104 protein-coding genes and 1 riboswitch (1 of these 105 only partly in view) are annotated in these 113460 nt (G+C 71.1%); of the genes, 51 read left to right on the top strand and 53 right to left on the bottom strand.

The features are described from left to right. Positions 1 to 311 carry the 5' portion of a rhomboid-like protein gene (locus tag AB0D18_RS24545; RefSeq protein ID WP_362422325.1) on the bottom strand. Its footprint begins 280 nt before the window's first position, so 311 of the gene's 591 nt are visible here — the first part of the coding sequence; its start codon is at positions 309 to 311; the stop codon falls past the left edge of the window. A gap of 88 nt (positions 312 to 399) precedes the next feature. On the opposite strand from AB0D18_RS24545, the gene AB0D18_RS24540 reads away from it, so the two are divergent. Continuing rightward, entirely contained in the window at positions 400 to 807 is a 408-nt protein-coding gene (locus AB0D18_RS24540; protein ID WP_362422322.1) for a hypothetical protein, read from the top strand. Between the two features lie 35 nt (positions 808 to 842). Here AB0D18_RS24540 and AB0D18_RS24535 read toward each other — a convergent pair whose 3' ends face one another. The 7 genes from AB0D18_RS24535 to glnII all read right to left on the bottom strand — a co-directional run bounded on the left by AB0D18_RS24535 (position 843) and on the right by glnII (position 7746). Then, a complete protein-coding gene (locus AB0D18_RS24535; RefSeq protein ID WP_362422319.1) occupies positions 843 to 2345 on the bottom strand; it encodes a DUF1996 domain-containing protein in 1503 nt (500 codons plus the stop codon). Positions 2346 to 2427: 82 nt separating this feature from the next. Further along, a complete protein-coding gene (locus tag AB0D18_RS24530) occupies positions 2428 to 3192 on the bottom strand; it encodes a trypsin-like serine protease (RefSeq protein ID WP_362422316.1) in 765 nt (254 codons plus the stop codon). 261 nt (positions 3193 to 3453) lie between these two features. Continuing rightward, a complete protein-coding gene (locus tag AB0D18_RS24525; protein WP_362422313.1) occupies positions 3454 to 4098 on the bottom strand; it encodes a response regulator transcription factor in 645 nt (214 codons plus the stop codon). Next, entirely contained in the window at positions 4083 to 5357 is a 1275-nt protein-coding gene (locus AB0D18_RS24520) for a sensor domain-containing protein (protein ID WP_362422310.1), read from the bottom strand. Before AB0D18_RS24520 ends, AB0D18_RS24525 begins: the two co-directional genes overlap by 16 nt. A gap of 173 nt (positions 5358 to 5530) precedes the next feature. Next, on the bottom strand, positions 5531 to 6169 hold the full coding sequence (locus AB0D18_RS24515) for a winged helix-turn-helix domain-containing protein (RefSeq protein ID WP_362422307.1): 639 nt from the start codon (positions 6167 to 6169) through the stop codon (positions 5531 to 5533). Between the two features lie 140 nt (positions 6170 to 6309). Beyond that, a complete protein-coding gene (locus tag AB0D18_RS24510) occupies positions 6310 to 6432 on the bottom strand; it encodes a hypothetical protein (RefSeq protein WP_362422304.1) in 123 nt (40 codons plus the stop codon). Positions 6433 to 6726: 294 nt separating this feature from the next. After that, positions 6727 to 7746: a glutamine synthetase gene (glnII, locus tag AB0D18_RS24505; RefSeq protein WP_362422301.1), complete on the bottom strand. Its 1020-nt coding sequence runs from the start codon at positions 7744 to 7746 to the stop codon at positions 6727 to 6729. Between the two features lie 457 nt (positions 7747 to 8203). Between glnII and AB0D18_RS24500 the strand changes: the two genes are divergently transcribed. Further along, on the top strand, positions 8204 to 9151 hold the full coding sequence (locus tag AB0D18_RS24500; RefSeq protein WP_362422299.1) for a Gfo/Idh/MocA family oxidoreductase: 948 nt from the start codon (positions 8204 to 8206) through the stop codon (positions 9149 to 9151). A 525-nt stretch (positions 9152 to 9676) separates the two neighbouring features. Here the strand turns inward: AB0D18_RS24500 and AB0D18_RS24495 are convergent. Then, positions 9677 to 10045 (bottom strand): arsenate reductase family protein, encoded by a 369-nt coding sequence (locus AB0D18_RS24495; protein ID WP_362422296.1) that lies wholly within the window; start codon positions 10043 to 10045, stop codon positions 9677 to 9679. A gap of 148 nt (positions 10046 to 10193) precedes the next feature. Between AB0D18_RS24495 and AB0D18_RS24490 the strand changes: the two genes are divergently transcribed. Continuing rightward, positions 10194 to 10481, top strand: a complete 288-nt coding sequence (locus AB0D18_RS24490) for a hypothetical protein (RefSeq protein ID WP_362422519.1) — start codon at positions 10194 to 10196, stop codon at positions 10479 to 10481. Positions 10482 to 10547: 66 nt separating this feature from the next. On the opposite strand, the gene AB0D18_RS24485 is transcribed toward AB0D18_RS24490, so the two are convergent. From AB0D18_RS24485 to AB0D18_RS24460, 6 genes are read right to left on the bottom strand one after another with little or no spacing between them, the layout of a single operon-like run. Then, positions 10548 to 11582, bottom strand: a complete 1035-nt coding sequence (locus AB0D18_RS24485; RefSeq protein WP_362422516.1) for a pyridoxal-phosphate dependent enzyme — start codon at positions 11580 to 11582, stop codon at positions 10548 to 10550. Beyond that, a complete protein-coding gene (locus AB0D18_RS24480) occupies positions 11503 to 12660 on the bottom strand; it encodes a GHMP kinase (protein WP_362422293.1) in 1158 nt (385 codons plus the stop codon). The genes AB0D18_RS24485 and AB0D18_RS24480 overlap by 80 nt, the downstream gene beginning before the upstream one ends. Next, a complete protein-coding gene (locus tag AB0D18_RS24475; protein ID WP_362422290.1) occupies positions 12657 to 13478 on the bottom strand; it encodes a DUF364 domain-containing protein in 822 nt (273 codons plus the stop codon). Before AB0D18_RS24475 ends, AB0D18_RS24480 begins: the two co-directional genes overlap by 4 nt. Beyond that, entirely contained in the window at positions 13469 to 14302 is an 834-nt protein-coding gene (locus tag AB0D18_RS24470) for an ABC transporter ATP-binding protein (RefSeq protein WP_362422287.1), read from the bottom strand. The genes AB0D18_RS24475 and AB0D18_RS24470 overlap by 10 nt, the downstream gene beginning before the upstream one ends. Next, positions 14299 to 15525 (bottom strand): iron ABC transporter permease, encoded by a 1227-nt coding sequence (locus AB0D18_RS24465; protein ID WP_362422284.1) that lies wholly within the window; start codon positions 15523 to 15525, stop codon positions 14299 to 14301. Before AB0D18_RS24465 ends, AB0D18_RS24470 begins: the two co-directional genes overlap by 4 nt. After that, positions 15512 to 16540 carry an ABC transporter substrate-binding protein gene (locus AB0D18_RS24460; RefSeq protein ID WP_362422281.1) on the bottom strand — a complete coding sequence of 343 codons (1029 nt, stop codon included), beginning with the start codon at positions 16538 to 16540 and terminating at the stop codon, positions 15512 to 15514. Before AB0D18_RS24460 ends, AB0D18_RS24465 begins: the two co-directional genes overlap by 14 nt. A 334-nt stretch (positions 16541 to 16874) precedes the next feature. Between AB0D18_RS24460 and AB0D18_RS24455 the strand changes: the two genes are divergently transcribed. After that, on the top strand, positions 16875 to 18086 hold the full coding sequence (locus AB0D18_RS24455; RefSeq protein WP_362422514.1) for an MFS transporter: 1212 nt from the start codon (positions 16875 to 16877) through the stop codon (positions 18084 to 18086). Between the two features lie 61 nt (positions 18087 to 18147). Here AB0D18_RS24455 and glnA read toward each other — a convergent pair whose 3' ends face one another. Then, entirely contained in the window at positions 18148 to 19557 is a 1410-nt protein-coding gene (gene glnA, locus AB0D18_RS24450; protein WP_362422278.1) for a type I glutamate--ammonia ligase, read from the bottom strand. Positions 19558 to 19835: 278 nt separating this feature from the next. On the opposite strand from glnA, the gene AB0D18_RS24445 reads away from it, so the two are divergent. Next, a complete protein-coding gene (locus AB0D18_RS24445) occupies positions 19836 to 20303 on the top strand; it encodes an RDD family protein (RefSeq protein WP_362422275.1) in 468 nt (155 codons plus the stop codon). Between the two features lie 137 nt (positions 20304 to 20440). On the opposite strand, the gene AB0D18_RS24440 is transcribed toward AB0D18_RS24445, so the two are convergent. The 4 genes from AB0D18_RS24440 to lipB all read right to left on the bottom strand — a co-directional run bounded on the left by AB0D18_RS24440 (position 20441) and on the right by lipB (position 23465). After that, positions 20441 to 21145 (bottom strand): DUF4191 domain-containing protein, encoded by a 705-nt coding sequence (locus AB0D18_RS24440; protein ID WP_362422272.1) that lies wholly within the window; start codon positions 21143 to 21145, stop codon positions 20441 to 20443. Positions 21146 to 21164: 19 nt separating this feature from the next. Beyond that, positions 21165 to 21359 carry a hypothetical protein gene (locus AB0D18_RS24435; protein ID WP_362422269.1) on the bottom strand — a complete coding sequence of 65 codons (195 nt, stop codon included), beginning with the start codon at positions 21357 to 21359 and terminating at the stop codon, positions 21165 to 21167. Between the two features lie 237 nt (positions 21360 to 21596). Then, the gene (gene lipA / locus AB0D18_RS24430) at positions 21597 to 22565 is read right to left on the bottom strand and encodes a lipoyl synthase (protein WP_362422266.1); all 969 of its coding nucleotides are present in this window, start codon (positions 22563 to 22565) and stop codon (positions 21597 to 21599) included. A gap of 102 nt (positions 22566 to 22667) precedes the next feature. Then, positions 22668 to 23465 carry a lipoyl(octanoyl) transferase LipB gene (lipB, locus tag AB0D18_RS24425; RefSeq protein WP_362422263.1) on the bottom strand — a complete coding sequence of 266 codons (798 nt, stop codon included), beginning with the start codon at positions 23463 to 23465 and terminating at the stop codon, positions 22668 to 22670. A 230-nt stretch (positions 23466 to 23695) separates the two neighbouring features. On the opposite strand from lipB, the gene AB0D18_RS24420 reads away from it, so the two are divergent. Beyond that, on the top strand, positions 23696 to 25162 hold the full coding sequence (locus tag AB0D18_RS24420) for a regulator (protein WP_362422260.1): 1467 nt from the start codon (positions 23696 to 23698) through the stop codon (positions 25160 to 25162). A gap of 159 nt (positions 25163 to 25321) precedes the next feature. Here AB0D18_RS24420 and AB0D18_RS24415 read toward each other — a convergent pair whose 3' ends face one another. Both AB0D18_RS24415 and AB0D18_RS24410 read right to left on the bottom strand, forming a co-directional pair. Further along, complete coding sequence (locus tag AB0D18_RS24415) at positions 25322 to 26656, bottom strand: NAD(P)/FAD-dependent oxidoreductase (RefSeq protein ID WP_362422257.1); 1335 nt, start codon at positions 26654 to 26656, stop codon at positions 25322 to 25324. Positions 26657 to 26868: 212 nt separating this feature from the next. Then, positions 26869 to 27765, bottom strand: a complete 897-nt coding sequence (locus AB0D18_RS24410) for a TIGR01777 family oxidoreductase (protein WP_362422254.1) — start codon at positions 27763 to 27765, stop codon at positions 26869 to 26871. Positions 27766 to 27820: 55 nt separating this feature from the next. Between AB0D18_RS24410 and AB0D18_RS24405 the strand changes: the two genes are divergently transcribed. After that, positions 27821 to 28351 carry a GNAT family N-acetyltransferase gene (locus AB0D18_RS24405; RefSeq protein ID WP_362422251.1) on the top strand — a complete coding sequence of 177 codons (531 nt, stop codon included), beginning with the start codon at positions 27821 to 27823 and terminating at the stop codon, positions 28349 to 28351. 149 nt (positions 28352 to 28500) lie between these two features. After that, on the top strand, positions 28501 to 29631 hold the full coding sequence (locus AB0D18_RS24400; protein WP_362422248.1) for a PP2C family protein-serine/threonine phosphatase: 1131 nt from the start codon (positions 28501 to 28503) through the stop codon (positions 29629 to 29631). 107 nt (positions 29632 to 29738) lie between these two features. On the opposite strand, the gene AB0D18_RS24395 is transcribed toward AB0D18_RS24400, so the two are convergent. Next, on the bottom strand, positions 29739 to 30407 hold the full coding sequence (locus AB0D18_RS24395) for a TetR family transcriptional regulator (RefSeq protein ID WP_362422245.1): 669 nt from the start codon (positions 30405 to 30407) through the stop codon (positions 29739 to 29741). A gap of 113 nt (positions 30408 to 30520) precedes the next feature. Here AB0D18_RS24395 and AB0D18_RS24390 point away from each other — a divergent pair, with 113 nt between their 5' ends. Then, on the top strand, positions 30521 to 31291 hold the full coding sequence (locus AB0D18_RS24390; protein ID WP_362422243.1) for an SDR family oxidoreductase: 771 nt from the start codon (positions 30521 to 30523) through the stop codon (positions 31289 to 31291). A 186-nt stretch (positions 31292 to 31477) separates the two neighbouring features. Here the strand turns inward: AB0D18_RS24390 and AB0D18_RS24385 are convergent, their stop codons facing one another. Continuing rightward, on the bottom strand, positions 31478 to 31996 hold the full coding sequence (locus AB0D18_RS24385; protein WP_362422511.1) for a DUF4240 domain-containing protein: 519 nt from the start codon (positions 31994 to 31996) through the stop codon (positions 31478 to 31480). 181 nt (positions 31997 to 32177) lie between these two features. Here AB0D18_RS24385 and AB0D18_RS24380 point away from each other — a divergent pair, with 181 nt between their 5' ends. Continuing rightward, a complete protein-coding gene (locus AB0D18_RS24380) occupies positions 32178 to 33131 on the top strand; it encodes an SDR family oxidoreductase (RefSeq protein WP_362422240.1) in 954 nt (317 codons plus the stop codon). Positions 33132 to 33341: 210 nt separating this feature from the next. On the opposite strand, the gene AB0D18_RS24375 is transcribed toward AB0D18_RS24380, so the two are convergent. The 8 genes from AB0D18_RS24375 to AB0D18_RS24340 all read right to left on the bottom strand — a co-directional run bounded on the left by AB0D18_RS24375 (position 33342) and on the right by AB0D18_RS24340 (position 44539). Next, on the bottom strand, positions 33342 to 34310 hold the full coding sequence (locus AB0D18_RS24375; RefSeq protein WP_362422237.1) for a WYL domain-containing protein: 969 nt from the start codon (positions 34308 to 34310) through the stop codon (positions 33342 to 33344). A gap of 45 nt (positions 34311 to 34355) precedes the next feature. Beyond that, the gene (gene aceE, locus AB0D18_RS24370; RefSeq protein ID WP_362422234.1) at positions 34356 to 37028 is read right to left on the bottom strand and encodes a pyruvate dehydrogenase (acetyl-transferring), homodimeric type; all 2673 of its coding nucleotides are present in this window, start codon (positions 37026 to 37028) and stop codon (positions 34356 to 34358) included. Positions 37029 to 37284: 256 nt separating this feature from the next. Then, positions 37285 to 37908, bottom strand: coding sequence for a GntR family transcriptional regulator (locus AB0D18_RS24365; protein WP_362422231.1), 624 nt, complete (start codon positions 37906 to 37908; stop codon positions 37285 to 37287). A gap of 88 nt (positions 37909 to 37996) precedes the next feature. Continuing rightward, on the bottom strand, positions 37997 to 38941 hold the full coding sequence (locus AB0D18_RS24360; RefSeq protein ID WP_362422228.1) for a hypothetical protein: 945 nt from the start codon (positions 38939 to 38941) through the stop codon (positions 37997 to 37999). Between the two features lie 4 nt (positions 38942 to 38945). Continuing rightward, a complete protein-coding gene (locus tag AB0D18_RS24355) occupies positions 38946 to 39338 on the bottom strand; it encodes a hypothetical protein (RefSeq protein ID WP_362422226.1) in 393 nt (130 codons plus the stop codon). 96 nt (positions 39339 to 39434) lie between these two features. Then, positions 39435 to 41267 (bottom strand): 2-oxoglutarate dehydrogenase, E2 component, dihydrolipoamide succinyltransferase, encoded by a 1833-nt coding sequence (gene sucB / locus AB0D18_RS24350; RefSeq protein ID WP_362422223.1) that lies wholly within the window; start codon positions 41265 to 41267, stop codon positions 39435 to 39437. 65 nt (positions 41268 to 41332) lie between these two features. After that, positions 41333 to 42721, bottom strand: a complete 1389-nt coding sequence (gene lpdA, locus AB0D18_RS24345) for a dihydrolipoyl dehydrogenase (RefSeq protein ID WP_362422220.1) — start codon at positions 42719 to 42721, stop codon at positions 41333 to 41335. A gap of 291 nt (positions 42722 to 43012) precedes the next feature. Next, positions 43013 to 44539 carry a leucyl aminopeptidase gene (locus AB0D18_RS24340; RefSeq protein WP_362422217.1) on the bottom strand — a complete coding sequence of 509 codons (1527 nt, stop codon included), beginning with the start codon at positions 44537 to 44539 and terminating at the stop codon, positions 43013 to 43015. A gap of 312 nt (positions 44540 to 44851) precedes the next feature. Between AB0D18_RS24340 and AB0D18_RS24335 the strand changes: the two genes are divergently transcribed. The 6 genes from AB0D18_RS24335 to AB0D18_RS24310 all read left to right on the top strand — a co-directional run bounded on the left by AB0D18_RS24335 (position 44852) and on the right by AB0D18_RS24310 (position 51773). After that, a complete protein-coding gene (locus AB0D18_RS24335) occupies positions 44852 to 46885 on the top strand; it encodes a hypothetical protein (protein ID WP_362422214.1) in 2034 nt (677 codons plus the stop codon). Between the two features lie 133 nt (positions 46886 to 47018). Then, entirely contained in the window at positions 47019 to 48557 is a 1539-nt protein-coding gene (pelF, locus tag AB0D18_RS24330; protein WP_362422211.1) for a GT4 family glycosyltransferase PelF, read from the top strand. Then, positions 48554 to 48694 carry a hypothetical protein gene (locus AB0D18_RS24325; protein ID WP_362422209.1) on the top strand — a complete coding sequence of 47 codons (141 nt, stop codon included), beginning with the start codon at positions 48554 to 48556 and terminating at the stop codon, positions 48692 to 48694. The genes pelF and AB0D18_RS24325 overlap by 4 nt, the downstream gene beginning before the upstream one ends. Next, positions 48691 to 50133 (top strand): hypothetical protein, encoded by a 1443-nt coding sequence (locus tag AB0D18_RS24320; RefSeq protein ID WP_362422206.1) that lies wholly within the window; start codon positions 48691 to 48693, stop codon positions 50131 to 50133. The genes AB0D18_RS24325 and AB0D18_RS24320 overlap by 4 nt, the downstream gene beginning before the upstream one ends. An 81-nt stretch (positions 50134 to 50214) precedes the next feature. Beyond that, the gene (locus AB0D18_RS24315; RefSeq protein ID WP_362422203.1) at positions 50215 to 50877 is read left to right on the top strand and encodes a spherulation-specific family 4 protein; all 663 of its coding nucleotides are present in this window, start codon (positions 50215 to 50217) and stop codon (positions 50875 to 50877) included. Positions 50878 to 50918: 41 nt separating this feature from the next. Further along, complete coding sequence (locus tag AB0D18_RS24310; RefSeq protein ID WP_362422200.1) at positions 50919 to 51773, top strand: endo alpha-1,4 polygalactosaminidase; 855 nt, start codon at positions 50919 to 50921, stop codon at positions 51771 to 51773. Between the two features lie 19 nt (positions 51774 to 51792). Here the strand turns inward: AB0D18_RS24310 and AB0D18_RS24305 are convergent, their stop codons facing one another. After that, the gene (locus tag AB0D18_RS24305; protein WP_362422197.1) at positions 51793 to 52614 is read right to left on the bottom strand and encodes an adenosylcobinamide-GDP ribazoletransferase; all 822 of its coding nucleotides are present in this window, start codon (positions 52612 to 52614) and stop codon (positions 51793 to 51795) included. 76 nt (positions 52615 to 52690) lie between these two features. Here AB0D18_RS24305 and AB0D18_RS24300 point away from each other — a divergent pair, with 76 nt between their 5' ends. Continuing rightward, positions 52691 to 53434: a hypothetical protein gene (locus tag AB0D18_RS24300; protein ID WP_362422195.1), complete on the top strand. Its 744-nt coding sequence runs from the start codon at positions 52691 to 52693 to the stop codon at positions 53432 to 53434. On the opposite strand, the gene AB0D18_RS24295 is transcribed toward AB0D18_RS24300, so the two are convergent. The 4 genes from AB0D18_RS24295 to AB0D18_RS24280 form a co-directional block, all read right to left on the bottom strand. Further along, a complete protein-coding gene (locus AB0D18_RS24295) occupies positions 53395 to 54087 on the bottom strand; it encodes a hypothetical protein (RefSeq protein WP_362422508.1) in 693 nt (230 codons plus the stop codon). The two genes, AB0D18_RS24300 and AB0D18_RS24295, sit on opposite strands and share 40 nt — an antisense overlap. 26 nt (positions 54088 to 54113) lie before the next feature. After that, on the bottom strand, positions 54114 to 55907 hold the full coding sequence (locus AB0D18_RS24290; protein ID WP_362422192.1) for a phosphatidylglycerol lysyltransferase domain-containing protein: 1794 nt from the start codon (positions 55905 to 55907) through the stop codon (positions 54114 to 54116). Positions 55908 to 55995: 88 nt separating this feature from the next. Beyond that, the gene (locus AB0D18_RS24285; protein ID WP_362422190.1) at positions 55996 to 57129 is read right to left on the bottom strand and encodes a nicotinate-nucleotide--dimethylbenzimidazole phosphoribosyltransferase; all 1134 of its coding nucleotides are present in this window, start codon (positions 57127 to 57129) and stop codon (positions 55996 to 55998) included. A gap of 100 nt (positions 57130 to 57229) precedes the next feature. Next, a complete protein-coding gene (locus AB0D18_RS24280; protein WP_362422187.1) occupies positions 57230 to 58423 on the bottom strand; it encodes a bifunctional adenosylcobinamide kinase/adenosylcobinamide-phosphate guanylyltransferase in 1194 nt (397 codons plus the stop codon). 81 nt (positions 58424 to 58504) lie between these two features. Between AB0D18_RS24280 and AB0D18_RS24275 the strand changes: the two genes are divergently transcribed. Further along, complete coding sequence (locus tag AB0D18_RS24275) at positions 58505 to 58711, top strand: hypothetical protein (protein ID WP_362422184.1); 207 nt, start codon at positions 58505 to 58507, stop codon at positions 58709 to 58711. 245 nt (positions 58712 to 58956) lie between these two features. Here the strand turns inward: AB0D18_RS24275 and AB0D18_RS24270 are convergent, their stop codons facing one another. The 4 genes from AB0D18_RS24270 to AB0D18_RS24255 form a co-directional block, all read right to left on the bottom strand. Then, a complete protein-coding gene (locus tag AB0D18_RS24270; protein ID WP_362422181.1) occupies positions 58957 to 60072 on the bottom strand; it encodes a trypsin-like peptidase domain-containing protein in 1116 nt (371 codons plus the stop codon). Positions 60073 to 60123: 51 nt separating this feature from the next. Then, complete coding sequence (locus AB0D18_RS24265) at positions 60124 to 61950, bottom strand: ABC transporter ATP-binding protein (RefSeq protein WP_362422178.1); 1827 nt, start codon at positions 61948 to 61950, stop codon at positions 60124 to 60126. 131 nt (positions 61951 to 62081) lie between these two features. Next, positions 62082 to 62816, bottom strand: coding sequence for a methyltransferase domain-containing protein (locus tag AB0D18_RS24260; protein ID WP_362422505.1), 735 nt, complete (start codon positions 62814 to 62816; stop codon positions 62082 to 62084). 95 nt (positions 62817 to 62911) lie between these two features. Next, a complete protein-coding gene (locus AB0D18_RS24255) occupies positions 62912 to 63517 on the bottom strand; it encodes a DUF3043 domain-containing protein (protein WP_362422175.1) in 606 nt (201 codons plus the stop codon). Positions 63518 to 63778: 261 nt separating this feature from the next. Between AB0D18_RS24255 and AB0D18_RS24250 the strand changes: the two genes are divergently transcribed. The 5 genes from AB0D18_RS24250 (at position 63779) to AB0D18_RS24230 (ending at position 70537) form a co-directional block, all read left to right on the top strand. Then, positions 63779 to 64582: a PspA/IM30 family protein gene (locus AB0D18_RS24250; RefSeq protein WP_362422172.1), complete on the top strand. Its 804-nt coding sequence runs from the start codon at positions 63779 to 63781 to the stop codon at positions 64580 to 64582. 24 nt (positions 64583 to 64606) lie between these two features. Continuing rightward, positions 64607 to 64885 (top strand): hypothetical protein, encoded by a 279-nt coding sequence (locus tag AB0D18_RS24245; protein ID WP_362422168.1) that lies wholly within the window; start codon positions 64607 to 64609, stop codon positions 64883 to 64885. Between the two features lie 189 nt (positions 64886 to 65074). Further along, a complete protein-coding gene (locus AB0D18_RS24240; RefSeq protein WP_362422165.1) occupies positions 65075 to 66457 on the top strand; it encodes a sensor histidine kinase in 1383 nt (460 codons plus the stop codon). After that, complete coding sequence (locus AB0D18_RS24235) at positions 66454 to 67185, top strand: response regulator transcription factor (RefSeq protein WP_362422162.1); 732 nt, start codon at positions 66454 to 66456, stop codon at positions 67183 to 67185. The genes AB0D18_RS24240 and AB0D18_RS24235 overlap by 4 nt, the downstream gene beginning before the upstream one ends. A gap of 187 nt (positions 67186 to 67372) precedes the next feature. Next, positions 67373 to 70537 (top strand): efflux RND transporter permease subunit, encoded by a 3165-nt coding sequence (locus AB0D18_RS24230; RefSeq protein WP_362422160.1) that lies wholly within the window; start codon positions 67373 to 67375, stop codon positions 70535 to 70537. Between the two features lie 130 nt (positions 70538 to 70667). Here the strand turns inward: AB0D18_RS24230 and AB0D18_RS24225 are convergent, their stop codons facing one another. Together AB0D18_RS24225 and nadA are read right to left on the bottom strand one after the other, a co-directional pair. After that, positions 70668 to 71057 carry a YciI family protein gene (locus AB0D18_RS24225; protein WP_362422157.1) on the bottom strand — a complete coding sequence of 130 codons (390 nt, stop codon included), beginning with the start codon at positions 71055 to 71057 and terminating at the stop codon, positions 70668 to 70670. 88 nt (positions 71058 to 71145) lie between these two features. Then, positions 71146 to 72339 carry a quinolinate synthase NadA gene (gene nadA, locus AB0D18_RS24220; RefSeq protein ID WP_362422154.1) on the bottom strand — a complete coding sequence of 398 codons (1194 nt, stop codon included), beginning with the start codon at positions 72337 to 72339 and terminating at the stop codon, positions 71146 to 71148. A 344-nt stretch (positions 72340 to 72683) separates the two neighbouring features. Here nadA and AB0D18_RS24215 point away from each other — a divergent pair, with 344 nt between their 5' ends. Further along, the gene (locus AB0D18_RS24215; RefSeq protein WP_362422151.1) at positions 72684 to 73040 is read left to right on the top strand and encodes an iron-sulfur cluster assembly accessory protein; all 357 of its coding nucleotides are present in this window, start codon (positions 72684 to 72686) and stop codon (positions 73038 to 73040) included. A 96-nt stretch (positions 73041 to 73136) separates the two neighbouring features. Here the strand turns inward: AB0D18_RS24215 and AB0D18_RS24210 are convergent, their stop codons facing one another. Together AB0D18_RS24210 and AB0D18_RS24205 are read right to left on the bottom strand one after the other, a co-directional pair. Continuing rightward, entirely contained in the window at positions 73137 to 74654 is a 1518-nt protein-coding gene (locus tag AB0D18_RS24210) for a hypothetical protein (protein WP_362422148.1), read from the bottom strand. A 138-nt stretch (positions 74655 to 74792) separates the two neighbouring features. Next, the gene (locus AB0D18_RS24205; protein WP_362422145.1) at positions 74793 to 75023 is read right to left on the bottom strand and encodes a hypothetical protein; all 231 of its coding nucleotides are present in this window, start codon (positions 75021 to 75023) and stop codon (positions 74793 to 74795) included. Between the two features lie 196 nt (positions 75024 to 75219). Here AB0D18_RS24205 and AB0D18_RS24200 point away from each other — a divergent pair, with 196 nt between their 5' ends. After that, positions 75220 to 76194 carry a carbohydrate kinase family protein gene (locus AB0D18_RS24200; protein ID WP_362422142.1) on the top strand — a complete coding sequence of 325 codons (975 nt, stop codon included), beginning with the start codon at positions 75220 to 75222 and terminating at the stop codon, positions 76192 to 76194. Positions 76195 to 76449: 255 nt separating this feature from the next. Here AB0D18_RS24200 and AB0D18_RS24195 read toward each other — a convergent pair whose 3' ends face one another. After that, a complete protein-coding gene (locus tag AB0D18_RS24195) occupies positions 76450 to 77835 on the bottom strand; it encodes an aminotransferase class V-fold PLP-dependent enzyme (RefSeq protein ID WP_362422139.1) in 1386 nt (461 codons plus the stop codon). Positions 77836 to 78135: 300 nt separating this feature from the next. Here AB0D18_RS24195 and coxB point away from each other — a divergent pair, with 300 nt between their 5' ends. The 4 genes from coxB to AB0D18_RS24175 all read left to right on the top strand — a co-directional run bounded on the left by coxB (position 78136) and on the right by AB0D18_RS24175 (position 82669). Then, the gene (gene coxB / locus AB0D18_RS24190; protein ID WP_362422136.1) at positions 78136 to 79134 is read left to right on the top strand and encodes a cytochrome c oxidase subunit II; all 999 of its coding nucleotides are present in this window, start codon (positions 78136 to 78138) and stop codon (positions 79132 to 79134) included. Further along, positions 79131 to 80873, top strand: a complete 1743-nt coding sequence (ctaD, locus tag AB0D18_RS24185; RefSeq protein WP_362422133.1) for a cytochrome c oxidase subunit I — start codon at positions 79131 to 79133, stop codon at positions 80871 to 80873. The genes coxB and ctaD overlap by 4 nt, the downstream gene beginning before the upstream one ends. Continuing rightward, positions 80870 to 81268 (top strand): cytochrome c oxidase subunit 4, encoded by a 399-nt coding sequence (locus tag AB0D18_RS24180; RefSeq protein WP_362422130.1) that lies wholly within the window; start codon positions 80870 to 80872, stop codon positions 81266 to 81268. Before ctaD ends, AB0D18_RS24180 begins: the two co-directional genes overlap by 4 nt. Positions 81269 to 81415: 147 nt before the next feature. Beyond that, positions 81416 to 82669, top strand: coding sequence for an Ig-like domain-containing protein (locus AB0D18_RS24175; protein WP_362422127.1), 1254 nt, complete (start codon positions 81416 to 81418; stop codon positions 82667 to 82669). Between the two features lie 100 nt (positions 82670 to 82769). Here AB0D18_RS24175 and AB0D18_RS24170 read toward each other — a convergent pair whose 3' ends face one another. After that, complete coding sequence (locus AB0D18_RS24170) at positions 82770 to 83189, bottom strand: hypothetical protein (protein ID WP_362422124.1); 420 nt, start codon at positions 83187 to 83189, stop codon at positions 82770 to 82772. Positions 83190 to 83418: 229 nt separating this feature from the next. Between AB0D18_RS24170 and AB0D18_RS24165 the strand changes: the two genes are divergently transcribed. From AB0D18_RS24165 to AB0D18_RS24140, 6 genes are all read left to right on the top strand, one after another. After that, positions 83419 to 84039 carry a heme-copper oxidase subunit III gene (locus tag AB0D18_RS24165; protein ID WP_362422121.1) on the top strand — a complete coding sequence of 207 codons (621 nt, stop codon included), beginning with the start codon at positions 83419 to 83421 and terminating at the stop codon, positions 84037 to 84039. 78 nt (positions 84040 to 84117) lie between these two features. Next, the gene (locus tag AB0D18_RS24160; RefSeq protein ID WP_362422118.1) at positions 84118 to 84927 is read left to right on the top strand and encodes a c-type cytochrome; all 810 of its coding nucleotides are present in this window, start codon (positions 84118 to 84120) and stop codon (positions 84925 to 84927) included. Then, complete coding sequence (locus tag AB0D18_RS24155; RefSeq protein ID WP_362422115.1) at positions 84924 to 85976, top strand: Rieske 2Fe-2S domain-containing protein; 1053 nt, start codon at positions 84924 to 84926, stop codon at positions 85974 to 85976. Before AB0D18_RS24160 ends, AB0D18_RS24155 begins: the two co-directional genes overlap by 4 nt. Beyond that, positions 85973 to 87610, top strand: coding sequence for a ubiquinol-cytochrome c reductase cytochrome b subunit (locus tag AB0D18_RS24150; RefSeq protein ID WP_362422112.1), 1638 nt, complete (start codon positions 85973 to 85975; stop codon positions 87608 to 87610). The genes AB0D18_RS24155 and AB0D18_RS24150 overlap by 4 nt, the downstream gene beginning before the upstream one ends. A 155-nt stretch (positions 87611 to 87765) precedes the next feature. Beyond that, positions 87766 to 88830: an anthranilate phosphoribosyltransferase gene (trpD, locus tag AB0D18_RS24145; RefSeq protein WP_362422109.1), complete on the top strand. Its 1065-nt coding sequence runs from the start codon at positions 87766 to 87768 to the stop codon at positions 88828 to 88830. 98 nt (positions 88831 to 88928) lie between these two features. After that, positions 88929 to 89046, top strand: a riboswitch (SAM riboswitch). A gap of 241 nt (positions 89047 to 89287) precedes the next feature. Next, positions 89288 to 90694: an aminotransferase class V-fold PLP-dependent enzyme gene (locus AB0D18_RS24140; RefSeq protein WP_362422106.1), complete on the top strand. Its 1407-nt coding sequence runs from the start codon at positions 89288 to 89290 to the stop codon at positions 90692 to 90694. Between the two features lie 61 nt (positions 90695 to 90755). On the opposite strand, the gene AB0D18_RS24135 is transcribed toward AB0D18_RS24140, so the two are convergent. After that, positions 90756 to 91037: an Lrp/AsnC ligand binding domain-containing protein gene (locus AB0D18_RS24135; protein ID WP_266654824.1), complete on the bottom strand. Its 282-nt coding sequence runs from the start codon at positions 91035 to 91037 to the stop codon at positions 90756 to 90758. Further along, positions 91034 to 91795, bottom strand: coding sequence for a rhomboid family intramembrane serine protease (locus AB0D18_RS24130; protein ID WP_362422103.1), 762 nt, complete (start codon positions 91793 to 91795; stop codon positions 91034 to 91036). The genes AB0D18_RS24135 and AB0D18_RS24130 overlap by 4 nt, the downstream gene beginning before the upstream one ends. 200 nt (positions 91796 to 91995) lie before the next feature. On the opposite strand from AB0D18_RS24130, the gene AB0D18_RS24125 reads away from it, so the two are divergent. The 5 genes from AB0D18_RS24125 to AB0D18_RS24105 all read left to right on the top strand — a co-directional run bounded on the left by AB0D18_RS24125 (position 91996) and on the right by AB0D18_RS24105 (position 97630). After that, complete coding sequence (locus tag AB0D18_RS24125; protein WP_362422100.1) at positions 91996 to 92241, top strand: hypothetical protein; 246 nt, start codon at positions 91996 to 91998, stop codon at positions 92239 to 92241. Between the two features lie 69 nt (positions 92242 to 92310). After that, on the top strand, positions 92311 to 93672 hold the full coding sequence (locus AB0D18_RS24120) for an NYN domain-containing protein (protein WP_362422502.1): 1362 nt from the start codon (positions 92311 to 92313) through the stop codon (positions 93670 to 93672). Positions 93673 to 93950: 278 nt separating this feature from the next. After that, the gene (locus AB0D18_RS24115) at positions 93951 to 94985 is read left to right on the top strand and encodes an NlpC/P60 family protein (protein ID WP_362422098.1); all 1035 of its coding nucleotides are present in this window, start codon (positions 93951 to 93953) and stop codon (positions 94983 to 94985) included. 275 nt (positions 94986 to 95260) lie between these two features. Next, a complete protein-coding gene (locus AB0D18_RS24110; protein WP_362422096.1) occupies positions 95261 to 96295 on the top strand; it encodes an NlpC/P60 family protein in 1035 nt (344 codons plus the stop codon). 96 nt (positions 96296 to 96391) lie between these two features. Further along, a complete protein-coding gene (locus AB0D18_RS24105) occupies positions 96392 to 97630 on the top strand; it encodes a hypothetical protein (protein WP_362422094.1) in 1239 nt (412 codons plus the stop codon). Here AB0D18_RS24105 and AB0D18_RS24100 read toward each other — a convergent pair. Beyond that, positions 97606 to 98931, bottom strand: a complete 1326-nt coding sequence (locus AB0D18_RS24100) for a glycosyltransferase family 87 protein (protein WP_362422091.1) — start codon at positions 98929 to 98931, stop codon at positions 97606 to 97608. The two genes, AB0D18_RS24105 and AB0D18_RS24100, sit on opposite strands and share 25 nt — an antisense overlap. Before the next feature lie 96 nt (positions 98932 to 99027). Between AB0D18_RS24100 and AB0D18_RS24095 the strand changes: the two genes are divergently transcribed. Next, the gene (locus AB0D18_RS24095) at positions 99028 to 100170 is read left to right on the top strand and encodes a glycosyltransferase family 4 protein (protein WP_362422088.1); all 1143 of its coding nucleotides are present in this window, start codon (positions 99028 to 99030) and stop codon (positions 100168 to 100170) included. 120 nt (positions 100171 to 100290) lie between these two features. On the opposite strand, the gene AB0D18_RS24090 is transcribed toward AB0D18_RS24095, so the two are convergent. Beyond that, the gene (locus tag AB0D18_RS24090) at positions 100291 to 102087 is read right to left on the bottom strand and encodes an AMP-dependent synthetase/ligase (protein ID WP_362422085.1); all 1797 of its coding nucleotides are present in this window, start codon (positions 102085 to 102087) and stop codon (positions 100291 to 100293) included. Positions 102088 to 102388: 301 nt separating this feature from the next. Here AB0D18_RS24090 and AB0D18_RS24085 point away from each other — a divergent pair, with 301 nt between their 5' ends. The 6 genes from AB0D18_RS24085 (at position 102389) to AB0D18_RS24060 (ending at position 107605) form a co-directional block, all read left to right on the top strand. Then, positions 102389 to 103165, top strand: a complete 777-nt coding sequence (locus AB0D18_RS24085) for a metallophosphoesterase (protein ID WP_362422082.1) — start codon at positions 102389 to 102391, stop codon at positions 103163 to 103165. A gap of 132 nt (positions 103166 to 103297) precedes the next feature. After that, the gene (locus AB0D18_RS24080) at positions 103298 to 103744 is read left to right on the top strand and encodes an SRPBCC family protein (protein WP_362422079.1); all 447 of its coding nucleotides are present in this window, start codon (positions 103298 to 103300) and stop codon (positions 103742 to 103744) included. A 57-nt stretch (positions 103745 to 103801) separates the two neighbouring features. Further along, positions 103802 to 105103 carry an ArsA-related P-loop ATPase gene (locus AB0D18_RS24075; protein WP_362422500.1) on the top strand — a complete coding sequence of 434 codons (1302 nt, stop codon included), beginning with the start codon at positions 103802 to 103804 and terminating at the stop codon, positions 105101 to 105103. A gap of 139 nt (positions 105104 to 105242) precedes the next feature. Next, positions 105243 to 105767: a DUF5304 domain-containing protein gene (locus tag AB0D18_RS24070; RefSeq protein ID WP_362422077.1), complete on the top strand. Its 525-nt coding sequence runs from the start codon at positions 105243 to 105245 to the stop codon at positions 105765 to 105767. A gap of 77 nt (positions 105768 to 105844) precedes the next feature. Then, complete coding sequence (locus tag AB0D18_RS24065; RefSeq protein WP_362422075.1) at positions 105845 to 106786, top strand: ROK family glucokinase; 942 nt, start codon at positions 105845 to 105847, stop codon at positions 106784 to 106786. 75 nt (positions 106787 to 106861) lie between these two features. Beyond that, entirely contained in the window at positions 106862 to 107605 is a 744-nt protein-coding gene (locus tag AB0D18_RS24060) for an endonuclease/exonuclease/phosphatase family protein (protein ID WP_362422072.1), read from the top strand. Between the two features lie 139 nt (positions 107606 to 107744). On the opposite strand, the gene AB0D18_RS24055 is transcribed toward AB0D18_RS24060, so the two are convergent. Beyond that, positions 107745 to 108371 (bottom strand): hypothetical protein, encoded by a 627-nt coding sequence (locus AB0D18_RS24055; RefSeq protein WP_362422070.1) that lies wholly within the window; start codon positions 108369 to 108371, stop codon positions 107745 to 107747. Next, positions 108364 to 109143, bottom strand: coding sequence for an alpha/beta fold hydrolase (locus AB0D18_RS24050; RefSeq protein WP_362422067.1), 780 nt, complete (start codon positions 109141 to 109143; stop codon positions 108364 to 108366). Before AB0D18_RS24050 ends, AB0D18_RS24055 begins: the two co-directional genes overlap by 8 nt. 262 nt (positions 109144 to 109405) lie before the next feature. On the opposite strand from AB0D18_RS24050, the gene AB0D18_RS24045 reads away from it, so the two are divergent. The 4 genes from AB0D18_RS24045 (at position 109406) to AB0D18_RS24030 (ending at position 113358) form a co-directional block, all read left to right on the top strand. Further along, a complete protein-coding gene (locus AB0D18_RS24045) occupies positions 109406 to 110197 on the top strand; it encodes a lysophospholipid acyltransferase family protein (protein WP_362422065.1) in 792 nt (263 codons plus the stop codon). 83 nt (positions 110198 to 110280) lie between these two features. Further along, positions 110281 to 111513, top strand: a complete 1233-nt coding sequence (locus tag AB0D18_RS24040) for a DUF5931 domain-containing protein (RefSeq protein ID WP_362422062.1) — start codon at positions 110281 to 110283, stop codon at positions 111511 to 111513. 68 nt (positions 111514 to 111581) lie between these two features. Beyond that, positions 111582 to 112226 (top strand): response regulator transcription factor, encoded by a 645-nt coding sequence (locus tag AB0D18_RS24035; protein ID WP_362422497.1) that lies wholly within the window; start codon positions 111582 to 111584, stop codon positions 112224 to 112226. 79 nt (positions 112227 to 112305) lie between these two features. Continuing rightward, positions 112306 to 113358: a 6-phosphofructokinase gene (locus AB0D18_RS24030; protein ID WP_362422060.1), complete on the top strand. Its 1053-nt coding sequence runs from the start codon at positions 112306 to 112308 to the stop codon at positions 113356 to 113358. The last annotated feature ends 102 nt before the right edge of the window (positions 113359 to 113460 follow it).

Below are 113460 nucleotides of genomic sequence, written 5' to 3'. Positions count from 1 at the left end.
AGGAGCGAGGCGGCACTGTGCCCGAGCAGGAAGACCCCGGCCGCCCACCAGGCGCCGTACGCGTACTCCGCGTACCCGAGTACGGCGAGGAGCAGCAGCACGTACGGCAGCGGCATCGGCTCCTCGACGACGACCGCGCTGGTCAGAAGGGTGTCCCAGCGGCCCGCCGCGAGCTGGTCGACATTGGTGGAGCAGCCGCGCAGGAAGTCCTGGCGCTCGGCATCGGGCAGATGGCGGAGGGCGGCCAGGGCGCCGAGCTGCACGCCGCCGACGTAGGCGGGGGCGAGCACGGGAAGGTCCGGGAAGTGCATGGGGGCATGATCGCGCATGGGGCGTAACGGCGGTGTCAGAAACGGCGGTTCCGGCCCAGGGGAAATGGTGTGGCGCCACGATGGGCGGATGCGCAAGCGAGTGGCGGGTGCCCTGGTTGCTCTGGTCCTGATGGCGGGATGCGACGGGCCGCCGCCGGAACCGCAAGAGGCGGCCCAGACCCTGGAGGAACTGGCCGCGAAGGCGGGCTGCGTACCGGACATCGGGACCGAAGCGGCCGAGATCAGGCAGGCCAACTGCCGGACGGAGACGGGGAGTTACGTCCTCGCGACGTTCGCCACCGACCGGGGGCAGCAGGAGTGGCTCGACGCGGCGAACGACTACGGCGGCAACTATCTCCTCGGCCGCAAGTGGGTCGCGGCCGGGGACGAGAAGGTGGTCACGGAGCTGCGCGGCCGGCTCGGGGGGACGGTGACGACCGGCGTGCACCACTCGGGGAGCGGGGAAGGGCACACGGGGGGCCATCACGGGAGCTGACCGCGCAGGTACGGGGGTTCACGCCGGGGCTGCTGCTACTGGCAGCGCCGGCCGTCGTTGATGCAGTCCACCATCCGCCGCATCAGCTTCTCCTCGAAGACGTTGATGAAGTCGCCGTGGTCGGTCTCCGGCTTGTGCAGCTGCTCGGGGAAGGAGTCGACCGCGAATCCGGGCCCCGGCGGCACCGCGTACACGATGCGCTGCACGAGCTGCGGAATCGGCCGGAAGCCGAGCCCGCACGCACCGTTGGACCGGGCGAACGCGACATGGGTGCGGTGATTGGCACTGTCGGCGTTCTTGCCGTCCCAGCAGCTCTGGAACTTGAAGGTGCGCACCACCTGGCTGCCGCGCGGGCAGATCGGGTACTTGTTCTTCAGCTGCCGGTTCTCGAACCCGGTGCAGCTCCACGAAGCGTTGGCGTTCGCATCGCCGTTGGTGAACGCCTTCGCGTCGCCCGTGATGATCCGCAGGAAGCGCGGCATCGCGGTCACCCGGCCGGTCGGATTCCCGACGAAATCGAGGGTCACCCGGGACGGCGTCTGGATCTCGCCGGTGTTCTGGTCCTTTCCGCCGCCGTCCGCTCCGGCGTCGTTTTCGGCCTTTCCGTTCTGCAGACGCAGTACGGGCCAGTAGTACGTGGATTTGTCGCCCTGATTTCGGCAACTTGTCGCACCGGCGGCGAGTGTGTCGTCACTTGCGAAAGCATCGGTGGCCTGATTTCCGACGTAGTCGTGCATATGGTGAGCGCCATTGCTCACGCCGGGCGCGACGATGACATTGTCGGGATTGAATTTGCCGTTTTCGTTACGGCCGCAGGCGGTGGTGAAGGTGCCGCGTGAGGCAGTGCGGCGGTTCTGTGCGCGCGGGACGTTGGGGCGTACGGAGCGGATGTCGACGAAGTCGGAGGCGGAGGGGCCGTTGCCCTGCGGGGTGCCGGTCTGCCGGTCGTCGCCCTGCGGGGTGCCGCTCTGCGGGCCGCCGCTCTGCCGGTCGTCGCCCTGCTGACCGCCGGTCTGCTTGCCGTCGGGGTCCTGACCCTGCCGGCTGCCGTCGGGGGCGGTGTCCTGCTGCTCACCGGCCCGCAGCGTGCACGGTGCCAGTGCGTCGAGCCCCTGCGGGCGGTCGGCCTCCGGCTGCCGTTCCACGGCGTCGGCGATCCGGCCGAGGGAAGCGGTCCGCTCGTCCTTCAGCGGCCCGAGCACGGAGCCCTGGTCCTGAGACCCACCCTGAGGCCCACCCTGAGGACCGCCCCGCGCATCCGCGAACTTCCGGTACGCCTCGGTGATCTGGCTGTCCATCGCCGCCAGCTCCCGGTCGACCTCCTGCCGCGCTCCCTCCGGCACCTCGGGGAGTGCGTTGGCGACATCCGGACAGCCGATGGTCGCCATACGAGGTCCGGACGGTAAAGCCGCCTGGGCGGGCGGATCCTCGCTGGCCGAGGCGGCCACATTCAGGGCGACCATGGTGCCCCCGCCGAGAATCAGTGCGGCACTGGCGGCGATCGTCCTGTTCGCCAATTTCGAACGCTTGTGTTGCATGAAAGGCCTTCGCTTTCTTCCGGGCGAAGTCCTATACGTACGCGGGCGACGCCGCGTTCAGCCCGCGTTCAGCTATTTCCGCTCACGATTTCAGCGCCCGCTGATAAAGGGCCCGCGCAGGTGCCCCGAAAAGCGCGGCCGTCGACTCCGCGTCGGTGTCGCCGCCGCTCAGCACCCCGATGAGCTTCCCCGGCTTGTCCGGGCCCCGGTAGTCGGTGAGCCAGGGGCTGCCGCTGGTCCCGTTCCAGAAGCCAGCGCACCGCATCTGCAGCATGCCGGGCAGATCCTTGTCGATCCTGCTGTCGGTGGTGCAGGTGACCGGCCGGTTGTCCGGGTTGTGGTCGGGCTCCGGGTAGCCGATCACCGTCACCTGCCGCTGCGGCTCCGACTCCCAGTCGAGGCCCGCGGCGCCCACGACCTCCTGGACCTCGCGGCCCTGGGAGTCGGGCTCCAGGGTCAGGAAGGCGAAGTCGTACGGGTCGTCCTCCTGCTCCTGCCACCGGTCGTCGACCTGCACGGACCGGACCTTCCACGCCCCGTACGGCTGCTTGCCCTTGCCCTGGCCGGAGAACCCGGGGGCGAACGAGATCTTCCGCGGCTCCGTGCCCTCCTCCTCGTACACACAGTGGGCGGCGGTGACGACGATGTTCCCCTTGGGGCTGTCCACGACGCTCGCCGTGCACCAGTGCTCCTCGCCGTCGACCAGCACCCCGATGAACGGCGGATAGTCGATCACGGCGGCGGACTTCTGCGGCGTGGGAGACACCCCCGGATCCAGCCGGGGCGCGGACGCCACCGGCCCGCCGCACGCAGTGGCCAGCGACAACAGCGTCAGGAGGCCGGTCATGGCCACGGACCTCCGCATCCACCGGTCACGCACGTCGGGCAGCCCCTCTCACGCCGAAATCCGAAATCCCTGCCGAGCAGGTCACGCACAGGTCACGCCGGAGACAGGGTATGCACGAGCTGGCCGATTGTCGCCCATCTCCGCTGCCCGACCGCCCCTACTGCCCGACCGCCCCCACTGCCCGACCGCCCCACTGCCCGGCCGCCCCACTGCCCGACCGCCCCACCGCCCGGCCGCCCCCACTGCCCCTGCCTCTTCCCGCTACCGGTCCAGGTACGCCAGCACGGCGAGGACCCGCCGGTTGTCGTCGTCGGACACCGGCAGGTCCAGCTTCCCGAAGATGTTGGAGGTGTGCTTGGCCACCGCCCGCTCCGTGACGAACAGCTGGCCCGCGATGGCGGCGTTGGAGCGGCCCTGTGCCATCAGCTCCATCACCTCCTTCTCGCGCGGGGTGAGCTGGCCTATCGGCTTGTCCTGCGCCCGCCGTGACAGCAGCTGCTGGATGACCTGCGGGTCCATCGCGGTGCCGCCGCCCGCCACCCGCCGTACCGCGTCGACGAACTGCTCGGCGTCGAACACCCGGTCCTTGAGGAGGTACCCGATGCCCCCGTTGCCGTCGGCGAGCAGCTCGCGCGCGTACAACTGCTCGACGTGCTGCGACAGTACGAGGACGGGCAGTCCGGGTCTCGCCCGGCGGGCGGCCAGCGCGCACTGCAGGCCCTCGTCCGTGTGGGACGGCGGAAGCCGGACGTCGACGACGGCGACGTCCGGCTCCAACTCGGCGAATGCTTTTGTCAGTTCGGGCCCTGTCTCGACGGCGGCCAGGACCTCGAAGTCGAACGCTTCGAGCATCCTGACCAGGCCGTCGCGGAGCAGGAAGAGGTCTTCGGCTAGAAGGACGCGCAAGGAATCTCCATGGTCACCATGGTGGGACCGCCTGCGGGGCTGCTGACGGCCAGAACACCGTCGAATGTACCGAGTCGGCGTTCGACCCCGCTCAGCCCGGAGCCGCCGCCGATCCTCGCCCCGCCCTGCCCGTTGTCGGTGACCGAGGCGCGGATCATGCCGTCGGCCCCGGTGCCGGCCCGGTGGAGGTCGATCCAGATGCGGTCCGCGCCCGAGTGCTTGACCGCGTTGGTGAGGACCTCGCTGATCGCGAAGTACGCCGCCGACTCCACCGGCGCCTCGGAGCGCCCCGGCAGGTCCACCGTGACCTCCGTCTCGACCGGCAGCCGCAGCGCCAGCGCCCGTACGGCGTCGCCCAGTCCCCGCTCGGCGAGCACCGGCGGGTGGATGCCGCGGACCAGGTCGCGCAGCTCGGTGAGGGCCTCGGCGGACGAGGCGCGGGCCATGCCGAGCAGCTTCTTCGCCTGCGCCGGGTCCTTCTCTATCAGCGCCTCGATGGTGCCCAGGTTCATGCCCATGGCGACCAGCCGGGCCTGCGCCCCGTCGTGCAGGTCCCGCTCGATGCGGCGCAGTTCGGCGGCCGAGGTGTCCAGCGCGTCGTACCGGGTCTCGGTCAGCTTCTCCACGCGCTGGGTGAGCGCGGCTTCCTTCGTCGGCGCGAGGAAGTACTTGCTGAGCCGGAAGTGGGCCTGGAGCAGGGTGGTGTTGTAGCGCAGCCCGATGACGAGGAGCACCATGCCGAGTGCGGCGGCCAGCAGCCCGGTGACCTGGTCGCTGACCGGAATGAAGGCATACCAGTACGGGTCGTCCTCGAACACCCGCCACAGACCGGCCGCCAGCACGACCCCCTCGACCGGGTACCAGAGCAGCAGCGCCGGGAAGACCGCGGTGGGGAACCCGGCGAACATGTCGACCAGCAGCCACTGGATGTCCCGCCAGGTCGCCGGGTCCTTCAGCATCAGCGTGGTCCGCTCGACGACCCCGGTCACCCCGGTGCGCGCATCGGCGGGCAGCGGCCGGTACGGGATCGCGATCCGCACGTCCGACCAGGTGCCCGCCAGCCGCCGCCGGTAATTCGCCCACTTGCGGACCGCCTCCAGCACGTGCGGCGTGGTGAAGACGCCGATGCCGAGCCCGACGAAGGCGATCGAGACGATGGCGAGGGTGAAGAGGGTGACCGAGACGGCGACCGTGATGAGCGACAGGCCGAGACCGCGGAATCCGGCCAGGACTGACGCACGTATCTTGATGGCATTCATGGTGGTTGGTCCCTCTCCGTCCGCGGCCAGTGCGCCGGGTACCCCCACAGTGTCGCCGGTGGAGAGGGACGGGACATGGGGCCGGGCACCCGGAGCGGGGTGTACCTAGCACCACCGGGTGCGCGGACCCGTACCGCAGCCGCTTACGGTGCGTACTTGTAGCCCACCCGCGCTTACGGTGCGTACTTGTAGCCCACCCGGCGCACCGTCTGGATGCTGCGCCGGTGCTCGGCGCCCAGCTTGCGGCGCAGCCGGGCGATGTGGACGTCCACGGTGCGGCCGTCGCCGACGTGCCCGTAGCCCCACACCGTGGTCACCAATTGGTCGCGGGTGTGCACCCGGTGGGGGTGCGCGACCAGGTGCGCGAGCAGCTCGAACTCCAGGTACGTGAGGTCCAGCACCCGCCCGTCCACCTCGACGATGCGCCGCGAGGAGTCGATCCGTACGGCACCGTCCTGCTGCCGTGCGGGGGCGGGTGCGGTCTCCTGGACCAGTACAGGCTGTGGAGCCTGCTGCTGGTCCGCCGGTACGAGCACCAGGTAGCCGACCATCGGCGGACGGCCCGGCAGCGCGGGCAGCGTGTGCTGCGGGGCGGGCAGCCAAGTGGCGCCCGGCGGAAGGTAGTCGGCGACGTCGAAGGCCGGCCGGAGGGGGAGGAGGGGCGAGGGCGACGGAGCCACCTCGTCGCGGTCGACGGCCCGCAACCGGTGCGAAGGGGGCCGCAGAGGTTCGTGGACGGCCCGCCGCTGGACGGCGTTCGCCGCGACGGACGAGGCGGGGAAAGTGCGGGTGGTACGGGTGGGGTTCGCCATGGCTGGTCGGCTCTTTCGCGCGAAGGAGGCCGCCGCGGAGAACCGCGCGGCGGCGTACTGCTTCCTACGGAGTGCGCGTGGACCGAAGACCGCCGGTCATGTCCCGATGCTGTCGTGCTGTCGGGAGGCCGGGAACGGCTTTAGAGGGTCCGCGCGTTCGTCGCGCGACAACAGACCCGGTCGAAGTCGTGATGCTGACGGGAAGGCCAGAACGGCTCCAGGTCGAAGCGACCCGTAGCGGTGATGTTCTGGAATCCGGTCATGCGCCCATTGAAGCATGCGCACGCCGACCGCAGGAGGCCCCAGCCGGCCCCGGACCTGTGACGCCCCTGTGCGCCCCCTGTGCCCCTCGGCCCAGCCGCTTGCGCCAGGCCGGTGAGGGCAGCGGGATCGACCTGTCGGTCGACCCGTCAGACCGCGTGCTGCGCGGGGAGAACACGTGGGGAAGAACACAGAGTCGCGCGCCGCCCGGGTACGCAAACGCGCGCCGCCCGGGTACGCAAAGGGGGGCGCCCACCGGTCCGTACCGGCGAACGCCCCACTCCGTACAAGGGAGATCAGACCTGCCCGGCCTTCTCCAGCGCCGTGCAGCACGTGTCCACGATCAGCCGGGTCACCACGTACGGGTCGACGTTCGCGTTCGGACGCCGGTCCTCGATGTAACCCTTCTTCTCCTTGCCGACCTGCCACGGGATGCGGACCGAGGCGCCGCGGTCGGAGACGCCGTAGCTGTACTCGTTCCACGGCGCGGTCTCGTGCAGACCCGTCAGGCGGTCGTCGATGCCCGCCCCGTAGTTCTTGACGTGGTCCATCGGCTTGGAACCCTCGCCGAGCGACTCGCACGCGGTGATGATCGCGTCGTAGCCCTCGCGCATCGCCTTCGTGGAGAAGTTGGTGTGAGCGCCGGCCCCGTTCCAGTCGCCCTTGACGGGCTTCGGGTCCAGGGTGGCCGACACACCAAAGTCCTCGGCGGTGCGGTAGAGCAGCCAGCGCGCGATCCACAGCTGGTCGGAGACCTCCAGCGGGGCCAGCGGGCCCACCTGGAACTCCCACTGTCCCGGCATGACCTCGGCGTTGATGCCGGAGATCCCGAGCCCCGCCGCCAGACAGTGGTCGAGGTGCTTCTCGACGATCTCGCGGCCGAAGATCTCGTCGGCGCCGACACCGCAGTAGTAGCCGCCCTGCGCGGCCGGGAAGCCGCCCACCGGGAAGCCGAGCGGGCGCTCGCCCTCGAAGAAGGTGTACTCCTGCTCGATCCCGAAGATCGGCTCCTGGCCCGCGAACTGCTCGGCCAGCGGGCGCAGTTCGGCGCGGGTGTTGGAGGAGTGCGGCGTCATGTCGATGTTCAGCACCTCGCACATGACGAGGATGTCGTTGCCGCCGCGGATCGGGTCCGGGCAGGAGAACACCGGGTTCAGTACGAGGTCCGAGGCGTGCCCCTGGGCCTGGTTGGTGCTGGACCCGTCGAAGCCCCAGATCGGCAGCGCCGCCCCGTCGCCGAGGATCTTCGTCTTCGAGCGGAGCTTCGCGGTCGGCTCGGTGCCGTCGATCCAGATGTACTCGGCCTTGAACGTCACGGACGCCATCCTTTACGGGTTCTACGCGGCTGCGGGGATGGTCGGCAGCCTGGCAACCCGCCATTTCCCACCCGTTGCCCAAAGATGAACCCCGTGTTACCGGACCGGATGCGGAGGTGACATGCGTCGCAACGGGGCTGCCCGTTCTCTACGGTTGCTCGCGCTGTTCCCCGCGCCCCCAAGAGGGCAATCTTCTAGGCCGAGCCCCTCAGGGCGGAGCCCCCCGCGGTGGGCCGCGTAGGGCGGGCCGTTCTCCTCGGGAGCGTTGTGGGTTGCGCGCGCTGTTCCCCACGTGCCCAGGAGGGCAATCTTCTAGGGGCGCGGGGAACTGCGCGACCAGCCACATCCGACCAGCAGATACGCACCAGCCGTGGCCGGGCCCGCCACCCCGACCCCCCTCACGGCGGAGCCCCCCGCGCTGGGCCGCGAATGTCCCCGTCAAGGCAGACTGGCCCGCATGACCTCCGCACCCCCCACCCCCCTCCTCCGCATCGGCCTCCTCGGCACCGGCCCCTGGGCCGGCCGCACCCACGCCCCCGCCCTCGCAGCCCACCCCGAAGTCGACTTCGTCGGCGTTTGGGGCCGCCGCCCCGAAGCCGCCGCCAAGATCGCCGAAGCGCACTCCACCACCGCGTACGACGACGTCGACGCCCTCTTCGCCGCCTGCGACGCCGTCGCGATCGCCCTCCCCCCGGACATCCAGGCCCCCCTCGCCGTCCGCGCCGCGCGGGCCGGCTGCCACCTCCTCCTCGACAAGCCGGTGGCCACCACGGCGGACGGCGCCCGTCAGGTCGCGGAGGCGGCCGAGGCCGCAGGTGTCGCCTCCGTCGTCTTCTTCACCCTCCGCTTCGCCGCCGGCACCGCCCCCTGGATCGCCGAACAGGCCGCCACCGACGGCTGGTTCACCGCCTGCGCGCACTGGCTGGGCGCCTTCTTCCGGCCCGGCGCGGCCGGCACGTCCGGCACGGCGGACCCGCATGCCGCCTCCCCGTGGCGCGGCGAGAAGGGCGCCCTGTGGGACGTCGGCCCGCACGCCCTCTCCGTACTGCTGCCCACCCTCGGCGACGTGACGGGCCTGACCGCGGTTCCCGGCCCCGGCGACACCGTCCACCTGACTCTCCGTCACACCTCCGGTGCCTCCAGCACCGCCGCCCTGAGCCTGACCGCCCCGCCCGAGGCGTCCGGCGTCGACATCGAACTCCGCGGCACCGCGGGCGTGCACCCCCTGCCTGCGGTGTGGGGAGCGGGCGTGGACTCCTTCGGCACGGCGATCAGCGCCCTTCTGGAGGCGGCCCGCACCGGCACCCCGCACCCCTGTGACGCCCGCTTCGGCCTCCACGTCACGGAGATCCTGGCGCAGGCGGACGCGGCTCTGAACGCGACCGCGAAGCAGACCACGGCATGACCGGCCCCGCCGCCCGGGACACTCCGGACACCTCAGCAGCCTTCCGCGCCCCGGACGAAGCGCTGCCGGCCAAGTGACCCCCGGGTCACGCGGCGAAACCGAGCACCGTCCACCTCCGCGAGCTGATACGCCCATGTCGCCGACCTCGCCCGCACCCACCGCGTACACGCCGTCGACCCGGTAGGGGATCCGGGCCTCGGCGCGGCGGATCCCGCGCGCCCACTGCGTACGATCGCCGACCAGGCCACCTGGCTGGACGCCGTCCTGAACGGCACCGGCAAGGCACCGGCACCGCTGGCGGCCACGCCCGCACCCGCACCGCAAAAGGTGCTCCCGTCACCGGTCCGAGCCCCACCCCCGGCGAGCTGCGCCCCCTGCGCCCCCGCCCCCACCCCCTGATCATGCTCGCCGAGCGCGGCCGTACCTACGACTCCCGCAAGGTCGCCTCGCGGGACGCCGAGCTCCTCCCGGCGGCCACCACCGCCGTACTCCCGTACGTCGGCGGCTGAGCCGCCGCAGGGTTTCTCAGTTGCCGAGCCGCCCCATGGCGTCCCGTACCGCCTCCTCCGTACGTCCCACCACGGCCGTCCCGTCGTCGGCCGTGATGATCGGCCGCTGGATCAGCTTCGGGTGTGCGGCGAGCGCGGCGACCCACCGGTCCCGTGCCGCCGCCTCCCGCGGCCACCCCCGTACGCCCAGCTCCTTGGCCGCGGCCTCCTGGGTCCGCGTGATGTCCCACGGCTCAAGCCCGAGCCGCCCCAGCACCTCCCGGATCTCCCCTTCATCCGGTACGTCGTCGAGGTAGCGCCGCACGGTGTACTCGGCCCCCTCCTCGTCCAGCAGCTGTACCGCCGAGCGGCACTTGGAACACGCGGGGTTGATCCAGATCTCCATGCCCCAACGGTACCCCCGGCCCCACCGCCCACCCGGCCTCAAACGGCCCCTGGCCAGGGCCGATTGTCAGTGGTGCCCAGTAAAATGAGAAGCGTCCGAGAGGGTCCGTGACCGCCTCAGGAGGATGCCCGTGACCGCTGCCGCACTGATGACCAACGCCCGCCCCCACAAGCCGAAGACCGGCCGTGGCGTCGCGCCGAAACCGCTCCGCAAGAAGCCCCTCCCGGCCGGCCGGCCGCGCGAGTGGTACATCTCCCACAACCGCCGCCTCAAGGCCATGCGCCTGGCGATAGCCCTGATGGACACCGGGGTCTACGTCCCCGAGAAGGCGACCAACCGCAAGATCCGCGCCACGGCCGCGCGCGTAGGCATCCACCCGCCGTCCAACACCACCTGCCGCCTGGTCCGCGAGCTCATCCGCGACGAGATGAGCTAGCCGGACCTTCGTGAAACCGGGAGGGCTGTGCCTGCGGGAATCCGCAGGCACAGCCCTCCCGTGCACTCACGCCACCGCCGCCACCGCACCCTCCGGCGCCCCCGCCCGCCCCCAGCTCATCCGCGACCACGGCAGGGCCAGCTCCCCGGTGCCGGTGACCGTGTGCGGCGCCAGGTCCTCGACCCGTCGCGCCTCGCGGTGCCTGGCGAAGACCGAGTCGGCGTACCGGTGCCCGGTGTCGGCCGCCAGGAACAGTACGGTCCGGTCCGGTTCGAGCCCCCGCTCCCAGCGGGCGGCGAGATACCCGGCCCCGGTGGAGAGCCCGGCGAACACCGCGTGCCGCCGCAGCAGGTCGACGCTCCCGGACAGGGCCGTGCCAAAGGACATCCAGTGCACCGTGTCGTACTGCGTGTGCGCCACGTTCCCGAAGGGGATCGAGCTGCCGATCCCGGCGATGATGATCTCCGGATCGGCCACCTGCTCGCTGCCGAAGGTGACACTGCCGTACGGCTGTACACCGGTCAGCCGCACCCTGGGGTCGCTCTCCCGCAGGTACCGGGCCAGCGCCCCCGTCGACGCCCCCGACCCCACCCCGCCGACCAGGGTGAGCCGCCGGGGGTCCGTACCGCTGCGGGCGAGACTCCCGCGGACGAGGTCGGCGACCGCCCGGTAGCCGAGGTAGTGGATGTCGTCGTGGTACTGGCGCATCCAGTGGTACGAGGGGTGGGCGCGCAGTATCTCGCCGATCCGGGCGACCCGCCGCTTCTGGTCGAGCTTGAGGTCGTCGCACGGCTCCATCTGCTCCAACTCCACGCCCAGCACCTCCAGTTGGGTGCGGAGCGTGCGGTCCACCGTTGAGGAACCGACGATGAGGCAGCGCATCTGGTACCGGTGGCAGGCCAGCGCCAGTGCGTACGCGTAGATCCCGCTGGAGCTGTCCACCAGGGTGTCCCCGCGCCGCACCGCCCCGGTGTCGAGCAGATGGCGTACGGCGGCCAGGGCGGAGACCACCTTCATGGTCTCAAAGCGCAGGCAGAGCAGCCCCTCGTCGAGCCGGACCAGATCCGGGCGGCCGATCGAATCCGCTATGTGCGTGTCCATGACGTGCGGGTCCCGTATGTGCGTGTCCATGCGACAACTCCTCGAAGGGGAGGGAAGAAGGGGGAGGGGCGGTAGGGGCGGTAGGGGTGAAGGGGGAGAAGGGAGGGTGCGGGACGAAGGGCGGGTACGTCGCGAACACCCGGACCGCCGGGAGCCCCAGTCCGTCCAGCGCGCGTACGCACTCCCGCACCCGCCGCCGCAGCCCGCCGCCCGCCGGGTCGAGCAGCAGTCCGGCGACGCTGCCGCTGTGCGCGATCTGCACCCCGACGGCACCCGCCCGTTCAGCGGTCTCCGCCAGCGCCGTCTCCAGGGCGCCGAACTCCGGGTGCCGCAACCGCCGTTGGCCGAGCCGGGCACTCTCGGTGGCGACCCGCCCCAGCAGTACCGGATCGCCCGCCCGCACCGCCCGCCGCAGCAGGTCCCGCAACCGGGCGTACGTGTCCAGCTCGGTGGCGGACCCGGTGTGCGGCGCGGGCAGCGCCAGGGTGTCCACCGGCCTGCCGCCGCCCAGCGCGCAGCCGACGACGACCACCGGCGGCAGCGCCCCGCCGAACACCTCCAGCACCCGCCCCTCCCGCTGCGCGAACAGCGCGGGCCGCCCGCCGTCCAGCATCAGCGGATCGCACGCCCCCTCGGCCCGTACCGCGAGCCGGGCGAGCGTCCCGGGGTGCGGGCGTACCCCGAAGGCGTCCGCGACGGCCCGCAGCGCCGCGATCACATCACTGCTGGACGAACCCATCCCCAGGCCCACGGGGAGGTCGCCCGTCAGCCTCAACGCGCCTCCGCAGACCGGCACACGGGCCCTGCTGCGGCACTCCTCGGCCATCAGGACCGCAGCCCGCCGCGCCTTGGTCCGCCCGGCGGGCTCCACCGTCACCTCCCCGGGCCGTGTGCCGGGGCGCGGCACGAACACCGCCCGGCTGCCCGGGGCGCCCGGCCCGTGCATCGGCAGCGTCACCAGCCCCGCGCACCCGTTCCCCTCCGCGTCCCGGAAGACGCCCTGGAGGATCTCGCCGTGGTGACAGGACGCGTGCCCCGCCCCCGTACGGAAGACAGGCACGGCGGCGACGGCCGTCATACGACACCACCCGCCCGGTACCGGTACAGCACCGTCTCCTCCGCACTGAACTGCGAGAACGGGAACGGCTCTGCCGACACCGCGCTCACCCCCGCCCCCAGGAACGCCCGCGCCACCGCACTCCCGGTCTGCGCGTACACCACCAGCGGCACGCCCCGCTCCCGGCACCTGGCCAGGACCGTGTCGAACGACCCGTTGCTCAGGGTCATTCCGGTGGCCACCACCGCGTCCGCCGCGTCCAGTACCTCGGCCATGTCCCGGGTCACCGGGTCGCCCCACTGCGTCGTACGCAGGTTCAGATCGCACAGCAGCGGCACCCCGCCGCGCTCCCGGATCGCCGCCACCAGCGGGTTGACGACGCCGATCAGGGCGACCTTGGCGCCCTGCGGGATGTCCAGGAGGCCGGTGATCGCCGCGTCCCTGGCCACCGCCCGTACCTCCGGCGGCCCGGCCGGCAGGGTCACCGGCTCCGCGTCCGCCTCCCGGTGCGGCCGGACCGCCGCCAGATACGCGTCCAGTGCGGCGATCCGCACCGGCCGGGCCGGGTCGCGCAACAGCGTCCCCAGCGAACTCCCCGACATCGCCCCGCAGATCCCCGCGTCCAGCTCGTCCGCCTCGAAGGCACAGGCCCCGAAGGCGCCGCCGACCCGCACCAGCACGTACTGGTTCAGATAGGTGGTGGTGCCGCCCGCCAGCCGGGTCCCGTGATGCACCCAGAACACACTGGTGGCCGTCAACTCCTCGGGGAGCGGCCCGTGTTCACCGGCCAGCACCTCCGCGAGAAGCAGTTCCGTCCCCGTACTCCCGATCACGTCCATGACGCCTCCCTTTCCTCGTTCACTCGATCAGTCATGTCGTCCATGTCGTCCATGCCGTCGCGCACCGGCCCCCGGTAGGCGACCGCGAAGTGGCCCAGCGCATCCGGTCCGACCTCCGCCTCCACCTCGAAGACCTCCGCGAGCAGCGACCCCGTCAGTACGTCGGCGGGCGCCCCCGCCGCGACCAGCCGGCCGCCCTGCATCAGCAGCAGCCGGTCGCAGTACCGGGCGGCCAGCGACAGGTCGTGCAGCGCCACCAGCACCGTCTGACCGCTCGCCGACAGCAGCTCCATCAGCTCCAACTGGTGCTTCACATCAAGGTGGTTGGTCGGCTCGTCCAGGAGGACCGCGTACGGCCGCTGCGCCAGCGCCCGCGCCAAATGCGCCCGCTGCCGCTCGCCCCCGGAGAGCGCCTTCCACTCCCGGTCCGCGAGTTCCGTCAGCCCGACCCGCTCCAGGGCCGCCGCCACCACCGCGAGATCCGTCGCACTCGCCCCGCCCCACCGGCTGCGGAACGGGGTCCGGCCGAGCCCCACCACCTCCGCGACCCGCAGCTCGCTCCCCACGTCCACGGCCTGCTCGACGAAGGCGACCCGCCGTGCGATGCGCCGCGCGCTCCACCCCCGTACGTCCTGGCCGTCGTACGAAACGCAGCCGGTGTCCGGCGTACGCAGTCCGGCCAGGCAGCGCAGCAGCGACGACTTGCCCGACCCGTTCGGCCCGATCAGCGCCACCGTCTCGCCGGGCGCGACCTCCAACGAGACGTCCCGCACCACCGCCTTGCCGCCCACCGACCAGGTCAGCCCCTGCGCGCCGATCCTCACAACTCTCCCCTTCTCCGCAGCACCAGCAGGAACAACGGCACCCCGAGCAACGCCGTGAACACCCCCACCGGCACCTCCTGCGGCGCGAACGCCACCCGGGCCAGCGCATCCGTCCACACCAGGAACACCGCCCCGGCCACAGCCGAGAACGGCAGCAGCACCCGGTGCAGCGGCCCCACCAGGAACCGCACCCCGTGCGGCACGATCAGTCCCACGAACCCGATCGCTCCCACCGCCGCGACCGCGACCGCCGCCATCAGCGACGTCACCACCAACAGCACCCACCGGGTCCGCCGCACCTCGACGCCCAGCGAAGACGCGGTGTCCGCACCGAACGAAAACCCGTCCAGCGAACCGGAGTTGGCCCATACGACGGCGAACCCGAGGGCCGTCACCACCGCACACACCAGCACCGCGTCCCACCGTGCCGAAGCCATCGACCCCAGCAGCCACTGCGTGATCGCCCGGACGATGTCCGCGTCCCCCGACGCCATCAGCACCAGGGAGGTCAGCGCCGTGAACAACTGCGCCACCACCACGCCCGTCAGCACGATCCGCACCGAGTCGAGCCCGCTGCGCCTGAGCAGCAGCATCAGCAGCCCGAACGACAACAGCGCCCCCACGAAGGCCCCGCCACTCACCCCGAGCGCCTGCGCCCCGTACCCGAACACCACGACGACCACGGCTCCGGTCGATGCCCCCGAGGACACCCCGAGCAGATACGGATCGGCGAGCGCGTTGCGCGTCACGGCCTGCAGCACCGCCCCGCACACCGCGAGCGCCGCCCCGACCAGCGCGGCCAGCAGCACCCGGGGCACCCGCAAGTCCCAGATCAGCGAGTCCAGCAGGCGCGCCGCCGGCGCGCCGCCGGCCCCGAGACCCAGCCGCGAACCGAAGGCCCGCGCCAGATCCCCGTAACCGACCTCGGTCGACCCGATCCGAACGGACACCGCGACCGACCCCAGCAACACGGCGGACGCGACCACGAACAGCACGGCCGTACGCACGGTCCGGGGCCGGACGGCAGCCGCCGAACTCTCCCGAGCGGAAAGCTCCGGCAGCTCCGGCAGCTCCGGCAACTCCCGGGCGGCCGGATCCAGAAGGTCGACCCGCTCGGCCGGAGCCGGCAGATCGGCCCGCGCGCCCGGAGCCGGCAGATCGACCCGCGCGCCGGGATCCAGTACGTCGCCCCGCGCGCCCGGCCCGTCCCTATCGCCCGGCATGACCCAGCGCCTTCATGCCCGCCGTCAGCCGGGGCAGCGCGTCCACGGTCCGCACCGACGGGTCCATCTCCGTCCCCGGAACCGTGATGAAGCGGTTCTTGCGCACCGCGTCCAGCTGCGCCATCACCGGATTGCCGCGTATCGCCGCCAGCTTGTCCGCCGCGCTGTCGCCCGGCTTGCCGCGCTCCGAAAGATCACCGACCACGATGAAGTCCGGGTTCCGCTTGGCGACCTCCTCCCAGGTGACGGACGGCCAGTCCTCGTCCAGGTCGTCGAAGGCGTTCTTCGCCCCGGCGATCCGGCTCATCTCACTCGCCATGGCGGTCTTCCCGGCGACGTACGGAGCATCGCCGTACACCGAGTACACCCACACCGCGCGCGGCGCGCCCCGCACTCCGGCCGAGTCCTTCGCCGCCTTGTCGAGCATGGCCCGCTGGTCCCGTACGAGCTTCTCGGCGCGCTCCTCGACGCCGAAGACCTTCCCGAGGTTCCGGTAGTCCTCAAGGAGCAGGTCGAAGGGGGACTTCCCGGCGGCGTTCTGCTGGGGGCAGTCGACCGCGCTCAGGAACGTCGGCAGTCCCAGCGCGGCCAGTTCCTCCCGCGTCCCCGCCCGGTCCTTGGTGAAGTGGTCGTTGAAACCGGCCACCGCCAAGTCCGGTGCGGCTGCACGTAGTTGCTCGCCACCGAGCAGCTTCGGACTCAGCACCGGCACCTTTCCGTACGCCTCCCGGTACTCCGGCGCGATCTTCGTCTTGAGGTTGGAGGTGCCCGCCATCCGGTCTTGGAGCCCCAGCTCAAGCAGCACTTCTGTCGCGGACTGGTCGAGCGTGACGGCACGTTTCGGCGCCCCGGTGAACGACAACTGCCGCCCGCAGCTGGTGACCTTCACGACCTCCGCCGCCTTGTCGCCTGCGGCCTGCGGCGTGGAGGTCGCAGGCCCTGAACAGCCGACGGCGGCGAGGGAGGCGAGGGAGAGGGTCAGCGCGACGGCGCCGACCCGGACGGAACGGGACATGGGTCCTCCGGAGCAGTGAGGGCAGAAGGCCGGAAACCGCATTCAGGTGCTGACGCGGCCCGGAACGAGCGCTACTGTAACGGTAATCATTTTCATTAAGCTAGCCCCCTGGGTCCGGGCACCCCTGCCCGCGCCCCGATCCAGCACCTCAACCCCCTGCCTCTCAGCGGGAGTTGGTGTGCAACGAAATCCCAGGAGCTCACCCCCAGTGACGACATCCCACCCCCGCCACCCCGCTCCGAAGTCGGAGCCTCCGCCCACCGAAGAGCCGCGCCCCGACGAGCTGCGCCCCGACGAGCCGCCCGCCCGTTCCGTCCTCCTGGACATCCGCTTCCTGCGTCTGTGGACCGGCACCACCGCCTCCGGTCTCGCGACCTGGGCCCTGCCCTTCGTGCTTGGCCTCGCCGTCCTCGACCGCACCCTCAGCGCGGCGGCCCTGGGCCTGCTCCTGGCCGCCCGTACCGCCGGATTCCTGATAGCCGTGGCGGTCGGCGGAGTCCTCGCCGACCGCCACACCCGGCGCGGCGTCGTCCTGTGGGCGGCCCTCGCGGCCGCGGTCGCAGCCCCCCTGCTGGCGGCCGGACTCGGCCGTTCGCTCCTCCTCATGGCGGCCGCGGCGGCGCTGGCCGGTGCGGGCCAGGGCGCGTGCCGCCCCGCCTTCCAGGCACTCACCGCCGAAGTCGTCGCCCCGCCGCAGCGCCAGCAGGCCAATGCGGCGATGACCCTGTCCGTACGCGTCACCACGCTCACAGGACCGGCCCTGACCGCGCTGCTCGCGGTATTCCTCGACACCGCGACCCTGCTCCTGGGCATCGGCCTGCTCTGGCTGGCCGCCGCGCTGGTCCCGGGCCGGGGCACTTTGGCGAAGCCCGCACCACAGGACGAGGGAGCACCCGCCCCGCACGACGACGCAGCCCCCGCCCCCCGCCCCTCCCTCCGCGCCGAGTTCGTCGACGGCCTGCGCGAGGCCCGCCGACACCCCTGGTTCCTGGCCGGACTCGGCGCGCTCACCACCGTCATCGCCACCGGCTACTCCGCCACCGGCGTGGCCCTGCCCCTGATCAGCCGCGACCGCTACGGCACCGAGGTCGTCCTGGCCGCCGCCATGACCGCCTACACACTCGGCGCCCTGGGCGGCGCCCTCCTCATGGCTCGCTGGCGCCCCCGCTCCCAGGGCCGCACCGCTCTCCTGGGCCTGGCCTGCTACGGCTTCGCCCCGCTCGGCCTGGCCCTGCCCGTACACCCCGCCGTCGTCATCGGCGCGTACGTCCTCGCGGGCATCGGCATCGAACTCTTCAACGTCCCCTGGTTCACCGCCACCCAGCGCGAGGTCGCCCCCGACAAACTCGCCCGGGTCTCCTCCCTCGACTTCCTCCTCTCCTACGGCCTGGCCCCCCTGGGCCTCGCCCTCATCGCCCCCGCCGTCACCGCCTTCGGCCCCACCCCCGTCCTCCTGACCTGCGCCGCCCTCTGCTTCCTCGCCCCCGCGGCGGCCACCCTCGCCCCGGGCGCCCGCCACTTCTCCCCTGCGGCCGGCGCGAAATGACGACGGAGCCCCGCCACCGCGCGAAAGCGGTGACGGGGCTCCGTGGACGACCGGGTGCGGCCTAGAGGTCGAAGTACAGCTCGAACTCGTGCGGGTGCGGGCGCAGCTGGATCGGGGCGATCTCCTGCGTGCGCTTGAAGTCGATCCACGTCTCGATCAGGTCGGGGGTGAAGACACCGCCGGCCAGGAGGTACTCGTGGTCGGCCTCAAGCGCGTCGAGGACAGCCGGCAGCGAGGTCGGGACCTGCTGGACGCCCGCGTGCTCCTCGGGGGCCAGCTCGTAGAGGTCCTTGTCGATCGGCTCCGGCGGCTCGATCTTGTTCTTGACGCCGTCCAGGCCGGCCATCAGGAGCGCCGAGAAGGCCAGGTACGGGTTGGAGGACGGGTCCGGGGCGCGGAACTCGACGCGCTTGGCCTTCGGGTTGGAGCCCGTGATCGGGATGCGCATCGCGGCGGAGCGGTTGCGCTGCGAGTACACCATGTTGACCGGGGCCTCGAAGCCGGGGACCAGGCGGTGGTAGGAGTTCACCGTCGGGTTGGTGAAGGCCAGCAGCGACGGGGCGTGCTTGAGGATGCCGCCGATGTAGTAGCGGGCCATGTCCGAGAGGCCCGCGTAGCCCTGCTCGTCGTAGAACAGCGGGATGCCGTTCTGCCACAGCGACTGGTGGACGTGCATGCCCGAGCCGTTGTCACCGAAGATCGGCTTCGGCATGAAGGTCGCGGTCTTGCCGTTCTTCCAGGCGACGTTCTTCACGATGTACTTGAAGAGCATCAGGTCGTCGGCCGCGGCGAGCAGCGTGTTGAACTTGTAGTTGATCTCCGCCTGGCCTGCGGTGCCCACCTCATGGTGCTGGCGCTCGACCTGGAGGCCGTTCTTGTCCAGCTCCAGGGAGATCTCGGCACGGAGGTCGGCGAAGTGGTCGACCGGCGGGGTCGGGAAGTAGCCGCCCTTGTAGCGGACCTTGTAGCCGCGGTTGTTCTCCTCCGAACCGGTGTTCCAGGCGCCGGCCTCGGAGTCGATGTGGTAGAAGCTCTCGTTCGCCGACGTCGCGAAGCGGACGCTGTCGAAGACGTAGAACTCGGCCTCGGGACCGAAGTACGCGGTGTCCGCGAAGCCGGTGGAGGCCAGGTACGCCTCCGCCTTCTTGGCGATGTTGCGCGGGTCGCGGCTGTACTGCTCGCCCGTGATCGGGTCGTGGATGAAGAAGTTGATGTTGAGCGTCTTGTCCTTGCGGAACGGGTCCAGGCGGGCCGTCGACAGGTCGGCGCGCAGCGCCATGTCGGACTCGTGGATGGCCTGGAAGCCGCGGATCGACGAACCGTCGAAGGCCAGCTCCTCGTCCGGGTCGAAGACCGCTGCGGGGATCGTGAAGTGCTGCATCACACCCGGCAGGTCGCAGAACCTGACGTCCACGAACTTGACGTCGTTGTCCGCGATGAACTTCTTGGCTTCGTCGGCGTTCCCGAACATCCAGCTCCTCCTACTCCCGCCCGGGGCCGGGCGGGGTTGCCGCTATATGCGGGTCTCCATGCGGGCCAGTGCGGTGGCGCACGCTGGCGTCGACCATAGGCAGACGGGATTTCTCCAGCATGACCCATTTGTTTCGCCCAAGTTAACCAGCCCGGCGCGACAGTGCCCCGTCGAGCCGCTACGGCGCTCCGCCGCGTCGGTAAAGGCGCTGCCCGCCGGCCCGCTCCGACCCTGCCCCGGCCGGACCGGGACGAAGGGGGGCGCAGTACCTTTGTCGGGTGGACAACAGGCAAGCAATCGGATCGTGGCTCTCCGGGCCGCGCGCGGCGGCCGAAGAGATGGGCGCCGACTTCGGGCACCGGGGCAAGCGCCTCGGCCTGCCCCCCGAGGGCCCCGGCTCGGTGGCCCCGCTGGGCCGCCGCTTCGGCGCCCTCTTCGTCGACTGGGGGCTGTGCCTGCTCATCGCGTACGGGCTCTTCGCCCGCGGCGACTCACAGGCGGCGGGCAACTACGCGCTCGGCATCTTCCTTGTGCTGCACGTACTGACCGTCGGCACCCTGGGCTTCACCCCCGGCAAGCGCATCTTCGGCGTGCGGCTCGCCTCCGAGCACGGCGGGCGGCTGGCCTTCGGCTGGGCAGCGGTGCGCAGCGTGCTGCTCTGCCTGGCGATCCCGGCGCTGATCTGGGACCGCGACGGCCGCGGCCTGCACGACCGGCTGGCCCGCGCCGTACAGGTGCGGATGTAACCGGCGTACGTACGCGGATGCCACCGGCCCACGTATACGCGGGTGCAACCGGCTCACGTACGGGAGAACAGCAGGACGGCCCCGGAACCTCGAAGGTTCCGGGGCCGTCTTCTGCGTAGAAGGAACGGGGAGGAAGGTCAGCGGCCGCGCGGCATCTTCATGCCCTTGGTGCCGGGCATCGGACCCTTGGGAACCGGCATATTGCTCATCAAATCGCCCATCGCGCGCAGCCGGTCGTTGGTCGCGGTGACCTGCGGGCCGGTGAGGGTGCGGGGGAGCTTGAGCATCTTGGTGCGGACCTTCTTCAGCGGCACCTGGTCCTCGCCGTTGCCGACGATGATGTCGGTCACGGGGACGTCGCCGCCGACGATGCGGGCCATCTTCTTCTTCTCGGCCGCGAGCAGCGTCTTCAGCCGGTTCGGGTTGCCCTCGGCGACCAGGACGATGCCGGCCTTGCCGACCGCCCGGTGCACGACGTCCTGGTTGCGGTTCATCGCGACCGCCGGAGTCGTCGTCCAGCCGCGGCCCACGTTGTCCAGCACGGCCGCCGCAGCTCCCGGCTGTCCTTCCATCTGCCCGAAGGCGGCCCGCTCGGCGCGGCGTCCGAAGACGATCGCCATCGCGAGGAAGGCCAGCAGGAAGCCCAGAATGCCCAGGTAGACCGGGTGGCCGATGAGGAAGCCGAGGCCGAGGAGGACACCGAATACGACGATGCCCACGCCCGCGACGATCAGACCCACCTTGGGGTCATTCCGCCGCGTCATCTTGTACGTCAGGGCAATCTGCTTGAGTCGCCCGGGGTTCGCAGTGTCCGCGTTCGCTGCGCGTTCCTTCCTCGCCATACGAGAAAGTTTACGTTGCCTAGGACGTACGAGCGGACACGGCCTCCAGGACGTGCTGTGTCTCGACCCTGTCCTTCGCCCGGCGCCGGTCCTCAAGGACGGCGGTCCAGGCGTTCCGGCGTGCGGTGCGCTGTCCGGTGCCGATCAGCAGCGACTCGACGGCGCGCAACGCGTCGGTGACGGACGGGAGGGCGTTGGCGCGTACGGCCTGCATGTCGGGGGTCCCCCTCGAAGACGGAACGGCGGAAGTGCGTGACGGCGGAACTGCGGTGCGTAAAGCCAGGGTCACTGATTGGTGTTACCAGTGCGTGACCGGCCGGTCAAACACCGATGAAACCTTGACGGTACGGGCGAAAACGCTGACGCGGCCCGTACGACGCCCCGACCTGCGGCATTCGCGCGGGCCGCGTCATTACGGCCAGTACTTGTCAGTAACTGCTTGTGAGTCGATTCACACGGTGCCGGTGGCGGCGACCGGTGTACCGCGCCGTTCCATCGCCTGACCGAAGAGACGGCCCGCGCGGTACGAGGACCGGACCAGCGGCCCGGACATCACACCGGAGTAGCCGATCGCGTCGGCCTCGTCCTTCAGCTCGACGAACTCCGCCGGCTTCACCCAGCGCTCGACGGGGTGGTGCCGCGGCGAGGGCCGCAGGTACTGCGTGATCGTGATGAGCTCGCAGCCCGCCTCGTGCAGGTCCTTCAGCGCCTCGCTGACCTCTTCACGGGTCTCGCCCATGCCGAGGATCAGGTTCGACTTGGTGATCAGACCGGCCGCACGCGCCTTGGTGATGACGTCCAGCGAACGCTCGTAACGGAAGCCGGGGCGGATGCGCTTGAAGATGCGCGGCACCGTCTCCACGTTGTGCGCGAAGACCTCGGGGCGGGACTCGAAGACGATGTCGAGCAGCTCGGGGACCGCGTTGAAGTCCGGAGCGAGCAGCTCCACCTTGGTGCGGCCCAGCTCGCGGCCGGCCGTCTGCTGGTGGATCTGGCGGACCGTCTCCGCGTACAGCCAGGCACCGCCGTCCTCCAGGTCGTCGCGTGCGACGCCCGTGATGGTGGCGTAGTTCAGGTCCATGGTGACGACGGACTCGCCCACGCGGCGCGGCTCGTCACGGTCCAGGGCCTCGGGCTTGCCCGTGTCGATCTGGCAGAAGTCACAGCGCCTCGTGCACTGGTCACCGCCGATGAGGAAGGTCGCCTCGCGGTCCTCCCAGCATTCGTAGATGTTGGGACAACCAGCCTCCTGGCACACCGTGTGCAGTCCTTCGCCCTTCACCAGGGCCTGCATCTTGGTGTACTCGGGGCCCATCTTCGCCCGGGTCTTGATCCACTCGGGCTTGCGCTCGATGGGGGTCTGGCTGTTCCGGACCTCCAGACGCAGCATCTTGCGTCCGTCGGGTGCGACAGCGGACACGTCCAGCTCCCTACGACTTCGATTCTTCGGCGGACACCAGGGTACGCCCGATATTTGCATGGCTCTACGTCCGCCCAACCCTGGGCGGGACGGGGTAATTCCCTAGGCGGGGGCCTTTTCGACCGCCCGGGGCGCGGGCGTGGACTCCTCCATCACCGCGGTCAGGTGCTTCTCGACCACCGGCAGTACGTCCTCGATGGTGAGATCGCGGCCCAGCTCGTTGGCGAGCGAGGCGACGCCCGCGTCACGGATGCCGCACGGGACGATCCGGTCGAACCAGGTGTTGTCCGGGTTCACGTTCAGCGAGAAGCCGTGCATCGTGACGCCCTTGGCGACGCGGATGCCGATCGCGGCGAGCTTGCGGTCCTCGCGCCGCTGGCCGGCGTTCGAGGGCGCGTACTCGGGACCGTTCAGCCGGGCGTCGAACTCGGGGTCCGTCAGCCGCGGGTCGAAGTCCAGGGAGAGGCCGCCGATCTGCGGGCGCTGCTCGACCGGGTCGCCCAGGACCCAGACGCCGCTGCGGCCCTCGATCCGGGTCGTCTCCAGACCCAGCTCCGCACAGCTGCGGATCAGGGCCTCTTCGAGGCGGCGTACGTGCGCCACGACGTCGACCGGGCGGGGCAGCTTCTGGATCGGGTAGCCGACGAGCTGACCGGGACCGTGCCAGGTGATCTTGCCGCCCCGGTCCACGTCGACCACGGGGGTGCCGTCCAGGGGGCGCTCGCTGTCCTCGGTGCGCCGTCCCGCCGTGTAGACGGGCGGGTGCTCAAGGAGCAGACAGGTGTCGGGCACCTCGTCGGCGAAGCGGGCGGCGTGCACCTCACGCTGCTTCTGCCAGGCCTCCCGGTACTCGACGGCATCGTCGCCGAATCCCAGTCGGACAAACCGCAGCTCACTCACGGTGGTGTCTCCTTCGTTTCGCCACGCCCCCAGCCACTGTACGGCGGCGGGAGAAGAGGCCCATGGGCAGGGCGGATGCACGGGGTCTCCGTCAGCGCCTTCGGAGAATCGTCACACGATCGGATGAAGCAGAGGCGCAGAGGTCCGTTGCGGGGCCCAGGGTCGCTAAATTCACGCCGTTCCATGAGGGCTGCCAGCCGGGGCCCGGAAGGCAGGAGAGCTCAGAGCTGATGACGGAACGACCTCCGCAGCGCATCCCCAACCGACAGCTCGCCACGCTCATCGCAGAAGCGGGATTCTCCAACGCGGGCCTGGCCAGACGGGTGGACCAGCTGGGACTGGAGCACGGGCTCGATCTGCGGTACGACAAGACCTCGGTCACCCGCTGGCTGCGCGGTCAGCAGCCGCGCGGCACCACCCCCGCACTGATCGCCGAAGTGTTCACGAGGAGGCTGGGCAGACGGCTGTCCGCGCAGGACCTCGGGCTCGACGCGTGTGCCCCCGTGTACGCGGGGCTCGAATTCGCGGCCACGCCCGAGGAGGCCGTGGACATCGTGAGCGGGCTGTGGCGCAAGGACTCCGGCAGCCATGCCGAGCTGCGCAAGATCGCGTTCACCCCGGCCGGGCTCGTCGTGCCCAGCCGGGACTGGCTGATCGGCCGGGCCGACGACCGGGTCGGACGCGGTGAACCTCCTGCGCTGAACGGTGCAGGTGCGGCCCGGGTCCCGGCCCAGGGCGGCCGGCCCGCCACCGCGGTGCTGCCCCGGCAGCGGCAGACCGACCGGGGGCCGGGCCAGCGGGTCACCATGGGCGACATCGCGGCCCTGCGCTCGGTGGCCGATTTGTTTCGCACGCTGGATCACGCGTACGGCGGCGGGCACGCCAGGCAGGCCCTCGTGCGTTATCTGGAGCACGAGGTGGAACCGATGCTCAGGGGGGTCTATGGGGAGTCGACGGGCCGGCGGCTGTTCTCGGCCGCCGCCGATCTGACCCGGCTGGCGGGCTGGACGTCGTACGACATCGCGGCGCACGGCCTCGCCCAGCGGTACTTCGTGCAGGCCCTGCGCCTCGCGCAGGCGGCCGGCGACCGGGCGTACGGGTCGTACGTCCTGGTGACGATGAGCAGGCAGGCGGTCTACCTCGGGCACGGGCGGGAGGCCGTGCAGCTGGCGCGGGTCGCCCAGCAGGGGGTGGGGTCGTCGGCGCCACCGGTCGTCCAGGCGATGCTGCACGCCGTGGAGGCGCGCGGGCACGGGGTGCTCGGTGAGGTGCGGGCCTGTACGTCGTCGCTGGTGCGGGCGGAGCGGGCGATGGAGGCCGCGCGGCCGGGGGACGACGTACCGCACTGGGCGAAGTTCTTCGACGAGGCGCAGCTGGCCGACGAGTTCGGGCACTGTCACCGGGACCTGCAGCAGTACCGGGCGGCGGCGCAGCACGCGGAGAAGTCCTTGCAGCTGCGGCCGCACGGGTACGCGCGCAGCCGGCTGTTCTGCCGGGTGGTCCTCGCGCAGGCGCGGCTCGGGCTCGGGGAGCTGGACCAGGCGTGCACGCTGGGCGCGGAGGCGGCGCAGCAGGCCTCCGAGATGCGGTCGGCGCGGGCGACGGAGTACGTGCGGGAATTCGAGCGGCGCCTGGAGCCGTACCGCGACGCGGCCGCGGTCCGGGGATACCGGGACCGGGTCGCCGCACTGGGCTGAAGGCGGTCCCGGTCCCCGCAGGGGTCGGCTTCCGGCCGGGAGTGCGATCCCGGCCGGGAGGCCCGCCTCGAGAGGACCCGGCCGGGGGTCCTGGCCGTCGTGCGCACCCGGGGCGTTGGGTGTGGCTGCCGGTCGGGTGGTGGGTGAGCTGCGGGAGGATCAGGCGGCCGCGCGCAGCTCCTCGGCCGGGTTCCCGGAGGGGATGCCGAAGTCCCGCAGGATCTCCTGCGCGGCCCGGCGGCCCGAGTGCAGCGCGCCCTGCACGGTGCTCGTCTCGCGGTGGTCGCCGCAGACGTACAGCCCGGACAGCAGCCGGACCGGCCGGCGTACGTCGTGCGGCGCGGGCATCGCGGGCACGGCGTCCGGGTCGTGGTGGACGGCCAGGAGCTCCCAGTCGTCCGTCGGCGTCCCGTACAGCCGGGACAGGTGGGAGCGGACCCGGTCGTCCAGCCCTGGCGGGGGAGTGCCCAGGACCGTGGAGGAGATCAGCGCGTGGCCGTCGGGCGCGCGCGTGGGGTCGACCGCGCTGACGACGGAGGTGTGCGAGACGGGGCCACTCCGGTCGGCGTCCAGTACCAGGGCGGATCCGGTCGGGGGTGCCGAGCGGGTGGTGTGGTGCAGGACGGTGACGGGGTGGAAGTCGGGGACACGCAGTCCGGGCAGCAGCTCGGCGGCGGCGCGGGCGCCGGTCGCCAGGAGCAGGGAGCGGCAGCCGAGGTCGCCGTCCTCCTTGGTGCTGACGGAGGAGATGGAGGCGCCCGTGACGTGCACTCCGGTACGGACCGTGCCGGGCGGCAGTGTCGCGGCGAGGAGCTCGGGCAAGGACCTGGCGCCGCCCTCCGGTACGCACAGCCGGCCGCGGGCGAAACCGCGCAGGGCGAGGTCGGCGCACCGGCTGGAGGTGGTGAGGTCGGGGTCGGAGAGCAGTGCCGACAACAGGGGCCGCAGGAAGCCGTTGACCGTACGGGGCGGCAGGCCGCGGCGGAACAGGGCCTGCAGGGCCGGGAGTTCGGGCCTGGCGAGCAGGCGCTCGACGGGGGTGGCGGCGAACCGGCCCAGCGCCGCGCTCAGCCTGGCCTGGTCGAGAGGGCCGCCGAGCGGTCCGGGAGGACGTGGCCGGGGGGCGCTCGCTAGGGCGCGTGCCGCGGTGAGTGCGCCCCGCGCGCTCCGTTTTCCGCCCGTCTCGCCGGTCTCACCCGCGCGGTAGTGCCGGCCCTCGCTGTGCACGAGGACTCCGGGTGCGTACGGGCGCAGGACGAGGTCCTCCAGGCCCGGGGTCCGCAGCAGTTCCGGGTAGGCGGTGCTGAGCACCTGGCCGATCCGGTCGAGCCGGAACCCGTCGATCACATCGGTGGACATCCGGCCGCCGAGGTAAGGGGCGGCCTCCAGGACGCTGACCGTTACTCCGGCGTTGATGAGCTGGTGGGCCGCACGGAGTCCAGCGACTCCGGCCCCCACGATGACGACGTCCGCATGGTGTGCTGTGGTGAGCACGTGCCCCTCCCCGAGGTCGGCGCGGCTGTGGTGCAGGGCTCATGCCCCCGACAGCCTTGCGGAATACCCGTTTGGAGGGTGCAGCGTAGAAGTCGCCGCGGGCTCCGCGGCAGGCGCACACCTCCCGTGCACTGATGCACGGCGGTCGCACGAGGGTGGAGAACCGGTCAAGAAGTGCTCGGTGAACGGTCAAGTGTGTTCATGAAGTTGAGTCAATTGGTGCGCAATGCCGCCCCGATCGCGTCGTCGACGGACGGGAACGCGAACGCGAACCCGGACTCCAGCAGCCGCCGCGGCACCACCCGCTGACTGCCCAGCACGTCCCCCGCCAGCTCCCCGAGCGCGACCTGCAGCACGGGCTTCGGCACCGCGAACAGGGTGGGGCGGTGCAGCACCCGCCCCATCGCCGCCGTCACCTCCCGGTTGGTGACCGGCTCGGGGGCGGTCAGGTTCACCGGACCCGACAGCGACTCGGTGTCGATCAGATGCCGCAGCGCCGCCACCTCGTCGTGCAGCGCGATGAAGCTCCAGTACTGCCGTCCGCTGCCGAGCCGCCCGCCCAGCCCCGCCCGGAAGATCGGGAAGAGCCTGCCCCAGGCCCCGCCGCCGCGCGCCACGACCAGACCGGTGCGGGGGAACACCGTCCGGATCCCCGCTTCCTCGGCGGGCGCGGCGGCCTCCTCCCACTCCACGCACAGCGACGGCAGGAACCCGTCGCCGGGCGGCGCCTCCTCGTCGACCGCGCGGTCCCCGGTCTCCCCGTAATAACCGAGTGCGGACCCGCTGACGAACACCCGCGGCGGCGCGTCGAGCGAGGCGACGGCCTCGGCGATCGCCGCCGTGCCGAGCAGCCTGCTCTCCCGCAGCTCCCGCTTGTACGCGTCCGTCCACCGGTGGTCGCCGATGCCCGCCCCGGCCAGGTGCACCACCGCCTCGCAGCCGACCAGGCCGCGGGTGTCCACGTAACTCCGCCTGGGGTCCCAGGTGACCTCGTCCCCGGCCCTGGCCGGGCGTCGTACAAGACGCACCACCTCGTGCCCGTCCGCGCGCAGGGAACGTACAAGTGCCGTACCGATGAGGCCCGTAGAGCCCGTGACTGCGATCCGCATGGGGCCATCCTGCCCCGGGACACGGTGTGCGCGCGCTCCGTGGCACAGTGGCGCCATGTCCGAGCCGCACGGCAGCCCTGCCGCCTCAGCCGTCCCGCCCGCCTACGCGATCCGCACCGCCACCCTGGGCGACGACGCGGAGATCGGCCGGGTCGACCGGGAGACCTGGTCGCCGCTGAGCGCGGTGACTCCGGCGCCCGAGCCGCCGTACGGCCCCTGCTTCGACGACGGCCACCGGCCCGAGGACGTCCTCGTCGCGGTGGACCCGAACGGGGGGATCTGCGGCTACGTCCGGCTGGTGCCGCCCACCCCGCTCGCCGCCAACAGGCACGTCCTCCAGATCAACGGCCTCGCCGTCGCCGACGAGGCCCGCGGCCGGGGCCTCGGGCGGGCGCTGCTGCGGGCCGCGGGCGACGAGGCGCGCCGGCGCGGCGTCCGGCGGCTCACCCTGCGGGTGCTCGGCCCCAACGCACCCGCGCGGGCGCTGTACGAGACGGAGGGATACGCGGTGGAGGGGGTGCTGCCCGGCGAGTTCTTCCTGCACGGGGAGTACGTGGACGACGTGCTGATGGGCAAGGTGCTCTGACGGGCAGGGCTTCCGGGGGCAGGGTGGATGACGCCGCCCGGCTGAGCGGGGGCGGTCCGCCGAACGGCAGGAACGGGACACAGCGGGCATAGTGATCAGCAGTGCCACGTGGCCGCCCGTTGTCGTCAGCCCGGAGGAGCCTGAGCGCGATGAGCTCCGTCCGCGCGCGTCGAGGGGACGAGGTCCCCAAGTGGCTCAGGGGCGAGAAGCCCGCGCTCTGGCTGCGGCTGCTGCCCCTGGCCGTCCTGGTGCTGCTGGCCCTGGCCGACCGCATCACACCGGCCGACGTCGAGCTGAGCTACTACCTCGCCGCACTGCCCCCGCTCGCCGCCCTGCTGTACGGGCCGGTGATCACCGCGCTCATGGGGGTGGCGGTGACCCTCTCCGCTGTACACGGCGGCGAGGACTGGGGTCACCGCGACGGGGTGCTGCTCTCCCTGGTGCTGCTCTGCGCGACGAGCGTGGTCGTCTCCTGGACGCGCGTCCGCAGGGACGCCCGGCTGGTGACCGTCGGGACGGCAGCCGAGGTCGCCCAGTTCGCGGTACTGCCCCCGCTGCCGGCCTCCGTCGGCCGAGTGCACTGCGCCGGTCTCTACCGGGCCGCCGAGCTGGGCGCGCTGGTGAGCGGGGACCTGTACGACGTCCGCGGCGGCCCCCACGGAGTACGGGCGGTGCTCGCCGACGTGGAGGGGCACGGGCCCGGCGCGGTCGCCACCGTATCGGCGCTGCTCGGCGCCTTCCGCGAGGCGGCGCTCGACGACGCCGACCTGCCCGCGGTCGCCGCGCGGCTCGACCGGCGGCTGGTCGTCGACTCGGCCGCGGTGGAGCACGCGGAACTGTTCGCGACGGCCGTGCTCATGGAGTTCGCCGAGGACGGCCGGTCCGTCCGGGTGGTCTCCTGCGGCCACCCGCCGCCCCTGCTGCTGCGGGACGCACGCGTCACCGAGATGCGGCTCGACCCGGCCCCGCCGCTGGGCCTCGGGCTGACCGGGATCGGACCGCCGGCGGTCACCGTCGTACCGCTGGAACCCTGCGACCGCATCCTGGCCCACACCGACGGCATTACCGAGGCCCGCAACGGGGCCGGGGAGTTCTACCCCCTGGCCGAACGGCTCCAGGCACTCGCCCCGGCCGCCGGAGCAACGGGAGACCTCGCGGACCTCGCTGAGGCGGTCCAGAGAGACCTGGTGCGCTTCGCGGCCCGGGTGGAGGACGACGTGGCCCTGCTGCTTCTGGAACCGGACCCGGAGAACTGCGAGGACGGGGTGCCTGTTCTCTGAGCGGGGCGGCTTTTAGGGGTGCAGGGCCGTATTGATGTGTGGCTTTGCCGCGTGGGCGCGACCAGCCACGACGGAGCCGCAGATGGGCGACGCACCTCACCGCACCCTCAGCGGAGGCTCATGCCCCCGGTCAGTTCGCGCAAGCAGCGCGCGGCCAGCTCGGCGGGGGAGCCGGGGCCCTTGACGGGTGCCTCGGTACGGGCCCACTCCTCCAGCGCCGTACGGATGGCCGCGGTCGCCGCGGCTGCGGCGAGCCGCACCTCAAGAGGGTCGGCGGACTCCCCGGCGAGCGCGCCCAGGACGGGGATCAGACGCTCCTCGGACTCCTGGTTCACCCGGTACCAGACGGCCCGCAGCGCGGCGTCCTGCTCGGCGGCACGCAGCAGCCCACGGGTCCAGTCGAGCTGCTCGGCGGCCTCGTCGTCGGGCGCGGCCAGGGACTGGGCCACCGCCCGCTCCAGCGCCGTCAGCACGCCCGCCCCGGGCTCGGCCGCCGCGAGCAGTGCGCGCCACTGGTCGCCGCCGCCGGAGAGCAGCGGGGCGACGGCGTCCTGCTTGCTGCGGAAGTACCGGTAGAAGGTGCGCAGCGCCACCCCCGCGCGCGTGGCGATGGCCTCGGCGGTGGTGCCGTCCGGGCCGTGCTCGGCGAACAGCTCGGCGGCGGCGCGTGCGATGTCGAGCTGGGTGGCGGCCTTCCGTCGCTCGGTGAGGGAGGGCTGGGCGGGGGTCGTCGGCTGGGTGCTCACCACGGAAGCGTACGCCGGGGGCAGCCACATGTGCACATATTGACGCTATGGCAAAACGTGCCATGAAGGCGTAACGTGTACGTCAGGAAGGTCAGAAGCCCTCTGCCGGGCCCCGTGGAACCGCGAAATCGGAGAAGAGAACCATGAAGCGTTACGAAGGCCGCCGCGTCCTGATCAGTGGTGCGGGCTCCGGCATCGGCCGTGCCACCGTGCACCGCGTGCTCGCGGAGGGCGGCCGGGTCGTCGCCGTCGACGTCAACGAGGCCGGCCTGAAGGAGACCGCCGGGCAGGCCGCGGCGGCGGGCGTGTCCGACCGCCTCACCACGGCCGTGCTGGACATCTCCGACGAGGCCTCGGTGAAGGCGGGCGTCGCCGCTGCCGTGGAGACCCTCGGCGGTCTCGACGTCCTGGTCAACGCGGCCGGAATCCTGCGTTCCTCGCACACCCACGAGACCACGCTTGACTTCTTCAACAAGGTGATCGCGGTCAACCTGACCGGCACCTTCCTGATGATCCGCGAGTCGATACCGGCCCTGCTCGCCGGCGACAAGCCGGTCGTCGTCAACTTCTCGTCGACGTCGGCCTCGTTCGCCCACCCGTACATGTCGGCGTACGCGGCGAGCAAGGGCGGCATCCAGTCCATGACGCACGCCATCGCCGCCGAGTACAGCAAGCAGGGTCTGCGTGCGGTGTCCGTCGCCCCCGGCTCGATCGCCTCCGACATGACCAGCGGCAAGGGCCCTGGTCTGCCCGAGGACGCCGACATGACGCTCTTCATGAAGCTCGCCCCGGCGATCGGCGCGGGCTTCGCGGGGGCCGAGACGGTCGCGGGCGTGGTGGCGATGCTGGGTTCGCAGGACGGGGCGTTCATCACGGGCACCGAGATCCGCATCGACGGCGGCACGCACTACTGAGGGGGGTGGGGGCGGGGCGGTCGCGAGCGCGTGCGGTCGGGAGGGGGCGTGCTCTGCGTGGGGCCGCCCCCTTGCCCACCCTTCCCCAAGCTCTCGGCTCCGCTCGAGCAGGGGAGACCCCACTCGCCCACGCTGCAGATGTGCGTGCCAGGGCACGCGACCGCGGCAAGATCCGCCGGACAGGTCCTAGTCGCCGAACCGCTCCCAAAGCTGCGGAAAGCGGTCCGCAAGGACACCGTCGTCGTCCAGGTCCAGAGCCGTCCCCTCCGGCTCGGCCGCCTGCGGCGGGACCCCGAGGTCCGGAGCCACCGCCCCCGTCAGCTGTTCGTACGCCTCGTCCGCCGCGTACCCCAACTCCTCCCCGTCCCCGTCGATCTCGTCGTCGAAATCGTCGAGCAGCCCGGCCAGATCGTCCGGCTCGTGCAGCGCGCCCTCGAAGACCTCCCGGCCCTGGCCGATCAGCCAGCACCGGAAGTAGTCGAAGGCATCGTCGTTCGCGGACCCGAGGAGCACCGCCGCCGCCCCCCACAGGTCCCACCGGTACGCGCGGTTGTACCGCACCTCGAAGTGTCTGGCGAAGTCGAGCACGGCGTCGGGGTCCAGTTGGAGCAGTCGCTCGACCAGCAGGTCGGCGTGATCCTCGGGGTCGCCCTCGGCGGCCACGCGGGTGCTGTCGACCGTCTCCCAGAATTCCGTCTCGTCCATCACGAGGTCCAGCATCGGGCTTACGCGGGTGCGGCGCACGCGGAGCGCACGGATGAGGGCTGTCTCGTTACTCACGTCCGGGCGCCGGCACGGCGGCGATTCGGGTATTAATCCCGACAGAAGGTGTCTGGTTTGGGCGGCATCCTCGTGCGTATCGCATCGGAACGACGAAGGAGCCGTGATGAACTCGAAACACTCGAAGCACTCGACGCACTCCGTGCAGCCGGACCTGACCGGCCGGATCACCCTCGTCGCGGGCGCGACGCGCGGCGCCGGACGCGCCATCGCCGTGGAACTGGGGGCGATGGGCGCGACGGTGTACGTCACCGGGCGCACCACCCGCGAGAAGGTCAGCGAGGTCGGCCGGACGACGGAGACGATCGAGGAGACCGCGGAACTGGTGACGGCGGCGGGCGGCGAGGGCATCGCCGTCCCCACCGACCACCTGGAGGCCGATCAGGTCCGGGCCCTGGCCGAGCGGATCGACCGGGAGCGCGGGCGGCTCGATGTACTCGTCAACGACATCTGGGGCGGCGAGCACCTGATCGAGTTCGGCAAGAAGAAGATGTGGGAGACCGAACTCGCGCGCGGCATGCGGATGTTGGAGCTCGGGGTGAAGAGCCACATCATCACCAGCAGCTGTGTGCTGCCGCTGCTGGTGCGCCATGAGGGCGGGCTCGTCGTCGAGATCACGGACGGCACCGCCGAGTCGAACAAGGGGTACCGCGAGGACTTCTACTACGACCTCGCGAAGAACGCGCCGATCCGGATGGCGTCGAACCTGTCGCACGATCTGGCGGACGTGGGCGGAACGGCGGTCTCCGTGACCCCCGGATTCCTGCGCTCCGAGCAGATGCTCGACCACTTCGGGGTGACCGAGGCGAACTGGCGCGACGCGATCGCGAAGGAACCGACCTTCGCGATCGCGGAGTCACCGGTGTACGTGGGACGGGCCGTGGCCCACCTGGCCGCGGACCCGTCGCGGGCCCGGTGGAGCGGACAGTCGCTGTCCAGCGGGCAGTTGGCGCGGGAGTACGGATTCACGGACGCGGACGGGTCGCGGCCGGATGCGTGGGGGTATTTGTCGCGGGTGATGGGGGGAGAGGAGGGGGTCTTGGCGGCCGAGTACAGGTGAGCTGGGCCGGGGGAGTGCGGGCGCGTCTCGGCTGGTCGCGCAGGGTGGTCGTCGTGCGGGTGCGTCGTGGCTGATCGCGCAGTTCCCCGCGCCCCTAAATGCCTGCCCCTTGCCCCCGAGCCTCCTTGGGCAGCGGGGCCGCCCCCCGGGGGCGGAACGGGTGGGCAAGGGGGCGGCCCCACGCGGAGCACGCCCCCCCTGCCCACCCCCTCACCCGTAAAGCTGCCCCATCCCCCGCACCGCCCCCACAACCATCCTCCGCAGTTCCTCCGGCCCCCTCACCTCCACCTCCGCCCCCAGCCCCAGCAGCTGCGCGCACGCCACTTCCACCGACTCCACCGGCACGGTGACCTGTACCCAGCCCCGGGCGTCCGGTGGGGACGCCCGGGAGAGGGCCTCGCGGGCGGCGGTGGGGTTCAGGGTGTGGGGGAGTGCGCGGGTGCCCGCGGGGGACAGGCGCAGGACTGCCTCCGTCCGCAGGATCGACCGGGCGAAATCCGCCGCTCTCGACTCCCAGAAGGCCGGCAGGTCGAAGTCATCGGCACGTACGAAATGCTCGTCCGACACGGCGACCGCCGCGAAGCGGTCCAGCCGGTACACGCGGAAGTCCCCCGACCCGGCCCGCGCGCACACGTACCAGATGCCGGCCTTGAGCACGAGCCCGTACGGTTCGAGGCGGCGCTCCACCTCCCGGTCCCGCCGCCCGTACCGCGTGTCGACGATCCGGTCGTCCCACACGGCCTCCGCCACCGCGGGCAGTAGTTCGGGGGTCTGTGGCTCCTGGTACCAGCCGGGAGCGTCCAGGTGGAAGCGCTGTGCGGCGGTCGAGGAGGCGTCGCGGAGTGAGGGCATGAGGGCCGCCGAAACCTTCAGGCGGGCCGCCGACGCCGCGTCCTGGAGGCCCATCTCCCGCAGTGCGCCCGGCAGTCCGGACAGGAAGAGTGCTTCCGCCTCGCTGCGGGCGAGCCCCGTCAGGCGGGTCCGGTAGCCGCCGATCAGGCGGTAGCCGCCCGCCCTGCCCCGGTCCGCGTACACCGGGACGCCCGCCTCGGAGAGTGCGGCCGCGTCCCGGGTGACCGTCCGCTCGGAGACCTCCAGCTCCTGCGCCAGCTCGGCGGCCGTCATCATCGGCCGGGACTGGAGCAGCAGCACCATCTTGATCAAACGGGCAGCGCGCATGAGGTCATCATGCGCGCTGCCACTGACAGAGAAGCCGTACGGGTGCTACAGGCCGTAGCGCTCCCGTGCCTCCTTGACCGCCGAGGCCGGGACCGTACCCCGCTTCGACAGCTGGGCCAGCGTCGCCACGACGACCGACTGGGCGTCGACGCCGAAGTGGCGGCGGGCCGCCTCACGGGTGTCGGAGAGGCCGAAGCCGTCCGTGCCGAGGGAGGTGTAGTCCTGCTCGACCCACTGGCTGATCTGGTCGGGGACCTGACGCATCCAGTCGCTGACCGCGACGACCGGGCCCTGCGCGTCGGCCAGCGCCTGGGTGACGTACGGGATGCGCTGCTCGCCGCGCAGGAGCGCCTCGTCGGCCTCCAGCGCGTCGCGGCGCAGCTCGCCCCACGAGGTCGCGGACCACACGTCGGCGAACACGTTCCACTCGGCGGCCAGGAGCTCCTGCGCCTCCAGGGCCCAGTGGATCGCCGTACCCGAGGCGATCAGCTGGGCGCGCGCGGCGTCCGGGGAGGTCGCGGGGGCCGCTTCCTTGAACCGGTAGAGGCCCTTGACGATGCCCTCCTCGACGCCCTCGGGCATCGTGGGCTGCGGCATCGGCTCGTTGTAGACGGTGAGGTAGTAGAAGACGTCCTCAGGGTTCTCCCCGTACATCCTCTTGAGGCCGTCCTGGACGATGACCGCGACCTCGTACGCGAACGCCGGGTCGTAGTTCAGCGACGCCGGGTTCGTGGAGGCGATCAGGTGCGAGTGGCCGTCCGCGTGCTGCAGGCCCTCGCCCGTCAGGGTCGTACGGCCGGCCGTCGCGCCGACGATGAAGCCCTTGCCGAGCTGGTCGGCGAGCTGCCACATCTGGTCGCCGGTCCGCTGCCAGCCGAACATCGAGTAGAAGATGTAGAACGGGATCATCGGCTCGCCGTGCGTGGAGTACGCACTCGCGGCGGCGATGAAGTCCGCCATGGCCCCGGCTTCGGTGATGCCCTCGTTGAGGACCTGACCGTCCTTGGCCTCCTTGTAGTACATGAGCTGGTCGCGGTCGACCGGGTCGTAGGTCTGGCCGAGCGGGGAGTAGATGCCGGCGGAGGGGAACAGCGCCTCCATGCCGAAGGTGCGCGCCTCGTCGGGGACGATCGGCACCCAGCGCTTGCCGGTCTCCTTGTCCCGCATCAGGTCCTTCACCAGGCGGACGAACGCCATGGTGGTGGCCATGGGCTGCTTGGAACCCTTCTTCAGGGCGGCGAAGGACTTCTCCGCGGGCTGCGGCAGCGGCGCGGAGGCGTGCATGCGGCGGGCGGGGGCCGGACCGCCGAGGGCGGCGCGGCGCTCCTGGAGGTAGCGGACCTCGGGGGAGTCGGCGCCCGGGTGGCCGTACGGAACCAGCGACTCGTCGAGCCGGGCGTCCGGAATCGGCAGCTCCAGGAGGTCGCGCATCGCGCGGAACTCCTTGCCGGTGAGCTTCTTCATCTGGTGGTTGGCGTTGCGCGACTCGAAGCCGGGGCCGAGCGTGTAGCCCTTCACCGTCTGCGCGAGGATCACGGTCGGCGCGCCCTTGAACTCGACGGCCGCCTTGTACGCCGCGTACACCTTGCGGGCCTCGTGGCCGCCGCGGGAGGTGTGGAAGCACTCGGCGATCTTCGCGTCGGTCAGGACCGCGGCGAGCTGCTTGAGCGCCGGCTCGGCGCCGAAGAAGTGCTCGCGGATGTACGCCACGTCGCGGGTCGCGTACGTCTGGAACTGGGCGTCGGGGACCGCGCGCAGCCGGCGGACCAGGGCGCCCGTGGTGTCGAGCTGGAACAGCTCGTCCCAGGCGGAGCCCCACAGCGACTTGACGACGTTCCAGCCGGCGCCGCGGAAGGCGCCCTCCAGCTCCTGCACGACGCGGAAGTTGGCGCGGACCGGGCCGTCCAGGCGCTGCAGGTTGCAGTTGATGACGAAGGTGAGGTTGTCGAGGCCTTCGCGGGCCGCGAGGGTGAGCGCGGCCGTGGCCTCGGGCTCGTCCATCTCGCCGTCGCCGAGGAACGCCCAGACGTGGGAGTTCGAGGTGTCCTTGATGTTGCGGTTCTGCAGGTAGCGGTTGAAGCGCGCCTGGTAGACCGCGGACAGCGGGCCGAGGCCCATGGAGACCGTCGGGAACTCCCACAGCCAGGGGAGACGGCGCGGGTGCGGGTAGGACGGGAGCCCGTTGCCGCCCGCCTCCTGCCGGAAGTTGTCGAGCTGCTGCTCGGAGAGGCGGCCGTCGAGGAAGGCGCGCGCGTAAATTCCGGGGGAGGCATGGCCCTGTATGTAGAGCTGGTCGCCCGAGCCGTCCCCCTCCTTGCCGCGGAAGAAGTGGTTGAAGCCGGTCTCGTACAGCCAGGCCGCCGACGCGAAGGTGGCGATGTGGCCGCCGACGCCGAACCGGGAGCCGCGGGTCACCATGGCCGCCGCGTTCCAGCGGTTCCACGCGGTGATCCGGCTCTCCATCTCCAGGTCGCCGTCGAAGGCGGGCTCGGAGGCGGTCGGGATGGTGTTGACGTAGTCCGTCTCCAGCAGCTTGGGCAGCGCCAGACCGGCGGCCTCGGCGTGCTGGAGGGTACGGCGCATCAGGTATTCGGCCCGGTGGGAGCCTGCGGCCTTGGCGACGGCGTCGAGGGAGGCCGCCCACTCGGCGGTCTCTTCGGTGTCGCGGTCCGGGAGCTGGTCGAGCTCGCTCGGAAGCTTGCGTACGGGGTCGGTCATGACGCCGCCTTCCGGGAAGGAGGGGGTGGAGACAAGAGGAGGGTCTGTGTCTGGCAGGACGGGACCCGGGTGGTGCGTGGTGCGGAACCTGATGAGGTCCGCCGTCGACTGTAAGCAACTGATCGATGATCGATCAAAGTTTGCGAGCAAAAAAGTCTTCCGCAGACCAAAATAGGCATTCCGTGCCACGAAAGTGGGCACGAAGTGTCAGTGCCGAAAGTCCCCATTCGGGCAATCCGGGCGCGATTCGCTCGTCCTAAGCGCGCGGTGCACATCCGAGCACATGCGCCTTCACCAGCTCGCCGATCCGCGGATCCCGCCGCCGGAAGGCCGCCACGAGGTCCTCGTGCTCCTCCGCGTACGACTTCTGGACCGTCCCCAGCCAGCGGATCGACAGCGCCGTGAACACCTCGATGCCCAGGCCCTCCCAGGTGTGCAGCAGCACGCTGTTGCCCGCCGCCCGCACCAGCTCCCGGTGGAAGCCCACCGTGTGCCGCACCTGCGCCTCCCCGTCGACCGCCCGGTCCGCCGCGTACAGCGCCACCACGTGCGGCTCCAGGGCCGACACGTCGTCCGCGAGCACGGGGGCGGCCAGCTCGGCGGCGATCTGCTCCAGGCCCGCCCGGACCGGGTAGCTCTCCTCCAGATCGGCGGCCGTCAGATTCCGTACCCGTACGCCCTTGTTGGGGGCCGACTCGATCAGCCGCAGCGTCTCCAGCTCGCGCAGCGCCTCGCGCACCGGCGTCTGACTGACCTGGAGCTCGGTGGCGATCCGGCGCTCCACGATGCGCTCGCCCGGCTTCCAGCGCCCGCTGACGATCCCCTCCACGATGTGCTCGCGGATCTGCTCGCGCAGCGAGTGGACGACGGGCGGGGTCATGAGGAACTCCTTCGGGCAACGGGCGGCGCGGCGGGCGGGCCGTGTGGAGATGACGATACGGGCAGCCCGCGGGCGGTCCGGCCGGGACCTACGGGACCTTGCGGGCGTTGCGTGCGACCGCGTCGTAGTGGGCCTTGATCGAGGCGAGGACGGGGGCGTCGTCCTTCACCGTGCGGCGCTCGTACGCGAGATGGACGGCCTCGGAGACGCCCAGGTAGTTCACCTTCGTACGGCAGCCGAGATCGGCGCTCGCGGCGGACTTCTCGCGGGGGCCCGCCTCGGCGGTGCGGGCCCAGGCCGGGTCCTCGGCGGCGGCGTCGAAGGACGCGTAGGAGAAGCCCCGCTGCTTCATGCAGGCGGACCAGGCGGCGGTCATCTCCGTGTACGCCGGGTCCGCGGCCCCCTGTGCCCAGGCGGCGGACCGCAGCCTCAAGAGGGTGTTGAGCGCGCTGTTGCCGGGGTGCTCGGCGGACTCGGCGGGGCTGCCCTCGGCGAGGGTGCGCTCGGTGCGGCCCGCGCAGCCGCCGCGCGGCACCGAGCGGCCGTTGACCTTGCGGTCGGGGCCTGTGGAGGGGGCGCCGCTGGGGGCCGGACGGGGATCGGGGCCGTTGAGGACGAGCAGGCGGTCCGGCCGGACGGTGCCGTCGGGGCCGGGCTTCTCCGCATGCTCGCGCCCCGCGTCGGGCACGTTGTGGAACCCGTACGCACGCGCCTCTTCGAGGGTGCGGGGGAGGGTGGTCCCGCGGCGGAGGTCGGCGAGCAGAGCGGCGTCGGAAGGGGCGGTGATCCGCGTCGTGAATCCGAATTCGGCCATACAGGAATGGAGAAGTGCGGACTCGGCCCGCTGGATTTCCTTCAATTCACCGTCGCCGGGCAGAAAAGCGGCGAAAGGCATTTCCGTGGTGGTGGGTCCGGAAGGAGTGGCCACCGGCCCGACGTCGACCGGCTCGGCCGCTCTCTTCTCCGTACCCCCGCAGCCCGCCAGCAGCCACAGTGCCGTGACCGCCAGGGCTGCCGCTCCCCGCTTCCGCACGCGGTCAGGCTTTCCCGTACACCCAGGGCCCACAGGCGCTGAACGCACCGGTGCCGGCCTCGCCGACACAGGTCTGGTACGAGATCACGGAATCCTCGGCGAGGTTGAAATTGAAGTCCGCACGGTAGTTCAGGCCGCCGGTCACCCAGTTGTTGTAGACCTTGTTCCGGTACGGGACGTAGAGGCGGCCCACCGCGGAGTGGCCGTCCTTCGCGAGGTCCTGGACCACGTGGTGATCGCCCTTGGACTCCCACCAGGAGGCGCCGCCCGCACCGGTGCTCCAGGCGGTGCCGCCCTCCTCGCCGGACGCGGATCCGGCCATCCCCAGGGTCAGTACAAAAGCACCCGTAATAGCCAGCGAAATACGCTTCGCCCTGCTCTTCCTGCCGGGCTGCATTCCCCGCTCCCTCCCACGACTTGGAATTACCATAACGCGCAGCGGCCCCTCCGGAAAATGCCCGGAGGGGCCGCTGCGGTGGAGAAGTGGCAGAGACTACAGGCCGAGCTCGACCTCGAACTCGCCGGCCTCCAGGATCGCCTTGACGCCCGTCAGGTAACGGGCCGCGTCGGCGCCGTCCACCAGACGGTGGTCGTAGGAGAGAGCCAGGTACGTCATGTCGCGGATCGCGATGGTCTCGCCCAGGTCCGGGTGGTTGATGACCACGGGACGCTTGACGGTGGCACCGATGCCCAGGATGGCGACCTGGTTCGGCGGCACGATGACCGTGTCGAACAGCGCACCGCGCGAGCCGGTGTTGCTGATGGTGAAGGTCGCACCGGACAGCTCGTCCGGCGTGATCTTGTTACCGCGGACCTTGCCGGCCAGCTCGGCGGTCTTCTTCGAGATGCCCGCCAGGTTGAGGTCGCCCGCATCCTTGATGACCGGGGTCATCAGGCCCTTCTCGGAGTCCACTGCGATACCGATGTTCTCGGTGTCGAAGTAGGTGATCGTGCCCTCGTCCTCGTTGATCCGGGCGTTGACGACCGGGAAGGCCTTCAGCGCCTGGGCGGCGGCCTTGACGAAGAACGGCATCGGGGACAGCTTGACGCCCTCACGGGCGGCGAAGGAGTCCTTGGCGGCCGCGCGCAGCTTCATCAGCTTGGTGATGTCCACCTCGACGACCGAGGTGAGCTGCGCCTGGCCGTGCAGGGCCTTCATCATGTTGTCGCCGATGACCTTGCGCATGCGGGTCATCTTGACCGTCTGACCGCGCAGCGGCGAGACCTCGAGAGCCGGAGCCTTGGAGGTCGCGGCCGGGGCGGCAGCGGCGGCCGGAGCCGGGGCCTTGGCGGCCTCGGCGGCGGCCACGACGTCCTGCTTGCGGATGCGACCGCCGACGCCGGTGCCCTTGACCTGGCCCAGGTCGACGCCGTTCTCGGCGGCGAGCTTGCGGACCAGCGGGGTCACGTACGCACCGTCGTCGCCGGAGGTCGCGGCCGGAGCCGGGGCCTTGACGGCGGCGGGAGCGGGCGCGGCCGGGGCGGCCGGAGCAGGCGCGGCGACGGTGGCGGGCGGCGTCTGGGCCTGCGTCGGAGCAGCGGGCGCAGCGGCCGGAGCCGGGTCGGGAGCGGCAGGCGTCTCCTTGGGGGCCTCCTGCTTCGGAGCCTCCTTGGGGGCCTCCTGGGCCGGAGCCGGAGCCGGAGCAGCGGCCGGAGCCGGAGCGGCAGCAGCCGGAGCGGCGGCCGGGGCAGCACCCTTGGCACCGATGACGGCGAGCTTCGCGCCGACCTCGGCGGACTCGTCCTCGGCGACGACGATCTCCAGGAGAACGCCGGAGACGGGGGCCGGGATCTCGGTGTCGACCTTGTCGGTCGAGACCTCGAGCAGCGGCTCGTCCTCGGTGACCTCCTCGCCGACCTCCTTCAGCCAGCGGGTGACGGTGCCCTCGGTGACGCTCTCGCCGAGCGCCGGAAGGGTGACGTCGGTGCCCTCGGCAGAACCGGCGGCGGGGGCGGCGGGCGCCTCCTGGGCCGGAGCGGCCGGAGCGGCGGGCGTCTCGGCGGCGGGGGCCGGGGCCTCCTGCGCCGGAGCGGCCGGAGCCTCTTCGGCGGCGGCCGGAGCGGCAGCGGCTTCAGCGCCACCGCCCGTGCCGTCGTCGATGATCGCGAGCTCGGCGCCGATCTCGACGGTCTCGTCCTCGGCGACCTTGATGGAGGCCAGGATGCCCGCGGCCGGGGCCGGGATCTCGGTGTCGACCTTGTCGGTCGAGACCTCGAGCAACGGCTCGTCGGCCTCGACGCGCTCGCCCTCGGCCTTGAGCCAGCGGGTGACGGTGCCCTCGGTGACGCTCTCGCCGAGCGCCGGCAGGGTTACGGAAACCGACATGGTTTCAGTTGCTCCTAACGGAAATATGGTGCGGAAGTGGTCGTCGTCGCGCCCTGACCAACGTATTAGTCGTGGGAGTGAAGCGGCTTGCCAGCCAGGGCCAGGTGGGCCTCGCCGAGCGCCTCGTTCTGCGTCGGGTGCGCGTGGATGAGCTGCGCGACCTCGGCCGGCAGAGCCTCCCAGTTGTAAATGAGCTGCGCTTCGCCGACCTGCTCGCCCATACGGTCACCGACCATGTGGATACCGACCACGGCACCGTCCTTGACCTGGACGAGCTTGATCTCGCCCGCGGTCTTCAGGATCTTGCTCTTGCCGTTGCCGGCCAGGTTGTACTTCAGAGCGACCACCTTGTCCGCACCGTAGATCTCCTTGGCCTTGGCCTCGGTGATACCGACGGAGGCGACCTCGGGGTGGCAGTACGTCACCTTCGGCACGCCGTCGTAGTCGATCGGCACGGTCTTGAGACCGGCGAGACGCTCCGCCACCAGCATGCCCTCGGCGAAGCCGACGTGCGCGAGCTGGAGGGTCGGGACGAGGTCGCCGACGGCGGAGATCGTCTCGACGTTGGTGCGCATGTACTCGTCGACGAGGACGTAGCCGCGGTCCATCGCGACGCCCTGCTCCTCGTAACCGAGACCGGCGGAGACCGGGCCGCGGCCGATGGCCACGAGCAGCACCTCGGCCTCGAAGGTCTTGCCGTCGGCCAGGGTGACCTTGACGCCGTTGTCGGTGTACTCGGCGCTCTGGAAGAAGGTGCCCAGGTTGAACTTGATGCCGCGCTTGCGGAACGCGCGCTCAAGCAGCTTCGAGGAGTTCTCGTCCTCGACCGGGACCAGGTGCTTCAGGCCCTCGATGACGGTGATGTCCGTACCGAAGGACTTCCACGCCGAGGCGAACTCGACGCCGATGACGCCGCCGCCCAGGATGATCGCCGACTCCGGGACGCGGTCCAGGGTGAGCGCGTGGTCCGAGGAGATGATGCGGTTGCCGTCGATCTCCAGGCCCGGCAGCGACTTCGGAACGGAGCCGGTGGCCAGGAGCACGTGACGGCCCTGGACGCGCTGACCGTTCACGTCGACGGAGGTCGGGGACGAGAGCCGCCCCTCACCCTCGATGTACGTCACCTTGCGGGAGGCGACCAGGCCCTGCAGGCCCTTGTACAGGCCCGAGATGACCTCGTCCTTGTACTTGTGCACGCCCGCGATGTCGATGCCCTCGAAGGTCGCCTTCACGCCGAACTGCGCGGACTCGCGCGCCTGGTCGGCGATCTCGCCCGCGTGCAGCAGGGCCTTCGTCGGGATGCAGCCGTTGTGCAGGCAGGTGCCGCCGAGCTTGTTCTTCTCGATCAGTGCGACGTCCAGGCCCAGCTGGGCTCCGCGCAGCGCCGCGGCGTAACCGCCACTGCCACCGCCGAGGATCACTAGGTCGAAAACGGTGCTGGCGTCGTTCGCCACGTCACGTCCTCCATGCATGTGCGCCGGTCGCCGGTCATCCATGACCGGGCGGCGGGGGTGTACGGCCGCTTGTTGTTCGGCCCTGTGGTGGGGGCCCTGTCCTGCCGGTGAACCATCTTCGCACTTGTTGACGGGTGGCGGGACGCCGGGCCGGGTCCTGAGACGGGGACGGGCCCCGCTCTCAAGAGTTACCAGCGCGTACGTACGTACAAATATTTCGTTTAGGGCGAAACCGTACGAACACGCACGTACGACCCCGGGCGCAGGCCCGGGGCCGTACGGATGCGGTGACTAACCGAGGTCGCCGTCGGCCGTGCGCTCCGCCAGCTTCACCAGCGTGCGGATCGAGGAGCCGGTGCCGCCCTTGGGGGTGTAGCCGAACGGGGCCGCCTCGTGGAAGGCCGGGCCCGCGATGTCCAGGTGCGCCCAGGCGATGCCCTCGCCGACGAACTCCTGGAGGAACAGACCGGCGACCAGGCCGCCGCCCATCCGCTCGCCCATGTTGGCGATGTCGGCGGTGTCGGAGTTCATGCCCTTGCGCAGCTCGGCGGGGAGCGGCATCGGCCAGGACTGCTCGCCGACCTCCTCCGCGATCTCGTGGATCGCGGTGCGGAAGGACTCGTCGTTGCCCATGATGCCGAAGGTGCGGTTGCCGAGCGCCATCATCATGGCGCCGGTCAGCGTCGCGACGTCGACGATCGCGTCCGGGTTCTCCTCCGAGGCGCGGGTCAGCGCGTCGGCCAGGACGAGGCGGCCCTCGGCGTCCGTGTTGAGGACCTCGACGGTCTTGCCGCTGTACATGCGCAGCACGTCACCGGGGCGCGTCGCGGTGCCGGACGGCATGTTCTCGGCGAGCGCCAGCCAGCCGGTGACGTTGACCTTCAGGCCGAGGCGGGCGACCGCGACGACGGAGGCGAACACGGCGGCGGCGCCGGCCATGTCGCACTTCATCGTCTCGTTGTGGCCGGCCGGCTTGAGCGAGATGCCGCCCGAGTCGTAGGTGATGCCCTTGCCGACGTAGGCGAGCGACTTGGTCGCCTTGGCGTGCGTGTACGAGATCTTCACCAGGCGGGGGCCGTGCGCGGAGCCCTGGCCGACGCCCAGGATGCCGCCGAAGTTGCCCTTGACCAGGGCCTTCTCGTCGAGCACCTGGATCTTGAGGCCGTGCTCCTTCGCGGCGGCCTGGGCGACCGCGGCGAACGACTCGGGGTAGAGGTCGTTCGGCGGGGTGTTCACCAGGTCGCGAGCGCGGTTGATCTCCTCCGCGACGGCGACGGCGCGCTCGGCGGCGGCCTTGAAGGCCTTGTCGCGCGGCTTGGCGCCGAGCAGGGCGATCTCGGCGAGCGGCTGCTTGGCGTCGCTCTTCTCGGAGTCGTCGCCCTGGTCCTGGTAGGCGGTGAAGCCGTACGCGCCGAGCAGTGCGCCCTCGGCGATCGCCTCGGCGTCCTCGACGGACTCCACCGGGAGCGCGAAGCCGGCCTTCTTGGTACCGGTGAGCGCGCGGGCGGCGGCGCCCGCGGCGCGGCGCAGCGACTCGGCGGCGTACGCGTCGTCCTTCTCCGGGACGGCGCCGATGCCGACGGCCAGGACGAGGGGGGTCTTCAGACCGGAGAGGACGGGGAGCTTGGTGACCTCACCCTCGGCGCCACAAGCGCCCAGGGTCTCCAGGACAGAAGCCAGCTTTCCGTCGAACGCCTTGTCCACGGCCTCCGCGCCGGCGGCGACGACGGGACCCTTGGGTCCCTTGGCGATACCGATGACGAGCGCGTCGGCGCGCAGCGTCGCGGCACCGGAGGTGCTGAGAGTGAGAACAGTCACGGTGGTGAAATCTCGCTTCCTGGGTTCCTGGTGATGGCGGGAATGTGCGCCTATCGGTCGAGACTACGCGCGGTTCGGTACTTCGATCACGGTGGTGACCCGTTCACTCGTCAGAGGTGTCTCTCCGAGGTTTCAGGAGCGCGGAGTGTGAGCGATGCGTCACACTCGCCGTAGTTCGTGCAAGGGATCAGGGGATTGCTTTGCATGATTTCCACAGGTCTCTCGTGGCGAGTCCGCAAGGATGAGGTACTGAGTGACCTTCAAGGGGGAGGGGAGTACGCCGTGGCGTACGGAATCAAGGCAACAGGTGTGATGCGCGCAGGCAGAGCGGGGACGGCTCTGCTGACCGCCGGCCTGCTGGGAGCGGTGGTGGCACTGTCGCCCACCGGCGCGGTCGCCGCAGAGGCGCCGCGCATCGATCTGAGGGTCCTCGTCGTCGACGACGGCGGGGAAGCGGTGGGAGCCGTCACCGACGAACTGCGCGGTACGGGTGTGCCGTTCACCACGGTGAAGCTCGGGGCGGCCGGGCGCCCGGTGATCGACGCGGCGTTCCTCAGCGACACCGTCGACGGCCGCCCGCGCGCCAAGTTCCAGGGCGTGGTGCTGCCCAACGAGGCGCCGTTCGGCACGGATTCGCCCGAGTCGGCCGCGCTCACCGCGTACGAGAAGACCTTCGGCGTCCGCCAGGTCGACGCCTACACCTGGGCGCACCCGGGCGTCGGCCTCGACTACACCGACCAGGAGGGCTACGCGGGCCCGCTGGACGGCGTCGACGCCACCGTGACCGCCGCGGGGAAGGCGGGGCCCTTTGGATACCTGGACGGACCGCTGAAGTTCGAGGACAACTCGGCGTCGGTGATGGAGAGTTACGGGTACGCGGCGCGGCCCCGCACCGGCTTCACCAGCTACGTCGACATGCCCACCGGAACCGGCGCGACGCGCGGCAGCCTGGTCGGCGAGTACGCCCACGACGGGCGCCGCGAGCTGGTCGTCACCTTCGCGTACAACACCTACCAGCGGCAGTTCCGAGTGCTGGCGCGCGGTGTCGTCGAATGGCTGACCCAGGGCGTACACCTCGGACAGAGCCGCAACTACTTCTCCGTTCACGTCGACGACGTCTTCGCCCCGGATGCTCGCTGGGACAGCGATCTCAACTGCACCCCGGGCGACTTCGACTGCAAGGGCGGTGAAGGGGAGGCTGAGAACCCGGTCCGTATGACGGCCGCCGACGCGCAGTACGCGGCCCAGTGGCAGCAGCAGCGCGGCTTCCAGCTCGACATGGTCTACAACGCCGGGGCGGGCGAGGAGTGGAAGGCCGAGAACGGCGGCACCGACGCGCTGACCACGCAGCTGGTGGCCGACCGGGCCCAGTACCGCTGGATCAACCACACCTACACCCACCCCTTCCTCGGCTGCACGCAGAACAACACGGTCGTGCCGTGGAAGTGCGCCACCGACCTGGCGGGCAACACGCTGTGGATGAGCCGCGCCGAGATCTCCAAGCAGATCTCCGACAACCACAACTGGGCGACGGCGAAGGGCATCCCGGTCGACAAGAGCGAACTCGTCACCGGTGAGCACTCCGGGCTGAGGACCACTCCGCAGCAGCCGGTCGACAACCCGAACCTGGCTCCCGCGCTCGCCGACAACGCCGTGAAGTGGATCGCGAGCGACGCCTCGCGCGAGCCGCAGCAGCGGGCGGCGGGGGCGGCGCAGACCGTGCCCCGGCACCCGATGAACGTGTACTACAACGTCGGCACGGCCGCCGAGATGACCGACGAGTACAACTGGCTCTACAGCAGCAGGGCCGACGGCGGCAGCGGCGCCTGCGAGGACAACCCGGCCTCCACCTGCCTGGACGACCCGCTCGACGTGAACACCGGCTTCGCGTCGTACATCGTCCCGCAGGAGGCCCGTACGGCACTGAGCCACGTCGTCGGCAACGACCCGCGCCCGCACTACGTCCACCAATCGAACCTGGCGGAGGCGCGCCTGCTCTACCCGGTCCTCGACAAGACCCTGGGCGACTACCGGGCCCTGTTCGCCGACAGCGCGCCCGTGGTGAACCCGCGCCAGCGCGACGTCGGCGTCGAGTTCACCCGCCGCACCGCCTGGGACAAGGCCCTCGGTAACAACGCCGTCACCGCGTACCGCATCGGCAACACCGTCACCGTCAAGGCACCGTCGGGCGTCGTCGCGCCCGTCACCGCACCCGAGGGGACGCAGAAGCAACGGCTCCTCGGCACCGCCGCGTTCGGGACGCCGTACGCGGGGCAGCGATCGGCGTGGACCGGACCGGAAGCACTCCAGTCCGCCGTCACGCTCAAGCTGCCGACCGCTCCATAGGGGCGCGGGGAACTGCGCGGCCAGCCACATCGGACCCGCAGTTCCCCCACCCGGATCAGCGGCAAGCATCAGCGCCAAGCACCACCGCGCCACCGCAACTGCCATCGGCAACTCGTCCTGGGGGGACACGAACATGAGCCGTGGGCGTCATGTCAGCATGCTCACCGAAGGCACCTACCCGCACGTCCAGGGAGGTGTCAGCACCTGGTGCGACCAACTGGTGCGCGGCATGCCCGACGTCGAATTCCATGTCGTGTCCCTCACGGGCAGCGGGCGCGAGCCCGTCACCTGGGAGCTGCCGCGCAATGTCTACGAGCACACCGTGGTGCCGCTGTGGGGACCGGCCGACACCTCGCGCGCCGCACGGCCGAGGGGACGCGAAAGGCGCGGCTTCCTCGGCACGTACGAACGCTTCCTGCTCTCGATCCTCGACCCGGAGTCCAGCTGCGACTTCGGCCAGGAGCTGTACGCACTGGCCGAACTCGCCCGGCAGGGACGCCTCACGGCAGCCCTGGGCAGCGAGGACGTGCTGCGCACCCTGATGTGGATCTGGACCATGCCGCACCTGGACATATCCCGGGCCAGGCCCACCCTGCACGACGCACTCATAGCCACCGACCTCATCGACCACCTGCTGCGCCCGCTCGGCGCCCGCCTCCCGGACGGCAGCATCGCGCACGCCGTCAGCAGCGGGCTCGCCACGCTGCCCGCGCTCGCCGCCAAGCACTTCGACGGCGCGCCCTTCCTGCTCACCGAGCACGGCATCTACCTGCGCGAGCGCTACCTCGGCTACCGGTCGGCGGCGCAGCGCTGGCCCGTGAAGGCCCTCCTCCTGGGCTTCTACCGGGAGCTGAACTCGCTGGGCTACCGCGAGGCCGACCTGATCACCCCCTGCAACCAGTACAACCGCAGGTGGGAGGAGCGCGGCGGCGCCGACCCGGACCGCATCCGCACCGTCTACAACGGCGTCGACCCCCAGCTCTTCCCGCACGCGGGACCCGAGCCCGAGATCCCCACGCTCAGCTGGGCGGGCCGCATCGACCCGATCAAGGACCTGGAAACACTCGTCAGGGCCTACGCGATCTGCCGCGCCGAGATCCCGGCGCTGCGGCTGCGGCTCTTCGGCGGGGTTCCCGAGGGCGGCGAGGCGTACAAGACCAAGCTGGAGAAGCTCGCCGCCGAACTCGGGGTCACCGACGGCATCACCTACGAGGGGCGGGTCTCGGACGTGGCGCGCGCCTACGCATCGGGCAGCGTCGTGATGCTGTCCAGCATCAGCGAGGGCTTCCCCTTCAGCATCATCGAGGCCATGTCCTGCGGCCGTACGACGATCTCCACGGACGTCGGCGGCGTGCGCGAGGCGGTCGGCGACACCGGCCTGGTCGTACCGCCGCGCGAGCCGGAGGCCATGGCCAGGGCCACCCTGGAACTGCTGCGGAACAACGCGCGGCGGGCCGAACTGGGGGAGCGCTCCCGACAGCGCGTCATCGACCAGTTCACCCTGCGGCGCTCCGTCGAGGGTTTCCGCCGCATCTACGAGGAGCTCGACGGCGTGCCCGAGCCGCTCGTCCACCCGGTCCACGACGCGGGCGACCCGTCCCACGAGTGGACCGTACAGCTGCGGATGCCGGACCCGTGGCGGGCGATGGCGGCGGACGGGACGACCTGGTGAACCATTGCGACGCCCTCAAGAGGCTCCGCGCCCTCAAGAGGCTCGACGACCTCATGAGGCTCGACAACTTCATGAGGCTCGACCACCTCATGAGGCTCGACGCCCTCAAGAGGCTGCTTCCCGGGGGTACTTCATGAGCGGCCCCATGTGGCTGACGCCCGACGACCGGCAGGACACCCTGCCGGCCATACCGCGCCCCCGGCCCCGCCGGGCGGCCGCCGCCGACCCGATGGACGAACTCGCCGACCGGCTCCGCGACCTCATAGAGGCCGCGGTCCACCCCGACGAGATCGCCGCCATCCTCGAATCCGACGGCATGACAGACGACCACATCCGGCTCACCTACGGCCGCGCGGACTCCTTCGAACTCGCCGAGGACCTTTACGCACGCGTGCCGCGGACGTACCCCGAACCCGTGCTCGCGCCGGGCGACCCCTGGCACGTCAGCCTGCTGCCGTGCCTGCTGCGCGGCCTGGTGTTCGCGCTGCCGGGACTCGCGTACGTCCTGGTGGCACCCTTCGCGACGGGCGCCACCCCGATCGCGGTCCTGCTCGCCAGCGCCCTCACCGGCTGGGCGTGGAACCAGGCGCTCGCCCACCGCGCGTACACCTGGCTCGGACTCGGCGACCGGCCGGCCGCCGCCCGCGCACTGCTCACCGGGGCACCGCTCGGGGCGCTGCTCGGCACCGGAGTCGCCCTCGCCGTCGCCGGTACGGGCGAAGGCGGCGCCGTCGCCTTCGCGTCCGCTCAGGCGCTGTACCAGGGAGCGGCGACCGTCCTGCTCGTCCTCGGCCGGGAGCGGCTGCTGCTCGCCGCGCTCGCCCCGATGTCCGCGGGCGCCGTCCTCGCCCTGCTGTACGGCCTCCCCGACCCGGCCCGTATCGCCCTCCTCGCCGTCTCGCCGCTGGCCGTCCTGGCGCTGGCCGCGGTGGAGCTGCTGCGGGGGGTCGGCGGCCGGGTGCGGGGGCCCGGCGGGCCCCGGGTGGTGGCCTCCGTGCCGTACGGGGTGTTCGGCCTGGCCACCGGCGTCCTCGTGCTGCACGTCGCGCTCGGCGACGCACTGGCGCTCGGGGGGACCGGCGAGATCGGCGCGGCTGGGGCGGCCGCCGCACCGGGGGCCGTGGCGCTGACCCTCAGCATGGGCCCGGCGGAATGGCTGCTGCACCGGTTCCGCAGCGGAAGCCTGACCGGGCTGCGGGCGGCCACCGTACCGGAGGCGTTCCGGCGTACGACGGTGCTGACGCTGGCCCGCTGCCTCGGGCAGTACCTGCTGGTGTTGGCAGGACTCGCCGCGGTGGGCACCCTGCTGTGGCCGCAGGCCGGCGGATTCGACGGGGTGCGCGCGACGGGGCTGCTGCTCATCGGGACACTGATGTGGACGGGGCTGCTGCTCCAGGCGTTCGGCGCGGTCGTCGTGGCGGCGTCGGTGTGCGGAGCCGCCGCCCTCGTACAGACACTGGTGGTGCTGGGAGGGGCCTCCTCCCTGACGTCACTGGCCGTCCCCGGGCTGGCGGCGGTGGTACTGGCCGGGCTCGCCTGCGCACTGCTGGGGCGGGCAACGGCGCACCGGCCGTGACCCGGCCGCCGGAGACCGGGCCGCCGGAGACCCGGCTGCCGGAGCCCCCGTTGCTGGAGACACTGCGATGAGGAACGACACGTGAGACAGCTGCTCGTCCCGTTCTACGAACACCCCGCCGAGCGCCCCGACGCCTGGGAGGCGCTCCTGCGCGTGCCCGAGCAGCTCTACGGGGTGGTCCTCAATCCGGCCAGCGGGTCCGGGAGTTCACCCGACCCGGCGTTCGCGGCGGTCGCGGAGCGGCTGCGGGAGTCGGGCGTACGCGTTCTCGGGTACGTCGACACCGACTACGCCCGGCGACCGCACGCCGACGTGGTGCGTGACCTGCTCCAGTACCGCGACTGGTACGGCACCTCCGGGGCCTTCCTCGACCAGGTCTCCTCCGGCGCCGACGCCTTCGCCCACTACCGGCGCCTCGCGGTGGCGGCTCGGGCGGCGGGCAGCGGCTCCCTGGTGCTGAACCACGGGACGCACCCCGACCCCGCCTACCTCCGGCTGGCGGACGTGCTGGTCACCTTCGAGGGCAGCTGGGAGACGTACCTGGCCGCACCCGACGCACCGGCCTGGACGGCCGGCTATCCGGCGGACCGTTTCTGCCATCTGGTGTACGAGGCTCCGGCGGACGTGGACGTCGCCTTCCTCGCGACGCGGCGTGGCGCGGCGGTGCACTGCGCGGTACCGGGCGGCGGGGAACACCCGTGGGGGACGCTGCCGCAGGGGCTGAGTGCGGCGGCGCCTCTATGAGGCGTACCGAGGTGAGGCGTCCTGCTGTGAGGCGTACCTCTATGAGGCGTCCTGCTCTGGGGCGTACCTCTCTGAGGCGTACCGCGGCGCTGCTGTCCCTGTTGCTGCTGTTTCTGACGGCGGGGTGTGCGTCGGGCCCCGGTCCCGGACCCGAGCCCGCCCCCGGGCCCAGCGAGCCCAAGCCCCGTCCCACCGGCCCCCGCTGGCAGCCGCGTCCCGGGCTCGCCTGGCAGTGGCAGCTCAGCGGGAAGCTGGACCTGTCCGTCGACGTCCCGGTGTACGACGTGGACGGGCACACCACCTCCGCCGAGACCGTCGCCGCGCTGCACGCCAAGGGCCGCAAGGTCATCTGCTACCTGTCGACGGGGGCGTGGGAGAAGTTCCGCCCGGACGCCGCCCGCTTCCCGACGGAGGTCCTGGGCAAGGGCAACGGCTGGAAGGGCGAACGCTGGCTGGATGTCCGCCGCACCGACGTCCTGGAGCCCCTGATGGCCGCCCGCATGGACATGTGCCGCGACAAGGGCTTCGACGCCGTCGAGCCGGACAACATGGACGGCCACCTCAACGAGACCGGGTTCCCTCTCACCGCCGCCGACCAGCTCCGCTACAACCGGCTGGTCGCCCGTCTCGCCCACGACCGCGGCATGGCCGTCGGCCTGAAGAACGACCTCGCCCAGATTCCCGAGCTGGCGTCGGACTTCGACTTCGCGGTCAACGAGCAGTGCGCCGAGTTCGAGGAGTGCGCGCAGCTGACGCCGTTCATCGAGGCCGGGAAGGCCGTCTTCCACGTGGAGTACGAGCTTCCTACCGCGGACTTCTGCGCACAGGCACGCGAGCTGAAGCTCAGCTCGATGCTGAAGAAGTACGAGCTGGGGGCGTGGCGCAGACCGTGCTGAGCGGGCGCCGGGGCGGGGACTACCGCCCCAGCGCCAGCACCACCAGCGTCGTCGTCGCCGCCGTCTCCGCCAGTGCGCCGAACACGTCCCCCGTCACCCCGCCGAACCGCCGTACGCAGTGGGCGAGCAGCACCTGGGCCACACCGAGCGCCCCGAGCACCGCCACCGCGTGGTGCACCGCCCCGTACGGGCCGAGGGCGAGCCCCGCCGCCGCGCACAGCGCCGTGGTCACGACTCCCGAGGCGACGGCGGCACGTACCGCAACCACGCCCGCCACCGCCGCCCCCAGCCCCTCCGGCCGGGCCGCCGGCACGCCCGCACGGGACGCGAGGGTGAGCGCCAGGCGGGCTGCGACGCCCGAGACCAGTGCCGCGACCGCGCCGTGCGCCCACCCGTCGGCGTACAGCTGCGCCAGTACGGCCACCTGGGCGAGCAGCGTGAACAGCAGGGTGATGACGCCGAAAGGACCGATGTCGGACTGCTTCATGATGTCGAGCGCACTCGCCGCCGGCTTGGCGCTGCCGAGCCCGTCCGCGGTGTCCGCGAGCCCGTCCAGGTGCAGCCCCCGGGTGAGAACGGCGGGCACGGCCGCCGAGGCCACGGCGGCGAGCAGCGGCCCGGAGCCGAGCAGGAGCAGCAGCCCGCCCAGTGCCGCCGCGCACAGCCCCACCACGGCGCCCGCGAGAGGCGCGCACAGCATGCCCGTACGCGCCGCCTCCCGGTCCCAGCGCGTGACGCGCACCGGGAGGACAGTGAGGGTGCCGAAGGCGAACCGCACACCGTCCTGGAGGGCGGGCCGCGCGGCGGGTGGGGGAGAAGCGGGCGGGGGAGGAGTGGTCACCGGCCGCAGGCTATCTGGCACCGTCGGCCGGTAGGTTACGCACGACGGTCAAATGAGACAAAGCGGAGTGGGTGGCATGGGTCACTGGCTGTACCGGAACATCGTCGAGCCGGGCAAGCTCCCGCTCTTCCTGGCCCTGCTCTCCTTCGTGCTGTCCTTCCTGGTCACCCGCACCATCACCCGCATGATCCGGGCCGGCAAGGGCCCCTTCCGCAACGTCACCCCGGGCGGCATGCACATCCACCACGCCGTCCCCGGCGTCGTCCTCACCACCATCGGCGGCTTCGGTGCCGTCGCCAGCGGTCGGCACGGCGTGGGGTCGGCGATCTGCGCGGTCATCTTCGGCACGGGCGCGGGGCTTGTGCTCGACGAGTTCGCGCTGATCCTCCACCTCGACGACGTCTACTGGTCCGAACAGGGCCGCAGCAGCGTCGAGATCGTGGTCCTCACCGCCGCCCTGGTGCTGCTGGTGCTCACCGGCTCCCTGCCCTTCGGCGTCAACGACATGACACCGGAGGAGATGCACAGCCGCGGGCTGGTCCTCCTGAACGTCGTCCTCAACGGGATGTGGTCGGTGATCGCCCTGTTCAAGGGCAAGGTGCGCACCGCCCTGTTCGGGATCGTGGTGCCCTTCGTCGGCCTGGTCGGCGCGGTCCGCCTCGCCCGCCCCCACTCGCCCTGGGCGCGCCGCTTCTACCGCCGCCGCCCCAAGGCCCGCGCGAGGGCGATACGCCGGGTCTACCGGCACGACCGCCGCTGGTCCCGGCGCACCCGCGCCCTTCAGGACTGGATCGGCGGAGCCCCGTCGCCCAAGCCCTGAGCCCGCCGCCCGCGCCTGCCGCGTACCGCGCCCTCGACCAGCATCAGTACGAAGACGCCCAGCAGCGCCGCGATGTGCTCCTTGCCCGCCAGGTTCGCCTTGACGATCACCTCGATCACCATCGCCACGACGACCACCGCCGCCGTCCACCGGGCCCCGAACTGCCAGCACACGTACAGCGCGAGCCCCACCACCGCGGCCGAGGGGCCGGTGTCCACGACCGTCCGGTCGATCTCGGGCAGCCCGAGCGGGTGGTCGGGGCCGAGGGCGATTCCCACACGGGCGTACATCGTGCCGGACAGGGTGGCGACGTACGCGAGGAACAGGGTCTTCCAGCGGCCCAGGCAGATCTCCGCGATACCGAACACCAGCAGCACCTGCGCCAGCGCCCCCCACACCGGCAGGTCCAGCGCCGGTACGAACAGCGACAGCGGCGTGCGGAGAAGTGACGGCAGCAGCGGGTCGCCGGCCCGCAGCGCCCCGATGTTCTGGACGAACTGGTAGCCCCAGGGCTGGTTCTGCACGATCTGGAACAGCGAGGTCAGCAGGATCGACGCCAGCGTCAGCGGAATCGCCCGCCACGTGCGCGCGACCAGCGCCTCGCGCACGCGCGCGTACAGCGGCCCCCACTCGCGCAGGGCGAACCGCCGCATCAAAGAGGCGGGAGCGGTCGTGGAGGTCAACGTCTCTTTCCCGTCCCCAGGTGCTTGCGGTGCATCCACTTGGGCAGGCCCGGGGCTTCCAGGAAGCCTTCGGCGCGCCCGGCGGCAATGCCGATGCGCAGTAGGTCGGCACTCTTCTCGAAGAGCATGAAACGAGGCTCCCAGATCGGTCGGTACTTGGCATTCGCCCGGTACAACGACTCGATCTGCCACCAGCGCGAGAAGAAGCTCAGCAGCGAACGCCACAGCCTCAGCACCGGTCCCGCACCGAGCCGTGAACCACGTTCGAAGACCGAGCGGAACATCGCGAAGTTCAGCGACACTTGAGTGATCTTGATCTCTCCGGCACGCTGCAGGAGTTCGATGACCATGAACTCCATCAGCCCGTTCTCGGAGCCCCGGTCGCGCCTCATGAGGTCGAGGGAGAGCCCCTTGGGCCCCCACGGCACGAAGCTCAGTACGGCCCGCAGTACGCCTTCCCCGTCCGTGCACTCCAGCATCACGCAGCGCCCGTCGCCCGGGTCGCCGAGCCGCCCCAGCGCCATCGAGAAGCCGCGCTCGGTGGCCCCGTCGCGCCAGTCGTCGGCCTTGCGCAGCAGCTCGGCCATCTCGGCCTCGGGGATCTCCTCGTGGCGCCGGATGCGGACCTCGTACCCGGCCCGCTTCACCCGGTTGTACGCCTGGCGCACGGTGCGCATCGCGCGCCCCTCCAGGGTGAACTCGCCCGTCTCCACGATCGCCTCGTCGCCCAGCTCCAGGGCGTCCAGGCCGTGCCGCGCGTAGATCGTGCCGGCCTCCTCGCTCGCGCCCATCACGGCCGGCACCCAGCCGTGCTCGCGGGCCTCCGCCAGCCACGGTTCGATCGCCCCCGGCCAGGCCTCCGGGTCGCCGATCGGGTCGCCCGAGGCGAGCGAGACCCCACCCACCACGCGGTACGTCACCGCCGCCTTCTCCGTCGGTGACCAGACGACGCTCTTCTCGCGGCGCAGCGAGAAGTACCCGAGCGAGTCGCGGTCGCCCTGCTTGTCCAGGAGCGCCCGCAGCTTCCCCTCGTCCTCCTCCGACAGCGGGTCGACGGCGCGGCGGGAGCGGAAGGCGGCCAGCAGGACGCCGATCAGCAGCGCCGTACTCATGATGTTGATGAGGACGTTGACCCAGCCCGGCGTCATGATCCCGGCGAACTCGGCGTCGGGTGCGGCGATGGAGATCAGCCGGGCCGCCCCGTACCGCCAGCGCTCCAGGAACGTCGAGGAGCCCGCCCCCTGCGCGGCGGTGTTCGTGACGGTGACCAGCAGCGCGGCCAGCAGCGAGGTGACCAGCAGCCCGCCGACGGCGACGGCGGTGGCCAGCTTGGGGTTCGACCGGTCGCCCTTCGCGTAGAACTCGCGCCGGCCGAGCAGCAGCGCCACGAAGAAGGCGCCGGTCAGGGCGAGGGAGACCCAGTTGTGCGGGTACTGCCTGACCTCGGGGAAGAACATCACCAGGGCGAACAGCAGGAACAGCAACCCGCTGAGCGCCGTGTTGAGGAGCCACGCCGCCCGCTTGCGGCGCCGCAGGGTGACCGCCATGACCAGCGCGAACAGGCCCGCGGCGAAGCCCGCCGTCAGCAGGTACGGGGTGAAGTGGTCGCCGTCGTTGTGCCGCCGCAGGTCATTGCCGAGGGACACCCACGCGGCGCTCAGGAAACAGATGAACGTCACGATGCGCAGGTACCAGACGGCGAAGCCCGCACTGCGCCGGGTCAGTGGTGTGCTCCGCCGTGCCGCGGGTGCCTTGGGTGGTGCTTCGGTGGCCAAGCGGACATCTCCCATAAAAAGCGATGATATGGGGCATCATGCCTGGCCGGAGGAGCCCGTCGGATCCGTGTGCGGCCGGTGTCACCCGGCCGCACCGGGCGACTCAGTCCGTGGCGTCCGTACTGCCCGCGCCGTCCGTGCCGCCCGTCTCCGCCGCGACATCTTTGATGTCCTCGGCGTCCTCGGCGGTCTCCTCCCGCACCGGCAGCTCCGCGGCCAGTGCGGCAGCGGCCTGCACCAGCGGAAGCGCCAGCAATGCCCCAGTTCCTTCCCCCACAGTGACGCCCTGGTCGATCAGAGGGTTGAGAGCCATCCGGTCCAGCGCCTTCGCCTGCGCGCTCTCGCCGCTCGCGTGCCCCGCCAGCCACCAGTCCGGCGCCCGGAACGCGGCGCGCTGCGCGACCAGCGCGCACGCCGCCGACACCACACCGTCCAGGATCACGGGCGTACGGCGCACCGCGCACTGGAGCAGGAACCCGGTCATCGCCGCGAAGTCCGCCCCGCCCACGGTGGCGAGGAGCTCCAGCTGGTCGCCGAGCACCGGCCGGGCCCGCCGCAGCGAGTCCCGTACCGCCGCGCACTTGCGCATCCACGTCAGGTCGTCGATGTGGGCGCCGCCACGCCCGGTGACCACCGAGGCGTCCGTGCCGCACAGCGCGGCGACGAGCGTGGCCGCGACGGTCGTACCGCCGACGCTCAGGTCCCCGAGCACCACGAGATCGGTCCCGGAGTCGGCCTCCTCGTCCGCGATCGCCATGCCCAGCCGTACGGCGGCCTCGGCCTCCTCCGTCGTCAGCGCGTTCTCGACGTCGATGCGTCCCGAACCGCGCCGCACCCGGTGCCGTACGACCTCGTCGGGCAGCAGTGCGGGGTCGCAGTCGAGACCGGCGTCGACGATCCGCACCTGCACACCGAGCCGCCGCGCCAGCACGGCCGCGGGGCTCTCGCCGTCCAGCGCCGCCCGCACCAGCCGGTGCGCGGAACCGGCCTCGCGCACGGACACGTCCAGCGCGGCCACCCCGTGGTCACCGGCGAAAAGCACCACCTTCGCGCGCTCCACCGGCCTGACCGGCACGGTCCCCTGGGCGGCGGCCAGCCACTCGCCCAGCTCGTCGAGCCTGCCGAGCGTGCCGGGCGCCACGGCGAGGCGCTCCCGGCGGTCCTCGGCATCACGCCGGACGCCGCTGTCGGGGCGTTCGATCAGGTCGGAGAAGTCGTCGAGATTCAGCGCGCTCATTCGCCGAACAGTACCGGCCGAACGGCGTAATTCTCAGCGCCGACCTCGCTCTCCCGCCGCACCCGCCACCGCTCCCTGCCGGCGCGGTGCCGCCCGCCCCTCAGCGCAGCACCAGCGCCTGTCCCGCCACCACCAGCAGCACTTGCTCGCACTCCGCCGCGAACGTCGCGTTCAGCCTGCCCAGCTCGTCACGGAAGCGCCGGCCGCTCGCCGTCGCCGGAACGACCCCCGAGCCCACCTCGTTGCTCACCGCGACGACCGTCCGCCGGGTCTCCCGAACCGCCCGCACCAGCTCCCCGGTCCGCTCCCGCAGCGCCCGCTGCCCGTCCGCGGCCCACTTCTCGTCGTCCCACGCCCCCACCCGGTCCATCGCGTCCGTCAGCCACAGCGCCAGACAGTCGATCAGCAGCGGCGGTCCGTCCTGCCCCAGCAGCCCCGCCAGCTCGCACGTCTCCTCCGTGCGCCAGCTGCCCGGCCGCCGCTCCCGGTGCAGCCCGATCCGCTCGGCCCACTCCCGGTCGCCGTCCCGCCGCCCGCCCGTCGCGACGTACACGACCTCGGGAAAGCCCTCCAGCCGCCGCTCGGCCTCCACCGATTTCCCCGACCGGGCCCCGCCCAGTACGAGCGCACGGCGGGGCACGTCGGGCACGTCCTGGTACTCGCCGACCACGAGCGTCGTCCCGTCCGGCACGGCCCTGGCGCCGAGCGCGGCCAGCCGCCGGACGGTCTCCGCCGGTGTCGGCACCCCGTGATCCAGATGTACGGCGACCACGTCGGTCATCCCGGCGACCGCACCCCACGCGCGCAGCTTGGCCAGCGCGTCCGGCCGCCCGAAGACGTCCATCACCACCAGGTCGTACGGGCGCACCCCGCCCTCGCCCGCGGGCGAGCCGCCCTGCGGCAGATACAGCAGCCGGTCGCCCTCGGCGGACGTCACCTCGTAGCCCGTACCGGGGGAGTCCATCGGGACGGCCCGCACCCGGTGCCCACTGATCAGCGTCAACTCCTGTCCGTCCGGCACCCGTCCGGCCCGGGGCAGCCCAGGGGGGAGCTCGACGGGCGGCCCGTTGTGCGGATGCGTGAGCAGTACCTGCCGTACGCCCCCGAGCGACTGGCCCGCGCGGGCGGCGGCCAGCGCCGCTCCCGGCGTCAGGTCGAGCAGCAGCGCCCCGTCCACCAGCAGGGAGGTCGCGCCGCGCGCGTGAGCGGCGCGGGCGGTGGCGCAGGTCGCGCAGGGGCAGTCGGGGCGGGGCAGCCCCGCGGGTGCGGCCGTGCCGAGGAGAGTGAGTTCCACGGGACGATCCTCCCGCGTCCTTGTGCGCGCTGCGCGCCCGGCTACGCTGCGGGCAGCATCGAGACGACCCGGGAGGCGTACATGGCGTGGACGTGGCGATTCGAGACGGCGGGCGGGACCGAGGTCCAACCGGCGGTGGAACCGGAGGAGTTCACCACTCAGGGCGACGCGGAGTCCTGGCTCGGTGAGGTCTGGAAGGACCTGCTGGAGGGCGGCGCGGCACAGGTGGTCCTGTCGGAGGACGGGACGAAGGTGTACGGCCCGATGAGTCTGAACGCGGAGGGCTGACGCGAGGGCGGGGGCGGTGTCGGGCGCGTGCTGGTCGGAGGACGGGGCTCCGCGTGGGGACCGCCCCCTTGCCCACCCGTCCCGCCCCCGGGGGGCGGCCCCGCTGCCCAAGGAGGCTAGGGGGTCAGCGGGCTGAGGGGCAGGCATTTAGGGGCGCGGGGCTGAGGGGCAGTCTTTTAGGGGCGCGGGGAACTGCGCGACCAGCCACGACGCACCCGCACAATGCCCCCGAGCCCAAGCGGCCCTCACATCTCACCCAGCGTCACCTCCACCCCCTTCTCCACCCCATCCCGCTGATAAGCGACCTTCACCCTCGCCCCCGGCCTCGAAGAAGCCAGCGCCTCGCTCAGTGACGTGATCGTCGTGATCGGCTTCCCCCCGAACCCCACCAGAATGTCCCCGGCCTCGATCCCCGCCCGCGCCGCCGCCCCGTTCTTCTGGACCGACGCCACCGCCACTCCCGCCGGCTGGAACTCGTCGTCCAGGACCGTCCGCCCTGACACCCCCAGCGCCGCGCGGCCCGAATCGGTGACCTTGCCGTCCTTGATGATCTGGTCGGTGACCGTCCGCACCATCGACGCCGGGATCGCGAACCCGATGCCCGGCGCTGCCGAGCCCCCGAGCTGCGGATCCGTCGCCGCGAGCGTCGGGATGCCGACGACCCGGCCGTCCAGGTCGACGAGCGCGCCCCCGCTGTTGCCGGGGTTGATCGCTGCGGACGTCTGCACCATGTTCCCGATGGTGGCCCCGGTGCCGCCGCCCTGCCGGGGTTCGCTGACCGTGCGCCCGACCGCCGAGACGATGCCCTGGGTGACGCTGCTGGACAGCCCCAGCGGGCTGCCCATGGCGAGGACGATCTGCCCGACCTCCACCTTCGCGGAGTCCCCGAAGCGAGCCGCCTTCAGCCCCTCCGGCACCTTGTCCAGCTTGATGACGGCCAGGTCCTGTTCCGGGTAGGCCGCCACCAGTTTCGCCGTCATCGGGTCACCGCCCCTGGTGGCGACGGTGACCTTGAACTCCTTCTCGTCGCCCACCACATGGGCGTTGGTGACGACATGGCCCTTGTTGTCGTACACGACCCCGGACCCGAGCCCGCTGCGCGCGTCGATCTGGACGACCGACGGCAGTACGTCCTTGATCACCCGCTGGTAGTCCTCCTCCAGCTCCCGCGTGCCGGAAGCACGCTCCGGGGACGCCGAGGTGGCGGAGGGGGCGGGTGCCGCGTCCTTCGACGCCGGAGCCGAACACCCCGCCACCCCCGCCAGCACCACGGAGCAGACGGCCAGCGGCATCAGCACCCGCCGTCGCCCGGAGGCGCGGTGCACGGGGGAGTGGTCACGGTACAGAGAGCGGTCGTCCATGACTGGAGTGTCCCTTCCGTCCGTACGGCACGGCCCGTCGGAAGGGGCCGATCAGGGGGTCGGGGAGCCCTGCGCCGCCCCCGACTCCGCATGCAGGAACTGCGTCGCCGCCAGTTCCCCGTACAGCGCGTCCCCCGCCACCAGTTCCGCGTGCGTGCCCACCGCCCGTACCTTTCCCGCGTCCATCACCACGATCCGGTCGGCGAGCGTCACCGTGGACAGCCGGTGCGCCACCACCAGCACCGTCGTCTCCCGTGCCGCCTCCGCCACCGCGTCCCGCAGCGCCAGCTCGTTGACCGCGTCGAGCTGCGAGGTCGCCTCGTCGAGGAGCAGCAGCCGGGGCCGCCGCAGCAGCGCCCGCGCGATCGCCACGCGCTGCCGTTCGCCGCCCGACAGCTTGGAGCCCCGGTGCCCGACGACCGTTTCAAGACCGTCGGGCAGCCGGTCCACCAGGCCGTCCAGCCGGGCCTTGACCAGTACCTCCCGTATCGCCTCGTCCGTCGCGTCAGGCGCGGCGAACACCAGGTTCTCCCGGAGCGTCCCGGCCAGGACCGGCGCGTCCTGCTCCACGTACCCGATGGCGGCGCGCAGCTCGGCGAGCGGCCAGTCCCGTACGTCGCGGCCATCCACCAGCACCCGCCCGCCGGTCGCCTCGTAGAAGCGCTCTATCAGCCCGAAGACGGTCGTCTTCCCGGCTCCCGAAGGGCCGACGAAGGCGGTCATGCCGCCGCCCGGCACCTCGAAGTCGACGCCGTGATGGACGTACGGAAGCTCGTCGCGGTAGCGGAAGGCGACGCCCTCGAAGGTGACCCGCGCGGGCCCGCCCTCCACCAGCCCGCCCTCCACCGGCGCGAGCGCCTTCCCCGGCTCCTCCGCCTCCACTTCCAGCTTCTCCGCCTCCACGATCCGGGCCACCGCCGCCGAGCCCACCTGGTACTCGGTGACCGCGTTCACCAACTGGCTGATCGGGTCGATCAGGTAGAAGAGGTAGAGCAGGAAGGCGATCAGGGTCGCCACCGAGATGGCCCCCGAAGCGACCCGGGCGCCGCCGATCCCCAGCACCGCCAGGAACGACATCTGGACGGCAAGTCCGACCGAACTCCCGGCCAGCGACTGCCACTTGGCGGACCGTACGCCGTGCCGCCAGGCCTCCTGCGCGGCGGACTCCACGACTGCCGCCTCGCGCGCCTCGGCACCCGAGGCCTTGACCGTACGGAAGGCGCCGAAGGCGCGCTCCAGCACGGTCGAGATCGCCCCGACCGCCTCCTGCGACTGCTTCGTCGCCTGCGCGATCTTCGGCATGACGAACCCGACGGCCCCGCCGATCAGCACGATCACTCCGAACGTGACGCCGAGCAGCACCGGGTCCATGAACCCCATCAGCACGATGATGGCGAGGAAGGTCAGGCCGCCGGTCGCCGCCGAGACAATCGAGCTCGTGGTGACCGAGCGCAGCAGCGTCGTGTCGGAGGTGACCCGGGACATCAGGTCGCCCGGCTGGGTGCGCTCGACCTCGGGCACCCGCAGCCGCAGCAGCCTGCCGATCAGATTGCGGCGCGCGGCCAGCACCACGGACTCGGCTGTGCGTTCCAGTACGTAGGAGCCGACGGACCCGATCGCGGTGCCGAGCACCACGAGCGCGGTGAGCATCAGCAGGAGACCGGTGATCGACTTGTCCTCGCCGAGCCGCTCGACGAGCGCCTTGGCGGCGAGCGGCTGCACGAGCCCGCCCACCGCGCCGACGAGCGTCAGTAGCGCGCCGAGCGCGACGGCCCAGCGGTGCGGGCGGAAGTGCTGGTAGAGCGCGTGCCAGGTCTCACGCGCGGGCAGTTTGGGGGTGCTGACGGGATCCCCGGTCTTTTCGGTTGTCGTGGCCACGTGAAAAGGGACGCAGAGCGGGGCCGTTCACCTGACCACCCAGGCCCACGGATTTCACCGCTCGCCCCTCAGCCCCCTGCCCCGCAAAGATCCCGCCCCTCAGCCCCGTGCGCCCGTACGGATCCCGTCCCTCAGCCCCGTACCCCGCACAGGTGCAGCAGCGCCGCCACCCTCCGGTACGGATCCGTCCGCCCCGCCCTGTCCTCCAGGGCGATCACCTGCGCCAGCTCCTCCTCGGGGAGCGGCGGAGCCTCGTTCGGCACGTTGTCGGTGAAGATGCGCACGCCGTACCAGGCGTGCAGCGGCGCCGCGATCCCGGCCAGTGTCGCCGTCAGCGCGTCCAGCCGGTCGGCCCGCACCGGCAGCCCCAGCCGATTGGTGTATGCATCCGTGTCGAGCGCACCGAGCGCGCCCGCCCAGTCCCCGGCGAGCGCCGGGCGCATGGCCAGCGCATCGGCGTTTCGTACGAGCAGGGACAGCAGTCCGCCGGGTGCCAGCATCCGGGCCAGGCCCGCCACCAGGGCGTCCGGCTCCTGGACGTACATCAGCACCCCGTGGCACAGCACCACGTCGAAACTGCCCGGCAGGAAGTGCACACCGGTGTCCCGGCCGTCGCCCTGCATCAGCCGGACCCGCTCACGGATCCCGGCGGGCTCGAAGGACAGCGCCTCGCGGGCCGCCGCCAGCATCCCGGCGTCGGCCTCCAGGCCGGTCACCTTGTGTCCGGCGCGCGCGAGCCGCAGCGCCTGGGTGCCCTGGCCCATGCCGACGTCGAGCACCCGCAGCCGCTGCCCGACCGGGAAGCGGCCGGATATCTGCTCGTCGAGCTGACGGGCGACCAGTTCCTGCCTGACCCTGTTGCGCAGTCCCCCCAGACCGGCCAGCCATGCGGCGGAAGCCCCGTCGAAACCCGCCACAGTGGCGGTCGACGGGGCTTCCGGAGCGTGGGGGTCCTCCCGGCTCAGGGTCGCTCTCCACGCTTGACCTGCGGCTTCGGCAGGCGCAGACGGCGCATCTGGAGCGAGCGCATCAGGCCGTAGGCCAGGACGCCGCGCTTGGGTTCGTCGGGGAAACGCTCCCGGATCTGCTTCTTCAGACGGATCGCGAGACCGATCGAGTCGAGCACGATCAGCACGATGACGATCATCCACAGCAGCAGCGAGACCGTCTGCAGGTTGCCGATCTGGACCATGCTCATGACGAGGATGACCACTGCCATCGGCAGGAAGAACTCCGCCACGCAGAAGCGCGAGTCGACGTAGTCACGGACGAAGCGGCGGACCGGACCCTTGTCGCGGATCGGCAGGAAGCGCTCGTCACCGCTCGCGAGGGCCTCCCGCTGCTTGGCGAGGTCGGCACGGCGGGCTTCCCGCTGGCGCTTCATCGCCTCCTTGCGGTTCGCCGGTGCGGTCACGGCGCTGCGGCGCTGCGACTGCGCGGCGGCGCGCTTGGGGGTGGGGCGCCCCTTGGGCGCCTGCGGGTCACGGGGCTGCTTGGAGAGGTCGGCAGTCACCTTGTCGGAGACGGCGGTCTTCTCAGCGCTGGAGTTGGCACGGCTACGGAACACAAAACCCAAGGGTACGTGGTGCGACGCATGGACCCCAGCCTTGAGGGGAACGATCCGGCAACAGCTGCGTCCGTACGGCCCCGCCCGTACGCGTACCAGGGTCTCCTCTACTCCCTACGCCCGAGCTCGCGCGCACACAGTCGTCCTGGAGGAGGAGCACATCGGCACCGGAACAGTGCGGTAATGGAGACAGGGCCCGTACTGTGGGGTCTGTGGAGTGGCCAGGAGCCTAAGGTCGTCAGAAGGGGGCGCGCGAAGCCCATGAGCGGTGTCATGAAGCGTATGGGGATGATCTTCCGCGCGAAGGCGAACAAGGCCCTTGACCGGGCCGAAGACCCGCGGGAGACGCTGGATTACTCGTACCAGAAGCAGCTTGAGCTGCTTCAGAAGGTACGCAGGGGAGTCGCCGACGTGGCGACGTCGCGCAAGCGCCTCGAACTGCAGCTGAACGGGCTGCAGAGCCAGTCCTCCAAGCTGGAGGACCAGGGCCGCAAGGCGCTCGCGCTGGGCCGGGAGGACCTCGCCCGCGAGGCCCTGTCCCGCCGTGCCTCGCTGCAGCAGCAGGTCAGTGACCTGGAGACGCAGCACCAGACCCTCCAGGGCGAGGAGGAGAAGCTCACCCTCGCGGCGCAGCGCCTCCAGGCCAAGGTCGACGCCTTCCGTACGAAGAAGGAGACCATCAAGGCCACCTACACGGCGGCCCAGGCGCAGACCAGGATCGCGGAGTCCTTCTCCGGCATCTCCGAGGAGATGAGCGACGTCGGCGTCGCGATCCAGCGCGCCGAGGACAAGACCGCGCAGCTGCAGGCCCGCGCGGGCGCGATCGACGAGCTGCTCGCCTCCGGCGCGCTGGACGACCAGTCCGGGCTCGCCAAGGACGACATCCAGTCCGAGCTGGACCGCCTCTCCGGCGGTACGGACGTCGAGCTGGAGCTCCAGCGGATGAAGGCGGAACTGGCAGGCGGCCCGTCCCAGCAGGCCATCGAGGGCGGCCAGCAGGATGCGCAGCACGGTCAGAACGGTCAGAATCAGGGTCAGTCCCACCCCAAGTTCGACAAGCAGTAGCCGCTGACGGCCAGGAGGAGCGTCGTGATCGTACGGATCATGGGCGAGGGCCAGCTCGACCTGGCCGACAGCCACTTCGTCGCGCTCAACGAGCTCGACGACGAATTGCTGGCCGAGATGGACAACGGCGACGGGCCGGGCTTCCGTCGCACGCTGGAGGCGCTGCTGGATGCGGTGCGCACCTGGGGCGCGCCGCTTCCCGACGACTCCCTGGAGCCGTCGGAGCTGATCCTCCCGGCTCCGGACTCCACTCTGGAAGAAGTCCGCGCCATGCTCACCGAAGACGGCCTCATCCCGGGCTGACCCAGCCCCCCGGCCCCTGGCACCCTGGCCCCCTGGCCCCCTAGCCCTCTTGGGCAGCGGGGCCGCCCCCCGGGGGCGGGACGGGTGGGCAAGGGGGCGGCCCCCACGCGGAGCTCGCCCTTCGCCCCAGCACGCGCCCGCCCCAGCACGCCCACCGCCGCCCGCCCCAGGGCCCCGTACCGTAAACGCATGACCACCCCCAGCCTCCGCACCGGCCTCCCCCGCACCCGGTCCTGGCTGCGGGCCCATCCCCTCGTCGTCGACGCCGGCCTCGCGGCCGCCGTTCTCGCCTGCATGATCGTGGGATCGTTCGCCGATCCGCACGACGGCAGGCACGGCCCCTCCTTCGGCACCCGCACCCCCAGTGCCGCCGGCATTGTCCTCATGGTGCTGGCCGCCGCCGCCCTCGTGTACCGCCGCCGTCGGCCCCTGCCCGTGCTGGCCGTGACCTGCGCACTCACCGTCGTCGGGTTCGCCCTCTCGCCCGTGGACCCGCGCGCGCCCGTCGCGATGAGCGCCGTCGTCGCGCTCTACACCGTGGCGGCCCGCACCGACCGGCCCACCACCTGGCGCATCGGTCTGCTCACCATGGCCGCTCTCACCGGCGCCGCGATGTGCTTCAGCGACGGGCCCTGGTACGCGCAGGAGAACCTGGGGCTGTTCGCCTGGACGGGGATCGGCGCCAGCGCGGGCGACGCGGTCCGCTCCCGCCGCGCGTTCATCGACGCCATCAGGGAGCGTGCCGAGCGGGCCGAGCGGACCCGTGAGGAGGAGGCCAGGCGCCGGGTCGCCGAGGAGCGGCTACGTATCGCTCGCGACCTGCACGACGTCGTCGCCCACCACATCGCCCTGGTCAACGTCCAGGCGGGAGTGGCGGCGCACGTCATGGACAAGCGCCCCGACCAGGCCAAGGAGGCCCTCGCGCACGTCCGCGAGGCCAGCCGGTCGGCGCTGGGCGAACTTCGTGCCACCGTCGGCCTGCTCCGCCAGTCCGGCGACCCCCAGGCCCCCACCGAACCCGCCCCGGGCCTCGCCGTCCTCGACGGCCTCCTCGACACGTTCCGCAATGCCGGACTCCCCGTCGAACTGGCCCGTACCGACGACGGATCGCTCGCCGCCTCGGTCGACCTGGCCGCGTACCGGATCATCCAGGAGGCCCTCACCAACGTCCGCAAGCACGCGGGCCCGGACGCGAAGGCCGAGGTCAGCGTCGTAAGGGTCGGGGCGTCGGTCGAGGTCACCGTCGTCGACGACGGTACGGAGAGCCCGGCGCCCGAGGCCGGCGGCGGCCACGGCCTCATCGGCATGCACGAACGTGTCAGCGCCCTCGGCGGCACCCTCACCGTGGGCCCCCGCTACGGCGGCGGCTTCCGCGTCCATGCGATCCTTCCCGACACAGCCGGTGCACTGGCCGGTACGAAGGCCGGTACGAAGGCCGGCGCGATGGCCCGTACGACGGCCGGTGCGTCGGCCGTGACGAAGCCCGGTACGCACGCCGGGACCCACGCCGGCCCGCCGGCCACCGCACCGGCCCGTCCGCAGTCCGGCCCGGGGGAGGACCACGCACCATGACCACCGAGCAGCCCCAGCCGCCACTCGCTCCCGCGATGCCGCCCATCAAGGTCCTCCTCGCCGACGACCAGGCCCTCCTGCGCAGCGCCTTCCGCGTCCTCGTCGACTCCGAGCCCGACATGGAGGTCGTCGGCGAGGCAGCCGACGGCGCCCAGGCCCTCGAACTGGCCCGCGCACACCGGCCGGACGTCGTCCTGATGGACATCCGCATGCCCGGCACCGACGGACTCGCCGCGACCCGGGCGATCGGCGCCGACCCCGAACTCGCCGCCGTGCACGTCGTGATGCTGACCACCTTCGAGGTGGACGAGTACGTCGTCGAGTCGATCAGGGCGGGCGCCTCCGGCTTCCTCGGCAAGGGCGCCGAGCCCGACGAACTCCTCAACGCCATCCGGATCGCCGCCGGCGGCGAGGCCCTGCTCTCGCCCGCCGCGACCAAGGGCCTCATCGCGACCTTCCTCAAACAGGGCGGGTCCCCGGGCGCCCCCCGGGCAGCCGACGGCGCCCACGCCGCCCGCCTGGCCACCCTCACCGTCCGCGAACGCGAGGTCCTCGCCCACGTCGCCGGCGGCAACTCCAACGACGAGATCGCCGAACTCCTCGTCGTCAGTCCGCTCACCGTCAAGACCCATGTCAACCGTGCGATGGCGAAGCTCGGCGCCCGCGACCGGGCGCAACTGGTGGTTTTTGCGTACGAATCGGGCCTCGTACGTCCAAGGGTGGAGTGACGGCGCACCTCGCGTACTGCGCCTGCGGTACACCCCGGCCGAGAAAGGGACCTGGGAGCGAGGAACCGGCCTCTTCCGATGGCTGATCGTATGAAGGGACCCTCGCGTCCTGCCTCGCGCGCGGACGCAAGTCCGTCTGCTTCGCTCGCCACAGATCGCCACAGAGCCACAGAAGAGAGACCCACCCATGTCCTGGCTGTCCAGGTTCAGCCTCGCCCAGCGGGCCTTGATCGGGCTGATATCGATCGTCGCGATCGTGTTCGGCGCGATCGCGATTCCGCAGCTCAAGCAGCAGTTGCTGCCCACGATCGAACTTCCGATGGTGTCCGTGATCGCCCCGTACCAGGGCGCCGCTCCGGACGTGGTCGAGAAGCAGGTCGTCGAGCCGCTGGAGAACGCACTCAAGGCCGTCGACGGCATCGAGGGCGTGACGTCCACGGCGAGCGAGGGCTCCGCCGTGATCATGGCCCAGTTCGACTACGGGGACGACGGCACCAAGCAGCTCGTCGCCGACGTCCAGCAGGCCGTGAACCGGTCCAGGGCGCAACTCCCCAAGGACGTCGACCCGCAGGTCGTGGCCGGTTCGACCGACGACCTGCCGACCGTCACGCTCGCCGTGACCTCGGACCAGGACCAGCAGGCGCTCGCCGACCGGCTGGACCGCAGCGTCGTCCCCGTCCTGCAGAACATCGACGGCGTCAGCCAGGTCACCGTCGCGGGCGTCCAGGACCTCCAGGTCGCCGTCACCCCGGACAACGCCAAGCTGGCCGCCGCCGGGCTCAACGCGATGACCCTCGGCCAGGCCCTCCAGCAGGCGGGCGCCACCGTCCCGGCCGGCGCCTTCGCCGAGGACGGCAAGAGCCGCACCGTGCAGGTCGGCGGCAATCTCACCTCGCTGAAGCAGATCGAGGACCTCCGGATCAGCGGCCAGGCCGTCCCCGGGCAGACCCCGCCCAGGCCCGTACGCCTGGGTGAGGTGGCCACGGTCAAGGAGACGCCCGCCGCCCCCACCTCCCTGACCCGCACCAACGGCAAGCCCAGCCTGTCGGTCTCGATCACCATGGACCAGGACGGCAGCGCCGTCGCCATCTCCGACGCGGTCAAGGACAAGCTCCCCGAGCTGCGCGCGAGCCTCGGTTCCGGCAGCGAGCTGACCACGGTCTTCGACCAGGGCCCCGCGGTCTCCAAGTCGATCTCCGGCCTCACCACCGAGGGCGCGCTCGGCCTGGCCTTCGCGGTCGTCATCATCCTGATCTTCCTGGCGTCGATCCGCTCGACGCTGGTCACCGCGATCTCCATCCCCCTCTCGGTGGTCCTCGCGCTGATCGTGCTGTGGACGAAGGACCTGTCCCTCAACGTCCTCACCCTCGGCGCGCTGACCATCGCGATCGGCCGCGTCGTCGACGACTCGATCGTCGTCCTGGAGAACATCAAGCGGCACCTCTCCTACGGCGAGGAGCGCCACTCGGCGATCACCACCGCAGTCAAGGAGGTCGCGGGCGCGGTCACCTCGTCGACGCTCACCACGGTCGCGGTGTTCCTGCCGATCGGTCTCGTCGGCGGCATGGTCGGCCAGCTCTTCGGCTCGTTCTCCATCACGGTGACGGCCGCGCTGCTCGCCTCCCTGCTGGTCTCCCTCACCGTGGTCCCGGTCTTCTCGTACTGGTTCCTGCGCGCGCCGAAGGGCTCCGAGGGCGTCGCCCCGGAGGAACTGCGCCGCCGCTCCGAGGAGAAGGAGAACAAGAGCCGTCTGCAGCGGATGTACGTCCCCGTGCTCCGCTTCGCGACCAAGCGCCGCCTCGTCAGCCTGGCGATCGCGGTCGTCGTGCTGGCGGTCACCGTCCCGATGGCCGGGATGCTCAAGACCAACTTCTTCGACCAGGGCGAGCAGGACACCCTCTCGCTCACCCAAAAGCTGGAACCCGGCACCAGCCTGGACGCCTCGAACGCCGCGGCCCTCAAGGTCGAGAAGGTCATCGAGTCCGTCGACACGGTGAAGGACTACCAGGTCACCGTCGGCTCCTCCGGAATGATGGCTGCCTTCGGCGGCGGCTCCGGCGCCAACCAGGCCTCCTACCAGCTCACCCTGAAGAGCGCCGAGGACACCGAGGCCGCCACCAAGGAGCTTCAGGACAAGCTCGCCGCTCTCAAGGGCGCCGGTGACACCAAGGTCGGCGCGGGCGGCGGCTTCGGCAGCCAGGACCTGAGCGTCGTCGTCAAGGCCGCCGACGCGGACACCCTCAATAAGGCGACCGAGCAGGTACGCACCGCCGTGGCCGGTCTCAAGGACGTCACCGACGTCCAGAGCAACCTCGCCCAGTCCGTGCCGCGCATCTCCGTCAAGGGCACCCCGAAGGCCGCCGACGCGGGCTTCAACGACGCCGCCCTCGGCGCCGTCGTCGCCCAGGCGGTCCGGGGCACCCCGTCCGGCAAGGCCATGCTGGACAGCACCGAGCGCGACATCGTCATCAAGTCCGCCAAGCCGGCCACGACGATGGACGAGCTGAAGAAGCTGCCGCTCGGTCCTGGCGTCACCCTCGGCCAGATCGCCGACGTCAAGCTCGTCGACGGGCCGGTCTCGATGACCCGCATCGACGGCGCCCGCTCGGCGACCGTCACCGCCAAGCCGGTCGGCGACAACACGGGCGCGGTCGGCACCGCACTCCAGTCGAAGGTCAACGACATCAAGGCGGACCTGCCCTCGGGCGCGAGCGTCGAGATCGGCGGTGTCTCCTCCGACATGGAGGACACCTTCAGCAAGCTCTTCCTGGCCATGCTGGCGGCCGTCGCGATCGTCTTCATGCTGCTGGTCGCGACGTTCAGGTCGCTGATCCAGCCGCTGATCCTGCTGGTCTCGATCCCGTTCGCGGCGACCGGCGCGATCGGCCTGCTGCTCGCCACCGGCACCCCGATGGGCGTCCCGGCGATGATCGGCATGCTGATGCTCATCGGCATCGTGGTCACCAACGCGATCGTGCTGATCGACCTGATCAACCAGTACCGGGCGCAGGGCCTGGGCGTCGTGGAAGCCGTTGTCGAGGGCGGTCGCCACCGCCTCCGCCCGATCCTCATGACGGCCCTCGCGACGATCTTCGCGCTGCTCCCGATGGCGCTGGGCATCACGGGCGAGGGCGGCTTCATCTCCAAGCCGCTCGCCATCGTGGTGATCGGCGGCCTGATCACGTCGACCCTGCTGACCCTCCTGCTGGTCCCGACCCTCTACGCCATGGTGGAGCTTCGCAAGGAGCGCCGTGCGGCGAAGAAGGCGGCCAAGCGCGGCGGGGCGAAGCCGGCCGACACCGCCGCCACCGGGTCGAAGGAGGACGACGACCGCGAGCCCGCGACCGTCTGATCCCGACCGTCTGATCCCGGCCGTCTGATTCCGGCCGGAGTACGAGTCCTGAAGCATGAGTCCTGAAGCATGAGTAAGGGGCGCCCTCCCTGGAGGGCGCCCCTTACTCATGCGTGTGACGCAGCGAGGGTCAGGCCGTCGGGTCGTCCGGAATCGGGTGCACGTCGACCGGGTCGTTGCTGGGCCTGCCGCCGTGGCCGGGACACGCGGAGGCGCGCGCCGCGATCTCGAACGCCCGCTCCTCGCTCTTGACGTCGACGACCCAGTATCCGGCGAGGACCGGGCCCTTCAGGGACGGCCCGTCGGTGACCTGACGCTTCCCGTCGGAGCCCGCCCGTACGGTCTTGACCAGTCCCGGCCCGCCGAGCCCGCGCGCCTCGACCATCTCGCCCGCCGAGGTCAGCTCCTGGTTGAGGGCCTCCATGTGGGCGAACATCGCCTGCATCTCGTCGGGGCTGTACGAGGACATGACGCTGTCCCACTGATCGGCGTCCACGTTCATCTGGATCATGTAAAGCATGTTCCTGCGCTCCTCGGGCCGAGTCGTTTCCTGTCGGTGCTGAAGGGTGGACTGCCCCTTCCGGCGAAACTCATCGGCCCGGGGCCCGCTACGGGAGCGCGAGCATGCGCTCCAGCGCCAGCTTCGCGAAGCTCTCCGTCTCCCGGTCGACCTCGATCCGGTTGACCAGGTTGCCCTCGGCCAGCGACTCCAGGGTCCACACCAGGTGGGGGAGGTCGATGCGGTTCATGGTCGAGCAGAAGCAGACCGTCTTGTCGAGGAAGGCGATCTCCTTGTCCGGGTGCGCGTTCGCCAGGCGCCGTACGAGGTTCAGCTCGGTGCCGATCGCCCACTTGGAACCGGCCGGGGCCGCGTCCAGGGCCTTGATGATGTACTCCGTCGAGCCGACCTCGTCCGCCGCCGCGACGACCTCGTGCTTGCACTCCGGGTGGACCAGGACCCGTACGCCGGGAATCCGGGCCCGTACGTCCTCCACCGACTCCAGCGAGAACCGGCCGTGCACCGAGCAGTGCCCGCGCCACAGGATCATCTTGGCGTTGCGCAGCTCCTCGACCGTCAGGCCGCCGTTCGGCTTGTGCGGGTTGTAGAGCACGCAGTCGTCCAGCGACATCCCCATGTCGCGGACGGCGGTGTTGCGGCCCAGGTGCTGGTCCGGCAGGAAGAGCACCTTCTCGCCCTGCTCGAACGCCCAGTCCAGGGCGCGCTTGGCATTGGATGAGGTGCAGATGGTGCCGCCGTGCTTGCCGGTGAAGGCCTTGATGTCGGCGGAGGAGTTCATGTACGAGACGGGGACGACGGTCTCCGCGAGACCCGCGTCCGTGATCACGTCCCAGCACTCGGCGACCTGCTCGGCGGTGGCCATGTCGGCCATCGAGCAGCCGGCCGCCAGGTCGGGCAGCACGACCTTCTGGTCGTCGGAGGTCAGGATGTCCGCGGACTCGGCCATGAAGTGCACGCCGCAGAAGACGATGTACTCCGCCTCCGGCTTGTTGGCGGCGTCCCGCGCGAGCTTGAAGGAGTCGCCCGTCACGTCGGCGAACTGGATGACCTCGTCGCGCTGGTAGTGGTGGCCGAGCACGAAGACCTTGTCCCCGAGCTTCTCCTTGGCCGCGCGGGCGCGCTCCACCAGATCCGGGTCGGACGGCGAGGGAAGGTCACCGGGACATTCCACGCCGCGCTCGCTCCTGGGGTCGGCCTCGCGGCCGAGCAGCAGCAGGGCGAGGGGCGACGGCTGGACGTCGAGGTCGATCTGACGGGGCTGGGCGGTGGTCACGACACGCACCCTTTCTGTTCTGCGAGAGGCGAGAGGGACCCGGGCGAGAAGGAACGAGGGCCTTTTCGTCGAAATGACGTTATCTATCATAACTGCTTCACGTCACTTTGACGATGCTGATCTCGTCGATGTGACGAATTCCCGGGGCGGGCCAGGGGTGGACCCCGGCGCGGACCACGGGGCAGGCTCGGGGGCGAACCCGGGGCGGGTTCCCGCCCGACCGCACACCGCCCGTAAGGAACGGGGTGTGCGAGCATGAAAGAACAAGACACACGCTCGGGCCCGGAATGAATCCGCGGCCCCGCCGGTTGCAACCGTCGGCAAGCAGTCCGTACAACCCGGGAGAGATGTAGATGTCCGTTCAGGACGAAAAGACCACCGTGAGCGACGGCATTCTCCTGTCCGACGCCGCCGCGGCCAAGGTCAAGGCCCTGCTCGACCAGGAAGGCCGGGACGACCTGGCGCTCCGCGTCGCCGTGCAGCCCGGTGGCTGCTCGGGCCTGCGGTACCAGCTCTTCTTCGACGAGCGCTCGCTCGACGGCGACGTCCTCAAGGACTTCGACGGTGTGAAGGTCGTCACCGACCGGATGAGCGCCCCGTACCTGGGCGGCGCCTCCATCGACTTCGTCGACACCATCGAGAAGCAGGGCTTCACGATCGACAACCCGAACGCCTCGGGCTCCTGCGCCTGCGGCGACTCGTTCAGCTAGCAGTACGCGTAGCAGTACGCGCAAGGCGGTTGCCCCGGGATCTCAGATCCGGGACAACCGCCTTCGTCATGCGCGGGCAGGTACGGCTTCAGGCCTTCAGCCCTTCGGCACGGCCTTCCCGTCCTCGCCCACCACGCTCCGCCCCTCCAGGGGCTTCTCCAGCGTCACCGTCTCCGTCAGCCTCTTCGCGATCGCGATGCAGATCCGCTTCGGGTCCGGATGCGTCTCGACGATCCGCACCTTCACCGAGCCGCCCTCCTCGACCGCCTTCGCCGCGTAGTCGCTGCACACGCCGCCCCAGAAGGTGAGGGAGAGCTTCCGCCCGTCCGTCCGGTACGACTCGGCGTGCCGGTCGGGAGTGGTTCCCGGACCGGCCGTGGGGTCCGTCGTGGGCCTGGGCGTCGGATCGCTCTTCGGCGGCGCGGGCGTCACCAGGAACTTCGGGTCCACCGCCGGGTACGTCACCGTGTACGGCGCCTCGTCGCCCACCGGGACCACCCGGAACAGCCAGGACGGCACCAGCATCCGCTGCCCGTCCGCGTACTGCGCGGCAAGACCGAGGACCGCCGAGCCGACCGTCACCGTCCGCTGCGGCACCTGCTGCGGCTCGCACGGCGTGATCTTCCCCTGCGGCGGTCCGGGCTCCACCGGCTCCACCGAAAGCTCCGTACCCTTCACCGGTACGGGACCGGTGCAGTCGCCGGTCTTTGGCGGGGTCGCGCTCCGCCCCGCCCTGTTGAGCAGATCCAGCGCCTTCCCCGCACCCACCACCGGGTAGTCGGCGCCCTTGTTCAGGCCCTTCAACTGCCCGCTGCCGCCCACCACCCGGCCGTCGGGACCGACCGGGATCCCGGTCGCCCAGCCGTACGTCGGCAACCCGCCGACCACCGGATCCGCGTTGACCACCCGCGCACCGCCCAGCACCTGCCGCGCGTCCAGCTGCGCGCCGTCGAGACCCAGCGCCTTCAGCACCGGGGCCGCCGCCTTCTTCGCGGCCGCCTCACCCACCGGCGTACCCGACACGCACTGCTTGCCCTGGACGCAGTCGACGGTGCCCTTCGCCTGCCCGCCGCGCGCGAACGTCCAGCTGCCGGGCGCCCGTTCACTCACCCGCAACTGCGGGCCCGAACCGTCCGGCAGCGCCCCGACAATCCAGGAGTCACCGCTCAGCCGCGGTGTGCCCGAGACGTCGAGCGCCTCCGCGAGCCGTTCCACCTCGTCCGCGCCGACCGCGCCCTGCGCCCGGTACACCGGGGCGGAGCCCGGCCCGTCCGCCAGCTTCCCGGCCGCCCGGTACACCACCCGGCCGAACCCGCCGCCGTGCGGATCGCGCTCACCGGGCGCGATCCCGACGGGACCGGTCGGCGAGGGCGAGGCGCCTGCGGAATCCACCCCGCCGGAGCCCGCGTCCGTAAAGCCGTTGAGGGCCAGCGGCGGGGGAGCGCCCCCGGGGCCACCGGGATCGCCGGGGCTGCCCGCGCCACCGTCGCCCGCCGTGGACGCCCAGTACGCGCCCCCACCTCCGACCAGCAGCACCGCAGCCGCCACGGAGGCGGCGGCCAGCGGGGACAGCCGCCGACGGGAAGTGGGTTGCGCCTGCTGCTCGCTGCTCACCGGATCGCTCCTTCGCCTGCGCCCGAGAAGGCGGCTGATGCGGATGCCCCTTTACAGGAGACACCGATGGGACGGCGTGAGCGACCTTCCGGTTCCCGCAGGCGGCGGCCCCGTCTTCTCTCGGGCCCCGCGGGCCCCTCAGGCCCCGTACTCGGGCATCGCCCCCACCAGCCGCGCGGAGGCCGGCGACACCACGACACCGTGGATCAGCGACGCGGGCACGTACTCGGCGACGGCCGCGGGTACCGCCCAGTGCGCCACCATGCGCGCGCAGTCGCCCTGCAACTGCGCCCACCCGCCGTCCACTTCGACAGAGGCGGTGACAGGGCCGGTGACAGCGGCAGGGGTACGGACGATCTGCTTCGGCATGCGAGGAGCTCCCGTGCTCTAGGGGCCCGCCGGATTCGCGGAACCCCGGTCTCCTCGCACCGTATGCACCTGCGACCTCACGAAAAAAGCCCTACTATCGGGTAGTTTTGCCTCTTCAGCCGTATGGGTGCGACCCGGTAGCTTGGGCTGCTGTCATCGTCTTCTTCCCGTCATCCCCACAGGGAGCAGCCCCGCCGTGCGTATCGCAGTCACCGGCTCCATCGCCACCGACCACCTCATGACCTTCCCCGGCCGTTTCGCCGACCAGCTGGTCGCGGACCAGCTGCACACGGTCTCCCTCTCCTTCCTCGTCGACAACCTCGACGTACGACGCGGAGGGGTGGGCGCCAACATCTGCTTCGGCATGGGGCAGCTCGGCACCCGTCCGATCCTGGTCGGCGCGGCCGGCTCCGACTTCGACGAGTACCGCGCCTGGCTCGACCGCCACGGCGTCGACACGGCCTCGGTCCGTATCTCCGAGGTCCTGCACACGGCCCGCTTCGTATGCACCACGGACTCCGACCACAACCAGATCGGTTCCTTCTACACGGGCGCGATGAGCGAGGCCCGCCAGATCGAGCTGAAGTCGGTGGCCGACCGCGTCGGCGGCCTGGACCTCGTCCTGATCGGCGCGGACGACCCGGAGGCGATGCTCCGTCACACGGAGGAGTGCCGCTCCCGCACGATCCCCTTCGCCGCCGACTTCTCGCAGCAGATCGCCCGTATGTCGGGCGACGACATCCGCACGCTGCTCGAAGGCGCCACGTACCTCTTCTCCAACGAGTACGAGAAGGGCCTCATCGAGTCGAAGACCGGCTGGAGCGACGCCGAGATCCTCGCCAAGGTCGGCCACCGGGTCACCACGCTGGGCTCGCGCGGCGTGCGCATCGAGAAGCTCGGCCTGGACCCGATCGAGGTCGGCTGCGCGGAAGAGACCGCGAAGGTCGACCCGACGGGCGTCGGCGACGCGTTCCGCGCGGGCTTCCTCTCCGGCCTGGCGTGGGGCGTGGGCCTGGAGCGCGCGGCCCAGATCGGCTGCATGCTGGCGACCCTGGTCATCGAGACGCTGGGCACCCAGGAGTACACGCTGAGCCGTGCGGGCTTCATGGAGCGCTTCACGAAGGCGTACGGGGACGAGGCGGCGGCGGAGGTACGGGGACACCTGGGCTGAGGGCTCGGCGGGACGGGTGGCGCCCCCCCAGCCCCCTTGGGCAGGGGGGCCGCCCCGGGGCGGGACCGGTGGTGGACACCGCGCGGGTGCGTCGTGGCTGGTCGCGCAGTTCCCCGCGCCCCTAAAAGACTGCCCCTCAGCCCGCTGGCCCTCTTGGGCAGCGGGGCCGCCCCCCCCGGGGGGGCGGCCCGGGTGGGCAAGGGGGCCGCCCCCGCGCGCGGGCCCCCGTTCACTGCGGCGCTCCCCGTCCCCGCCTTAGCTCACGCGGCGTACTACATACGCCACCCCCCGCTCCCGCGGCTCCTCGCCCACGTACTCCTGCTCCCGCATCCCGCACCAGGCCGGGATGTCCAGTCGGGCCGCCGCGTCGTCGGACAGCACCGTCACCGTGCCCCCCACCGGCACGTCCCCGATGACCTTCGCCAGCTCGATCACCGGAATCGGACACCGCTTGCCGAGCGCGTCCACGACGAGTGAGTCCTGGGCGTCCCCGGCGCCCGCCGCAGCCGCGGCCGGTGCCCCCAACGCCTCCCGGACTCCCCGGACCGCCCCCGGCAGCACCTCCAGGAACGCCTCCACGTCCGAAGCCGCCGTCCCCCGCGGCAGCGACACCCGTACGTTCCCCTCGGACAACACCCCCATCGCCCGCAGCACATGGCTCGGCGTCAGGGTGCTGCTCGTGCACGAGGACCCCGACGACACCGAGAACCCGGCCCCGTCCAGCGCGTGCAGCAGGCTCTCCCCGTCCACGTACAGGCACGAGAAGGTCACCAGGTGCGGCAGCCTCGCCGCCGCGTCGCCCACCACCTCCACGTCCGCCACCAGCTCCGGCACCCGCAGCCGGATCCGCTCCACCAGAGTCCGCAGCCGCGCCGCCTCCTGCGCGGCCTCCGCCCGCACCGCCCGCAGCGAGGCCGCGGCGGCCACGATCGCGGGCAGGTTCACGAACCCGGGCGAGCGCCCGGACTCCCGCTCGTCGCCCACGCCCTGCGGCGCGTACCGGACCCCCTTGCGCACCACCAGCAGCCCGACCCCGGCCGGGCCGCCCCACTTGTGCGCACTCGCGGTGAGCAGCGACCACGGTCCCGGGACCTGTTCCCAGCCCAGCGACTGCGCCGCGTCCACCAGCAGAGGCACACCCACCTCCCGGCACTGCTGTGCGACTTCCGCCACCGGCTGGAGGGTGCCGACCTCGTGGTTGGCCGACTGCAGAACGGCCAGCGCGGTGTCCGTGCCCACCTCGCGTACGAAGTCGGCGGCGTCGACCGCCCCGTTCCGGCCCACCCCCACCTCGGTTGCCGACCCGCCGTCCGCCACATGGGCCGCGGCCGAATGGAGTACGGACGAGTGCTCGACCGCAGAGGTCACCAGGTGGCGGCCGACACGCCGACGCGCCGCGAGGGTTCCGGCAATTCCCGCGTGCACGGCGTGCGTTCCCGAAGGGGTGAAAACGAGCTCGTCGGGGCGGCACCCGACGGCCTCGGCGGCCGCCTCCCGCGCGGCGTCCAGGAGCAGGGCGGCCCGTCGCCCCTCCCGGTACAGGCGGGCCGGATCGGCCCAGCCCTCGTCCAGCGAGGCAAGCAGCGCCTGGTGGGCAACGGGGTGCAGGGGGGCGGCGGAAGCAGCGTCGAAGTAGGGCACCCGGTCACGCTAGCCGCCGCCCGCGCCGGGCCCCGTACCGCCATCGGGGGAGGGCCCGTCAGATCCCGGGCGGAGGCAGGTGTTCCGCCCACCGTGCGCCGGTGAACCGCGGTGACGCCACCCCTTCGGGGTGGGGCGCGGCGCGTTGGGCACCCTCCCCGCGCGACCCCAAATAGCGTCCAGTAGGGTTTGGTCCGCATAAACATCCAAACCCCTGCCCGCGTCAGGGCCGGCGACCGACCGAGTTAACACGGCCGCAGCCAACTACACGCGCGGGCGAGACTCTCGGGAAGGCGCTACGTGAGTCCCAACGGCTCCGACCGCTCGTCGCGGCGCCCGATGCGGCGGAAGCTGCTCCAGGTGCTGACCGCGGGCGTGGTCCTGGCGACCGCCTCTGGTTGCTCGTACACATGGGAGGACTTCCCCCGACTGGGGATGCCCACCCCGGTAACGGAAGAGGCGCCGCGGATCCTCTCCCTCTGGCAGGGCTCGTGGGCGGCAGCGCTCGTCACGGGCGTGCTGGTGTGGGGCCTGATCCTGTGGAGTGTCATCTTCCACAGGCGCAGCCGCACCAAGGTCGAGGTACCTCCGCAGACTCGTTACAACATGCCCATCGAGGCGTTGTACACGGTCGCCCCGCTCATCATCGTCTCGGTGCTGTTCTACTTCACCGCCCGTGACGAATCGAAGCTTCTGCATCTCGACGAAAAGCCGACTCACACCGTCAACGTGGTCGGCTACCAGTGGAGCTGGGGCTTCAACTACGTCGAGGACGTGGACGACAACAAGTCCACCGGTCTGAAGACCGACCCCAAGACCAAGTTGAAGACCGGGGTTCCCAAGGAACTCGGCGCGATCCCGGACAAGTACACCAAGCAGTTCCCGGACGGCGCCGACGGCGTCTACGAGTACGGCATCCCCGGCACCCGTAGCCCCGACACCGGCAACCCCGGGCCCACGCTGTGGCTGCCCAAGGGCGAGAAGGTCCGGTTCGTGCTCACCTCGCGCGAGACGATCCACTCCTTCTGGGTGGTGCCGTTCCTCATGAAGCAGGACGTCATCCCGGGCCACACCAACGCCTTCGAGGTGACCCCCTCCAAGGAGGGTGTCTTCATGGGCAAGTGCGCGGAACTCTGCGGCGTGGACCACTCCCGGATGCTCTTCAACGTCAAGGTCGTCTCTCCTGAGGAGTACAAGCAGCACCTCAAGGACCTGAAGGAGAAGGGCCAGACCGGCTACATCCCGGCCGGCATTGAGCTGACCGACCCGGCCCGGAATGCGGAGACGAACAAACTGTGAGCATCCTCAACGAACCCAAGGGTGCCGCGGCAGCAGTCGACTCGTACGAGAACGAGCTGCCGGTACGGCGCAAGGAGCCGGGAAACATTGTGATCAAGTGGCTCACCACCACTGACCACAAGACGATCGGCTCGATGTACCTCATCACGTCGTTCGTGTTCTTCATCATCGGCGGACTGATGGCGCTCTTCATGCGCGCCGAGCTCGCTCGTCCCGGCACGCAGATCATGTCGAACGAGCAGTTCAACCAGGCGTTCACGATGCACGGCACGATCATGCTGCTGATGTTCGCGACGCCGCTGTTCGCCGGATTCGCCAACTGGATCATGCCGCTGCAGATCGGCGCGCCCGATGTGGCGTTCCCGCGGCTGAACATGTTCGCGTACTGGCTGTACCTCTTCGGCTCGATCATCGCGGTGGCCGGCTTCCTCACCCCGCAGGGTGCGGCCGACTTCGGCTGGTTCGCCTACTCCCCGCTGTCGGACGCGGTCCGTTCGCCGGGTGTCGGCGCCGACATGTGGATCATGGGTCTGGCCTTCTCCGGCTTCGGCACGATCCTCGGCTCGGTCAACTTCATCACCACGATCATCTGCATGCGCGCTCCCGGCATGACGATGTTCCGCATGCCGATCTTCACCTGGAACGTGCTGCTGACCGGTGTGCTGGTCCTGCTCGCCTTCCCGGTGCTGGCCGCCGCACTGTTCGCCCTGGAGGCGGACCGTAAATTCGGTGCCCATGTCTTCGACGCGGCCAATGGCGGCGCGATCCTCTGGCAACACCTCTTCTGGTTCTTCGGCCATCCAGAGGTGTACATCATCGCGTTGCCATTCTTCGGAATCATTTCCGAAGTGATCCCGGTCTTCAGCCGCAAGCCGATGTTCGGCTACATCGGTCTGATCGCCGCGACCATCTCGATCGCCGGTCTTTCGGTCACCGTCTGGGCGCACCACATGTATGTGACGGGCGGCGTGCTGTTGCCGTTCTTCTCGTTCATGACGTTCCTCATCGCGGTGCCGACCGGTGTGAAGTTCTTCAACTGGATCGGCACGATGTGGAAGGGCTCACTGTCCTTCGAGACACCGATGCTCTGGGCCATCGGCTTCCTGATCACCTTCACCTTCGGTGGTCTGACCGGCGTCATCCTGGCCTCGCCGCCGATGGACTTCCACGTCTCCGACTCGTACTTCGTCGTCGCGCACTTCCACTACGTCGTCTTCGGCACCGTGGTCTTCGCGATGTTCTCCGGCTTCCACTTCTGGTGGCCGAAGTTCACCGGCAAGATGCTGGACGAGCGGCTCGGAAAGATCACCTTCTGGACGCTGTTCGTGGGCTTCCACGGCACGTTCCTGGTGCAGCACTGGCTCGGTGCCGAGGGAATGCCGCGTCGTTACGCGGACTACCTCGCGGCCGACGGCTTCACCGCGCTGAACACGTTCTCGACCATCAGCTCCTTCCTGCTGGGTCTGTCGATGCTGCCGTTCTTCTACAACGTGTGGAAGACCGCGAAGTACGGCAAGAAGGTCGAGGTCGACGACCCGTGGGGCTACGGCCGTTCCCTGGAGTGGGCGACCTCCTGCCCGCCGCCGCGGCACAACTTCCTCACGCTGCCGCGCATCCGGTCGGAATCCCCGGCGTTCGACCTGCACCACCCGGAGATCTCCGCGATCGACCAGCTGGAGAACCACCGGGACAACGGCGTCGAGTCGCTCGCCCTCAGCGCGAAGGAGACGGGCAAGTGAAGATTCAAGGCTGGCTGTTCATCTGGCTGAGCGTTTTCATCCTGATCATGGCCGGCGTGTACGGCGTGTGGTCGAAGGAGCCCGCGGGCACCACGGCGCTCGTCCTGGCCTTCGGGCTGAGCCTGATGATCGGCTTCTACCTGGCCTTCACGGCCAAGCGGGCCGACTCCATGGCCCAGGACAACAAGCAGGCCGACGTCGCGGACGAGGCCGGCGAGCAGGGCTTCTTCGCCCCGCACAGCTGGCAGCCGCTCGCGCTGGGCATCGGCGGCGCGTTCGCCTTCCTGTCGATCGCGATCGGCTGGTGGCTGCTGTTCTTCTCGCTGCCGCTGATCCTGATCGGTCTGTTCGGCTGGGTCTTCGAGTTCTACCGCGGTGAGAACCGCACGCAGTAGGACACGGGAGGAGCCGCCCCACCGGCGGTACCTCTTCGAGGGGCCCGTACACCTGGATACGTCCAGGTGTACGGGCCCCTCATTCGTTTGCAGTCACTTGCGGCCTGCCAGCGCGCCCGATCTGATGATGATTCATATCGTGTGATCATGAGCCACGCACCCCGCACCCGGACGGTCCTGAGCTGCACCCTGCTGGTCGCCTCCCTCGGGGCGGGGCTGACCGCCTGCGGCGAGCCCCAGGGAAGCCCGCTCTCCTCCACGCCGTACGACGCGGCGCAGCAGATCTCCTTCAACGGGAAACCGGGCAGCACCGACGCCGATCCGGAGAAGCCTCTTGAGGTGACGGCGACCGGCAAGGACGGCCGGATCACCGACGTCACCGCCGCGGACGCCGCAGGACGCCAGGTGGCGGGCGAACTCTCCGCCGACGGGGCCCGCTGGCACTCCACCGCCCCACTGGCCGCAGGGGCCCAGTACACGGTCCGGGTCTCCACCGAGGACCGGGAGGGCGCCCCCGGCGTACGCAGGCTCAGCTTCCAGACCGCCCCCGGCAAGAAGAAGCTGAAGGTCACCTTCGGCCCCGACGCCGGCAAGTACGGCGTCGGACAGCCCCTCACCGCCGAACTCAGCCAGAAGGTCAAGGACCCGCGCGCCAGGGCGGTCGTGGAGCGCGCCCTCAAGGTCGACTCCAAGCCCGCGGTCGAGGGCTCCTGGTACTGGGTGGAGGACAATCTCCTGCACTTCCGCCCGCGCGCCTACTGGCCCGTCGGAGCCACCGTCAGGGCGCACAGCAATCTGGAGGGCATCAAGGTCGCCAAGGACCTGTACGGGGCCGCCTCGACGCCCCTGCGGATCAACATCGGCGACAAGATCGAAGCCATCACCGACGCCTCGTCGCACTACATGACGATCAGGCGCAACGGAGAAGTGATCAATACCATTCCGGTGACCACGGGCAAGCCCGGCTACTCCACCCGCAACGGCGTCAAGGTCGTGCTGGGCAAGGAGTACTTCGTACGGATGCGCGGCACCAGCATCGGGATCCCGACCGGCACCAACGACTCCTACGACCTGCCGGTCTACTACGCGACCCGGGTCACCTGGAGCGGCGAGTACGTGCACGCCGCGCCCTGGTCCGTCGGCTCCCAGGGCTACGCGAACGTCAGCCACGGCTGCACGGGCATGTCCACCGGAAACGCCGCGTGGTTCTACGAGACCGTCACCGAGGGCGACATCGTCAAGGTCGTCGGCAGCTGGGGCGAGGAGATGGACCCCTTCGGCAACGGTTTCGGGGACTGGAACCTGCCCTGGAAGAAGTGGCGCACGGGCAGCGCCCTGCTCGCCTCCACCGAGGAGCAGCGCGACCGCGTCCACGCCCCCCGCCTGCGCCCGCAGGTCTGAGCGGGGCCAGGGGGCGCGGGGGAGACGGCGCGTGACATCGGGGCCGTACGGCGGGAGTTCGGGCCCGTACGGCCGCGTCCTGGGCCCCTGCGGGCCCGGTTCAGGCCCGTACGGGCGCGGCGGTGCCCGCGAGGCGCTCGCGCAGCAGACCCGCCAGGGAGGCGGCGAACCCGACCGGCTCGACCGGGAGCGTCACCGCCGCCTCCGCACGGCTCCAGGTGGCCAGCCAGGCGTCCTGCGGACGCCCCATCAGGAGCAGTACGGGCGGGCAGTCGAAGATCTCGTCCTTGATCTGCCGGCAGACACCCATGCCGCCGGCCGGGACGCACTCGCCGTCCAGCACGCACACGTCGACGCCGCCCGCCTCCAGCGCCTTCAGTACGGCGGGCAGCGTGGCGCACTCCAGGAACTCGACCGGCGGTACGTCGGCGGCCGGCCTGGAGCCGGCCGCGAGGCGCACCTGCTCGCGGGTGTTGGCGTCGTCGCTGTAGACCAGCACCGTGGCGGTCGGCTGCTGCATGGTTCCTCCGTGACGTCCGGTTACGCGGTGAACTGCGCGGTGATCTCGGGGCTTTCAGGGCTCAACAGGCGGCCGTCGGGGCCGGTTCCGATGCGCGGATGCTACTCCGTCGCACCCCTCGTACACACCGGTTCGTACGGTCCTTCGATGGGCCGTTCGGGCAGGACACACCCTCTTGACACTCCGAACGGCACCCCCCGGGGTGAGGGCGGGATAAGCGACCGACATAATGTCGGTCGTGGCGACAGCAACGACAGTAGATACCGGGCACGCGCACCCGTCGGTCAATCGGCCGAACCTCACCAGCGTCGGAACCATCATCTGGTTGAGTTCCGAGCTGATGTTCTTCGCGGCCCTCTTCGCGATGTACTTCACCCTGCGATCGGTGACGGGTCCCGAGTTCTGGGCGGAAAAGGCTTCGGCCTTGAACTTTCCGTTCTCGCTGACCAACACCTCGATCCTGGTGCTCTCCTCCCTCACCTGTCAGCTCGGCGTCTTTGCCGCCGAGCGGGGCGATGTGAAGAAGCTCAGGACGTGGTTCATCATCACGTTCGTGATGGGTGCGATCTTCATTGGCGGCCAGGTGTACGAGTACACCGAGCTGGTCAAGCACGAGGGCCTCTCGCTCTCGTCGGACCCGTACGGCTCGGTGTTCTACCTGACGACCGGCTTCCACGGACTGCACGTGACAGGCGGTCTCATCGCCTTCCTGCTGGTCCTGGGCCGGACATACGCGGCCAAGCGATTCACCCACGAACAGGCGACAGCCGCCATCGTCGTGTCCTATTACTGGCACTTCGTCGATGTCGTCTGGATCGGCCTGTTCGCCACGATCTACGTGATCAAGTAATCCGGGCGCACCAAGTCGGGCCCGGGCCCGAAAACACTTCCCGCATCGACGCAGAAGATCCTGACACCGGGGTAATCCGTGAAAAAGCTCTCCGCACGACGACGCCATCCGCTGGCGGCGGTCGTCGTCCTACTCCTCGCGCTGGCGGCCACTGGGGGGCTGTACGCCGCGCTTGCGCCCGCGGGCAAGGCGCAGGCCGACGACACCTCCCAGTCCCTCGCCATTGAGGAGGGCAAGAAGCTCTACGCCGTTGGCTGCGCAAGCTGCCACGGAACCGGCGGTCAGGGCACCACCGACGGTCCCTCCCTCGTGGGCGTGGGCTCCGCCGCTGTGGACTTCCAGGTCGGCACCGGCCGTATGCCGGCGCAGCAGCCCGGCGCACAGGTGCCGAAGAAGAAGGTCATCTACACGCAGGCGCAGATCGATCAGCTCGCCGCGTACGTGTCCTCCCTCGGCGCCGGCCCGATCACGCCGACCGAAAGCCAGACCAACCCCGACGGCGCAGACGTCGGCAAGGGTGGCGAACTGTTCCGCACCAACTGCGCGCAGTGCCACAACTTCACTGGTGAGGGTGGCGCCCTGACGCACGGCAAGTACGCCCCGTCCCTGGCGGGCGTCTCGCCGAAGCATCTCTACGAGGCCATGCAGACCGGCCCGCAGAACATGCCCTCCTTCCCGGACAGCACCATGCCGGAGAAGGAAAAGAAGGACATCATCGCGTACGTCAAGGCCGTGAACGGCGAAGAGACCCCGAGCCCCGGTGGCTTCGGACTGGGCAATCTCGGCCCGGTCAGTGAGGGTCTGTTCGCCTGGATCTTCGGTCTGGGTGCGCTCATCGCAGTTGCCGTCTGGGTCGCGGCCCACACCGCTAAGGCCAAGAAGTCATGAGTAGCCAAGAGAATCCAGAAGAGGCCCTGCCTGTTGTGCAGGGCGACGCGCACGGTGAGGTAGCGCGCCAGGACGATCCGTTCGCGGATCCGGGCCTGCCCGCGCACCAGCCGCGTATCCAGGACATCGACGAGCGCGCGGCCAAGCGGTCCGAGCGTGTGGTCGCCTTCCTGTTCACGCTCTCCATGCTGGCCACGGTGGCCTTCATCGCCTCCTTCGTGGCGTTCCCGATCGAGAAGATCGTGTACGTCTGGCCGCTGGGCCACGTGAGCGCGCTGAACCTCTCGCTCGGCCTGACGCTCGGCATCGCGCTCTTCTGCATCGGCGCGGGCGCGGTCCACTGGGCCCGCACCCTGATGTCCGACGTCGAGGTCGCCGACGAGCGTCACCCGATCGCGGCGGAGCCCGAGGTCAAGGCCAAGGTCCTGGCCGACTTCAAGGCCGGCGCCCAGGAGTCCGCGATCGGCCGTCGCAAGCTGATCCGCACCACGATGTTCGGCGCACTGGCCCTGGTGCCGCTGTCCGGCGTCGTACTGCTGCGCGACCTCGGTCCGCTGCCGGAGAAGAAGCTCCGCGAGACGCTCTGGGAGAAGGGCAAGCTGCTCATCAACCAGAACACGATGGAGCCGCTGCGCGCCGAGGACGTTGCCGTGGGTTCGCTCACCTTCGCCATGCCGGAAGGCCTGAAGGAGACCGACCACGAGTTCAACACCGAGATCGCCAAGGCAGCCCTGATGATCGTCCGCATCCAGCCGGACGAGATCAAGGACAAGCAGCAGCGCGAGTGGGCGCACGAGGGAATCGTCGCGTACTCGAAGATCTGCACCCACGTGGGTTGCCCGATCAGCCTGTACGAGCAGCAGACGCACCACGTGCTCTGCCCGTGCCACCAGTCCACCTTCGACCTCTCCGACGGCGCCCGTGTCATCTTCGGCCCGGCCGGTCACGCCCTGCCGCAGCTGCGGATCGGCGTGAATGACGAGGGTTACCTCGAAGCGCTGGGCGACTTCGAAGAGCCCGTCGGTCCTTCGTTCTGGGAGCGCGGATGAGTACTGCGACGACACCTACGACCAAGCCGCAGCAGAAGGCGCCCGCCGGTGAGCGGGTCGCCGACTGGGCGGACGGACGGCTGGGGATCTACTCCCTCGCCAAGTCCAACATGCGCAAGATCTTCCCGGACCACTGGTCCTTCATGCTCGGCGAGATCTGCATGTACAGCTTCATCATCATCATCCTCACGGGTGTGTATCTGACGCTGTTCTTCCACCCGTCCATGAACGAGGTCGTGTACCACGGGTCCTACGCCCCGATGCACGGCATCCGCATGACGGAGGCCTACGCGTCGACGCTGGACATCAGCTTCGACGTCCGTGGCGGTCTGCTGATCCGGCAGATCCACCACTGGGGTGCGCTGATCTTCCTCGCGGCGATGTTCGTGCACATGATGCGCGTCTTCTTCACGGGTGCCTTCCGCAAGCCGCGCGAGGTCAACTGGCTGTTCGGCTTCCTGCTGTTCGTCCTGGGCATGTTCACCGGTTTCACCGGCTACTCGCTCCCGGACGACCTCTTGTCGGGCACCGGTGTCCGCTTCACCCAGGGCGCGATCCTGTCCGTGCCGGTCGTCGGCACGTACATCTCGATGTTCCTGTTCGGCGGAGAGTTCCCCGGCCACGACATGGTCGCCAGGTTCTACTCGATCCACATCCTGTTGCTGCCGGGCATCATGCTCGGCCTGATGGTGGCTCACCTGATCCTGGTCTTCTACCACAAGCACACCCAGTTCGCGGGCCCCGGCCGGACGAACAAGAACGTCGTCGGCATGCCGCTGCTGCCGGTCTACATGGCCAAGGCCGGAGGCTTCTTCTTCCTGGTCTTCGGCGTCATCGCGGTCGTCGCCGCGGCGTTCACGATCAACCCGGTCTGGGCGCTCGGCCCCTACCGTCCGGACCAGGTGTCCACCGGCGCCCAGCCCGACTGGTACATGGGCTTCGCCGAGGGTCTGATCCGTGTCATGCCGGGCTGGGAGATCAACCTCTGGGGCCACACACTGGTCCTGGGCGTGTTCATCCCGCTGACCGTCTTCGGTCTGCTCCTGGCCCTGCCCGCGGTGTGGCCGTTCCTGGAGTCGTGGATCACCGGGGACAAGCGCGAGCACCACATCGCGCAGCGTCCTCGCAACAACCCGACCCGTACCGGTCTGGGCGTCGCCTGGATCACGGTCTACTTCATCGGCCTCGTCGGCGGTGGAAACGACCTGTGGGCCACGCACTTCCACCTGTCGCTCAACTCGATCAGCTGGTTCGTGCGCATCGGCTTCTTCGCCGGTCCGGTCCTCGCGTTCATCGTCACCAAGCGGATCTGCCTGGGCCTCCAGCGCAGGGACGCCGAGAAGGTGCTGCACGGGCGCGAGTCCGGCATCATCAAGCGGCTGCCGCACGGTGAGTTCATCGAGGTGCACGAGCCGCTCAAGCCGGAGCAGCTGCACACGCTCACGGCGCACGAGCAGTACGCGCCGGCCTCGATTGGTCCCGAGGTGGACGAGAACGGCGTCGAGCGCAAGGTGGGCGTCACCCAGAAGCTGCGCGCCAAGCTCAGCCAGGGCATGTACGGCGAGGGCAACCAGATCGCCAAGCCCACCGCCGAGGAGTACAAGGAGATCACCAGCGGCCACGGCCACCACTGATCCCCTGAACCGGTCCTTGACCGACCGGACTTGTTCGCCACGGCAAGAGCCCCGTCCGCACCCCGGACGGGGCTCTTCGCCGTCCCCTGCGCTGGATAGGGTGTTCCCATCCCTTATCGGCTGCCCTTAGAGGCACGTGGACCCTGGAGCGGACCATGAACGTTGTGACCCCAGTTGGCGGCGACAGCGTGGCGGCCCGCAGCTGGCCGGGCATCCTGAACCCTCTGCTGCGCGGCGAGAACCTCGGTGTGGACGACACCGCCTGGGCGATGGACCGCATCATGACCGGTGAGGCCACCGACGCGCAGATCGCCGGGTTCGCGGTCGCGCTGCGCGCCAAGGGCGAGACGGTCGAGGAGGTCACGGGGCTGGTACGGGCGATGTACGCCCACGCCCACACCATCGAGGTGCCGGGGCCCACCGTCGACATCGTCGGCACGGGCGGCGACCTCGCCAAGACCGTCAACATCTCCACCATGTCCGCCATCGTCGTCGCAGGTACGGGCGCCAAGGTCGTCAAGCACGGCAACCGGGCCGCGTCGTCGGCGAGCGGCTCCTCCGACGTGCTGGAGAAGCTCGGCGTCAATCTCGACCTCACGCCGCGCCGGGTGGTGGAGGTCGCCGAGGAGGCGGGCATCACCTTCTGCTTCGCCGTGAAGTTCCACCCCGCCCTGCGGTACGCGGCCAAGGCCCGCAAGGAGCTCGGTGCGCAGACCACCTTCAACATCCTGGGCCCGCTCACCAACCCCGCCCAGGTGCGTGCCCAGGCGGTCGGTGTGGCCGACGCCCGGATGGCCCCGATCGTGGCCGGTGTGCTCGCCGGCCGGGGGAACTCCGCGCTCGTCTTCCGCGGCGACGACGGCCTCGACGAGCTGACCACCACCGCGACCTCGCGGGTCTGGATCGTCCGGGACGGGGCCGTCCGGGAAGAGGCCTTCGACCCGCGCGACGTGGGCCTGGACATCGTCCCCGTGGAGGCGCTGCGCGGCGCGGACGCCTCGTACAACGCGGAGGTCGCCCGCAGGCTCCTGGCGGGGGAGAAGGGACCGGTGCGGGACGCGGTGCTGCTCAACACGGCGGCGGCGCTGGTCGCGCTGAACCCGGGCGGCGGCTCGCTCAACGAGGAGATCGCGGCCGGCATCGAGCGGGCCCGCGAGTCCCTCGACTCCGGGAGCGGGCAGCGGGCGCTGGAGCGGTGGGTGGCGGCCAGCAACGCCTGAAACCCAGGTGCGGGGAGCACCTCGTGTGACGCAGAGCGCAGTCCAGGATGCGGACTGCGCTCTTGCGCGTTGTTGATCGTGTGGCAGGATGCTGCACAGGTCATGAGTGACAGCGACTACGGCCCCGGCCCGCTGTCCGGCAACCCTCCGTCCGTGGCGGGGTGCCCCGGGTGAAGACCAGGTCGTAGGCAGCGAGGTCTACGGCAAGCGCGGACCCCTGCGCACTCCTTTCGGAGTGGCGCGCCCCTGGGGTCCTGGTCCTCAAGGGAGCAGTCTCGTGAGCAAGCGAATGCGATAGGGCCCTTCGGCCCCGTTCCACCTTCACCTCCGTACAGCCCCCTCCTTCTTTTCCGCGGGCTGCGCGTCGAGGCAACTCCCGTACGGTGCACGGCTGTTGAGCCTTCGTACCCGCGGGCCTTCTGAAGTCATTCCGCCTTGTCCTGCCAGGAGTTTCGCCATGTCTGCATCGACCGCCGCCACCGCCGTTTCCGTTTCCGTTTCCGCTTCCGCTTCCGCCGAGTCTGCCGACCCCTGCTGCGGGGCGCCGCTGCCCGTCCTCGGCCGGGACGTGGCCGTGCCGCTCGTCACCGGGGGCGAGGTCACGTACGCGGCCCTCGACTACGCGGCCAGCGCGCCGGCCCTGCAGCGGGTGTGGGACGACGTCGCCGCGTACGCCCCGTACTACGGCAGCGTCCACCGCGGGGCCGGGTACCTGTCGCAGCTCTCCACCGACCTCTTCGAGAACAGCCGGGTGACGGTCGCCGAGTTCCTCGACTGCCGCGACGGTGACCAGGTGGTCTTCACCCGGTCGACGACGGACTCGCTGAACCTGCTGTCGGCCGTACTGCCCGCCGACTGCCAGGTGTTCGTCTTCGAGACCGAGCACCACGCCTCGCTGCTGCCCTGGCAGGACGCCCGCGTGACGTACCTGAACGCGCCGCGGACCCCGGCGCAGGCCGTCGAGACGCTGGAGCGGGCGCTCGCCGACCGCGACCCGTACGGCCCCGCGCTGGTCTGCGTCACCGGTGCCTCGAACGTCACCGGTGAGATCTGGCCGGTGCGCGATCTCGCTGCCGCCGCCCACGCCCACGGCGCGCGGATCGTGCTGGACGCCGCTCAGCTGGCGCCCCACCACCCGGTCTCCGTAAAGGAGTTGGACGTCGACTGGGTGGCCTTCTCCGGGCACAAGCTGTACGCGCCGTTCGGCTCCGGCGTCCTCGCGGGCCGGGCCGACTGGCTGCAGGCGGCCGAGCCGTACCTGGCCGGTGGCGGTGCGTCGAAGAAGGTCGCACGGCGTGCGGACGGCGGAGTGGACGTGGAGTGGCACACCACCGCCGCCCGCCACGAGGCCGGTTCGCCGAACGTCATCGGTGTCTACTCGATCGCCTCCGCCTGCAAGGCGCTCACCGAGGCCGGGTTCGACGCGCTGGTCGAGCGCGAGCAGGCGCTGGTGCGCAAGGTGCGCGAGGGGCTCGCCGAGGTCGGTGCGGTGAAGGTGCTGTCGCTGTTCGGCGACGACGCGCCCCGGGTCGGCGTCATCTCGTTCGTGGTGGACGGCTGGAACAGCTCGCACTTCGCGGCGGCGCTCTCCGCCGAGTACGGAATCGGCGTACGGGACGGCCTGTTCTGCGCCCACCCGCTGGTCCGCACGCTGCTCGGCAGCGACCCGCAGGACCCGGGCGAGTGCGGCGCCCCCGAGGCCGAGCCGGGCGAGCGCTCGCTCAACGCGATCCGGGTGAGCTTCGGCGCGGGTACGCCGGACGAGCACGTGGAGCGTTTCGTGCGGGCGGTCAAGGAGCTCGTCGCGAACGGTGCGCAGTGGAACTACCGTACCGAGGACGGGCGTTGCGTCCCGGCGGTCTGAGACACCACGGATGCGGCCGCCCCCTGCGTGAGGGGGCGGCCGTTTTCGTACCGTAGAAGAATCAGCCGTCAAGACCGATCGCGAACGCGGCCTCCAGGTCGTGCTGCGAGTACGTACGGAACGCGACGTGCGTGTCCGTGCCCTCGACGCCCGGGATCTTGCTGATGGAGCCGGGGATGATGTCCGCCAGGTCGTCGTGGCGTCCGACGCGCACCATGGCGATCAGGTCGTACGTACCGGTGACGGAGAAGACCTCGCTGACGCTTTCCAGCGCGGCGATCGACTCGGCGATCTCGGGGATCCGGTCCACGCTGGTCTTGATGAGCACGATCGCGGTGATCACGGCTGGCTTTCTCCCTCGGTGGCCGGTGGTGCTGCTGCGCTCTTCACTCTAGTCGTACGGCGATATCGCGCCCACGCGTAGAGGAAGCCGCCTGCAAAGCCCACCACGTGCGCCAGGTACGCGACGCCGGCGCCGGTGCCCAGGCCCTGCGCGGCCAGCCACTGGAGCACGAACCAGAAGATCAGCACGATCCAGGCGGGGAAGCGCAGCGGGAGGAAGAGGAGGAAGGGGAAGAGGCTGGTGACCCGGGCGCGGGGGAACAGCCGCAGGAACGCGCCCAGTACGGCGGAGATCGCCCCCGAGGCCCCGACCAGCGTCTCGTCGGACGACGCGTGCACCAGGGCGTACACGCTCAGGGCGAAATAGCCGGTGACGACGTAGAAGAGGGCGAAGGCGAAGCGGCCCATGCGCTCTTCGGTCATCGCGCCGAAGACGTACAGGAAGAGCATGTTGCCCAGCAGATGAAGCCAGTTTCCGTGCACGAAGAGGGCGGTGAACGGGGTGGCGAGGGAGTGCGGGGTGGCCCGCACCAGCTCTTCGGGGACGACGCCCCAGCGCTCGAAGTACGTGCTCTGCGCGGCGGTGAGGGCGTCGCCCGTGCCGTACGAAGGGTTGAAGCCGGAGGCCGGGCCGAGCAGGAAGACCACGCAGCACACGCCGATCAGGGCGTAGGTCACGACGGGGGCGTGCGCGAGGTCCTGCCAGCGGGCGGCGACGTCCCGAGCCGTTCCGGCAGCCTTGGCCGTGACCTTGATCATGGGTTCGAGCATGACGCAACGGCCGGGCCCTTTCGGGCTGCCCCGCCGGTCTCACGGGTCGGCCGCCCTCCCCGCGGGGTACCCCTAAGGCCGTAGGGTTGCGCGCAGGGTATCCGCAGTTCGACGGCGCACCGCGGCAACGACGTACGACGGCACGTGTCGAAGACGCGTGACGACGCTTGGAGAAGAGGACGGTACGCATGACGACGACGGTTCCCCTGCCGACTGCCGGTACCCGGTGGCGCTGCACCCTCTGCGGAAATCTCACCCGGTTCGATGTGACCCGCTCGTCGAAGGTCGTCGAGTACGTCCACCTCGACCTGGCCGGAGAGTCGAAGGTGGAGGAACGCGAGGTGGTCAGTGAGACCATCGAGTCGGTGCGCTGCCGCTGGTGCAACGCGGTGGACCAAATCGAATTGGTGGACAGGCCGGACGCCGTCTCCTAGGTGACCCTGGGAGTACCGGTGCCCGGCAGGGCAGTACCCGTGAGGGTATGGAAGGTAGTGGGGTGACGGATTGTGGAGCCTGCAAGCGGCGCTGAGCCGGCCGGCCCGGCCGACGACGCCGCAGAGGTGCTCGACCGCCCGTTGCCGGAGGGCGTGCGACGACGGGTCGTGACGCTGGTCTCGGACGCCTTCGGCGGCCTCAGTGTCGCGGAACTCCCGGCCCAGCTGAGGCAGTACGCCCGGTTCACCCCCACCAGACGCGCCAAGTTCGCGGGCAACGCGATGGCGGCGGCGCTGGAGAGCGACCCGGTCTTCCGGCAGCGCATCGGCGAACGGCTGCGCGAGGCGCAGCCCGAGCTGGCGGGCGCGCTGGAGGCCGGGTCGCCGCCCGCCGCCGCCGAACCAGTCGACGTCGCGGCGGCGGCGTACGTCCTGCGCCCCGTCGGCTGGGTGAAGCTGGTGGCCGCCGCGGGCGAGGAGGTGCAGCGCGCCGACGCCGAGCGCGCCGACGAGGCCGCCCAGCAGGAGCTGGAGCAGCTGCGCGCCGAGCTGGCCGACGCCCGGGAACGTACGAAGGCGGAGACCGAGCGGCTGCGCACCGAACTCGAAAGCGCCCGCAGGGAGTCCGACGCCGCCCAGCGCAAGCTGCGCGGCGCCCTCAGCGACGTCAAGCGCGGCGAGGCGGCGCTCCGCAAGAACCAGGCCGAGATCGACGGCATCCGCAGCGAGGCGGCCACCCAGGTCGCCGCCGCCGAGGCGGAGACACGGCGGCTGCGGGCCAGGCTCGGCGAGGCGGAGGCGAGTGCCGAGGCGGGGCGCCGTGCCGTCCGGGAGGGGCGCAGTGTCGAGGACATGCGGCTGCGGCTGCTCCTGGACACGGTCCTTGAGGCCGCCCAGGGGTTGCGTCGAGAGCTTGCCCTGCCGCCGTCCAGCGTGCGTCCGGCGGACACCGTGGACGCGGTCGAGCCGGGGCGGATGTCGCCCAAGGACATCGCGGCACGGGCTCTCTCGGACACCGACCCGGCCGTCCTGGACCAGCTGCTCGCGCTGCCGCAGGCGCACCTGGTGGTCGACGGCTACAACGTGACCAAGACCGGTTATCCGACGATGCCGCTGGAGAAGCAGCGGCTGCGGCTGCTCGGCGGTCTCTCCATGCTGGCCGCCGCGACCGGCGCCGAGGTCACCTGTGTCTTCGACGGCGCGGAGCTGGCCGCTCCGGTGCTGCTCGCACCGCCGCGCGGGGTGCGGGTGCTGTTCAGCAAGGCGGGCGTGACGGCCGACGAGCTGATCCGTCAGCTGGTACGGGCCGAGCCGACCGGGCGGCCGATGATCGTGGTCTCCACGGACCGCGAGGTCGCGGACGGGGTCGCGAAGTCCGGTGCCAGGCCGGTCGCTTCGGCGATGCTGCTGAAGAGGCTTTCGCGCGTTTAACGGAAGTCGGGAGTGTGTTGCCCAACTTCCGTATGCAATGCCCGAATTGAAGCGGCTCAACGCTGGCTTTCTGTCAACTCCCCATGACACAGCGTGTGACGCGAGTAATGAATGTGCCGCGAGGGCGAGATTTTTCCTGTGAGGATTTGAACTGATCACAAGAAGGTCACTAAGGTCTGGGCTCGAACCTTCGCGCGGTTGATCACTCATCCGGAGTATCAGTGGAGGGCCCCGCCAACCTCGCTGGTCGGCGGCTGAGGAAGAAGGAGCTCGCCTCCGTGGCGTCCCACCGTCGTCCCAAGCAGCCGAGCCGCTTCCGTGTGACTGCGCTCACCGTGACCGCCGCCGCTGCCGTGGTCATGTCCTCCCAGGCGGCCAACGCCGCGCCCAAGCCCGACAAGAAGGAAGTCAAGGCGAAGGTCGACGCGCTCCACGAGGAGGCAGAGGGCGCCACCGAGAAGTACAACTCGGCGAAGGAGAAGCAGGGAACCCTGGAGAAGCAGGTCAAGAACCTCCAGGACTCGGCGGCCCGCGGTCAGGGCGAACTCAACGAGATGCGCAAGGGCCTCGGTTCACTGGCCACCGCCCAGTACCGGTCCGGCGGCATCGACCCTTCGTTCCAGCTCTTCTTCTCCTCCGAGCCGGACCAGTTCCTGGACCGCGCCTCGGCCATGGACCAGCTGAGCGGCAAGCAGGCCGAGTCGCTCCGCAAGATCCAGGCGAAGCAGCGGACCCTCGCACAGCAGCGCGAGGAGGCATCCGGCAAGCTCGCGGACCTCTCCGCCGTGCGCAAGGAGCTCGGTGAGAAGAAGCAGGCGATCCAGAGCAAGCTCGCCGAGGCGCAGAAGCTGTACAACACGCTGACCGCCGCCGAGCGCGCCGCCATCGAGAAGAAGGAAGAGCGCGCCAGCCGCGACGCGAGCGACCGCGCCGACCTCGGCAACGAGGTGGCCGCCTCCGGCATCGGTGCCGCCGCCATGGCCCAGGCCAGGACGAAGATAGGCGCGCCCTACGACTGGGGAAACAAGGGCCCCAACGCGTTCGACTGCTCCGGGCTGGTCTACTGGGCGTTCCAGCAGGTCAACGTGACGGTCGGCGGCAGCACGTTCAGCCAGGTGAACGCCGGCCCGAAGATCTACAACCAGGCCGACCTGCGCCCCGGCGACCTGGTCTTCTTCAACAACCTCAACCACGTGGGCTTCTACGCCGGCGGCGGCATGTCGCTGCACGCCCCGTACCCGGGTGCCAACGTCCGCATCGAGGACATGAAGTACCTTGGCCCGTACATGTACGGAGTGCGCGTCGGAGGCTGACGCGACGCCGCCGCGCGGAGGCCGGCGTGACGCCGCCGCTCCGAACACACCGCCCGTTCGGGCGAATTGCCGCACCCCATGCTGACTGCCCGCCCCGCCGATGACCTGGTCACCGGCGGGGCGTCGTGCTGTCCGGGGCCCTTTCGTGTGCGCCGGGGTCTTTGGCCGCCGTGTGACCGTCCCGCTACTGTCTGCCAGCGCAGTGACCATCGAGCAGGCCGCCCGTCCGGGCGGCAGGGCGCTGCCACCCAGTAGTGGAAGGAGTGCGGCTTCCTGTGGCGTCACACCGTCGTCCCTCGCAGTCCGGGCTCACACAGAGCACCCGGGTCACCGTCCTGTCCGCCGCGGCGGCCACCGCGGCAGCGGCTCTCGGGGCCGCCCCGGCCGTCGCCGACCCGGTGGGCGCAGGAGCGGCCACGGCCACCCGGACCACCGTCGACCGGCTCTTCGCGCAGGCCGAGAAGGCCACCGAGCAGTTCAACCAGGCCAACGAGCGCGCCGGCACGCTCCGCCAGGAGGTCGGCAGGGCGCGGGACCGCACCGCCCGCGGCCAGGAGCGGATCAACCAGATGCGTGGTGTGCTCGGCCAGCTGGCCGGAGCCCAGTACCGGTCCGGCGGCATGGACCCGTCGGTGTCGCTGCTGCTGTCCGAGAACCCGGACGGCTACCTCGACAAGGCGGCCGCCCTCGACCGGATCAGCGCCCGCAACGCGGGCAGGCTGCACGAACTCACCGAGGCCCAGCGCCGGCTCGACCAGGAGCGCGCCGAAGCCACCCGCAAGCTGGCCGAGCTGGACCGCAGCCGGGCCGTCGTCTCGCGCCACAAGCGCACCGTCGAGCACAAGCTCGCCGAGGCCCGCCGGATGCTCCAGGCGCTGCCCGCCCCCGAGCGCGCCGATTTCGACCGCGCGAACCGCAGCGGGCGCGATTCGATGCCCGAGATGTCCGGCATCATGCCCTCGTCGTCGCGGGCCGCCGCCGCCGTGCTGGCCGCCCGCAACGCGGTCGGGAAGCCGTACGTCTGGGGCGCCAACGGGCCGTCGGGGTTCGACTGTTCGGGCCTGATGCAGTGGTCGTACAGCCAGGCGGGCGTCTCCCTGCCGCGCACCTCGCAGGCCCAGCGGTACGCCGGCCGGCAGGTCTCGCTCGACCAGGCGCAGCCGGGCGACCTCGTCGCCTACCGCGACGACGCCAGCCACATCGGGATGTACATGGGCAACGGACAGGTCGTGCACGCGCCCTACCCGGGGGCCCCGGTGCGCTACGACCCGGTGGGCATGATGCCGGTCTCCTCGGTGACCCGGGTCTGAGCCGGGGCCGTACGCAGCCGCAGCCATCAGCCCTGCGTCGCCGCAGCCATCAGCCGTACGTCCCGCCGCTCGGGCTTCGCGCCGTACGATCGCGCAATGGCAGGTCACACGGGCGGCAGACGGTACGGGCGGCGGGCGCTGCTCGCCCTGGGGCTCGGCGCAGGCGGGCTCCTCGCGGGGTCCTGCGCCGCCCCGCCCGCCCCGGCCGACACCGCCTCCCGTGACGTACGGCGGCTGCTTGAGCGGCGGGCCGCCGCCCTCCTCGGCCGCGACCGGGCCGCCTTCCTGGGTGTGCTCGAACCGGGCGCCGCAGGTCTGCGGGACAGGCAGCGGCAGGAGTTCGACCACCTGGCGGGGGTGCCCCTGGCCTCCTGGGAGTACGGACTGACCGGGCTCGACCGGACCGGCGCGGGACTCGCCACCGCGCAGGTGGAACTGCGCCACCGGATCGCGGGATACGACACGGTGCCCGCCGTCACCGCCCGCCTCGTCGACCTCGTACGCCGCGCGGGGCAGTGGTACGTGGCGGGGGACCGGCCCCGGCAGGTCGGCGCGCAGGAGATCTGGCAGCAGGGGCCGGTGACCGCGGTGCGCGGGAAGCGGGCGGTCGTCCTGGGCGCCGGGCAGGACCGGGAGCGGCTGCGCTCGATCGCGGACACCGCCGACCGGGCGGCGGCCGCCGTCGCACGTGCCTGGGCCGGGGAGCGCGACCTCAAAGAGGTGCTGCTCGTACCGCCGACACTGGAGGGGATGGGGGCGCTGCTCGGGGCGCCGGCCGCCGGGTACCGGGGCATCGCCGCCGTCACCACCGGGGCGAGCGGCGGCGGGCGGCGGACCTCGGCGGACCGGGTGATCGTCAACCCGGAGGCGTACGGGGTGCTGGGGGCGGCCGGGCAGGAGGTCGTGCTCACCCACGAGACGACCCACGTGGCCACCCGTACGGCCACCACCGGGTCGACCCCCATGTGGCTGTCGGAGGGCTTCGCCGACTGGGTGGCGTACCGGGAGAGCGACCGCACCCCGGCGCAGGTCGCGCCCGAGCTGCGGCGGACCGTCCTGCGGGACGGGCCGCCCGCCGCGCTGCCGGGCGACGGGGACTTCGGGTTCAGCGGGGACGCGGAGCGGCTGGCAGGGGCGTACGAGGGCGGCTGGCTGGCCTGCCGGATGATCGCGGAGCGGTCGGGCGAGCACAAGCTCCTCGCGTTCTACCGCGCCGTCGGCGGACACCCGCAGCGCGACGGGGCGGTGGAGAACGCGCTGAACAGTGAACTCGGCACCGGCCCCGAGGCGTTCACCGCACAGTGGCGCACCTACTTGCGGGCCGAGCTCGGCTGACGCTCCGCCGCCTTCCCGGCGGGCACGTGCCGCTGAGTGGGCAACGGCCGCACGGCGCCCGCCGGTTCGGTGACCGTGTGCCGCCACAGGGTGCGGCAGGCCAGCACCGTCGCCGCCACCAGCAGGCCGTTGCGGACGAACAGCAGCGGCACGCCCAGGGCGTCACTGGCGACCACGTGCGAGAACCAGACGGGGAATTCGAGACAGGTGACGAAGGTCGCCGCAAGCACCAGGTGCGCGGGGCGGTCCATCCGGCTGCCCCGGAACACCAGACAGACGGCCGCGAGACCCACCAGCCACAGCAGGTACTGCGGGCTGATCACCCGGCTCGTCGTGGTGAACAGCAGCACCGCGACAAAGGCGGCGTCGCAGGCCGTCGACGCGGTGAACAGCCGGGCCCGCAGCCGCCACACCAGCAGCCATCCGAAGACCAGCCCGGTCAGCACCATCGCGAGGGTGCTCACCAGGGACACGTACGGGCCGAGGAACTCCACCGAGCCGTAGTTCAGCAGCACCTCGCCCTCCCAGCCGAAGTGCCTGGCCACGTGGAAGACCAGCGCGCCCAGCGACTCCACCTCGGTGCCCCGGTCCCGCTGGAACCTCAGGAACGCGAGCGCACCCGGCATCGCCGCCGAGAACAGCAGCACCAGGGCGAGCGCGGTGATTAGGAACGCCGTCCACGACGTACGGGTTGTACGCCCGCGTGCGGTCCCCGCGAGCAGCAGGGCGGGCCAGACCTTCAGCAGTACCCCCAGCGCCGCCAGGGCCCCCATGGCGCGCGGCCTGCGGGCCCCCGCGAGCAGCGCCGCGACCGCGACGGCGGCGACCATCACGTCGTAACGCGCGTACGAGGTGGGCCCGAGCAGCGCGAGACCCGCGATCCACACCCAGGCGCCCGCCATCCGCTTGCCGGGGCGGCGGCCCGCGTACAGCAGCAGCCCCGTCACCACGGCGTCGGCGAGGAACGCGAGGACGAAGAAGGCGTGGGCGTAGTCCAGGAACGGCAGCAGCCCGGGGGAGAGGACCGCGAGGGCGGCGGCCGGCGGGTACTGCCAGGTGACGTCGTCGAGCGGGAAGGTGCCGGTCCTCAGCACCTCGTACCAGCCCTGGTAGATGACCGAGACGTCGGTCGTGACGTCGGGTCCCGGGAAGACCAGCACCTTGAACACGCAGAGCAGCAGCAGGGTCCTGGTGACGACCCACAGTGCGACGGGGGCGACGGGTACGGGGCGTACGAGAGGTACGGCTCGTACGACGGGCAGGGCCGGGAGGCCGGGGCGTCCGGTGCCGCTCGCTGTCATGACCATCCTTGTCCGGGGCGAATTCGGTAGGGACATGATGCAGGGCGCGGACGTGCCTGGGCGATGACCCGGGGCCGCCCGGTACTGTCGGCGGCGATGGACAAGACCTTGATCGTGACCAACGACTTTCCGCCGCGCCCCGGCGGCATCCAGGCGTTCCTGCACAACATGGCGCTGCGGCTGGACCCCGGGCAGCTCGTCGTCTACGCGTCCACCTGGAAGCGCGGGCGCGAGGGTGCGGAGGCGACCGCGGCCTTCGACGCGGAGCAGCCGTTCCCGGTGGTGCGGGACCGTACGACGATGCTGCTGCCGACGCCCCGGGTCACCCGGCGCGCCACGCAGCTGCTCCAGGAGCACGGCTGCACCTCGGTGTGGTTCGGGGCGGCGGCGCCGCTCGGGCTGATGGCACCGGCGCTGCGCCGTGCGGGGGCCCGCAGGCTGGTCGCCACCACCCACGGACACGAAGCGGGCTGGGCCCAGCTCCCGGTGTCCCGGCAGTTGTTGGGGCGGATCGGCGAGGGTACGGACACGATCACCTATCTGGGCGAGTACACGCGCTCACGGATCGCCGCCGCGCTCACCCCCGAGGCCGCCGGGCGGATGGTCCAGCTGCCGCCGGGCGTCGACGAGAAGACCTTCCACCCAGGCTCGGGCGGCGACGCGGTCCGCGCCCGGCTGGGGCTCACCGACCGGCCCGTGGTGGTCTGCGTGTCCCGGCTGGTGCCGCGCAAGGGGCAGGACACCCTCATTGAGGCGATGCCGCAGATCCTGCGTGCGGTGCCGGACGCCGTACTGCTGATCGTCGGCGGCGGGCCGTACGAGAAGGACCTCCACCAGCTGGCGCAGGAGACCGGGGTCGCCGACTCGGTGCGCTTCACGGGGGCGGTGCCCTGGGCGGAGCTGCCCGCGCACTACGGGGCCGGCGACGTCTTCGCGATGCCGTGCAGGACCCGGAGGGGCGGACTCGACGTCGAGGGCCTCGGCATTGTCTACCTGGAGGCGTCCGCGACCGGGCTGCCGGTCGTCGCGGGCGACTCCGGGGGCGCGCCGGACGCCGTACTGGACGGGGAGACCGGCTGGGTGGTGCGCGGCGGCGACCCGGCCGAGTCGGCCGAGCGCATCGTGACCCTGCTCCAGGACCCGGACCTGCGCCGCCGGATGGGCGAGCGCGGCCGGGAGTGGGTCGAGGAAAAATGGCGCTGGGACCTCTTGGCCGAAAAGCTCAAGGCCCTGCTGTAGTGACGCGCGGGCGCCCCCCTCGGGGGCGCGGGGCTCTGTCGATATGCGGCTCCGCCGCGTGGGCGCGACCAGCCACAACGAACCCGCAGATGCGCCACGACGCCCCCGCCCCGCCCAGCGTCACGCGCTGTAAATCGCCTCGATCTCGTCGGCGAACTCCCTGGCCACCACATTCCGCTTCAGCTTCAGCGACGGCGTGATGTGACCCGCCTCCTCGGTGAACTGGGTCGGCAGGATGCGGAACTTGCGCACCGACTCCGCCTTGGAGACCGCCGCGTTCCCGTCGTCCACCGCGCTCTGCACCGTGGCGAGCAGGTCGGCGTCGTCCCGCAGCGTCACCGCCGTCGAGTTCGCGGGCTTGCCGTGTTCCGCGGCCCACCGGCCGAGGAACTCCTCGTCGATGGTGACCAGCGCGCCGACGAACGGCCGCCCGTCGCCGACCACCATGCACTCCGCGACCAGCGCGTGCGCCCGGATGCGGTCCTCGATGACGGCCGGGGCGACGTTCTTGCCGCCCGCCGTCACGATGATCTCCTTCTTGCGGCCGGTGATCGCGAGGTAGCCGTCCTCGTCGAGGGTGCCGATGTCACCGGTGTGGAACCAGCCGTCGGTCAGCGCCTCGGCGGTGGCCGCGGGGTTGTTCCAGTACCCCTTGAAGATGTGCTCGCCGTGCAGCAGGACCTCGCCGTCGTCGGCGATCCGCACGACCGAACCGGGCAGCGGCTGCCCGACCGTGCCGACCTTCGGCCGGTCCCACGGGTTGAATGCGGTCGCCGCACAGGACTCGGTGAGCCCGTAGCCCTCAAGGACCGTGAACCCGATGCCGCTGAAGAAGTGGCCGAGGCGCTCACCCAGCGGGGCGCCGCCGGAGATCGCGAACTCGCAGCGCCCGCCGAGCACCGCGCGCAGCTTGCTGTAGACCAGCTTGTCGAAGACCTTGTGCTTGAGCTTCAGGCCCAGCGCCGGACCCTCGGGGGTACCGAGCGCGCGGCTGTAGGCGATCGCCGTGTCGGCGGCCTTGTCGAAGATCTTGCCCTTGCCGTCGGCCTGCGCCTTGGCGCGCGCCGAGTTGTAGACCTTCTCGAAGACGCGCGGCACACCGAGGATCAGCGTCGGCCTGAAGGAGGCCAGCTCGTCGGTGAGGTTCTTGATGTCCGGTACGCAGCCGAGCTTGATCGGCGCCATCACCGACGCCACCTCGACGAGCCGCCCGAAGACGTGCGCCGCGGGCAGGAACAGCAGCACCGAGCACTCGCCGGTGCGGAACAGCGGCTTCAGGCGCTCCACCACGTTGCCGCACTCCGCGAAGAAGCTGCGGTGCGTGAGCACACAGCCCTTGGGGCGGCCGGTGGTGCCCGAGGTGTAGACGATGGTGGCCGGGTCGTCGGCGCCCGCGACCGCGCTGCGCTCGTCGACCGTCTCGTCGGAGACGTCCGCGCCGAGCGCGTTCAGCTGCTCGATCGCACCGGCCTCGATCTGCCACACCTGCTTGAGGGCGGGCAGGTGCTCCCGTACGGACTCCACGGCGGCGGCGTGCGCCTCGCCCTCGACGAGGACGGCGACGGCGCCGGAGTCACCGAGGATCCACTGCACCTGCTCGGCGGAGCTGGTCTCGTACACGGGCACGGTCACCGCGCCCGCGCTCCAGATCGCGAAGTCCAGCTGCACCCACTCGTAGCGGGTGCGGGACATCAGGGCGACCCGGTCGCCCGGCTCGATGCCGGCGGCGATCAGGCCCTTGGCGGCGGCCCGCACCTCGGACAGGAACTGGGTGGCGGTGACATCGGTCCACGTACCGGCGACCTTGCGGCCCATGACCGCGGTCTGGGGGTGCTGAGCGGCGTTGCGGCGGATGAGATCCGTCAGATTGCCGTCCGAGGGGACCTCGTACAAAGCCGGAAGGCTGAACTCGCGCAAGACTGCTGCTCCTCATCAGGCACCGGTCGCCACATCAGTGTGGAGCCGGCTGCGGTCCAAGGTCGGGCAGGTGCTCAGTGGGGGATGAGCACGACTGGACTGCCCGGACGTTACCCACGAGTACTCGGTTCCCGATAGGGGGTCCCGGCCAGATGTACGCTGCGTCACACTGTTCGGGCAGCGCCTACCGCACAGTAATCCACCCCGGGGGCGACTCGGAAGTAACCGCAGGTCCAGCCGGTCGGCCCGTGGCCGTGACCGGCCCTACCCGGCGATCGGCCGGGGTTCTAGGCTGACCGCCATGCGAGTTCATGTGGTGAGTGACGTGCACGGGAACGCGGCGGACCTGGCCCGCGCGGGCGACGGGGCCGATGCGCTGATCTGCCTCGGCGACCTCGTCCTGTTCCTCGACTACGCCGACCACTCGCGCGGAATCTTCCCCGACCTCTTCGGCACCGAGAACGCCGACCTCATCGTGGAACTGCGCACCGCCCGCCGCTTCGAGGAGGCCCGCGCGCTGAGCCGCCGGCTGTGGGCGGGCCTCGACCGGGAGGCCGCCACCGACGCCGCGGTGCGCAAGCAGTACGCGGAGATGTTCGCCGCCTTCCCGGAGCCGACGTACGCCACGTACGGGAATGTCGACATGCCGACGCTCTGGCCGGACTTCGCGGGTCCGGGTACCGTCAGCCCCGGCACCCGCGTGCTCGACGGGGAGCGCGTCGAGATCGGCGGCCTGGTCTTCGGCTTCGTCGGCGGCGGGCTGCGCACCCCGATGAACACGCCCTTCGAGATCAGCGACGAGGAGTACGCGGCCAAGGTCGAGGCGCTCGGCGAGGTCGACGTGCTCTGCTCGCACATCCCGCCCGAGGTCCCGGAGCTGGTGTACGACACGGTGGCGCGCCGCTTCGAGCGCGGCAGCGGCGCCCTCCTGGAGGCGATCCGCAGGACCCGGCCCCGCTACTCCCTGTTCGGGCACGTCCACCAGCCGCTCGCCCGCCGGATGCGGATCGGGGCGACCGAGTGCGTGAACGTCGGGCACTTCGCCTCCACCGGAAGGCCCTGGGCCCTGGAGTGGTGAAGGCCCGGCCCACGGTCGGTGAAGGGGTGCGCCGCCGGAGCCCTGGGGCGGTGGACGGGGCCGGTCACGATAGCCTTCACGCGGCACGCACCAGCCAGCCCACCCCGGTCCGCACCTTGAGGAGCCATCGCGATGGCGGAACACACCAGCTCTAGCATCATCATCAAGGCGGCACCGGCCGACGTCATGGCCGTCATCGCGGACTTCGACCGCTACCCCGACTGGACGGGTGAGGTGAAGGAGGCCGAGGTGCAGGCCAGGGACGGCAAGGGCCGCGCCGAGAAGGTCCGCCTGGTGCTCGACGCCGGCGCGATCAAGGACGACCACACCCTCGCCTACACCTGGACCGGCGACAACGAGGTCAGCTGGACCCTCGTCAAGTCCCAGATGCTGCGCGCCCTGGACGGCTCGTACCGCCTCGCGGCCGCCCCGGACGGCGCGACCGAGGTGACGTACCAGCTCACCGTCGACGTCAAGATCCCGATGCTCGGCATGATCAAGCGCAAGGCCGAGAAGGTCATCATCGACCGCGCGCTGGCCGGTCTGAAGAAGCGCGTCGAGTCCGGCGCCGCGAACTGACCTGCGGGGTACGGGCGTTCTGCATTTCTGGAGTTGTGGAGTTCTGGCATGAGCGTGGTGCGTACGGTCCTGGTCACCGGTCCCGGCGGCGCGGGCCGCACCACGGTGGCGGCCGCGACCGCCCTCGCCGCCGCCCGCGAGGGTGCGCGCGTGCTGCTCCTCGGCACGGACCGGGAGGACACTCTGGGGGCGGCCCTGGGGATGTCCGTCGGCGCGATATCCGCCGGCCCGCCGTCGCCTCTTGAGGTGGCGCCCTTCGAGGCGGCCTCTCTTGAGACGGCCGCTCTTGAGACCGCCGCTCTTGAGACCGCCTCTCTTGGGACGTCCTCTTCTGAGGCGGCTCCGAACCTGTTCGTCGCGCGCATCGACGCCGCCGACGACTTCCGAACGGAACTGGCCGCCCTCCAGAAGCGCGCCACCACCGCCCTCGACCTCCTCGGCGCCACCGCCCTGGACGCCGACGAGCTCACCGAACTTCCCGGAGCCGAACCGCTCGCGCTGCTCAGGACCCTGCGGGCCGTGTGCGGCGCACAGTCCTCCGCGCACGGCGCCCCGTACGACCTGGTCGTGGTCGACATGCCGCCGACACACACCGCCCTCGCCGCCCTCGCACTGCCGGCCCAGCTGCGCCGCTATCTGCGCAGGCTGCTGCCGCCCGAGCGGCAGGCAGCCCGTTCGCTGCGGCCGATGCTGGCGCAGCTCGCCGGGGTGCCGATGCCCGCCCAGTGGCTGTACGAGACGGGCGCCCGCTGGGAGGCCGAACTGGCCGCCACCCAGGCCGTGGTGGAGAACCCCGCCCTGTCGGTGCGCCTGGTCGTCGAACCGGGGCCGGCCGCCGCCGGGGCCCTGCGCACCGCCCGCCTCGGGCTCGCACTGCACGGCCTCCCCCTGGACGCGGTCGTCGCCAACCGGATGCTGCCCACCGCCTCCCCCGACCCCTGGCTCGCCGCGCTCTCCGCACAGCAGCAGGAGCACCTCAAAGAGGTGCACGAGGGCCCGCAGCCGGTACGCGAACTGCCCCACCTGGGACGCGCCCCGCACGGCGCACAGGACCTGGCGCTGCTCTCGTACGAAACGGGGCACGCTCTCGCGGCCGGTGTCCCGGAGCGCACCGTCGAGGACCGGCTCGCCGAGGACGGCGTACTGGTGTGGCACCTGCCGCTGCCCGGTGCGACCAAGAGCGAGCTCGGCCTCGTCCGGCGCGGCGACGAACTCGTCCTGACCGCCGGGCAGTTCAGGCGGATACTGCGGCTGCCGTCCGCGCTGCGCAGGTGCACGGTGTCGGGCGCCGCCCTCGGTGACGGCGTGCTGCGGGTGCGCTTCACGCCCGACCCGGGGCTGTGGCCGCAGGGGCGGTGACCGCCTGCCGTGCGCGGCCGATCGTGGCCGGGACGACCGGCGGCGAAGGGGTGACGAGGCCATGAACGGCGTACCGCTGTTCGGGTAACGTCGAAGGCGTACGGATCCGTTACTTCACCCCGCGTCGCAGGAGTGCGCCATGAGCGAAGCCACCGACCGCCCCGACGAGTTCCAGGCGTCCCAGGCGTACGACGCGGACGCGTGGGCGACGGCCTGCGAGGAGGACCTCGCCGCCGAGAAGGCCTGCCGCCGCGCACAGCACGGACCGCAGTCCGGATCGGCCGCCGAGGAACTGCGCCGGCTGATGGACGCGCTCGCCGACAAGGTCTCCTCGCTCCAGTCGCCGCTGCTCAACATGGCCGCGCAGGGAGCGGCCCAGCAGATCGCCCAGCAGTTCGTTCAGCAGGCGAAGGCAGTCGTCGAGCCGGTCGTGGAGCGCAACCCGCAGGTCTTCGACCACCTCGCGGCCGCGGGGAACGAGCTTCTTGCCGCCTACAGGTCGGCAGTTGCCGGACACGAGCAGCGCTGGACAAAGGAGTCCACGGATTCCGCAGGGCGTACGGACGGCCGGTCGGAGGACATGGACAAGTCGCCCAAGTCATCCGAAGGCGGGCCGGATGACCCCGATGACCGTTCAAAAGGTGAACACATCGACCTCGACTGAGACCCCTCCTCGGGTACGGTGGCCCGTGGAGCCTGTCTCTGGCTCCGAGCGGGGTTCGACCTAAAACTGAGGGACACATGGGACTCACCATCGGCGTCGACATCGGCGGCACGAAGATCGCGGCCGGAGTGGTCGACGAAGAGGGACAGATCCTCGAAACGTACAAGGTGAAGACACCGGGGACCCCCGAGGACATGGTCGACGCGATCTCCGCGGCGGTCTCCGAGGTCAGTACGGGCCACCGCATCGAGGCTGTCGGCATCGGCGCCGCCGGTTACGTGGACGACAAGCGCGCCACCGTGCTCTTCGCCCCGAACATCAACTGGCGTCACGAGCCGCTCAAGGACAAGGTCGAGCAGCGCGTCGGCCTGCCGGTCGTCGTCGAGAACGACGCCAACGCGGCCGCCTGGGGCGAGTACAAGTTCGGGGCCGGCAAGGGCCACGAGGACGTCATCTGCATCACGCTCGGCACCGGCCTCGGCGGCGGCATCATCATCGGCAACAAGCTGCGCCGCGGACGCTTCGGCGTGGCCGCCGAGTTCGGGCACATCAGGGTCGTCCCGGACGGTCTGCTGTGCGGCTGCGGCAGCCAGGGCTGCTGGGAGCAGTACGCGTCGGGCCGCGCGCTCGTCCGCTACGCGAAACAGCGCGCCAACGCCACTCCCGAGAACGCCGAGATCCTGCTCGGCCTCGGTGACGGCACGGTCGAAGGCATCGAGGGCAAGCACGTCAGCGCCGCCGCCCGGCAGGGCGACCCGGTCGCGGTCGACTCCTTCCGCGAGCTGGCCCGCTGGGCCGGCTCCGGCCTGGCCGACCTGGCCTCGCTGTTCGACCCGTCCGCGTTCATCGTCGGCGGCGGAGTCTCCGACGAGGGCGAACTGGTCCTGGACCCGATCCGCAAGTCGTTCCGGCGGTGGCTGATCGGCGGCCAGTGGCGGCCGCACGCCCAGGTGCTCGCGGCGCAGCTCGGCGGCGAGGCCGGGCTGGTGGGCGCGGCGGACCTGGCACGTCAGGGCTGAGTCCCTTCCCTCTTGCGTACGGTGCCCGTCGCGTCCTCTTCAGGACACGGCGGGCACCGGTCTATGTTGACCCGCATGGCGACCGATCCTCTGCCCCCGTCCGTCACGGAACCCGACGGCTCGGCCGTCGTGCGCGTCCTCAGCTACAACATCCGCTCGATGCGCGACGACCGGGACGCGCTGGCCCGCGTGGTCGGGGCCTGCGAGCCCGATCTCGTACTGATCCAGGAGGCGCCGCGCTTCTTCCGCTGGCGCAAGAAGGCCGCCTGGCTGGCCGCGCACAGCGATCTGGTGGTGCTGGGCGGCGGGGCGACGGCGGCGGGCCCGATGCTGCTGTGCTCGCTGCGGGCGACGGTGGAACGGACCGAGGACGTGCTGCTGCCGCGCACCCCCGGCCTGCACCAGCGGGGATTCGCGACGGCGGTGGTACGGATCGGGGACGCACGGCTCGGGGTGCTGAGCTGCCACCTGAGCCTCCAGGGGGAGGAGCGGTACGCGCAGGCGGGGCTGCTGCTCGATCAGCTGAAGCGGATGGACGTCCCCCACGCGATCGCGGGCGGGGACCTCAACGACCGCCCCGACGGACGGTCGTTCCGCCTGCTGGCGGATTCCCTGCAGGACTGCTGGGCGATGGCGCCGTGGGGCGGCGAGTACACGTCCGTGCCGGAGAACCCGCACCAGCGGATCGACGCGATCTTCGCGACGGCGGGAGTGGAGGTGCTGGGGTGCGGGGTGCCGGAGCTGCCGGAGGCGGATGTGCGGGCCGCCACGGACCACTTGCCGGTCCTGGCGGCATTGCGGGTGCCGGGGGTGCGGTAGCGGGTGCGGGTGCGGGTGCGGACGGCTCGGGGAGGTGGGCATCGTGCGGGTGCGTCGTGGCTGGTCGCGCAGTTCCCCGCGCCCCTAACTGCCTGCCCCTCAGCCCGTTGGCCGTCCTCGCACGCCCGTCCGGTCGGCCTCAGACCACCGCTCCGCGGCCCGGGTCCTCGTCCTCCTCGTCCGAGTGGGCCATCCGTGCCACCAGCGTGCCGAAGCCGCCCAGGAAGCCGCCGATGCCCAGGACCTGGAGCCACCAGGTCATGTCCCAGCCCAGCACGACCGCCAGGAGCATCAGCAGCGGACCGCCGACCACCGCCAGCCAGGCGAACTTGGACGTGACGTCGGCCTCCGGAAGATCAGGGTCCGGCGGCACGAAGTGCCCCTCGTCGGACTCGTCCAGATCGTCGTCCTGCGCCTCGGCCGGGGCGAAGTCCCGGGGGCCGGCCGCACCGACGCCCGGGGCGAAGACGACCGAACTGCCCAGCGGCCGGTCCTTCACCGCACCGGGCCCGGAATCGGAATCGGCCCCGGACTTGGCGGGCCCGTCGCCGTTGACCCCGTCCTCCATCCGCGCCAGGTCGTCCACCGACTTGAAGGGCTTCGCCCCCGGCGGGTCCGGCGGTTCGTCCCCGTACCCCGCCACGATCGCCTCCCAGACAGCGGCCTCGTCCAGAGGAGTGGCGGCGTCGTCCTTCCGGCCGCCCGTGACGGCCTCCGGCTCCCGCTCCTCCTCGCGGTCCGCGCGCTCCGCGTTGTGCTCAGCCACCAGCAGTGCTCCCCTTCTTCCCGATGCTCGGAGCGAGGCGGCCGATGAACGCGTGAGACTCGTCGAAAATCCGCTTCGCGTCATGGTCCAACGTCGCCACGTGGTAGCTCTGTTCCAGCAGGATCTCGGTGACGTCGGCCGACGAGACCCGGCTGAGGACACGGGCCGAGTCGGCGGGCGGCACGACATGGTCCTGCGGGCTGTGCAGCAGCAGCAACGGCTGCGTGACCTGCGGCAGCTCACCGTCGACCAGACGGAAGAACTTCCGCAACGAGTGCGCCGCGTGCAGCGGGACCCGGGTGTAGCCCACCTCGTGGGAGCCCTCCAGCGCGATGTCGTCGGCCACGCCCTTGGTGGTGCGTACGAAATGACGGGCGAGGGGCAGGGCGTGGGCCGCGAGGCCGTGCACCTTGTTGCCCGGGTTGACGACCACGATCCCGGCGACCGCGTCGCCGTGCTTGGCGGCCAGCCGCAGCGCGAGCGCGCCACCCATGGACAGGCCGAAGACGAAGACCTGCGTGCAGCGCTCCGACAGGGCGCGCAGCTCGCGGTCCACCTCGGCGTACCAGTCCTGCCAGCCGGTGAGCTGCATGTCCTCCCAGCGCGTGCCGTGGCCGGGGAGCAGTGGCAGGGACACCGTCAGCCCCCGCTCGGCCAGGTGGTCGGCCCAGGGGCGCAACGACTGCGGGGAACCGGTGAAGCCGTGGCAGAGAAGGACGCCTACCTCTCCGCCCTCGTGGCGGAACGGCTCGGCTCCAGGGAGGACCGGCACCGGGGTCTCCTGTTCATGAGGACGGACGGGGCGGAAACGGGGCAACGCGAGGGGGGTGCTGAAGATGACTTCACCGTACGCGACCGGACCGACACCGACCAGGTCCGTCGACCCTCCGGCCCAAGGGCCGTACCCGCCCGCGGGACCGGCAGGCACGGGAACGTACCCGCGGGCAGGGCCGCCGAGCACGGGCACGCGCGCGGGAGAGAGCGCAGGCCGCACACGGGTTATGGTCTTTTCGACAGACAAGGGAAGGCACACGTTGATCTACGGCGCAATGAAGTTCTCCATCGGAGGGTCCCTGAAGGTCGCCTTCAGGCCCTGGGTGGAGGGCCTCGAAAACATTCCCGCGGACGGGCCGGCGATCCTCGCGAGCAACCATCTGTCGTTCTCGGACTCCTTCTTCCTGCCGGCCGTACTGGACCGGAAGGTCACCTTCATCGCCAAGGCGGAGTACTTCACCTCGCCCGGTGTGAAGGGCAAGCTCACCGCCGCCTTCTTCAAGGGCGTCGGTCAGCTCCCGGTGGACCGCTCCGGCGCACGCGGTGCGGGCGAGGCGGCGATCAAGGCGGGCATCCAGGTCATCGAGGGCGGCGGCCTGTTCGGCATCTACCCGGAGGGCACCCGCTCCCCGGACGGACGCCTGTACCGCGGCAAGCCCGGCGGCCTCGCGCGCGTGGCGCTCGCGACCGGCGCTCCGGTGATCCCCGTCGCGATGATCGACACGGAGAAGATCCAGCCGCCCGGCAAGGTCGTCCCCAAGCTGATGCGTCCCGGCATCAGGATCGGCAAGCCGCTCGACTTCAGCCGCTACCACGGCATGGACGGCGACCGCTTCATCCTGCGCTCGGTGACCGACGAGGTCATGTACGAGATCATGAAGCTCTCCGGCCAGGAGTACGTCGACATCTACGCCACCGCCGCGAAGAGGCAGATCGCGGACGCGGAGAAGGCGGCCAAGGCGGAGAAGGCAGAACTGGAGAAGGCCGAGAAGGCCGCCCAGGCCGAGCTGGAGAAGGCGGAAAAGGCCGCGCAGGCGGAAAAGGCCGCATAGGCGGAACGTTCAGGCGACGGGCGGCGTCGTCCGTCGCAAGGGCCGTCCGGCCCGCAAGAGGCGTCCGTCCAGGGGTGGGGGAAATGGCCAAGGCTCAGCGCGAGCGGGTCGTACGGATGTCGGTCGAGCAGCCGCTGTGGCGCGCGCTCACCGGCTATCGCGTGCTCACGATGCTCTATGCGGTGCTGCTGTACGTGTTCACCAGGGACGAGTTCGAGCGCCCCTGGGTGGCGATCGCCTATCTGGCGGTGATGGCCCTCTGGACCCTCGCCACGCTCCCCAGGGTGGCGAACGCGGCCAGCTGTACCAAGCCGTTCCTCGGCGCCGACCTGGCCGTCGCGCTCGTCGGCATCCTCCTCACGCCGCTGGCGAACTTCGAGGCGCAGCAGATCGACGGGCCGACGCTGCCGACCATATGGGCCGCCGGGTCGGTCCTCGCGTACGCGATCAAGGGCGGCTGGCGGTGGGCGGCCTTCGCCTCCACGCTCGTCGCCGCCGCGAACCTGATCGAGCGCGGCACCCCCAGCCGGGACACCCTGCACAACGTGCTGCTCGTGTGGGTCGCCTCGATCGCCATCGGGTACGTCGTCGAGGTCGCCCGCGCCTCCGAGCGCACGCTCGCCCGCGCCCTGGAGATCGAGGCCGCCACCCGCGAGCGCGAGCGCCTCGCCAGGGACATCCACGACAGCGTCCTCCAGGTGCTCGCCATGGTGCAGCGCCGCGCCAGCGCGCTGGGCGGCGAGGCGGCCGAACTGGGCCGGATGGCGGGGGAACAGGAAGTCGCCCTGCGCACCCTGGTCTCCAGCGGCCTGGTCCCCACCACACGGGCCTCCGAGGACGCCTCGCAGGGCGCGGTGGTCCGCAGGGTCGAGGTCGACGAGCCCGAAGGCCCGAGTGGCCCGGTCGACCTGCGCTCGCTGCTCGCCCCGCACGCCGGGGCGAAGGTCTCCTTCGCGGAACCGGGTGCTCCGGTGCTCCTCGAACCCGCTGCGGCCATGGAGCTGGCGGCGGCCGTGAGCGCCGCCCTGGACAATGTCCGCAGGCATGCCGGTCCGGACGCCCAGGCCTGGATCCTGATCGAGGACGAGCCGGCCGAAGTGATCGTGACGGTACGGGACGACGGGCCCGGCATCCCGGAAGGCAGGCTCGCGCAGGCCGAGGGGGAGGGGCGCCTCGGCGTTGCCCTGTCGATCCGCGGACGGCTGCGGGAACTCGGCGGCAGCGCCGAACTGCTCTCGATTCCGGGGCAGGGCACGGAAGTTGAACTGAAGGTTCCGCGAACGGTGCGCGAACCACGGGGGAAGACGAAACGATGAGTGAAGTGACCGAACAGCAGCAGACGCAGCAGACGCAGGCGGACCGCGACGCACAGTCGATCAAGGTGATGGTCGTCGACGACCACCCGATGTGGCGGGACGCGGTCGCCCGCGACCTGGCCGCCGCCGGCTTCGACGTGGTCGCCACCGCGGGGGACGGCCCGCAGGCGGTGCGGCGCGCCCAGGCCGTCGTACCCGACGTGCTGGTCCTCGACCTCAACCTGCCGGGCATGCCCGGCGTGCAGGTCTGCAAGGAACTGGTCGGCGCCGACCCCAAGTTGCGGGTCCTGGTGCTCTCCGCGAGCGGCGAGCACGCCGACGTACTGGAAGCGGTGAAGTCCGGGGCGACCGGCTACCTGCTCAAGTCGGCCTCCACCGAGGAGCTGTGCGACGCGGTCCGCCGCACCGCCGTCGGCGACCCGGTCTTCACCCCGGGCCTCGCGGGGCTGGTGCTCGGCGAGTACCGGCGGCTCGCCTCCGACCCGGCCCCCGCGGCGGCCGACGAGCCGAAGGCCCCGCAGCTCACCGACCGCGAGACGGAGGTGCTGCGGCTGGTCGCCAAGGGACTCTCGTACAAGCAGATCGCCGAGCGTCTGGTGATCTCCCACCGCACCGTCCAGAACCACGTGCAGAACACCCTCGGCAAGCTCCAACTGCACAACCGTGTGGAGTTGGTGCGGTACGCGATCGAGCGCGGTCTCGACGACGCCTGAGGGCGCGGTCTCGACGACGCCCGAGCGGGCGCTCTAGCTTGGTGGGTCCCAGTGCGCGGCGCGTGGAAGGGACCAGCAGTTGAAAACAGACACTGCCAGGCGAGTCGGAGTTCTGACCGGGGGCGGTGACTGCCCGGGGCTCAACGCGGTCATCCGCGCAGTCGTCCGCAAGGGCGTACAGAATTACGGGTACGAGTTCGTGGGCTTCCGGGACGGCTGGCGCGGCCTCCTGGACGACCACCGCACAGTACGCCTGGACGTCGAGTCGGTCCGCGGCATCCTGCCCCGCGGCGGCACCGTCCTCGGCTCCTCGCGCACCAACCCCCTCACCGACGGCGAGGACGGCGTCCGCCTCATAGAGGAGACGATGGCCCGCCGCGGCGTGGGGGCGCTGATCGTGATCGGCGGCGAGGACACCCTCGGCGTCGCAGCCCGGCTGTCCGGCGAGTACGGCATCGACTGCGTCGGCGTCCCCAAGACCATCGACAACGACCTCTCCGCCACCGACTACACCTTCGGCTTCGACACGGCCGTCTCCATCGCCACCGAGGCCATCGACCGGCTGCACACCACCGCCGAGTCCCACATGCGGGTCCTCGTCGTCGAGGTGATGGGCCGCCACTCCGGCTGGATCGCCCTGCACTCCGGACTCGCGGGCGGTGCCAACGTCATCCTGGTGCCCGAGCGGCGCTTCGACATCGAGCAGGTCTGCGGCTGGATCACCTCGCGCTTCCGGTCCTCGTACGCCCCGATAGTCGTCGTCGCTGAGGGCGCGATGCCCAAGGACGGCGACATGGTGTTGAAGGACGGCACGCTGGACTCCTTCGGGCACGTACGGCTGTCGGGCGTGGGGGAGTGGCTGGCCAAGGAGATCGAGAAGCGGACCGGCAAGGAGGCCCGTACGACCGTCCTGGGGCACGTCCAGCGCGGCGGCACGCCCAGCGCCTTCGACCGCTGGCTCGCCACCCGTTTCGGGCTGCACGCGATCGACGCGGTCCACGACGGGGACTTCGGGACGATGGTGGCGCTCCAGGGCACGGACATCGTGCGGGTGCCGATAGGGGAGGCGACGGCGAAGCTGAAGACGGTGCCGCCGGGGCTGTACGCGGAGGCGGAGGTCTTCTTCGGCTGAACGGCCCCGCAGCGGCTCGGGCCCGGTGCCGGCGCGGTCAGTGCGTACCCCGTCTGCGGGTCGTCCAGGGACTTGGCGAAGACGACGCCGTACACCTTGCCG

The organism is Streptomyces sp. NPDC048442 (assembly GCF_040651475.1).
Classification (GTDB): domain Bacteria; phylum Actinomycetota; class Actinomycetes; order Streptomycetales; family Streptomycetaceae; genus Streptomyces.
The sequence above is the reverse complement of the archived record's forward strand: the minus strand, read 5'-3'. Positions and strand labels throughout refer to the sequence as shown.

Excerpts from the sequence above, each read along its gene's own strand:
- AB0D18_RS24235 (WP_362422162.1), top strand. The coding sequence starts at position 66,454 with ATGACCACCGAGCAGCCCCAGCCGCCACTCGCTCCCGCGATGCCGCCC.
- AB0D18_RS24335 (WP_362422214.1), top strand. The coding sequence starts at position 44,852 with ATGCGCGCAGGCAGAGCGGGGACGGCTCTGCTGACCGCCGGCCTGCTG.
- AB0D18_RS24155 (WP_362422115.1), top strand. The coding sequence starts at position 84,924 with ATGAGTAGCCAAGAGAATCCAGAAGAGGCCCTGCCTGTTGTGCAGGGC.
- AB0D18_RS24475 (WP_362422290.1), bottom strand. The coding sequence starts at position 13,478 with ATGGACGTGATCGGGAGTACGGGGACGGAACTGCTTCTCGCGGAGGTG.
- AB0D18_RS24400 (WP_362422248.1), top strand. The coding sequence starts at position 28,501 with ATGAGCTCCGTCCGCGCGCGTCGAGGGGACGAGGTCCCCAAGTGGCTC.
- AB0D18_RS24175 (WP_362422127.1), top strand. The coding sequence starts at position 81,416 with ATGAGCCACGCACCCCGCACCCGGACGGTCCTGAGCTGCACCCTGCTG.
- AB0D18_RS24205 (WP_362422145.1), bottom strand. The coding sequence starts at position 75,023 with ATGCCGAAGCAGATCGTCCGTACCCCTGCCGCTGTCACCGGCCCTGTC.
- AB0D18_RS24300 (WP_362422195.1), top strand. The coding sequence starts at position 52,691 with ATGGGTCACTGGCTGTACCGGAACATCGTCGAGCCGGGCAAGCTCCCG.
- AB0D18_RS24250 (WP_362422172.1), top strand. The coding sequence starts at position 63,779 with ATGAGCGGTGTCATGAAGCGTATGGGGATGATCTTCCGCGCGAAGGCG.
- AB0D18_RS24125 (WP_362422100.1), top strand. The coding sequence starts at position 91,996 with ATGACGACGACGGTTCCCCTGCCGACTGCCGGTACCCGGTGGCGCTGC.
- AB0D18_RS24440 (WP_362422272.1), bottom strand. The coding sequence starts at position 21,145 with ATGGCGAGGAAGGAACGCGCAGCGAACGCGGACACTGCGAACCCCGGG.
- AB0D18_RS24140 (WP_362422106.1), top strand. The coding sequence starts at position 89,288 with ATGTCTGCATCGACCGCCGCCACCGCCGTTTCCGTTTCCGTTTCCGCT.
- AB0D18_RS24070 (WP_362422077.1), top strand. The coding sequence starts at position 105,243 with ATGAGCGAAGCCACCGACCGCCCCGACGAGTTCCAGGCGTCCCAGGCG.
- AB0D18_RS24365 (WP_362422231.1), bottom strand. The coding sequence starts at position 37,908 with ATGACCCCGCCCGTCGTCCACTCGCTGCGCGAGCAGATCCGCGAGCAC.
- AB0D18_RS24465 (WP_362422284.1), bottom strand. The coding sequence starts at position 15,525 with ATGCCGGGCGATAGGGACGGGCCGGGCGCGCGGGGCGACGTACTGGAT.
- aceE (WP_362422234.1), bottom strand. The coding sequence starts at position 37,028 with ATGACCGACCCCGTACGCAAGCTTCCGAGCGAGCTCGACCAGCTCCCG.
- AB0D18_RS24390 (WP_362422243.1), top strand. The coding sequence starts at position 30,521 with ATGAAGCGTTACGAAGGCCGCCGCGTCCTGATCAGTGGTGCGGGCTCC.
- AB0D18_RS24080 (WP_362422079.1), top strand. The coding sequence starts at position 103,298 with ATGGCGGAACACACCAGCTCTAGCATCATCATCAAGGCGGCACCGGCC.
- AB0D18_RS24215 (WP_362422151.1), top strand. The coding sequence starts at position 72,684 with ATGTCCGTTCAGGACGAAAAGACCACCGTGAGCGACGGCATTCTCCTG.
- pelF (WP_362422211.1), top strand. The coding sequence starts at position 47,019 with ATGAGCCGTGGGCGTCATGTCAGCATGCTCACCGAAGGCACCTACCCG.
- AB0D18_RS24295 (WP_362422508.1), bottom strand. The coding sequence starts at position 54,087 with ATGCGGCGGTTCGCCCTGCGCGAGTGGGGGCCGCTGTACGCGCGCGTG.
- AB0D18_RS24085 (WP_362422082.1), top strand. The coding sequence starts at position 102,389 with ATGCGAGTTCATGTGGTGAGTGACGTGCACGGGAACGCGGCGGACCTG.
- AB0D18_RS24230 (WP_362422160.1), top strand. The coding sequence starts at position 67,373 with ATGTCCTGGCTGTCCAGGTTCAGCCTCGCCCAGCGGGCCTTGATCGGG.
- AB0D18_RS24395 (WP_362422245.1), bottom strand. The coding sequence starts at position 30,407 with ATGTGGCTGCCCCCGGCGTACGCTTCCGTGGTGAGCACCCAGCCGACG.
- AB0D18_RS24485 (WP_362422516.1), bottom strand. The coding sequence starts at position 11,582 with ATGGACACGCACATAGCGGATTCGATCGGCCGCCCGGATCTGGTCCGG.
- glnA (WP_362422278.1), bottom strand. The coding sequence starts at position 19,557 with ATGTTCGGGAACGCCGACGAAGCCAAGAAGTTCATCGCGGACAACGAC.
- AB0D18_RS24535 (WP_362422319.1), bottom strand. The coding sequence starts at position 2,345 with ATGCAACACAAGCGTTCGAAATTGGCGAACAGGACGATCGCCGCCAGT.
- AB0D18_RS24290 (WP_362422192.1), bottom strand. The coding sequence starts at position 55,907 with ATGGGAGATGTCCGCTTGGCCACCGAAGCACCACCCAAGGCACCCGCG.
- AB0D18_RS24530 (WP_362422316.1), bottom strand. The coding sequence starts at position 3,192 with ATGACCGGCCTCCTGACGCTGTTGTCGCTGGCCACTGCGTGCGGCGGG.
- AB0D18_RS24420 (WP_362422260.1), top strand. The coding sequence starts at position 23,696 with ATGACGGAACGACCTCCGCAGCGCATCCCCAACCGACAGCTCGCCACG.
- AB0D18_RS24380 (WP_362422240.1), top strand. The coding sequence starts at position 32,178 with ATGAACTCGAAACACTCGAAGCACTCGACGCACTCCGTGCAGCCGGAC.
- AB0D18_RS24240 (WP_362422165.1), top strand. The coding sequence starts at position 65,075 with ATGACCACCCCCAGCCTCCGCACCGGCCTCCCCCGCACCCGGTCCTGG.
- AB0D18_RS24460 (WP_362422281.1), bottom strand. The coding sequence starts at position 16,540 with ATGTCCCGTTCCGTCCGGGTCGGCGCCGTCGCGCTGACCCTCTCCCTC.
- AB0D18_RS24480 (WP_362422293.1), bottom strand. The coding sequence starts at position 12,660 with ATGACGGCCGTCGCCGCCGTGCCTGTCTTCCGTACGGGGGCGGGGCAC.
- AB0D18_RS24060 (WP_362422072.1), top strand. The coding sequence starts at position 106,862 with ATGGCGACCGATCCTCTGCCCCCGTCCGTCACGGAACCCGACGGCTCG.
- AB0D18_RS24065 (WP_362422075.1), top strand. The coding sequence starts at position 105,845 with ATGGGACTCACCATCGGCGTCGACATCGGCGGCACGAAGATCGCGGCC.
- AB0D18_RS24405 (WP_362422251.1), top strand. The coding sequence starts at position 27,821 with ATGTCCGAGCCGCACGGCAGCCCTGCCGCCTCAGCCGTCCCGCCCGCC.
- trpD (WP_362422109.1), top strand. The coding sequence starts at position 87,766 with ATGAACGTTGTGACCCCAGTTGGCGGCGACAGCGTGGCGGCCCGCAGC.
- AB0D18_RS24510 (WP_362422304.1), bottom strand. The coding sequence starts at position 6,432 with ATGACCGGATTCCAGAACATCACCGCTACGGGTCGCTTCGACCTGGAG.
- AB0D18_RS24170 (WP_362422124.1), bottom strand. The coding sequence starts at position 83,189 with ATGCAGCAGCCGACCGCCACGGTGCTGGTCTACAGCGACGACGCCAAC.
- AB0D18_RS24385 (WP_362422511.1), bottom strand. The coding sequence starts at position 31,996 with ATGGACGAGACGGAATTCTGGGAGACGGTCGACAGCACCCGCGTGGCC.
- AB0D18_RS24165 (WP_362422121.1), top strand. The coding sequence starts at position 83,419 with ATGTCGGTCGTGGCGACAGCAACGACAGTAGATACCGGGCACGCGCAC.
- AB0D18_RS24130 (WP_362422103.1), bottom strand. The coding sequence starts at position 91,795 with ATGATCAAGGTCACGGCCAAGGCTGCCGGAACGGCTCGGGACGTCGCC.
- AB0D18_RS24495 (WP_362422296.1), bottom strand. The coding sequence starts at position 10,045 with ATGGAGATCTGGATCAACCCCGCGTGTTCCAAGTGCCGCTCGGCGGTA.
- AB0D18_RS24490 (WP_362422519.1), top strand. The coding sequence starts at position 10,194 with ATGACCAACGCCCGCCCCCACAAGCCGAAGACCGGCCGTGGCGTCGCG.
- AB0D18_RS24410 (WP_362422254.1), bottom strand. The coding sequence starts at position 27,765 with ATGCGGATCGCAGTCACGGGCTCTACGGGCCTCATCGGTACGGCACTT.
- AB0D18_RS24150 (WP_362422112.1), top strand. The coding sequence starts at position 85,973 with ATGAGTACTGCGACGACACCTACGACCAAGCCGCAGCAGAAGGCGCCC.
- AB0D18_RS24105 (WP_362422094.1), top strand. The coding sequence starts at position 96,392 with ATGGCAGGTCACACGGGCGGCAGACGGTACGGGCGGCGGGCGCTGCTC.
- AB0D18_RS24270 (WP_362422181.1), bottom strand. The coding sequence starts at position 60,072 with ATGGACGACCGCTCTCTGTACCGTGACCACTCCCCCGTGCACCGCGCC.
- AB0D18_RS24310 (WP_362422200.1), top strand. The coding sequence starts at position 50,919 with ATGAGGCGTCCTGCTCTGGGGCGTACCTCTCTGAGGCGTACCGCGGCG.
- AB0D18_RS24035 (WP_362422497.1), top strand. The coding sequence starts at position 111,582 with ATGGTCGTCGACGACCACCCGATGTGGCGGGACGCGGTCGCCCGCGAC.
- AB0D18_RS24515 (WP_362422307.1), bottom strand. The coding sequence starts at position 6,169 with ATGGCGAACCCCACCCGTACCACCCGCACTTTCCCCGCCTCGTCCGTC.
- AB0D18_RS24355 (WP_362422226.1), bottom strand. The coding sequence starts at position 39,338 with ATGCAGCCCGGCAGGAAGAGCAGGGCGAAGCGTATTTCGCTGGCTATT.
- AB0D18_RS24095 (WP_362422088.1), top strand. The coding sequence starts at position 99,028 with ATGGACAAGACCTTGATCGTGACCAACGACTTTCCGCCGCGCCCCGGC.
- AB0D18_RS24285 (WP_362422190.1), bottom strand. The coding sequence starts at position 57,129 with ATGAGCGCGCTGAATCTCGACGACTTCTCCGACCTGATCGAACGCCCC.
- AB0D18_RS24320 (WP_362422206.1), top strand. The coding sequence starts at position 48,691 with ATGAGCGGCCCCATGTGGCTGACGCCCGACGACCGGCAGGACACCCTG.
- AB0D18_RS24040 (WP_362422062.1), top strand. The coding sequence starts at position 110,281 with ATGGCCAAGGCTCAGCGCGAGCGGGTCGTACGGATGTCGGTCGAGCAG.
- AB0D18_RS24225 (WP_362422157.1), bottom strand. The coding sequence starts at position 71,057 with ATGCTTTACATGATCCAGATGAACGTGGACGCCGATCAGTGGGACAGC.
- AB0D18_RS24435 (WP_362422269.1), bottom strand. The coding sequence starts at position 21,359 with ATGCAGGCCGTACGCGCCAACGCCCTCCCGTCCGTCACCGACGCGTTG.
- AB0D18_RS24375 (WP_362422237.1), bottom strand. The coding sequence starts at position 34,310 with ATGCGCGCTGCCCGTTTGATCAAGATGGTGCTGCTGCTCCAGTCCCGG.
- AB0D18_RS24500 (WP_362422299.1), top strand. The coding sequence starts at position 8,204 with ATGACCTCCGCACCCCCCACCCCCCTCCTCCGCATCGGCCTCCTCGGC.
- sucB (WP_362422223.1), bottom strand. The coding sequence starts at position 41,267 with ATGTCGGTTTCCGTAACCCTGCCGGCGCTCGGCGAGAGCGTCACCGAG.
- AB0D18_RS24275 (WP_362422184.1), top strand. The coding sequence starts at position 58,505 with ATGGCGTGGACGTGGCGATTCGAGACGGCGGGCGGGACCGAGGTCCAA.
- AB0D18_RS24520 (WP_362422310.1), bottom strand. The coding sequence starts at position 5,357 with ATGAATGCCATCAAGATACGTGCGTCAGTCCTGGCCGGATTCCGCGGT.
- AB0D18_RS24540 (WP_362422322.1), top strand. The coding sequence starts at position 400 with ATGCGCAAGCGAGTGGCGGGTGCCCTGGTTGCTCTGGTCCTGATGGCG.
- AB0D18_RS24100 (WP_362422091.1), bottom strand. The coding sequence starts at position 98,931 with ATGACAGCGAGCGGCACCGGACGCCCCGGCCTCCCGGCCCTGCCCGTC.